The sequence below is a fragment of the Enterobacter sp. D2 genome (assembly GCF_034427575.1).
Taxonomy (GTDB): Bacteria; Pseudomonadota; Gammaproteobacteria; order Enterobacterales; family Enterobacteriaceae; genus Enterobacter; species Enterobacter cloacae_M.
The window spans coordinates 230318-343955 of the sequence record NZ_JAXQPP010000003.1 but is presented as its reverse complement, the minus strand read 5'-3'; the positions used below and the strand labels follow the sequence as shown (position 1 = coordinate 343955).

Genomic DNA, 113638 nt, shown 5'->3' with positions numbered 1-113638 from the left:
CTGCTGGCTGGCCACGGCGCGCAGTTTATATTGAGCCGGGGCAACGGCTATCAGCTCAAAATTGATGATGCCCAGCGCTACCAGCAGCTGCTGGCATCCCACCCGCGCGCGCTGCGTATTCCCCGGACCGGGCCGGAGCGCGTGCACTATCTGGTGGTGCGTTTTCTCACCTCGGCGTTTTCTCTTAAGCTTGAGGATCTGGCGGACGAGTGGTTTGTCAGCCGCGCCACGCTGCAAAGCGACATGGCCGAAGTCCGCGAGTGGTTCCACCGCTATAACCTGACGCTGGAAACGCGTCCTCGCCACGGCATGAAGCTGTTTGGCAGCGAGATGTCGACCCGCGCCTGCCTGACCGATCTGCTCTGGGAGCTTGCGCAGCAGGACAGCCTGAACCCGCTGGTGACCGACGTGGCGCTGAATGCAGGCGTGGCGGAGCAGATGGTGCCCGTGCTGCACGAGGCGCTGACGCGTCATCACATCCGTCTGACCGATGAAGGCGAGCTGTTCCTGCGCCTGTACTGTGCGGTATCGGTACGGCGCATCAGCGAGGGCTATCCGCTGCCGGAATTCCACGCCGAAGACGTGGAAGAGAACGTGCGCGAGGCGGCGAAGGATATCGCCGTCACTATCCAGCAGCTGGCGGGCAAAGCGCTTTCACCTTCGGAGGAGAGCTGGCTGTGCGTGCACATTGCGGCGCGGCAGATTCAGGAGATTGCCCCGAGCGCAATTAACGCGGATGACGACGAAGCGCTGGTCAACTACATCCTGCGCTATATCAACACCCACTATAACTACAACCTGCTGAGCGACGCGCAGCTGCACGCGGACCTGCTCACGCACATCAAAACCATGATCACCCGCGTGCGGTATCAAATCATGATCCCCAATCCGCTGCTGGATAACATCAAGCAGCACTACCCGATGGCGTGGGATATGACCTTGGCGGCGGTGTCGAGCTGGGGAAAATACACGCCTTATGTGATCAGCGAAAACGAGATTGGTTTCCTGGTGCTGCATATCGGCGTCGGGCTGGAGCGCCACTACAACATCGGCTACCAGCGTCAGCCGCGCGTACTGCTGGTGTGCGACGCAGGTAATGCCATGGTCCGCATGATTGAAGCGGTGCTGCAGCGCAAGTACCCGCAAATTGAGGTGGCCCGCACGCTCACCCTGCGCGAGTACGAGCTGGCGGAAACGATTAGCGAAGACTTTGTGATCGCCACCGCCCGCGTCAGCGAAAAGTCCAAACCGGTGGTGACGATCGCCCCGTTCCCGACCGATTACCAGTTAGAGCAGATCGGCAAGCTGGTGCTGGTGGACCGCACCCGCCCGTGGATGCTGGATAAATACTTCGACGCGGCCCATTTCCGCATTATCGACAAGCCCGTTGACCAGCAAACGCTGTTTCGCGAGCTGTGCGCGCAGCTTGAAGGCGAGGGGTTTGTCGGCGCGGAGTTCCTGGATTCGGTCGTCGAGCGTGAAGCCATCGTCAGCACCATGCTCGGCGACGGCATCGCGCTGCCGCACTCCCTCGGCCTTTTAGCGCAGAAAACCGTGGTCTATACCGTGCTCGCCCCGCACGGCGTACAGTGGGGCGACGAAACCGCGCACGTCATCTTCCTGCTCGCCATCAGCAAAAGCGAATACGAAGAGGCGATGGCGATTTACGATATCTTCGTCACCTTCCTGCGTGAACGGGCGATGTCGCGGCTCTGTAGCTGCAGTGACTTTGCCGAATTTAAGGCGGTGGCAATGGAGAGTTTGAGTCGGTTTTGAGAGGCATTATCCAGAATTCGATGTAATGCGAATGTAATGCTAAACTGCATTACACATTCGATTTTACCGGAGGCATAATGGCCACGCTGAACGTCCGTCTGGATGACAAACTCAAAAACGAGGCTTATGCCGTGCTGGAAAAACTCAATATCACCCCAACGGAAGCCGTGCGATTACTGTTTCAGTACGTCGCGGAGACGGGACGTATGCCGGTGAAAACGGTCACGATTAGCGACAGCGAAGATGCGCTGATACAGACGGTCCGGGAGCGACTGGCGAATCCGCAAAAGGGAATCAAGGTTAGTCTGGATGACTTATGAACTGGCATTTGACCCGAGGGCGTTAAAGGAGTGGAGCAAGCTGGGGCAGACTGTAAAAGACCAGTTTAAGAAGAAACTTGCGGACGTGCTGGTAAACCCCAGGGTCGAATCGGCCCGCCTGCATGGTCTGCCGGATTGCTACAAAATAAAACTCAGAACGCAGGGTTATCGTTTGGTCTATCAGGTTCAGGACAACGTTGTAACGGTATTTGTTATCGCTATCGGTAAGCGAGAGAAATCAGCCGTTTATCATGATGCAAACAAACGGCTTTAGCGATCATCGTAAATGGTGCACAACCTGGTTGCTGCTGCCGCGCCAAATCAGCGCCGGGTCTTTTAAATCCTGCACGAACTTGCCGTCAACCAGGACGTTAATCAGATCCACCACTTCCATTTGCTGCGCGTTCAGCTCATCCAGCCTGTAGCCTGTCCAGACCCAGATATCTTTTCCCGGACACTCTCCCCGAATGCGCTTCACCAGCTTCAGGATATCCGGCACGTTTTGCGGGTGCAGGGGGTCGCCGCCGGAGAGCGAGATCCCCTGGCGTTTGATGCGCGTGTCGTTAAGGTCGTTGACGATCCGGTCTTCCATTTCGGCGGTGAACGGCATGCCGGAATTCAGGCGCCAGGTGCTTTTGTTATAGCAGCCGGGGCATTCGTGGACGCAGCCTGAGACGAACAGGGTGCAGCGGGTGCCGGGACCGTTGACGATGTCGACGGGGTAGTATTGATGATATCGCATAGAAAATGTCCAGAGAATTTGTGCCCGCTGATGCCCTCACCCCGACCCTCTCCCACAGGGAGAGGGAGAAAACCGGCGGCCGGAATAACAATGTGCTCGATCGGTCCCCTCTCCCTTGAGGGAGAGGGGTAGGGTGAGGGGTAGAACCCTGCGCAGAACTTACCCGATCTGCCCATTCCCCAAATGCTTCACGCGACGCTTCACCTCTTCCTGCTTGCCGGCGTTAAACGGACGCGCGTCCGGGCTGCCGAGATATCCGCATACGCGACGGGTCACGGAGACGCGAGCCGCATCGTGGTTGCCGCATTTCGGGCAGGTAAAGCCTTTGCTGGTGCACTCAAACTCGCCGGTAAAGCCGCACTCGTAGCACTCGTCGATTGGCGTGTTGGTCCCGTAATACGGCACGTGCTGATAGCTGTAATCCCACACGTCTTCCAGCGCCTTCAGGTTGTGCTGAATGTTAGGGTACTCGCCGTAGCAGATGAAGCCGCCGCTGGCGATCGGTGGATACGCTGCTTCAAAGTCGATCTTGTCATACGGGTTCACCTTTTTCTCCACGTCGAGGTGGAAGCTGTTGGTGTAATACCCTTTGTCGGTCACGCCTTCCACAATCCCGAACTCGGCGGTGTCCAGACGGCAGAAGCGGTCGCACAGGTTCTCGCTCGGGGTGCTGTAGAGGCTAAACCCGTAGCCGGTTTCCTCTTTCCACTGGTCAACCGCGTCGCGCAGGCGCTGAACAATCGCAATGCCTTTTTCGCGCAGGGCCTCGCTGTCGTACATATGCGTATCGCCAGCCAATGCGTTGATGGTCTCGTGAATACCGATATAGCCCAGCGAAATCGACGCGCGACCGTTTTTGAAGATCTCAGACACGTCATCGTCCGCTTTCAGGCGCACTCCGCAGGCTCCTTCCATATAGAGGATCGGCGCGACGCGGGCTTTGACCCCTTCAAGGCGCGCAATGCGGGTCATCAGCGCCTTACGCGCCAGCTGCAGACGCTCGTCCAGCAGCGTCCAGAATTCCGCTTCATTGCCTTTCGCCTCCAGCGCGATGCGCGGCAGGTTCAGGCTGATGACGCCCAGGTTGTTGCGCCCGTCGTGGATCTGCTCGCCGTTTTCATCTTCGTACACGCCGAGGAAGCTGCGGCAGCCCATTGGCGTTTTAAACGAACCGGTCACTTTGACGACCTGATCGTAGTTCAGGATGTCCGGGTACATGCGCTTGCTCGCGCACTCCAGCGCCAGCTGTTTGATGTCGTAGTTTGGATCGCCAAACTTGTGGTTCAGGCCGTCGCGAATGGCAAAGACCAGTTTCGGGAACACCGCCGTTTTGCGGTTCTTGCCGAGGCCGGAAATGCGGTTGCGCAGGATGGACTGCTGGATCAGGCGCGATTCCCAGCTGGTGCCCAGACCAAACCCGAAGGTTACAAACGGCGTCTGGCCGTTGGCGGTGTGCAGCGTGTTCACCTCATACTCCAGCGACTGGAAGGCGTCGTAGCACTCTTTCTCGGTGCGGGAGTGCGCGTAGCCGTCGGAGTCCGGGATCTGCCACTCTTCGGCCGTTTTACGATGCTTGTTGAAGCTTGCCGTCACGAACGGGGCCAGCACTTCATCAATGCGGTTAATCGTGGTGCCGCCATAAATATGGCTGGCGACCTGAGCGATAATCTGCGCGGTGACGGCAGTGGCCGTGGAGATTGATTTAGGCGGTTCAATCTCGGCGTTACCCATTTTAAAACCGTGGGTCAGCATGCCCTTCAGGTCGATCAGCATGCAGTTGAACATAGGGAAGAACGGCGAATAGTCGAGATCGTGGTAGTGAATTTCACCGCGCTCGTGCGCCGACACCACGTCGCGCGGCAGCAGGTGCTGACGGGCATAGTGTTTGGCGACGATACCGGCCAGCAGGTCGCGCTGGGTCGGGATCACTTTACTGTCTTTGTTGGCGTTTTCATTGAGCAGGGCGGAGTTGGTCTGCTCCACCAGGCCACGGATCTCCTGGTTCAGACGACCGCGCTTCTCACGCTGCACGTCACGATCGTGACGGTACTCAATGTAGGCACGCGCCAGCTGCTTGTAAGGCCCCGCCATCAGCTGGTTCTCAACCGCGGTCTGGATCTCGTTGATATCGACCTGGCTGCGTTCGTTCATCTGGCTGCTAACGACTTCTGCGACGGTGGCGCAGTAATCTGCGTCATCGACTCCCGCTGCTTTAGCTGCACGCAGAATGGCTTCCTGGATGCGCTCTGATTTAAACGGCACTTTACAGCCATCACGTTTCATCACATGCGGTGTCATGATCACTCCATTTTTTGAAAACAGGTTATCCACAGAGGTGGAGAAGTAATAACCGGGCGTATTCCCCGCCGGGCCAAAGACTTCCCGCGTTCCCAGCTCGTGTTATCCACAATTCCGGCCAGCGTAAGCGCCGTCTTGTTGTTGGAATAGTAGACGATAAATACAAGATGTTGGGTCGGAGTGCATTTTAAGTGCTATATATAGTGATTTGCATCAAACATGTTTGCGATTTATTTGATGCAGAACAAAGTAAAAAGACGAGAGTACAAACGACGGGCGCTTCAGCGATTGTAAAGGCGCGCGAGAAAAATCTGATTAATTATTCAACAAAAACAGTAAAGTAAGCCGGGTGCTGAGCCGCACCCGGCAGGGAAAGTTACTGCTGCAACCACCAGACGGCTTCAAACGGACGCAGCGACGTCGTTTGCGGTGTCGGGTAGTTACTCATCAACACCTGCAACTTACCGCTGAGAAAGTCTGTCTGCCATTCCTGAGGCGTATTACTCAGGTTCGCCGCAACGATCAGGGTCTGCCCCTGCCACTGGCGACGGTAGCACCAAAAAGAAGGGTGTTCCGGCAGGAGATCCTCATAATCCCCCCACGTCAGCACCGGCAGGGTTTTGCGCAGGCTAATCAGCGACTGATAGGTATAGAAGACGGAATCCGCATCGTCGAGCGCCGCGCGGGCGTTCACCGTCTCGTAGTTATCGCAGACCCCAATCCACGGCTCGCCCTCGGTAAAACCCGCATTGTGCGAAGCTTCCCATTGCATTGGGGTTCGCCCGTTATCACGGGACTTACTCGCCAGAATCGCCAGCAATTCCTCAGGCTCGCGGCCGTTGGCGCGCAGTTCGGCGAACATGTTCAGGCTCTCCACGTCGCGGTAATCGGTGATGCGGCTGAAGTGCGGGTTGGTCATCCCCAGCTCTTCGCCCTGGTAGATATACGGCGTGCCCTGCATGCCGTGCAGCACCATGCCGAGCATCTTCGCGGCCTGTACGCGGTATTCTCCTTCGTCACCAAAGCGCGACACGATGCGCGGCTGATCGTGGTTACACCAGAACAGCGCGTTCCAGGCCCTGTTGTGCATGCCCTGCTGCCAGTGGCGGAAGAGGGTTTTCAGCGCCACGAAGTCCGGCTTCGCCTTCGTCCACTTTTCGCCGCCGGGGTAGTCCACCTTCAGGTGATGGAAGTTAAAGGTCATCGACAGCTCGCTGCCGTCGAGCGAGGCGTACTGCTGGCAGTTCTCCAGCGAGGTCGAGGACATCTCGCCCACCGTCATCAGGTTGCGCGGGGTGAAGACGTCCCGGCTCATCTCCTGCAGATATTCGTGAACGCGCGGCCCGTCGGTATAGAAGCGGCGGCCGTCTCCGGTGTTGTCGTCCGGGAAATCCTGATCTTTTGAAATCAGGTTAATCACGTCGAGACGCAAGCCGTCCACGCCGCGATCGGCCCAGAACTCGCACACCTTTTTCAGCTCGGCGCGCACTTCAGGGTTTTCCCAGTTGAGGTCCGCCTGCTCCGGGGCGAACAGGTGCAGATAGTACTGCTCGCTCTCGGCGTGCCAGCGCCAGGCGTTGCCGCCAAACTTGGAGCGCCAGTTGTTGGGAAGCTGCTCCGGCGTGCCGTCGCGCCAGATGTAGAACTGGCGGTACGGGCTCGCTTTGTTCAGCGACTCGCGGAACCAGGCGTGCTGCGTGGAGGTGTGGTTAAACACCATATCCAGCACGATGCGAATGCCGCGCTCGTGCGCCCGGGCAACCAGCTCGTCGAAATCATCCAGCGTGCCGTAGGCCGGATCGATGGCGGTGTAATTCGCCACGTCGTAGCCGTTATCCACCTGCGGGGAGATATAAAATGGCGTCAGCCAGATGGCGTCGATGCCGAGGATTTTCAGGTAGTCCAGACGCGTCGTCACGCCGCGCAGATCGCCGGTGCCGCTGCCGGTGGTGTCCTGGAAACTCTTTGGGTAAATCTGATAGATGACGCCGTTCTGCCACCAGTGAGGAAGGGTATTCATAATGCGTTCCTGCAAATGCGAAGGGGCGCAACTGCGCCCCGAAAGAAGAAGTTAAACAATCTGCAGCGAGCCCTGACGGAACTTACGCTGGTAAACCACGGTGGTGAGCGCCATTGGGACGATAATCGCGATGGCCATCGCCAGGGCAAACACCTGCCAGTAAGCGGGCTGGATGGAGAGAATGCCCGGCAGGCCGCCGACGCCAATCCCGTTCGCCATCACGCCGTTCAGACCACACACCAGGCCAGCCAGACCGGAACCGATCATCGCGCAGAGCATCGGGAAGCGGTACTTCAGGTTGATACCGTACATCGCCGGTTCGGTGACGCCGAGGTAGGCAGAGATGGCCGCCGGAACGGAGATCTCACGCTCGTTGTGCTTGCGGCTGACGATGATGATGCCGGTAACCGCCGACGCCTGTGCAATGTTAGACAGGGCGATAATCGGCCAGACCGGCGTGCCGCCGAGGCTCTGGATCATCTGCATATCAATGGCCAGCGTGGTCTGGTGCACGCCGGTGATCACCAGCGGGGCGTACAGGAAGCCAAACAGTGCGGCTCCAATCGGCGCGAAGCTGCCGGTCATCAGGTGACGCACCGCGAAGGCCACGCCGTCGCCGATCATGCGGCCAAACGGACCGATAAAGGCGTGCGCCAGGAACACCGCCAGAATCAGCGAGCAGACCGGCACCACCACCAGATAGAGGTAATCCGGCACGATGCGCTTCAGGCGCGTTTCAATAAAGCCCAGCGCCAGGCCCGCCAGCAGGGCCGGAATGACCTGCGCCTGATAGCCCACTTTGGCGATAGTAAACAGGCCGAAGTTCCACACCTCAGGCACCTGCTGACCAAGTAAGTAAGCATTCATTAACTGTGGAGAGACCAGCGTGACGCCCAGCACGATACCGAGAATCGGCGTGCCGCCCATCTTGCGCACCGCGGACCAGCAAATCCCGACCGGCAGATAGAAGAAGATCGCCTCGCCAATCAGCCACAGGAAATCGTAAACGGTTTTCAGCGCCGGATACATCTGCGCCAGGGTTTTGCCGTCGCTCATCGGTACATCGCCGATGACGTTACGGAAGCCTAAGATTAAGCCCCCGCTGATCAGCGCGGGCAGCAGCGGGAAGAAAATTTCCGCGAAGTGGGAAATCAGCTGCTCGTGCCACTTCATATTCTGGCGCGCGGCCTTCTTCGCCTGCTCTTTATCGGCGGAGGAGTGCCCGGTTGTCGCCAGCAGAGCCTGATAGTAATCGCCCACTTCGGTACCAATAACGACCTGGAACTGCCCGGCGTTGGTGAAGCAGCCTTTGACCATGGAAAGTTCTTCAATGGCCTTCGGGTTGGCTTTGGCCGGATCGTTCAGCACGAAGCGCAGGCGGGTAATGCAATGGCTGACGGTAGCGATGTTTTCGCGGCCACCGACCAGGACGATCAGCCGATCGATATCTGCTTGTTTGACTTTACTCATCATGAAACCTCATGACAGATGGTGAGGGGTGTAATGACCTGAGCGCAAGCCTACTCCTTCAGCGTGACGGCGAAAATGGGAACGTTCCCGAAATCAGGCGAAGATCACAATAATCTGTTTTAGAGGGGTTACGAAAGGTGAGCGGGAATGACGATCTGACGGGGCTCTGAACGCCCGTTTATCTGCTCGATCAGCTGCGCGGCGGCCTGTCTGCCGGACTCGGCGTAGCCCGGATCGACGGTGATGATCTCCGGGTGCAGGAACTTCATCAGCGGCGTGCTGCCGACGCTCGCCACCTGCAGGTTATCGATGCGCTGCTCCTGCAGATATTTGCTCACACCCAGCGCCAGGGTATCCGTGGCGCACACCAGCGCGGTGGTCTGCGGCGTCAGAACGCTGGCGGCCTGCTCGTAGCCCTGCTTCATGCCCAGCCCCGGCAGGGAGGCCACGGCGGAGAGATTGTGCTTTTTGCAAAAAGCCAGGTAGGCCTCATGCCGACGCTTGCCGGTGGTGACGTCCGCGTGCGGGACGCCGAGGAAGCTGATGTGGCGATGGCCTTCGTCAAACAGGCGCTGCATCAGGGTGATAATCGCGCCCTCGTCGTCATAGCAGACGGAGGCAAACCCGTGGGCGTCGCGCGCCAGCAGCACCAGCGAAGGCTGCCAGGGTTTCAGCATCTCATCTTTGATGCCGGTAAAGCCAAACAGCACTACGCCGTCAATGTTGCGCCGCTGGAGCATACCCAGATGCTCTTCGACCAGCTGCACAGAGAACTGGCTCTCCATCATGATCGGATCATACCCCTGCTCGTAGAAGGCGGGCAGCATGGTCTGCACGGCGAGGTTTTCAGACAGAGAATCCAGACGCGAGACAATAATGGCGACGACTTTGTCACTCTGCCCGCGCATGGCGCGCGCGGATCGGGAAGGGGAAAAACCGTGCTGATTCATGACCGCCTCAACGCGCTCGCGGGTGCGTTCGCTGACGCCGCTTTCGTTGTTCAGCACGCGTGAGACGGTCGATTTTCCCACGCCGCTTAAACGCGCGATGTCTTTAATCGTAAGGCGGTTCTGCATGCTGTATTCCCTGTAACAACGACGATGTAGTGAATTGAGCCTAATGCTATAGCGCGATTTCGCTATGGGCAAAGTCTGGTTTACGTTTGGTTTATTTGCAGGGGGGTATAATACCGCCCGAATCGTCATAAAGGGTATGCCTAAATCCCTGGACTGCGCGGCAACACCCTGTTTTTTTTACTTACCGGAGGCTTCATGGATCCCGATCCCACACCTCTCCTGAACGGGAGAATGCGTTCTTTCCGGTAAGCCAGCTTTTGCTGTCTCACCGGCGTGAGGCAGCAACGTCTTAAACGTTCCTGCTTAAAAAATTAAGTGCCTCTCAGGTACGGCCTTGCCACGCCTGAAGGAATTGCTGCGTCCGCATTCGCGGATGCGGAGGAATGACTATGTTTAAAAATATCACCCGGCAGCTGCAGGCGCTGCTGAGCCGCCACCTGCCACACCGTCTTGTTCAGCGCGACCCGCTGCCAAACGCCAAAAACATGGCGGGGGCGGCGATCCCCGCGTCCCTGACCGAACGCTGCCTGAACGTGGCGGCGATGGATGAAAACGAAGTCTGGCGAGCGTTCGGCGGACACCCGGAAGGGCTCAACGCGGCCGAAGTGGAAAAAATCCGCGCCGTACACGGCGATAACCAGATCCCGGCGCAAAAGCCGTCTCCGTGGTGGGTGCACCTGTGGCTCTGCTACCGCAACCCGTTCAACCTGCTGCTGACCGTGCTCGGCCTCATCTCCTACGCGACGGAAGATCTGTTTGCCGCAGGGGTGATTGCCCTGATGGTGGGTATCTCCACGCTGCTGAACTTTATTCAGGAGGCCCGCTCCACCAAAGCGGCGGACGCCCTGAAGGCGATGGTCAGCAACACCGCGACCGTCTCGCGCGTGATTAACGATCTCGGCGAAAACGCCTGGGTGGAGCTGCCTATCGACCAGCTGGTGCCGGGCGATCTGGTGAAGCTGGCCGCGGGAGACATGATCCCGGCGGATTTACGCATCATCCAGGCGCGCGATTTGTTCGTGGCGCAGGCCTCGCTGACCGGGGAATCCCTGCCCGTTGAAAAGGTAGCGCGCAGCCGCGACCCGCAGCAGATGAACCCGCTCGAGTGTGACACCCTGTGCTTTATGGGCACCACGGTGGTCAGCGGCACCGCGCAGGCGATTGTCACCGCCACCGGGGGCAACACCTGGTTTGGACAGCTTGCCGGGCGCGTCAGCGAGCAGGAGAGCGAGCCAAACGCCTTCCAGAAAGGGATTGGCCGCGTCAGCATGCTGCTGATCCGCTTTATGATGGTGATGACGCCGATCGTGCTGCTGATCAACGGCTACACCAAAGGCGACTGGTGGGAAGCGGCCCTGTTCGCGCTCTCCGTAGCCGTCGGCCTGACGCCGGAAATGCTGCCGATGATTGTCACCTCCACGCTGGCGCGCGGGGCGGTGAAGCTCTCTAAACAGAAAGTGATCGTCAAACATCTCGACGCCATCCAGAACTTTGGCGCGATGGACATCCTCTGCACCGATAAAACCGGCACCCTGACGCAGGACAAAATCGTGCTGGAGAACCACACCGATATCTCCGGCAAAACCAGCGAGCGCGTCCTGCACAGCGCGTGGCTGAACAGCCATTACCAGACCGGGTTGAAAAACCTGCTCGACGTCGCGGTGCTGGAAGGGGTGGACGAGGAATCCGCCCGCACGCTCTCCGGCCGCTGGCAGAAGGTGGATGAGATCCCGTTCGACTTCGAGCGCCGCCGCATGTCGGTGGTGGTGAGCGAGCAGACGGACGTGCACCAGCTGATCTGCAAAGGGGCGCTGCAGGAGATCCTCAACGTGTCGACGCAGGTTCGCTATAACGGCGACATCGTGCCGCTGGACGACACCATGCTGCGCCGCATCAAGCGCGTCACCGATAACCTGAACCGTCAGGGGCTGCGCGTGGTGGCGGTCGCGAGCAAGTTCCTGCCCGCGCGCGAGGGTGACTATCAGCGTATCGATGAATCCGATCTGATCCTCGAGGGCTACATCGCCTTCCTCGATCCGCCGAAAGAGACCACCGCGCCGGCGCTGAAGGCGCTGAAGGCGAGCGGTATTACCGTCAAAATTCTCACCGGCGACAGCGAACTGGTGGCGGCCAAAGTGTGCCATGAAGTGGGGCTGGACGCGGGCGACGTGGTGGTGGGGAGCGATATTGAACATCTCTCTGATGACGAGCTGGCGAAGCTTGCCCAGCGTACCACGCTGTTTGCCCGCCTGACGCCGATGCACAAAGAGCGCATTGTCACCCTGCTTAAGCGTGAAGGGCACGTGGTGGGCTTTATGGGCGACGGCATCAACGACGCGCCCGCGCTGCGTGCGGCGGACATCGGTATCTCCGTCGATGGCGCGGTGGATATCGCCCGCGAAGCGGCGGATATCATTCTGCTGGAAAAAAGCCTGATGGTGCTGGAGGAGGGCGTGATCGAAGGTCGCCGTACCTTTGCCAACATGCTCAAGTACATCAAAATGACCGCCAGCTCCAACTTCGGTAACGTCTTCAGCGTGCTGGTGGCGAGCGCGTTTCTGCCGTTCCTGCCGATGCTGCCGCTGCACCTGCTGATCCAGAACCTGATGTACGACGTGTCTCAGGTAGCGATCCCGTTTGATAACGTCGACGACGAGCAGATCCAGAAGCCGCAGCACTGGAACCCGGCGGATCTCGGGCGCTTTATGCTGTTCTTTGGGCCGATCAGCTCCATCTTCGACATTCTGACGTTCTGCCTGATGTGGTTTGTGTTCCACGCCAACACCCCGGAACACCAGACGCTGTTCCAGTCCGGCTGGTTTGTGGTAGGTCTGCTGTCGCAGACGCTGATTGTTCATATGATCCGTACCCGCCGCATTCCGTTCATCCAGAGCCGTGCCGCGTGGCCGCTGATTGTGATGACGGGCATTGTGATGGCGCTCGGTATCGCGCTGCCGTTCTCGCCGCTGGCAGGCTATCTGCAGCTTCAGGCGCTGCCGCTGGGCTACTTCCCGTGGCTGGTGGCAATCCTTGCGGGCTATATGGTGCTGACGCAGATGGTGAAAGGATTCTATGCGCGTCGGTATGGATGGCAGTAAAAACATATCTTCACCCTAACCCTCTCCCTGGAAGGGAGAGGGGACCGCTCGGTGCCGCCTTTCACCCTCGCCCATTGGGGGAGAGGGGACTGGCTTTCCTCCCAAATTCAACAACCTGTGATCTCCGTCGGCGCATTCGCTTGACGACAAATTGAGCGCATGTTAACAGAATGTTTTGCCTTTATTTGGCCCGTCAGATAAGGAACATTCATGTTACGGTACAGTCTCTTAACCGCCGGGCTGATGCTCGGCGCCTCTGCGTTTGCCGCCCCGGCAGGCGATCTCCCTTTGATGCCCTGGCCTGCCAAGGTCGAACGCCCGACGACCCAGGGCGCGCTGGTGCTCAGCAACAACGTATCCATTAGCGTCAGCGGGGACGATCTCGGTGACGCCGTCAGCCGCCTGCGCCAGCGCATGGCCCTGCAAACCGGCTGGACGCTGCAGCCGCAGGCTGAAAAGCCAGACAAACCGACCATCCGCATCGCGATTGCCAAAAAGGTGAAGCCGCAGCCTCTGCCGGACAGCGATGAAAGCTACAGGCTGACGGTGGACGCCAGCGGCGTCGATATCTCCGCCAACACCCGCTTCGGCGCGCTGCGCGCCATGGAAACGCTGCTCCAGCTGATGCAGAACGGCGCGGAAAACACCTCGCTGCCGTGGGGCACCATTGAAGATTCGCCGCGCTTCCCGTGGCGCGGGCTGCTGCTCGACTCGGCGCGTCACTTTATTCCGCTGCCGGATATCAAGCGCCAGATCGACGGCATGGCCGCGGCGAAGCTCAACGTCCTGCACTGGCACCTGACCGACGATCAGGGCTGGCGCTTCAGCTCGAAGCGCTACCCTAAGCTGACGCAGCTTGCCAGCGACGGGCTGTACTACACGCCTGAACAGATGCGCGAGGTGGTGCGTTACGCCGCCGAGCGCGGTATCCGCGTGGTGCCGGAGATCGACATGCCGGGCCACGCCTCGGCGATTGCCGTGGCCTATCCGGAGCTGATGAGCGCGCCGGGGCCGTACGCCATGGAACGCCACTGGGGCGTGCTGAAGCCGGTGCTGGATCCGACAAAAGATGCAACTTACGCTTTTGCCGACGCAATGGTCAGCGAACTGGCGGCGATCTTCCCCGATCCGTATCTGCATATCGGCGGTGACGAGGTCGACGACAGCCAGTGGAAAGCGAACGCCGCGATCCAGAATTTCATGCGCGACAACAGGCTGGCGGACAGCCACGCGCTGCAGGCGTACTTCAACCGTAAACTGGAGACGATCCTTGAGAAGCATCACCGGCAGATGGTCGGCTGGGACGAGATCTACCATCCCGACCTGCCGAAAAGCATTCTGATCCAGTCCTGGCAGGGCCAGGACGCGCTGGGGCAGGTGGCGCAGAACGGCTACAAGGGCATTCTCTCCACCGGTTTCTATCTCGACCAGCCCCAGTCCACCGCCTATCACTACCGCAACGAAATTGTCCCGCAGGGTCTGAACGGCGTGGACGTGATTGCAGACACCGACAGCGTCCAGAGCTGGGCCTTTTCCATGCCGCGCCTGAAGGGCAAGCCGGTGGAGGGGAGCTTCACGCTGGTGAAAGGAGACGCAGGCTGGCGCGGATTTATTGATTTTGCCGGGAAATCGCGCCGCGCGTTGCAGGATATTGAATGGCGCGATGACAGCCAGGTGACCTTCACCGTCGATACGTGGATGGGCGAGACGCGCCCGGTGGTCTCCGTTGATAACGACAAGCTCACCGGCTATTTCCTGGTGGGGAATACGCGTTACCCAATCAGCGGCACGCGTCTGGACGCGGTGCCGAAAGGCATTCCTCCCGTCGTGCCGGACGTGGCGAATCAGGCCAACCTGCTCGGCGGGGAAGCCGCGCTGTGGGCGGAAAACGTGGTGGCGCCGGTGCTGGATATCCGCCTGTGGCCGCGCACCTTCGCGGTGGCGGAGAGGCTGTGGTCCGCGCAGGACGTCAACGACGTCGATAACATGTACACTCGCCTGCAGGCGATGGACAGCTGGTCGACGGTGTCGGTCGGGCTGCAGCAGCATACCCAGCAGCAGGTGCAGTTCACGCGCCTTGCCGGTAATGCCGACACGCTGCCGCTGCAGATCCTCGCGCAGGCGGTAGAGCCCGCGCAGTATTACACCCGCCAGCACCTGAAGTTCCAGGCCGGAAACTATCATCAGTTCGAGCCGCTCAACCGCTTTGCGGATGCGCTGAACGCCGAAAGCGCCACCGTGCGCCAGATGAACAAATGGGCCGACCGTCTGGTGAGCGACGCCGAGGATACCGAAAGTGCCGACGCGCTGCGCCATGTGTTTAACCGCTGGCAGAGCAATACCAGCGATGCGCTGGCACTGAGTGAAAACAGCTATCAGCTGAAGGCGATCAAGCCGGTGATTCAGGAGGTGGATAAGCTGGCCTCGATTGGCCTGAGGCTCACCGATCTGGTAGCGCGTCAGGGCACGCTGGACGATAAAGAGATCGCCTCAATTCAGAGCGAGCTGGATAACGCGGCGAAGGTTCAGGACGAAGTGGTGATTGCGGCGGTGTACCCGCTGGAGACGCTGCTGCGCGCGACGCGGAATCAGTAACCCTCTCCCAGGGGGAGAGGGAATTTATACACCCTCTCCCTTTGGGAGAGGGCCGGGGTGAGGGAATCAGACGACTCAGTGCTTAAGCACCCACGCCTCTTTCCAGTGTGAACCTGTGCCCGGCTCAAACTGGGTCGCATACTTGCTCCACTGCACGCAGTAGCCGCTGTACGGGAAAGGCTTACACTGGTAGGTCTTACCGTCTTTTGGCTGCAGCACCACGGTGCCCGCTTTGTACGACGCGATGTTATCCGGGAAGATGTAGTCATGCTGACCGGTGCTGTTGTCCGCCGCGGCTTCCTCTTCCAGCATCAGGTTCAGCACATCCTGCGCAAACAGCGTGCCGTCTTTATTGGTGGCGTAGTACTTCAGCATGTGGTGACCCGCCTCAACGCCGGTCAGCGTCAGGGTGACGTCCTGATTAGCGTTGTTCATCTCCTGCTTCAGATACCCTTTTTCCGCCCCGTGATGGTTCATGACGTGGGCTTCGAAATCGACGTTACCGTGGGTATTCACATGGAAGGTGACGGTCGCATTGCCGTTCTCGATTTTGCTGTAGTGCAAATTGCTGACGGCGATGGTTTCGTTTACCTCCTCCTTCTGCTCTTCGTACGAAATCGCAACGGACTGCAGGGCGCTGCCCTCTTTGACGAATACGCTGTTCGCGCCATGGACCGGGCTAATCTCGCCACCCTCATCCTTCACCCCGACGCGAATGTCCTGGTGCGCGGTGTTAATTTTCTGCGCCAGAGCGTACGACCACTGGTTGGCATCCGCCTGCGCGGCCGTGGCGATCGTCATTTCCGTGCGCAGGGACGTCACTTCACCGTGCGCATCGAAGAAGCGAGCAATGACCTTATCGCCGACGTTCAGGTTATTTCCCGCAATCTGGCCGCTGAGGACTTTGCTCCACTCTGATTCAATGCCGGCACCGTCATCCGGGGTAACATTGCCGCCGTTACCGAAATCAACGTCAATGGCCTGGTAGAAACTGTTCGAGGTATCCGCTATTTCCCAGACGCCATAAATCACCTGGTAACCCGTTCGCGCAGGTACATTACAGGTCATGGCTTTCCGCATCGCGGGGGCCTGGCCATTTCCATTCACGGTACAGAACGGGGTTAATTCAAACTGATCGCGGGTCAGGGGTTTATTCGGATCCCAGTTTTGTTTGGTGATGTAGTAACGCCAGTTGGTGGTTTTGTGCGGCGCGGTGTGATACCAGACAAACTCATGTGGGCCGGCAGTCATGGGGCTTTTCGTCCACGCGTTCAGGCTCTGTTTATCCAGCTGGGAGTAATTCGCAATCCCCGCGCTGGCAAGCTGGCCGTCTGGCGGCATCGCACCGCCCGGGAAGCCGGAGGTTTTCTCCACGCTCTGCGGTTCATACTGAACGGAGCCACAGTCAATGTTTTGACCGAGCTTGCACATATAAGCGCGGCTGGCAGGGGATTCAATATATCCGTGCGCTAAAGCGGATGAGGCAACGGTCAGGGTCGCCATCGCAAGGGCAATCTTTGATAATTTCATTGTTAGTCCATTAATAATAAATACGCAGGGTGATGTTATTAATGGCGGGTGGGGAAGGTCATGCTGTGGTGGGAGGAAAAATAACCAAAAAAAATGGACAGCCGAAGCTGCCCATTCTCTGCTGCTATCAATCAGCGACGTACGGCAATCGCTTCGATTTCAATTTTCACGTCTTTTGGCAGACGAGCCACTTCCACGCAGGAGCGCGCCGGGAAAGAGGCGTTATGCTCGGTGAAGAACGCTTCGTAAGTGGCGTTAACGGTGGCGAAATCGTTCAGATCTTTCACGAAAACGGTGGTTTTCACGATATCGCCCACTTTCAGACCGGCAGATTCAACGATAGCCTGCACGTTTTCCAGCGACTGACGCGCCTGTGCCGCGACGTCTTCCGGCACCGCGCCGGTTTTTGGGTCCACCGGGATCTGACCGGAAGTGATGATCATGCTACCCAGATCAACGCCCTGAACGTAAGGGCCGATAGCCGCGGGTGCATTTTCCGTCGCGAGTACTTTGCTCATGTTTTCTCCAGAATGACAGCGTTAAGAATGTTCCCGGCCATTATAACAGCCGGGATTTCATTACCAACCTCAATTAGTTGGCCAGCACCACATAATGAGAAAACTCTTTTTCGCAGTATTTGCATTTGAGCGCGATGTCATCGGCACGTTTTTTCACTGCAAAGCTGGAAGAAACCGGCTCAGCGTGACTGATGCAGTTGCTGTTCGGGCAGACCAGTACGCTTTCGATGCGATCCGGCAGGCTCGGGCGGGATTTGCCGACCACTTCATACTCGTCGATGCGGTTGACGGTGGCGTCCGGCGCGTACAGCGACAGCTGGTTGACCTGCTCGTCGGTCAGGAACGTGTTCTCGATTTTAATCAGGTCCTTGCGGCCCATCTCGCCGGACGGCAGGTTCAGGCCGATGGTGATGCGCTGGTCCGTTTCGGTCAGTTTGAACAGCGTCAGCAGCTTAAAGCCCACCTGCGCAGGGATGTGGTCAATCACGGTGCCACGCTTGATGGCTTCAACCTGGAGTTTGTTATCGTGCGTCATGGTCGTCTCCCCTTACAGAGCTAATTCGCGATTCAGAACCAGTGCCAGTAACGCCTGGCGGGCGAAGATGCCGTTTCCTGCCTGCTGGAAGTACCAGGCGTGCGGCGTTTTGTCCACGTCTGTGGTGATCTCATCGATGCGCGGCAGCGGGTGCAGGACCTTCATGTTGTCGCGTGCGCCCTCGAGGTCGCTGGCGCGCAGCACGAACTGTGCCTTCACGTTGGCGTATTCGGACGGATCCAGACGCTCTTTCTGCACGCGGGTCATGTAGAGAATATCCACGTGGCTCATCACCTCTTCGATGCTGGCGTGCAGGCTCCACTGAATGCCTTTTTCGTCCAGCATGTCGAGAATGTACTGCGGCATCGCCAGCGCGTCCGGGGCGATGAAGAAGAAGCGGTTGCCGTTAAATTTCGCCAGCGCCTGGGTCAGGGAGTGGACGGTGCGGCCATACTTCAGGTCGCCGACCATGGCGATGTTCAGGTTCTCGAGCTTGCCCTGCGTCTCCTGAATGGTGAACAGATCCAGCAGGGTCTGCGTCGGGTGCTGGTTGGCACCGTCACCGGCGTTCAGCACCGGAATGCCGCCGGAAAACTCGGTCGCCAGGCGCGCCGCGCCCTCCTGCGGGTGACGCATCACAATCGCGTCGACGTAGGTGCTGATCACTGAAATGGTGTCCGCCAGGGTCTCGCCTTTTTTACCCAGCGACGTGTTGCTGCTGTCCGAGAAGCCCACCACGCTCGCGCCCAGGCGGTGCATGGAGGTTTCAAAGGAGAGGCGGGTGCGGGTCGAGGCTTCGAAGAAGCAGCTCGCAATCACCTTGTGCTTCAGCAGCTCCGGTTGCGGATTAGCCTTCAGTTTTGCCGCGGTTTCCAGAACCAGTTCCAGCTCTTCGCGGCTGAGGTCGTTTATGGAAATGATGTGTTTTTGATAAAGCGGATTCATGTTTATCTCCTGACGCCGGGCAAAAAAAAGCCCCTCAAATGAGGGGCTCTGGGAATAGGTTTAGCAACGGGAAGAAAAACGGCAGGCCAGCGTCTGATTTCAGACGCGGTAAGACGTTATGTCGTACACGCTTGACCATGCTTCCTCCCGGCAAATTGTCGGGCATTATACGCAGCTCGCTTTTCGGATCAAGCGATTTAATGCACGCTTTACTCAATGCAAACGGTTCTTTATGAATATTAATGCGTTCTGAGTAAATAATTAATTTGCTTATGCACCAGTGCGGTGCGCTTCACGACCCGGGGAGCGACCCAGACGATACTGCTGCCGGCCACCACGCCTAAAATTTCCGGTAGCTGGTGATAATCCAGAATACGCGCCACCGCGCGGCCATATCCGGCAACGGTATGAACAAGGATAAACTCGCTATTGTGCTCGACGCTGACCACCATTTCGGACACGGTACGCGCGGCGTCGGGGGCAGGGCGCAGCTGGGGATTCAGCGAATAAATCTTAAGCCCTTTGGCATTTCGAATTTTTATGACGCCGAGCAATTTAAGCAGACGTGAAACGGTGGACTGGCTGATGGTCTCAAAACCACGCTCCTGCAAATCCCGGCGGATCTCCTCCTGAGAAAGATAGCTCTTTTCTGCGATCAGGCGCTGGCAGACCGTCAGCTGTAGTTGCTCTTTGGGAGAGTACTCTTCGTAATCCATCATAGTTCCCATATCAGTTCCTGAAATAACCGGTGGCACCGCACCGATCCGTAGGCCGGATAAGCGCAGCGCCATCCGGCAAATCACAACAAGGCACCCAGACTTAACGCCACCATAATCACCACTGTTAAAATGCCCAGCAGCGGCGCCACCCATTTCAGATAACGCACGTAGGGCACGCGGGCGATAGCCAGCCCGCCCATCACGACGGCAGAAGTGGGCGTGACGAGGTTAACGATGCCGGAGGCCGACTGGTAAGCCGTCACCACCAGGTCGCGGTTGACGTTAGCGAAATCGGCAAGCGGCGCCATGATCGGCATCGTCAGAACGGCCAGGCCGGATGAAGAAGGCACAAGAAACGACAGCACGACCTCCAGCCAGTACATCACGTTGATAAACGCTACCCTGGACAACCCGCTGACCAGCCCTTCCGCGCTGTGCAAAATGGTGTGGGTAATCATGCCCTTATCCATGATGACTACGATACCGCGCGCGATGCCGATAATCAGCGCGACGCCCAGCAAATCTCGCGCGCCGTTGATAAACGTCGACGTCAGCTCCTCTTCGCTCATGCGGGCAATCAGGCCGACGATAATCGCGCTGGCGAGAAACACCGCTGAGATCTCTGCCATCCACCAGCCCAGCACCGCCACGCCGTAGATCATCACCGCGAAGGCGAGGGCGAAAATCACCAGGATGATTTTGCGCACCGGGGTGAATTCCAGCGACTGTTCGCCCTTGTCGCCGAGAAAATGGGCGCGGTTCTCTTCCTGCTTATCCGCAACGATCGACAGCGACGGATCCTGGCGCACCTTACGGGCGTAACGCATCACCCACGCCACGCAGATGATCCAGCCGATGACCAGCAGCGCCACGCGCAGGGCGATACCGTTAGTGAAGGGGATCCCGGCGGCGTTGGCGGCGATCACCGTGGCAAACGGGTTAATGGTAGAGCCGAGCGTGCCGATCCCCGCCCCGAGCAGCACGGTAGAGGCGGCGACAACCGGATCGAACCGGGCGGCCAGCATCACCGGCACCAGCAGGGTGTAGAACGGCAGCGACTCTTCGGCCATGCCGTAAATCGTGCCGCCCGCGGCAAACAGCGCCATCAGGATCGGGATCATCCACTCCTCGCGCCCGCGCAGCCGGGTGGTGACGCGTTCGATCCCCGCATCAATCGCCCCGGTTTTGGTGACGATCCCGAGAAAACCGCCGATGATCAGGATAAACAGCGCGACGTCGATCGCCCCGGCCTGGCCGGAGACCGGATCGTACAGCCCGGCGATGGGCGCCATCAGGACGGAAACCAGCCCCTGCGGATGTGCCGCCACGTGCGCGTACGTTCCGGCAATCGGGACTTCTTTACCGAGGGTTTCGTTCATCGCCATCTGGTATTGACCGGCGGGGACGACCCAGCTCAGCGCCGCCACAACGGCAATCAGGAAAAAGAGAATGGTGTAAGCGGAGGGAAACTTAAACTTGCCCATGATGTTCTCCTTAAACCCGGCGCACCCCTTGGCGCGCCGGGCGGTGATTAGTCGCCGAGTGTCGCCACCATGACCGCTTTAATGGTGTGCATGCGGTTCTCTGCTTCGTCGAAGACGATGGAGTTCGGTGATTCGAAGACCTCTTCCGTCACCTCCAGCCCCTTCAGGCCGTACGCCATCTCGATCTCGCGGCCCACTTTGGTGTGTTCGTTGTGGAACGCCGGCAGGCAGTGCATAAACTTGACGTTCGGGTTGCCGGTGGCCTTCATCACGTCCGCGTTGATTTGATACGGCTTCATCAGGCTGACGCGCTCGGCCCAGGCTTCCTTCGGCTCGCCCATGGAGACCCACACGTCGGTGTAGAGGAAATCGGCCCCCCGCACGCCTTCTTCCACGTCGTCGGTGAGGGTGATGCGCGCGCCCGTCTCTTTCGCGATGGCGCGGCACTGTTCAACCAGCCCCGCTTCCGGCCAGAAGGATTTCGGCGCGACGAGGCGGATATCCATCCCCATCTTGGCCGCACCGACCATCAGGGAGTTACCCATGTTGTTGCGCGCGTCGCCGAGATAGGCAAAGCTCAGCTCCGGCAGGGTTTTGCCCGGCGCGTGCTCCAGCATGGTCATCAGGTCGGCGAGGATCTGCGTTGGGTGAAACTCGTCGGTCAGGCCGTTCCACACCGGCACGCCCGCGTACTCGCCCAGCTCCTCAACGATGGCCTGGCCGTAGCCGCGGTATTCGATACCGTCATACATGCGGCCCAGCACGCGGGCGGTGTCCTTCATCGACTCTTTATGGCCGATCTGCGATCCGCTTGGGCCGAGGTAGGTGACCTGCGCACCCTGGTCGAACGCGCCCACTTCGAAGGCGCAGCGGGTGCGGGTGGAGGTTTTTTCAAAGATCAGGGCGATATTTTTCCCGACCAGGGTTTGCTTCTCGCGCCCGGCTTTTTTGGCGGCCTTGAGCTCAATGGCGAGGTCGATCAGGTACTGGATCTCCGCCGGGGTGTAGTCCAGCAGTTTGAGGAAGTTGCGGTTTTTCAGGTTGATGGTCATGGCTAAATCCTTTTTAAAATTTGCTGTTTGATGCCCTCACCCCGGCCCTCTCCCACGGGGAGAGGGTGTAATCATCCCCCTCTCCCTTAGGGAGAGGATTAGGGTGAGGGGAAAACGACTCAGTTGCGAATCAACGTGCCTTTCTCGCCCGCGAGGATCTCCGCGCCATCGGCCAGCGCGCCGATCCCGGCAATGCCGTTGCAGGCCTCAACAAACTCGCGGCAGGCGGCCACTTTCGGCCCCATCGATCCGGCGTCGAACTGCATGCCTCTGAGCAGCTCCGGCGTGACCTGCGCCAGCGGGCGCTGGGTCGGCTTGCCCCAGTCGAGGTACACCGCGTCGGCATCGGTCAGGATCAGCAGGGCGTCGGCCTCGATCTGGCGTGCCAGCAGGGCGGCGGAGAGGTCTTTGTCGATCACTGCCTCAATGCCGCGATAGCCGTTGGCGTTCTCCACTACCGGCACGCCGCCGCCGCCGTTGCAGATCACCAGGTGATCTCGCTGGATCAGCGCCGTGATGGCGTCGCTCTCGACGATGCGTTTCGGCTGCGGTGACGGCACCACGCGGCGGACGTAGCTCCCGTCGGCCTTAAACACCCAGCCTTTTTCTGCGGCCAGCGTTTTTGCCTGTGCTTCGCTGTACACCGGGCCGATGTATTTGGTGGGGTTGCTGAAGGCCGGGTCGGCGGCGTCCACTTCCACCTGGGTGAGCAGGACGCTCACCTCGCGCTGCGGCAGATTGTTTTTCAGCGCCTGCTGAAGCATGTAGCCGATCATTCCCTGGCTTTCGGCACCGAGAACGTCCAGCGGGTAGGGTGTGACTTTGTCGTAGGCGCTGTTCTGCAGCGCCAGCAGCCCGACCTGCGGCCCGTTGCCGTGCACCAGCACCACGCGCCACTGTTCTGTTAATCCGGCGATGGTGCGCGCGGCCTGCTCGATGTTCTGGCGCTGGATTTCGGCTTCCAGCGGCTCGCCGCGCTTGAGCAGCGCGTTGCCGCCAAGGGCCACAACCAGAGTGGGTTTTCGTTCCATGATGGCTCCTTTAAATTCCGTCGCGTTCCAGCGGGCAGCTCATGCAGCGCGCGCCGCCGCGACCGCGTCCGAGCTCGTCGCCAGGGATGGGCAGCACGGTGATGCCCGCTTTGTCGTACTTCTCGTTGGTCCAGACGTTGCGCTCGTAGCCAATCACCACGCCCGGGCGGATGGTCAGCACGTTGTTGGCGTCGTTCCACTGCTCGCGTTCGGCTTCAAAGGCGTCGCCGCCGGTGGTGATCAGGCGCACCTGGTTAATGCCGAGCGCTTTCTCGATGGCGTGCAGCAGGTCGGTTTCCTGAGTGCGCAGCAGGCCGCCGCGTCCGTCCGGGGTAAGCGTCCAGCACTGGGCGTCCTTGCGCACCACTTCCGGGTAGACGGAGAAGGTGTCCACGTCGATGTGGGTCATGACGGTGTCGAGGTGCATACAGGAGCGGTGTTTGGGCAGCTCAACGGCAATCACGCGCTCGGCCTGGCGGTGCTTAAACAGGCTGTTAGCGAGGAACTCCACGCCCTGCGGCGTCGTGCGCTCGGACATGCCGATCAATACCGCCCCGCGGCCAATCACCAGTACGTCGCCGCCTTCTAAGGTGGCGTGGTCGTAATTAATATTCTCGTCGCCGAAATACTTAATAAAATCGCCGTCGGCAAACGCCGGGTGCCAGCGATATATTGCCCGCAGGTTATTGGTTTCACGCTGACGGGCTGGTTTGGCCATTGGGTTAATAGAGACGCCGTTATAAATCCAGCAGGAGGTATCGCGGGTAAATAAATGGTTCGGCAGCGGCTTCATAATAAAATCATTCGCCGTGTGGGTATCCACCACCATATTTTTAATGACCGCCGGAATTTCGCCGTAGGTTAATCCGCCGCTCAGTCTGCGCGCCAGTTCGCGGTGCGGCATATCCGCCAGCCAGCCGCGCACGTCGCCGGCAAAGGTTGGGCCGAGGCGGTAGTCGGAGATCTGCGTATCCAGTAGCCAGGCTTTCGCTTCTACAATATCAAGGGATTGCGTCAGAAGGTCGGTCAACAGCAGGACTTCCACACCCTGCTCGCGCAGCGTGTTGGCGAAGATGTCATGCTCCTCACCCGCCCGCTCAACCGAGAGCACGTCATCGAAAAGCAACTCCTGACAATTCGATGGCGTTAAACGTTTCAGACTTAAATTAGGACGATGCAGCATAACGCTACGCAATTGACCAATTTCAGAACCGACGTAATGCTTTTCCATAATTATTCCTTTAACTGTTTTTCAGAATAAAAAGGGCATGCGCCATGTGATGTGTTTAATTTCATGGCGGCTAAGCTCAATTGATTTCGTGATTCATACTAGGCGGTTAAATAATCCTTATTGTGATGTTGCTCACGCGAAAATGGATATTAAGCGGTTTGTTTTCATTTGCATGATTCGCATCAGATAATGATTAATTGATTATTCTGGCGAGGTGAATAGCTAAGCACTATCCGTTGTCATTATTTTCAGTTGTTAGTGTTTTGTAGAATTTAATGCTTTGAAATATTTTGTTAAGATGTTGATTTTAATTGTTTTTATAGTTTTTGTGGAATGACTATGCATTATTGCTAATTAACTATTTTTGGCTTAAGGAAAATCAATAAATATTTATTGAATTTAATAGCAAATTATCAAAGTGATAAAATGTGAAGCGGTAGCGAGTTTTGTTGTTAAGGCCTGGCGATCAATGAGTTAGCGCAAGGGCGTGATAACGAAGAGCTGAAGATATGCATAATGACTGCATAAATGCCTGCGAGGGCTTAACAGCAAATTAACACCATTCCCGATAAACATGCGTTCGCGCAAAACCCGTCTAAAAAGCGCTGGTATGGCAGTCTTAACTCTCGTATAAGAGATAAAAATGAAACGTTGTTTTACATAGAAGGATTTCACATGATTATCGGCAACATCCACCATCTGCAGTCCTGGCTGCCTGACGCGCTGCGTCAGGCCATTGAGCACGTTAAAGCCCACGTCACCGACGCCACGCCGCTCGGCAAGCACGACATCAACGGCAGCAGCCTCTTTTATCTGGTCTCGGAAGACATGACCCAGCCGTTCGCCGAGCGCCGCGCCGAGTACCACGCGCGCTATCTGGACATCCAGATAATCATGAAGGGCCAGGAGGGGATGACCTTCAGCACCCTGCCGCACGGTACGCCCGACACCGACTGGCTGGCGGACAAAGACATCGCGTTCCTGCCGGAAGGCGAGCAGGAGAAAACCGTGGTGCTTAGCGAAGGGGATTTTGTGGTGTTCTGGCCGGGTGAGGTGCACAAGCCGCTGTGCGCGGTGGGCGCGCCTGCGAAGGTCAGGAAAGTGGTTGTTAAAATGGTGGTGGAGTAACCCTGACCCCTCACCCTCACCCTCACCCTCACCCTCACCCTCACCCTAACCCTCTCCCACGGGGAGAGGGAACTTTTACACCCTCTCCCCGTGGGAGAGGGCACCAGACCGCACCAACGCAATATGTGATCCAGCTTAAATTTCCCACACTCCCTCTTCCCTTCCCATTTACCTGCGCTTTTTCTGCGTCATAGTATGATCGTTAAAATAATGAACGATGTTCTATAATGTAGAACAAAATGATTCAGCAAGGAGATCTCATGCCGAAGTCCGCGTTGTTCACGGGAATCATTCCCCCTGTCTCCACCATCTTTACCGCCGACGGCCAGCTCGATAAGACGGGCACCGCCGCGCTGATCGACGATCTCATCAAAGCAGGCGTTGACGGCCTGTTCTTCCTGGGCAGCGGCGGCGAGTTCTCCCAGCTCGGCGCCGAAGAGCGTAAAGCAATTGCCCGCTTTGCTATCGATCACGTCGATCGTCGCGTGCCGGTGCTGATCGGCACCGGCGGCACCAACGCCCGGGAAACCATTGAGCTGAGCCAGCACGCGCAGCAGGCGGGCGCGGACGGCATCGTGGTGATTAACCCCTACTACTGGAAAGTGTCGGAAGCGAACCTGATCCGCTACTTTGAGCAGGTGGCGGACAGCGTCACGCTGCCGGTGATGCTCTATAACTTCCCGGCGCTGACCGGGCAGGATCTGACCCCGGCGCTGGTCAAAACCCTGGCCGACTCGCGCAGCAACATCGTCGGCATCAAAGACACCATCGACTCCGTCGCCCACCTGCGCAGCATGATCCATACCGTCAAAGGCGCCCATCCGCACTTCACGGTGCTCTGCGGCTACGACGATCACCTCTTTAATACCCTGCTGCTCGGCGGCGACGGGGCGATCTCGGCGAGCGGTAACTTTGCCCCGCAGGTGTCGGTGAATCTTCTGAAAGCCTGGCGCGACGGGGACGTGGCGAAAGCGGCTGAGTATCATCAGACCCTGCTGCAAATCCCGCAGATGTATCAGCTGGATACGCCGTTTGTTAACGTGATTAAAGAGGCGATCGTGCTCTGCGGTCGCCCTGTCTCCACGCACGTGCTGCCGCCCGCCTCCCCGCTGGACGAGCCGCGTAAGGCGCAGCTGAAAACCCTGCTGCAACAGCTCAAGCTTTGCTGAGCCGGATGATAACGATGACCATTGAGAAAATTTTCACCCCACAGGACGACGCGTTTTATGCGGTGATCACCCACGCGGCGGGGCCGCAGGGCGCGCTGCCGCTGACCCCGCAGATGCTGATGGAATCTCCCAGCGGCAACCTGTTCGGCATGACGCAGAACGCCGGGATGGGCTGGGACGCCAACAGGCTGACCGGGAAAGAGGTGCTGATCATCGGCACCCAGGGCGGCATCCGCGCCGGGGACGGACGCCCGGTCGCGCTGGGCTACCACACCGGGCACTGGGAGATTGGCATGCAGATGCAGGCGGCGGCGAAGGAGATCACCCGCAGCGGCGGGATCCCGTTTGCGGCCTTCGTCAGCGATCCGTGCGACGGACGCTCGCAGGGCACGCACGGCATGTTCGATTCCCTGCCGTACCGCAACGACGCGGCGATCGTGTTTCGCCGCCTGATCCGTTCCCTCCCGACGCGTCGGGCGGTGATTGGCGTCGCCACCTGTGATAAAGGACTGCCCGCCACCATGATTGCCCTGGCCTCGATGCACGACCTGCCGACCATTCTGGTGCCGGGCGGGGCGACGCTGCCGCCGACCGTCGGGGAAGACGCGGGTAAGGTGCAGACCATCGGCGCGCGCTTCGCCAATCACGAACTCTCCCTGCAGGAGGCCGCCGAGCTGGGCTGTCGCGCCTGCGCCTCGCCGGGCGGCGGGTGTCAGTTCCTCGGCACGGCGGGCACCTCGCAGGTGGTCGCGGAGGCGCTGGGCCTGGCGCTGCCGCATTCCGCGCTGGCGCCGTCCGGGCAGGCGGTGTGGCTGGAGATCGCCCGCCAGTCGGCGCGCGCGGTCAGCGAGCTGGATAACCGCGGCATCACCACGCGCGATATCCTCACCGACAAAGCCATCGAAAACGCGATGGTGATTCACGCGGCGTTCGGCGGCTCCACCAACTTACTGCTACACATTCCGGCCATCGCCCACGCGGCGGGCTGCACGATCCCGGACGTTGAGCACTGGACGCGCGTCAACCGTAAAGTGCCGCGCCTGGTGAGCGTGCTGCCCAATGGCCCGGACTATCATCCGACCGTGCGCGCCTTCCTCGCGGGCGGCGTGCCGGAGGTAATGCTCCACCTGCGCGATCTCGGCCTGCTGCACCTGGACGCCATGACCGTGACTGGCCAGACGGTGGGCGAGAACCTTGACTGGTGGCAGGCGTCCGAGCGCCGGGCGCGCTTCCGCCAGTGCCTGCGCGAGCAGGACGGCGTAGATCCGGATGACGTGATCCTGCCGCCGGAGAAGGCAAAAGCGAAAGGGCTGACCTCGACGGTTTGCTTCCCGACGGGCAACATCGCGCCGGAAGGCTCGGTGATCAAGGCCACGGCGATCGACCCGTCGGTGGTGGGCGAAGATGGCGTGTACCGCCACACCGGCCGGGTGCGGGTGTTTGTCTCGGAAGCGCAGGCAATCAAGGCCATCAAGCGGGAAGAAATTGCGCAGGGCGATATCATGGTGGTCATCGGCGGCGGGCCGTCCGGCACCGGCATGGAAGAGACCTACCAGCTCACCTCCGCGCTGAAGCATATCTCGTGGGGCAAGACAGTGTCGTTAATCACCGATGCGCGCTTCTCGGGCGTGTCGACGGGCGCCTGCTTCGGCCACGTGTCGCCGGAGGCGCTGGCGGGCGGGCCGATTGGCAAGCTGCGCGATAACGACATCATCGAGATCGCCGTCGACCGCCTGACGTTAACGGGCTGCGTGAACTTTATCGGCACCGCGGACAACCCGCTGACGCCGGAAGAGGGCGCGCGCGCGCTGGCAATGCGGCAGACGCACCCGGACCTGCACGCCCACGACTTTTTGCCGGACGATACCCGGCTGTGGGCGGCACTGCAGTCGGTGAGCGGCGGCACCTGGAAAGGCTGTATTTATGACACCGATAAAATCATTGAGGTAATTAACGCCGGTAAAAAAGCACTCGGCATTTAATTATTTTCAGAGATAAAACCGTCTGCGGGAAATATTCCGCGGACGGCTTTTCTGTTTCTGTTATTTAATAATATAAACAATAGGTTGAGATATATCGTCGGCGTCACAAAAGCAAAATAACGTAATTCCGAAATAAGATATGACCATTGCTGGTTAATTGAACAGCTCATTACACTCCATTAACACGATGTTGTAATTCAGCACACTACATAAGGGTGTAATTCTGATGACGCAATTAACCATGAAAGACAAAATTGGCTACGGGCTGGGTGACACCGCCTGCGGCTTCGTCTGGCAGGCCACGATGTTCCTGCTGGCCTACTTCTACACCGACGTCTTCGGCCTGTCGGCGGGCATTATGGGCACGCTATTTCTGGTCTCCCGCGTGCTCGACGCCGTCACTGACCCGCTGATGGGGCTGCTGGTAGACCGCACCCGCACGCGGCACGGCCAGTTCCGCCCGTTCCTGCTGTGGGGCGCCATCCCGTTCGGTATCGTCTGCGTGCTGACCTTCTACACGCCGGACTTCTCCGCGCAGGGCAAGATCATCTACGCCTGCGTGACCTACATTCTCCTGACTCTGGTCTACACCTTCGTTAACGTGCCGTACTGCGCCATGCCGGGCGTCATCACCGCCGACCCGAAAGAGCGTCACGCCCTGCAGTCCTGGCGCTTCTTCCTGGCGGCGGCGGGCTCGCTCGCCATCAGCGGCATCGCGCTGCCGCTGGTCAGCATCATCGGCGAAGGGGACGAACAGGTGGGCTATTTTGGCGCCATGTGCGTGCTGGGGCTGAGCGGCGTGGTGCTGCTCTACGTCTGCTTCTTCACGACCAAAGAGCGCTACACCTTTGAGGTTCAGCCGGGTTCGTCGGTGGCGAAAGATCTCAGGCTGCTGCTGGGCAACGGCCAGTGGCGGATCATGTGCGCGTTCAAGATGATGGCGACATGCTCCAACGTGGTGCGCGGCGGGGCGACGCTCTACTTCGTGAAATACGTGATGGATCACCCGGAGATGGCGACCCAGTTTTTACTCTACGGCAGCCTCGCCACCATGTTCGGCTCGCTCTGCTCTTCCCGCCTGCTGGGCCGCTTCGACCGCGTCACCGCCTTCAAGTGGATCATCGTCGCCTACTCGCTGATCAGTCTGCTGATTTTCGTCACCCCGGCCGAGCATATCGCGCTGATTTTTGCCCTCAACATTCTGTTCCTGTTCGTCTTCAACACCACCACGCCGCTGCAGTGGCTGATGGCCTCTGACGTGGTGGACTACGAGGAGAGCCGCAGCGGGCGCCGACTCGACGGACTGGTGTTCTCCACCTACCTGTTCAGCCTGAAGATTGGCCTGGCGATTGGCGGGGCGGTGGTGGGCTGGATCCTGGCGTACGTGAACTACTCCGCCAGCAGCAGCGTGCAGCCGGTCGAGGTGCTGACCACCATCAAAATTCTGTTCTGCGTGGTGCCGGTGGTGCTCTACGCGGGCATGTTCATCATGCTGTCGTTCTACAAGCTCACCGACGCCCGCGTGGAGGCCATCAGCCAGCAGCTGATCAAGCACCGTGCGACGCAGGGCGAGGCCGTTCCTGACGCCGCGACAGCCGCATCCCATTAACCGGAGGCACTATGCAAATCACTAACCCTATTCTGACCGGCTTCAACCCGGATCCTTCCCTGTGCCGTCAGGGCGAGGACTACTACATCGCCACCTCGACCTTCGAGTGGTTCCCCGGCGTGCGCATCTACCACTCCCGCGACCTGAAAAACTGGTCGCTGGTCAGCACCCCGCTGGACCGCGTGTCGATGCTGGACATGAAGGGCAACCCGGACTCCGGCGGCATCTGGGCGCCGTGCCTGAGCTACGCCGACGGCAGGTTCTGGCTGCTTTACACCGACGTGAAGATTGTCGACTCGCCGTGGAAAAACGGCCGCAACTTCCTCGTTACCGCGCCCTCCATCGAGGGGCCGTGGAGCGAGCCGATCCCGATGGGCAACGGCGGGTTCGACCCGTCCCTGTTCCACGACGACGATGGCCGCAAATACTATATCTACCGCCCGTGGGGGCCGCGCCACCACAGCAACCCGCACAACACCATCGTGATGCAGGAGTTTGATCCGCAGACCGGCACGCTCTCGCCCGAGCGCAAAACGCTGTTTACCGGCACGCCGCTCTGCTACACCGAAGGCGCGCACCTGTATCGCCACGCGGGATGGTATTACCTGATGGTCGCCGAGGGCGGCACCAGCTACGAGCACGCCGTCGTGGTGCTGCGTTCCAAAAATATCGACGGGCCGTACGAGTTGCACCCGGACGTGACGATGATGACCAGCTGGCACCTGCCGGAGAACCCGCTGCAGAAGAGCGGCCACGGCTCGCTGCTGCAGACCCACACCGGAGAGTGGTACATGGCCTACCTCACCAGCCGCCCGCTGCGCCTGCCTGGCGTGCCGCTGCTGGCCTCCGGCGGGCGCGGCTACTGCCCGCTGGGGCGCGAGACCGGCATCGCCCGCATTGAATGGCGCGACGGCTGGCCGTACGTGGAAGGCGGCAAGCACGCGCAGTTGACCGTGAAAGGCCCGCAGGTGGCGGAGCAGCCTGCAGCCGTTCAGGGCAGCTGGCGGGAGGATTTCGACGCCAGTTCGCTTGACCCCGAGCTGCAGACCCTGCGCATTCCGTTCGACGACACCCTCGGCTCGCTCACCGCGCGCCCGGGCTACTTACGGCTCTACGGCAACGACTCGCTCAACTCGACCTTCACCCAGTCGACCGTGGCGCGCCGCTGGCAGCACTTCGCCTTCCGTTCAGAAACGCGGATGCAATTTTCGCCGGTCCACTTCCAGCAGAGCGCGGGGCTGACCTGCTACTACAACAGCAAAAACTGGAGCTATTGCTTTGTGGACTACGAGGAGGGGCAGGGCAGAACGATTAAGGTTATCCAGCTCGACCACAACGTACCGTCGTGGCCGCTGCACGAGCAGCCGATTCCGGTGCCGGAACATGCGGAGAGCGTATGGCTGCGCGTGGACGTTGATACGCTGGTTTACCGCTACAGCTACTCGTTTGACGGCGAGACGTGGCACGCCGTGCCGGTGACGTATGAGGCGTGGAAGCTGTCGGACGACTACATCGGCGGGCGCGGCTTCTTTACCGGCGCGTTTGTGGGGCTGCACTGCGAGGACATCAGCGGAGATGGCTGCCACGCAGACTTCGACTACTTCACCTACGAGCCGGTTTAACGGCTCAGGCCGGGTAGCCCAGCGCGCGTGATAGCTCGAGCCCGGCCTGCTGAAGCTGCTCGCGGAAGCGGGCCAGCTCGGCGTCGTCCACGCGGGAGGTCAGCGTCGACAGGCTCAGGGCGGCGATGACGCGAGATTCATGGTTCCACACCGGCACCGCCACGCAGCGCACGCCCTGCTCGTTCTCTTCGCTATCCAGGGCGTAACCCTGCTCGCGGGTCTGCGACAGGGCGCTCATTAAGGCTTCGCGAGAGGCGAGGGTGGAAGGGGTATAGGTGGTGTACTGATAACCTTCAAGCAGGGCGTTCAGCTCGGTCTCGCCCAGCCAGGCAATCAACACCTTGCCGATGGCGGTGGCGTGAACCGGCAGGCGGCGGCCGATGCGCGAATAGGCGATGGCGGCCAGCTTGCCTTCAATCTTCTCGATATAGACCCCTTCACGCCCGTCCAGGATCCCCAGATGGGTGGTCTGCCCGGTCCGCCGGGACAGCTCCGTCAGCCAGCCTTTCGCCTTCTGACGAATATCGATGGAGCCCACGACAAAATGGCCGCGCTCGACCAGCTTCATGCCGAGGCGATATTTGCCGTTCTCCGGGTTCTGATCGATATAGCCGTGAAGCTGCAGGGTTTTCAGCAGCGAGTGGAGGGTACTCTTGCTCAGCCCCATCAGTTTGCTGATGTCGGTGATCTTAAGCTCGGTGGCCTGATCGTTGAACAGGTCGAGGATCTGCAACGCACGTTCAACAGACTGAATAATCGGCATAATGCTGGTATGTCCACGCTGGAATTAAGGCGAAAACGTACCTTTTTCGGGGTGAAAAATCAATTGAGTAGAGCGGGTTGTGGGAGAAAGGGCATCAGGCCGTATCGTCGCCTGATTCGCCCGGCGGCGCTTCGCTTGCACGGGCCTACGGGCTGGGTGTTCTCCCTCTCCCTGTGGGAGAGGGCATCAGGCCGCATCGTCGCCTGATTCGCCCGGCGGCGCTTCGCTTGCACGGGCCTACGGGTTGGGTGTTCTCCCTCTCCCTGTGGGAGAGGGCATCAGGCCGCATCACCGCCTGATTCGCCCGGCGGCGCTTCGCTTGCACGGGCCTACGGGTTGGGTGTTCTCCCTCTCCCTGTGGGAGAGGGCATCAGGCCGCATCACCGCCTGATTCGCCCGGCGGCGCTTCGCTTGCACGGGCCTACGGGCTGGGTTTTCTCCCTCTCCCTGTGGGAGAGGGCCGGGGTGAGGGCACCAGGCCGCAGAGGAGTCAATCACTCCCCAAGCGTCGCCACCATCACCGCCTTAATCGTATGCATCCGGTTTTCAGCCTGGTCGAACACGATGCTCGCCTTCGACTCAAACACCTCGTCCGTCACCTCCATCCCGCCGTGCAGATCGAACTCCTTCGCCATCTGCTTGCCGAGCGTGGTCTGGTCGTCATGGAACGCCGGCAGACAGTGCAGGAACTTCACGTCCGGGTTTCCGGTCAGCGCCATCATCTGCGCGTTCACCTGATACCTGCGCAGCAGCGCGATACGCTCCGCCCACTTCTCTTTGGCTTCACCCATCGACACCCACACGTCGGTATAGATAAAGTCCGCGCCCTTCACGCCCGCCGCCACGTCTTCCGTCAGCGTGATTTTCCCGCCGTGCTTCTGGGCCAGCGCGCTGCATTCCGCCACCAGGCTCTCTTCCGGCCAGCAGGCTTTCGGAGCCACCAGGCGCAGATCCAGCCCGGTCAGCGCCGCCGCTTCCAGCATCGAGTTGCCCATGTTGTTGCGCGCGTCGCCCGCGTAGACCAGCGTCATCTCGTTAAACGCCTTGCCCGGCAGGTGCTCCTGCATGGTCAGCAGGTCAGCCAGCAGCTGCGTCGGGTGGAACTCGTTGGTCAGCCCGTTCCACACCGGCACGCCCGCATACTGCGCCAGCGTTTCGACCACTTCCTGGCCGTGGCCGCGATACTGAATGCCGTCGTACATCCGCCCGAGAACCCGCGCGGTGTCCTTAATTGACTCTTTATGCCCAATCTGGCTACCGCTCGGCCCTAAATAGGTGACGCGCGCGCCCTGGTCAAATGCGGCAACTTCGAAAGAGCAACGTGTACGGGTCGAGTCTTTTTCGAAGATGAGCGCGATATTTTTACCGGTAAGCTTCTGTACTTCCTTGCCATTTTTTTTATCGGCTTTGAGCTGTGCGGCAAGGGTCAGCAGAGAAGTGAACTGTGCAGGGGTAAAGTCGAGCAGTTTCAGAAAGTGTTTCTTGTATAAATCGAACATTTTATCCTCGCATGGCGAACGCCACTTATTGAATTAAAATTCACTTTATATGTGTAATTATTCATTTGCAACCCCGTTTCACAAATCTTTCCAACAAAGGTGGAGGCAAACCCGTCCGTGTGTGAAAATAGAAGTATCTGCCGCACTTTAAAGAGGATTGAGCCATGGCAAACCCGGAACACCTGGAAGAGCAACGCGAAGAGACGCGTCTGATTATTGAAGAACTGCTGGAAGACGGTAGCGATCCGGACGCGCTGTACACCATCGAGCACCATTTCTCTGCGGATGATTTCGACGCGCTGGAAAAAATGGCGGTGGAAGCTTTTAAACTGGGTTACGAAGTGACCGAGCCGGAAGAGCTGGAAGTGGAAGAGGGCGATACCGTCATCTGCTGCGACATCCTGAGCGAAGGCGCGCTGAAGGCGGAGCTGATCGACGCGCAGGTAGAACAGCTGATGAACCTGGCCGAGAAGTTCGACGTGGAATACGACGGCTGGGGAACCTATTTCGAAGATCCGAACGGTGAAGACGGCGAAGAAGGCGACGACGAAGATTACGTCGACGAAGACGACGACGGCGTGCGTCACTAAGCGTTTCAGGCGGTGGCGCGCGCCACCGCTTTTTCAAGGCAGAACCATGGATTACCCGCAGATACTCGCCCCCGTACTCAACTTCCTCCAGTGCCCGACCCCACAAGCATGGATTGATAAAGCCCGTGACCCGGCGAACCTGCCGCTGCTGCTCACCGACCACATGGTGTGCGAGCTCAAGGCCGCCCAGACCGCGCTGCTGCTGGTGCGTAAATACGTCGCCAACGAAAGCGGTGCCGACGCGCTGCTCGACTGGCTCAAGCCCTACGAACAGTTCACCTTCCGCGACGGCCCGGAGCCGGACTTCATCGCCCTGCACAGGCAGATTGGCAAAAGCGTGATGCCCAAAACCGACGACCCGTGGGGCCAGGCGCTCATCGACAGCATGGTGCTGCTGATCAAAGAGGAGCTGCATCACTTCTGGCAGGTGCGCGAGGCGATGCTGGCCCGCGACATTCCGTACGTCAAAATCACCGCCAGCCGCTACGCCAAAGGGATGCTGAAGGAAGTACGCACCCACGAGCCTCTGACGCTGATCGACAAGCTCATCTGCGGCGCCTACATCGAAGCCCGCTCCTGCGAACGCTTCGCCGCGCTGGCCCCGTTCCTCGACGACGACCTGCAGAAGTTCTATCTCTCGCTGCTGCGCTCGGAAGCGCGCCACTATCAGGACTACCTGACGCTCGCCCGGCAGGTGAGCGACGACGATATCTCACCGCGCATAAAGCTTTTTGGCGAAATTGAAGCCACACTTATCTCGACACCGGACAACGAGTTTCGCTTCCACAGCGGCGTGCCGGTGTAAACCGGCACAACTCAAGGATAAGGATGCGAGATGAATAAAACGTGGACCCGTATTGTGATTGTCGTCGTCGCGGCTGCCGCCGTGGCGTTCTGGGTGTTTTTCGACAGGCAGCGCGCCCCGGAACGGCAGATGGATAACGCCCTCAACGCGATGCCCGCCTGGCAGGTGATCAAGGAGCAGGAGCCTGTGCTGCATCAGCGCATCCTCGACCAGATGGCCGCCCTGCAAAAAGCGGGCGAGCCGGAGCAGCAGATTATCGATACCATTCAGCCGCAGATCCTGCATCTGCAGATGTCGCGCCTGCAAAACGCCCCGGACGCCAACGTGGTGAACTACATGACCATCAACATGGAGCAGACCGCCGCCATCCAGAAGGTGAGCGACGACGCCTGCTTCCGCTTCCTCTACCCGACGGTGAAGGGCGGCGTAAACCCGATGCGCATGCTGGATAAAGACCTGATGGCGCGGCGCATGCAGGCCGACGCGGACATGATGCGCGCGGCCTACGGCAAAAACCGCCACACCGTGACCCAGGCCGAACGCGAGGCCGCTGTCGAGGACGTGCGGCCGATTATGAAGGCACTTGCCGATAAGTACGGCGAGGACATCCAGCTGCTGCAGATGCCGGAGAAGGCGGCGGGCAAAGAGAAGCTCTCCTGCGATATGGTGCAGGAGATGTGGGCGAAAGTGCTGGCGCTGCCGGAGCAGAAGGCGGCGGGGGTGATTCGGCTGGCGGTGTCTGAGCTGGAGTGACAAAGGGCGCTGGTTTTTTGGGCACTTAGCGCGGGTTTAGCGCGTCGTCGCTTGCATGGCGGCGCGCGACAGGTATAATCCACAACGTTTCCGCATCCCCTTCAGTGCCGAAGTGGCGAAATCGGTAGACGCAGTTGATTCAAAATCAACCGTAGAAATACGTGCCGGTTCGAGTCCGGCCTTCGGCACCATATAAAGCTTTTTTCAAGTCTACTAACGTCTACTTTAGTCCATAAAAACAGTAAGTTAAGCAGATTTCTGACTTTTCTTAGTCTGTCCACGTCTACTCAATTCCTTGAACATATACCAACTGATGATGGTATAACTGATGGTATTCCCGGTTCGATTGATTTTGGTACCAACACTGGAGGTATCAACTGATGGCTCTCACCGATATCAAAGTTAGGACTACCAAGCCCTCCGACAAACCTTTCAAACTCACAGATGGGCAGGGTATGCACCTGCTGATCAACCCCAATGGTTCAAAATACTGGCGACTCCAATACCGTTTCGATGGCAAACAGAAAGTTTTAGCATTGGGTGTTTATCCAATGGTCTCTCTTGGTGAAGCTCGCAGGAAACGAGATGAGGCCAAAAAGTTGGTATCTGATGGTATCGACCCTTCTGAGAAGAAAAAAGCAGATAAGATTGAGCAAAGCGAAGCCCTAACATTCGAAGCTGTTGCAAGGGACTGGCATACTGCCTGTAAAAGGAAATGGTCAGATTCCCATAGTGAGAGAGTTCTAAAAAGCATGGAAGATGGTCTCTTTACTGCAATCGGTAAAAGAAAAATATCCGAGCTTAATACCAGAGATCTTCTTGCACCTATCAAGGCTGTTGAAGCTTCCGGGCGATTGGAAGTTGCTTCCCGCCTACAGCAAAGAACAACGGCTGTGATGCGATATGCTGTACAGAATGGGCTGATAGATTACAACCCTGCTCAGGAAATGGCAGGAGCTATTGCTGTAGCCAAAAGAACCCACAGGCCAGCTTTGCCATTCGAACGATTCTCTGAACTTTTAGAACGAATTGATAACTTCAAAGGTAGAAAACTCACGAAGTTAGCTGTGAAGCTTACATTACTCATTTTCATTCGTTCCAGTGAACTCAGATTCGCAAGATGGTCGGAGATCGACTTTGAAAATGCGATGTGGACTATCCCTGGAGAACGCGAGCCATTGCCAGGGGTCAAACATTCGCACCGTGGTTCGAAAATGCGAACTCCACATCTTGTTCCTTTGAGTTGTCAGGCATTGGCTGTGCTGACGGAAATCAAAGAGATCAGTGGTGACCATGAACTCGTGTTTATTGGTGATCATAATTTCCGCAAACCTATGAGCGAGAATACAGTTAATAAAGCTTTGCGAGCTATGGGCTACGACACTACTGTTGAAGTCTGTGGACATGGATTCAGGGCTATGGCTTGTAGTGCTTTAATTGAATCCGGTTTGTGGTCGAAAGATGCTGTTGAACGGCAAATGAGCCATCAGGAGCGTAACTCAGTTCGTGCTGCGTACATACATAAAGCAGAGCACCTTGATGAGAGAAAGCTTATGTTGCAGTGGTGGGCCGATTACCTTGACCTTCTTAGAATACGACAAGTTTCACCATTTGATTTTAAAAATATTTAACTATGAATAAGTAGTTAATTAATCGCTCTCCCTTATCAATCTTGTTAAGGGAGAATTAATTCAAATAAGCAGTGTTAACTCATTCATGCTTTGAAACCTGTGGAGGGATTAATGAAAGTAGTAAGCCCTTATGAAGAATTAAAAAGCTGGTTTAGTCTCGAAAACTATGAGCAGTTAAAATCACTTACAATCAAAGAACTGTATACGGAGCTTGCCTTTAGAGAAGCGATTTTCGACAGTGTAAATTTTGGATGGGAAGATGATAATCAAAATTTAAGGTCTATCCTTGAAGGTAATCCTATTTTAAGCAGACAAGATAATAATAATCATGGTCATTTTGACAAGGGCCAAAGACATGTTGCGCAGGTTAGCTTTGGTGATATAAAAAAATTAGAGAACAAGTTAATAATGTTTAGCATGGATTTTTTTGAAGAAAATGGCGAATTCAAAAAAGAGTTGAAAAAGAAACCAATAACAAAAACTATGAGAGACTTTTTTCTTAACCAAAATAGCAGCAAGATGTATGTTTCATTTGATTTAGGAATGTCCAGCGATGAAGAAATTATAACAGCTTTACAAACGATGCTACCCATTCTCAGGAAAGAATATGAAATTGAGCCAGTAAAAACAGAAAAAATTGGACTGGCAAAAATAAGAAAACTTGTCGATTACAATATTATCCCAATGATTGATCTATTGATTTGGGCAAAATTTAAAAAAGTAAAAATCTCAAATATGGTCTTGTCTCGTGTCTTGTATCCCGACTTTACAAGTGAGATCAGAGGAGAAGATCACATTAAAGATACAGACAGGCCAGTTGCAGAGAAGTCATTGAATGGAGAAACAACCCGTAGTCTCGAATATTTTATCAGCAAAAACAGCCATCTCGTCAACATACCGATTTCTGAACTCGGCTCTTTCTAGTTGTAAATCATCATGTTAATTGTCAAGGGGAGGGCGTAAATATTTTTCTTCCCCGGAATTTCCTTTCATTCTTCCCTCATCTAACTTTTCAGTTATCAGCATTCCCTTCATAGATACAAATCTGTGTGGCTAATATCTCCGTAACGGAAACGGAGGAGACAGCCAAATGAATACAACCGATACAACCAATCATAGCTTAATTCGTTTACCAGAAGTCTTGAAACGAACTGGTTTCGGCAAGGCCTGGATCTATCGTCTGATCAGTGAAGGTCGGTTTCCGGCACCAGTGAAGATCGGGGTTCGTGCCGTTGCTTTCGTCGAAAGTGAGATTGATGCCTGGATTCAGTCTGTTATCGAAACAAGTCGAAATAATGTTGCTTAGTTAATTTAGGGAGACATGTTATGAATATCGAAGAATTTGTGAGTGAAGATAACCATATGTGCAATTTATGCGGAGATCTTTTTTATAAGATCTTTGACCAAGAAGTGATTTATGACTTACCCAATAACGAGTTTAATAAAGAAATTATTTACTGGCTCAGTCAGTACCTTGTAGGAAATTTGAGAGAACCTTTAGACTCAATCTCTGAGCTTAATGCTTCCAAACAGATATATGTTTACGAGACTTGGTTTTCTCTAATTAAATGTCCTGATGAAATGAAACTCTTAGCGAAGCGGATAATTTTATATCTATTGGACTAAGAGCTTTTTATGAAAATGTAAAGTTTGGCTGCATAATTTATCTTAAAACTTTACAGAATAACTTACATTATTTTTATGACCGTTTATTAGCAAGGCAGTGAGATAGTTTTCGAAGTATTAAGTGTATATAACATCAATATTTTACATCACGCGTATCATCAACATCCTTGTACGAGTGAACGTTGAACATAAGCTTGTAGCATAAGCCATACGATGCGGCCAGTATTATGGCTATCGCTAAGGCAAGAACGATAAAACCATTTATATCCAGAAAAAATTGTAAGCAGAACGCTCCGATAAGCACAACGCACATCACAAAGCTATTACCAAAACAGACTGAGGTAAAGCTATGTGTTAAACCTTCGTATTTAACAAACTCTTTCTCATGTGCGGTGTAAATTAAGTAAGCAAGGAAAGATGAGATAAAAATGACAAGGCTGAAGCCAAGTAGTGAGACAAGGGTAAACCCAAATATTATTCCTACTGCGCTACTCACGCTTAATGCATCATATAAAATATCAAGCCGGTCAATATTCGCAAGATAGAACCATATAACGCTAAATGTACAGGCTGTGACAAATGAAGAGGATGTTAAAATAGCGATGATAAACTTTCGGGTTAGCCGCTTATGAAGCTGGATATTCATCTTATGTAGTCTCCCTTTGAAATGAAGGAATACTAGTCACAAGGGAGAGGGAGTTCTACGCTCAAATTTAGTATGCCGGGAAGTGCATATTCAGGCTGACGCCTTCTGGCGTCAGCCCCGGGAAATTACAGCGACTTCACAAACGCCAGCAGATCTTCGTTGAGCTGGTCCTGGTGGGTCAGCGCGAAGCCGTGCGGCGCGTTGTCGTACACCTTCAGCGTGGCGTTTTTGATCATCTCTGCCGCCAGCTTGCCGGTGCTTTCAAACGGCACGATCTGGTCGTTACTGCCGTGGATCACCAGCGTCGGCACGTCGATTTTCGCCATGTCCGGGCGGAAGTCGGTTTCGCCGAACGCGGTCACGCAGTCGATGGTGCCCTTCAGGGACGCCAGCAGGGCGATGTTCAGCGTCTGGGTCAGGGCACCGGCGGAAACAGTCTGCCCGGCGTTGATGCCGTAGAACGGGGTGGCGAAGTCGCTGATGAACTGGGCGCGATCTTTACGCAGTCCGTCGCGAATGCCGTCGAACACGCTCTGATCCACGCCCTGCGGGAAGGTGTCGGATTTGCCAAAGATTGGCGTCACCGCGCCCAGCAGCGCCAGACCGGCCACGCGCGCGCTGCCGTAGTTGTTGATGTAGCGGGTCACGTCGCCGCCGCCCATGGAGAAGCCCACCAGCGTCACGTCCTGCAGGTCCAGGGTGGTAATCAGGTCGTTGATGTCGGACGCAAAGGTGTCGTAGTCATAGCCGTTCCACGGCTGATCCGAGCGGCCAAAGCCGCGGCGGTCAAAGGCGATGGCGCGGAAGCCGCGTTCCGCCAGGTAGTTCAGCTGGCTGTCCCACATGTCGCCGTCCAGCGGCCAGCCGTGGCTGAAGAGAACCGGTTTGCCCGCGCCGCCGTCCTTGTAGTAAATCTGCGTGCCGTCTTTTGCCTTAAACGTTGCCATAGTGTGTTCCTGTGCAGGTGATGGTTATGGTTATACCGGCGCGACCAGGTAGCGAATTGCCGGTGATGTTGTGCCCTGATGAAAAGCCAGAACGCGGCTCTGCAGCAGGAGGTCATTCATGGTGTGGCGCTCCTGCTGGCGCAGATGCTCAATCCAGGAGCCCATCAGGAAGGTCTCGATAAACAGGCCGGGACGTTCGATATCCTCGTACACCGCCCAGCTCATCGCCCCGGCGCGGCGGCGCACCCGGCGCAGCTCGTGAACCGCCTCCAGGAAGGCCTTCGTATTCTGCGGGTCGATGATGTACTCGTGCGACACAAGCACCGGGCCGCGCTCGTTCGGCAGGTCAATCTCCACGCCGTCCAGCGGCTGGCCGCTGAGGTCGAGGTTCAGGTCCGGATCTTTCCCCAGCTTCCAGCGGAACACCGTCGCGCTCGCCAGCACCATCCCCAGCGTGGCGACTACCAGCGATGTCGGGGTGCCGAAGCGGGAGGCGATCTGCCCCCAGATGGCGCTGCCCGCGGTCATCGAGCCGAAGAACACCGTCAGGTAGACCGCCAGCGCGCGGGCCTTCACCCAGCGGGCGGCGCTGCGCTGCGCGCCGAGGTTCAGTGTTGAGAGCACCGCAATCCACGCGAAGCCGGTGAAGAACTCAAACAGGTTGAGCAGCCAGACGTGGCGCACGAACGCCAGCGCCAGCATGGTGAGGGCAAAGATCAGGCTGGCGGCCACCATCAGGCGGTCGGCGTCGAGCCGCTGGCGCAGGCGCGGCAGAAGGATCGCCCCGGCAATCGCCCCCAGGCCAATGCACGCCAGCATCACGCCGTAGCCCGCCGGGCCTAAGCCCAGCTCGCGGCGCGCCACCAGCGGCAGCAGCGCCCAGCCCGCGCTGCCGAAAACGAAGAAGGCCACGGTGCGCACCAGCACGTTGCGCAGCACCGGCGCGGCGTGCACGTAGCGAATCCCGGATCGCACCGCGGAGAAGAAGTGCTCCGGCGGCAGACGCTGAATGGACGGGGCCGGACGCCAGCGCCACAGCACCCACGCTACGCCGACCACGGAGAGCGCGTTGAGGGCAAACACCATCCACGGCCCGGCGAGCGAGAGCAGAAAACCGCCCAGCGCGGGGCCAATCGCCCGGCTGATGTTCACCCCGAGCGAGTTCAGCGCCACGGCGGCGCCCAGCTCGGGCTTGCTCACCAGATCGGGCACCACGGCCTGGAACGGCGGCGAGCTCATCGCCGCGCCCACGCTCAGCAGGAACGTCGCCACCAGCAGAACGGTGGGGGTGACGTGTCCGGTGAAGGAGAGCACCGTCAGCCCGGCGGCGGCGATGAACACCCACAGCTGGGAGAAGAGCAGGTATTTACGTCGGTCGACGATGTCCGCCATCACCCCGGACGGCAGGGCGAAGAGGAACATCGGCAGGCTGCTGGCCGCCTGCACCAGCGCGATATCTAAAGGATCGGCGCTCAGGGTCAGCATGCTCCAGTTGATGCCGACGTCGCTCATCCATGAGCCGACGTTAGAGACCACCGTGGCGATCCACAGCATGCGGAACACCGGCTGGCTCAGCGGCTGCCAGGGCGAAACCGTCGATGCGGGCGTCGTCTCGACGTGTGCGTCGCGAACGTCGTTAACCTGGGTCATGCGAACCTCTCCGCTGTCTTACGCTGCAGCCGCCACTGGCCCGGCCCGGTGAGGGCGAGGGTGGTGAAGATAATCAGCAGCAGCCAGCCAAACTGCCCTTCGGCAATCGACCAGTTGGGGTGGACCGCCAGCATCGCCACCAGCAGCACGGCGATAATCGGCAGGCACGCCAGGCGGGTGTACACGCCCGCAATGATAAACAGCGGGCAGATCACCTCGGCGACAATCGCCGGGATCAGGCTCGCCCAGGGCCCGAAGCCGAACGGATCTTCAATGCGCGTCAGCTCGTCGCTGAAGTGCAGCACCTTCGGCAGGCCGTGCACGTAGAGCAGCAGCAGGCTGCCGGTCAGGCGCAGGAAGAACAGCCCCAGGTCGACCCGGGGCAGAGCAAAGGTGTTTTTCATCAGAATGCAAAGCAGCTGCAGCCCAGCGCCCCCCAGAAAGCGTTATCGTCGGACACCGGCATCTCTGACATGCGGGCGAAATCATGCTGGTGGCTGTGAACCCCGCACGGGCCGCTGCAGTGATGAACGGCGCTCATCCCGACGCGGGCGGCCTGCGGCGGCGCGCTGCGGTAGTGGCCCGGCACCTTCACCACCGGGGACCACTCGGGCAGAACCGGAATGGCAGGCGGCGCGAGCGGACCAAAGCTGCCTGCGGCGTAAACGATATCGCCGTTGACCACCGTCAGGACGGACTCGATGCCCTTGATCTCCTCTTCCGGCACGCGGAAGTAGTCTTTGCTCAGCACGGCCAGGTCGGCGAGCTGGCCGACCTTGATCTGCCCCTTCTGGTTCTGCTCGCTGGAGAACCACGCGCTGCCCTGGGTCCAGAGCATCAGGGCGGTATCGCGGTCCAGACGGGCGCTGTGGTCGTACATCTGCATTCCGCCGACGGTGCGGCCGGAGACCAGCCAGTAGAGCGCGGTCCACGGGTTGTAGCTCGCCACGCGGGTGGCGTCCGTCCCTAAGCCCACCGGCACGCCGGTCTCGAGCATTTTCGCCACCGGCGGCGTGTGGCGGGTGGCTTCGATGCCGTAGCGCTCGGCAAAGTATTCCCCCTGGAAGGCCATGCGGTGCTGCACGGCAATGCCGCCGCCGAGCGCTTTGATGCGGTCGATATTGGCCTGGGTAACGGTTTCCGCATGGTCGAAGAACCAGTGCAGGCCGTTGAACGGAATGTCGCGGTTCACCTTCTCGAACACGTCCAGCATGCGGCTGATGGATTCGTTGTAGGTAGCGTGCAGGCGGAACGGCCAGCGGTGCTCCACCAGATGGCGCACCACGCGCTCCAGCTCGTCCTCCATGCCCGGCGCGAGGTCCGGGCGCGGCTCGAGGAAGTCTTCAAAATCGGCGGCGGAGAAGACCAGCATCTCGCCCGCGCCGTTGTGGCGGAAGAAGTCGCTGCCCTGGCCCGGCGTGAGCATGTCGGTCCATTTTTCAAAATCTTCCAGCTCGTGGCCCGGACGCTGGGTAAACAGGTTGTAGGCGATGCGGATGGTCATCTGCTTTTTCTCGTGCAGCTCGGCGATCACCTCGTAATCTTCCGGGTAGTTCTGGAAGCCGCCGCCCGCGTCGATGGCGCTGGTCAGCCCCAGACGGTTCAGCTCGCGCATGAACTGGCGGGTGGAGTTAACCTGCTGCTCCAGCGGCAGCTTCGGCCCTTTCGCCAGCGTGGCGTAGAGGATCATGGCGTTCGGACGGGCAATCAGCATCCCGGTTGGGTTGCCGTTGGCGTCGCGCTGGATCTCGCCCCCCGGCGGGTTCGGCGTGTCCTTGGTGTAGCCGACCACCTTCAGCGCGGCGCGGTTGAGCAGGGCGCGGTCGTACAGGTGCAGGATGAAGACCGGGGTATCCGGCGCGGCGTCGTTAATTTCGTCCAGGGTCGGCATGCGGCGCTCGGCGAACTGGAACTCGGTCCAGCCGCCAACCACGCGCACCCACTGGGGCGACGGCGTGCGCAGGGCCTGCTCTTTCAGCATCCGCAGGGCGTCGGCCAGCGACGGCACGCCTTCCCAGCGCAGCTCGAGGTTGTAGTTCAGCCCGCCGCGGATCAGGTGCAGGTGCGAGTCGTTCAGGCCGGGAATGGCGGTGTGGCCTTTTAAGTCGACCACTTTGGTGCCTTCGCAGTGGTGTTGCATCACCTCGGCGACGGTACCCACTTCCAGAAATTTTCCGTCGTGCACGGCAACGGCTTCCGCGACGGGGTTCTCGCGATCGACGGTGTGAAACTGGCCGTTAACCAGAATGAGATCGGCTTTACCGAGGGTAACCATAAACTGCTCCTGACTGAGAGGGGAATGGTCAGGATTATGGGAACCGGTTTCGGCAAAGATCCAGTTATACAATAGGATAGGTATACCAAAGTATAACTATACCTAAGGTTAACTATACGAAGAGATAATTACGCGCAGGGACGGAAAACCGCAGGATGAGGGTGACTTTATCGTCGCGGCGCTCGCGGCGATTTCACCCTTAACCACTGGAAAATGCTATGACCTCTTCAAAGCTCGAAGTGTTAACCCCTGCGAACTGTCAGATCATCTTTATCGATCACCAGCCTCAGATGGCGTTTGGCGTGCAGTCTATTGACCGCCAGGTGCTGAAAAACAACACCGTGGCGCTGGCGAAAGCGGCCAAAGTGTTCAACATCCCAACCATCATCACCACCGTTGAGACCGAAAGCTTCTCCGGGAACACCTATCCGGAGCTGCTGGACGTGTTCCCGGGCCAGGACATCCTGGAGCGTACCTCCATGAACTCCTGGGACGACCAGAAGGTGCGCGACGCGCTGAAGGCTAACGGCAAGAAGAAGGTGGTGGTGGCCGGCCTGTGGACCGAAGTGTGCAACAACAGCTTTGCCCTGTGCGCGATGCTGGAAGGCGACTACGAAATTTATATGGTGGCGGACGCGTCCGGCGGCACCTCCAAAGAAGCCCACGACTACGCGATGCAGCGCATGATCCAGGCGGGCGTGATCCCGGTGACCTGGCAGCAGGTGATGCTGGAGTGGCAGCGAGACTGGGCGCGTAAAGAGACCTACACCGCGGTGATGGATATCGTGCGCGAGCATTCCGGCGCGTACGGAATGGGCGTGGATTACGCCTACACCATGGTGCACAAAGCGCCGTCTCGCCAGAAGAGCGAGCACCGCACCTTAGCGCCGGTCCCGGCTCGCTAAGTTCCGCTGGCGGGCTGGTCCCTCATCCGACTCGCCGCTGCCTCTTTCTCTGGAGTTCACAATGAGTACTGGGCTGATATCCCTTGCGGCAGGCGTGTTGATTGGCCTGATGTATGCCGTGCTGAAGGTGCGATCCCCCGCGCCGCCCGCGCTGGCGCTGATTGGTCTGCTGGGGATGCTGGCGGGTGAACAGGCGACGCGCCATCTCTTATCCCGCGACGGCGCCCCACCTCCTCAGGTGACCGTTCCGCAGGCGGCATCGCAGACGGGAGCGTCATCATGAAAGCATGGATAATTTCGCTGGTGTGCGGCGTGGTTGCTGGGGTAATTTACGCTCTGCTCGACGTCCATTCCCCGGCACCACCGGTTGTCGCCCTGCTTGGCCTGTTTGGCATGCTGGTGGGCGAACAGCTTATCCCGGTGGGACGACGTTTACTGAGTCGCGAACCGCTCACCCTCGCCTGGTTTCGTCACGAATGCGTACCGAAAATCAGCGGCACGGCGCCCCCTGCGCCCGCGAAGGACCCTCGCGACGTTAAATGACTGGTTAGAGGAATAACAGCATGACGCTGCCGTGGCGCATTGCCATCATTGATGACGAACGTTCCGTCCGCAGCGGGTTGAGTAATCTCCTGGAGTCGGAAGGCTATTCAACCGACACGTTTGATTCGGCAGAGGTATTTCTGAGCCATCCGCTTGCCCTGTCCGGCGCGGCGCTGGTGATCACCGATATCAAGCTCCGGGGCATGAGCGGCCTTGAGCTGTTTGACAAGCTGCGGCTGCTGGCCGTACCGCCTCCGCCCGTGCTCTTTATCTCCGGTCATGCTGATGAAAATATGCAGCGGTACGCTCTTAATCTGGGCGCCGCTGCTTTTTTGCGTAAGCCGATTAACATCGATATTCTGCTGGATCATATTCAGCGGGAGCTGGCCCGCCGACAATAAGGATCGCGGATGAACGAACACGAGCAGCCTGCATTCTGGCCCGCCCAGGGGAATCTTCATCAGGGGCGGGTTTTTGTCCTTAAAGAGGATGTGATTTTTACCGTGCTGGCGCAGGAGGGCGGAATCGCCTGGATGCACGCGCGACATCCTCACTCCGGCGGTTCGTTCATTATCGCCACCGCGGTGAGCGACGAAGAGGAAGAGCGGGCCACCCGGCTGCTTAAAAACGAGTTTGCGCTGCGCGACGCGCTGCAGGACAGCTGGGCCATCCGCGCCGTTGCGTCCACCCAGTACCGGGGGCGCTTCGCGCTGGTGTACGCCCCGTTTTCGTTTGAGCTGCTGGCGCGGCGCGCGGGCAGAGCGATCTCGGGGATCGCGCGCTTTCTCGAGATGGCGATCCAGATCTGCGTTCCCCTGCGCCAGATGCATCTGCAAAACCTGATCCACGGCGATATCAAGCCCGGCAGTATTTTTGTTCATCACGATGCCACCTGCCGTCTGGGCAGCTTTGGCCTTTCCAGCAGTCTTTCCGATGCCGTCACCCAGACCCGGCTTCCTGTTTCAGGGGGCACGCCCGCCTATATGTCGCCGGAGCACACCACCCGCACCCAGCGCCCCGTCGACGGCCGCAGCGATCTCTACAGCCTCGGCATGGTGCTGTATGAACTCCTGACCGGACGCCTGCCGTTTGAGCTGGGGGAGGACGAGCAGACCAACTGGGCGCACTACCATATTGCCTCCGCGCCGCTGGCCCCGGACGCGATCCGCCCGGACGTGCCGGGAATGCTGTCGACCATCATCCTGAAGCTGCTGGAAAAGCACCCCGATAACCGCTACCAGACGGTCGACGGATTGATTGCCGACCTTCGCCGCTGCCAGGCGACGCTGACCTGCGAGGGCGAAATCGTCGCCTTTACCCCCGGCCAGCAGGACCGCACCCCGGCGATCCATCTGGCGGACTCCCTGTTCGCGACGCATCCGCAGGCGAACGACGTTATTGCGGCGTTTGAGCGGGTGGGGCAGAGCCTGGTGCCGGAGCTGGTGACGATCGGCGGGCCGTCGGGGATCGGCAAATCTTCGATCATCGCGACGGCGCTCAAAACGCTGCAGCAGCGCACGGTGCTGCTGGCGGTGGGCAAAGTCGACCAGTTTTCGCCGTCGCTGCCCTACGGCGTATTAAGCTCCGCGTTCCGCACCCTGACGCTGCACCTGCTGGGGCTGCCCGCAGAGGAGGTGGCGAAGTGGAAAATCCGCCTGTCTCGCGCCCTGGAGGGGTACGAGGCGCTGGCCGTCAGCCTGGTGCCCGAGCTGGGCCTGCTGCTTGAGAGCAAGCCGCGCTTCTCGGCGGATACGTTTTCCATTGATGCCCGGGCGCGCTTCAGCCATATGGTGCTGGCGCTGGTAAAAACCTTTGCCTCGCAGGGCTGCCCGCTGGTGCTGGTGCTCGACGATCTCCAGTGGAGCGACGCCGCCAGCCTGCATACGCTTAAATACCTGCTGATGAACTGCGGCGCTGTTCCGCTGCTGGTGGTCGCGGCCCACCGGGATATCAGCGCCGTGTCCGACGCCGCCCTGCAGGCGCTGCTGGCGGGCCTGCCGGAGGCGGCACAAAACGCGAGCGAGATTGTTCCGCAGGCGCTTTCCGTGAAAGCGGTGGCGCGCTGGCTGGCGACGGTATTTCGCACCCGCAGCGCGGCGACGACCGATCTCGCCACGCTGATCCACGAGAAGACGGGCGGCAACCCGCTCTTTGTGCACGAGTTTTTCCGCCGCATTGTGGATGACGGCCTGGTGGTGCACAACAAATATCAGGACAAGTGGCACTACGATCTGCAGGCGATCCGCGCCCGACACTACACCGAAAACGTCGTCACCCTGGTGCTGGAGCAGCTCGAAGAGCTGCCCGACGAAACGCGTCGCCTGCTGGGCAGCATCGCCTGCCTCGGCGGCACGGGCGAGATGGAGATGATCTGCCGCGTGGTCGGCATGTCGATGGCGGAAATGCGCTATGCGCTGCACCCGGCGGTGATGGCCCAGCTCATCGTGCTGGCGGAAAAAAAGTACGCCTTCACCCATGACCGGGTGCAGGAGGCGGCCTTTGCGCTGCTCGATCGGCATGAGAGAAGCCATATTCACCTGACCACCGCCAGCCTGCTTGCCGACGCCGCGCGTCAGGCGGCGGGGAATGAGCTGCTGTTCCGTGCCGTTCACCACGTCACGGCCGCGCTGGACAGCATCCAGCCCGCCCCGCAGCGGGAGATGTTCCGCGAGCTGAGCCTGCTGGCCGCGCGGCGCGCGAAGCGTTCGGGAGATTACCTTTCGGCGCTTGGCTATATCCAGACCGCCAGAGCGCTGGGCAACGCCGGGACGGTGTCGGACTTTATGCTCGATATCGAAGAGGCGGGCTGCGAGTTTGCGCTGGGGCATCTGGAGCGCACCCGCGAGCTGTGTGACGCCATTCTCGGCTGCCCAGGCGGGCTGACAGAAAAGGCGCTGGCGGCCAACCTGCTGGTGGAGGTGTACATTCGTCAGTCGGACAGCCGTCTGGCGCTGGAGGCGGCGCTCTGCTGGCTGGGGATTTTCGGTATTCAGATTAGCCGCTATCCGGAAGATGCCGGCTGCGACGAGGCCTGGGCGCTCTTTTGCAACCGCACGGCCGACGCGCCGCAAAACCTGTTTGCCCAGCTGTCGCGGATGGATAACCCGGAAACCGAAGCGGTGATGAACCTGCTCTACAGCGCCAGCATTTGCGCCAGCTTCATCTGCCCGCGCCTGCACTTTTTGCTGCTCTGCCGCATGATGCACCTGACCCTCGACCACGGCATTACCGGCGCCTCCACCACGGCGATGGCTTGGTTTGGCGTGCTGATTGGCCACCGCTACGCCGAGTATCGCCTCGGGTTCCAGTACGGCACCCTGGCCCGCGAGCTGGTGAATCGCCACGGCTACGACGCGTTCGAAGCCAAAACCCTGCTGCCGCTCGACCAGCTCAGCGTCTGGACCCAGCCTTTATCGTTTACCATCGAGTGCGCGAAGGCCTGCTTCACCTCGGCGGTGACCCACGGGGATATGACGATGGCCTGCTTTGCGGCCTGCCACCAGGTGATTAACTTCCTCTCGCGGGGCGATCACCTGGACGGGGTGTTGACCAGCATCGAGCGCGGCCTGGCGTTCGTGCGTAAAACCCACTTCCAGGACGTGGAGACCATTCTGATGGTCCAGCGCGGCTACGTTGAGTTCCTGCGCACGCCGGTCATCGGCACCTGGACCGCGTCGCAGGTGCTGCCGGAGGCGCTGCTTCCCGCGTCGCCGGAGCAGGCGCCGGAGAAGAACTCCACCATGCTGTTCTGGTACTGGCTGTATCGCGGCATGGCGCACTTTACCTGCGGCGAATATGCCGACGCGCAGGCGGATCTTGAGATGGCGGGCTGGTACGCGTGGTCTGCGCCGGGGCATATCCATCTGCTGGATTACCATCTCTACAGCGCGCTGGCGCTGTCACGTCAGCTGACGCCGGAGACCTTCTCGGCGAACCACCGCCGCAGCATTCACGCCCACTACGACAAAATCGCCCTCTGGGCGCGCGTTAATCCCGGCACGTTCGCGGATAAAGAGGCGCTGATCTACGCCGAAATCGTGCGTCTGGACGGGATGAACAGCATTGCGCTCGAGCAGTATGAGAAGGCGGTCCGGCTCTCCCGCGAGGGCGGGTTTAACCCGATCAACGCTCTGGCCCACGAGCTGGCGGGCCGGTTCGCGCTGGCCTGCGGTTACCCAACCGCCTCGGACGCCCACTTCCGCGGCGCAATTGCCGCCTGGGGCCGCGCGGGCGCGCAGGCCAAGCTACGCCAGCTGGAGCAGGATTTCCCGCACCTGCTGGCCTCCGGGCAGGCCAGCGCCTACGACACGGTGGCTTTCGCCCAGAATGAGACCATCCGCGATCTCCAGAGCGTCATCAAAGCCTCCCGCGCGCTGTCGGAAGAAATCAACCTGGAGCGCTTAATCGAAAACCTGATGACTATCCTGCTCGAACGCGCCGGGGCGCAGCGCGGACTGCTGCTGCGCGTGAGCGAGAGCCTGATTCCGGAGATCGAGGCCAGCGCCTGGACCAGCACCGAGGGCGTGCGGGTGCGGATCCTGAAAGACGTGCCGACGGCGACCGACCTGCCGTTGTCGGTGCTGGCGGCGGTGATCCGCACCGGGCAGGAGATCCGCACCGGCAGGCCGGAGGAGTTCCATCCCTTCAGCCAGGACCCTTATCTGGTGACCTCGGGGGCGGCGGTGATGTGCGTCCCGATGTTCAAACAGGCGCGGCTGGTGGGCGTGCTGTACCTGGAAAACCGCCTGATGCCGGAGGTCTTCACCGCCGAGCACTCGCGCGTGGTGAGCCTGCTGGGCGCGCAGGCCGCAGTATCCCTGGAGACGGCGCGGCTGTACGCCGAATTGCTGGCGGAGAACATCCAGCGCCGCCGGGTGGAGAAAGAGCTGCGATCCAGCCAGACCTCGCTGATGCTCGGCGAGCAGATCAGCCACACCGGCAGCTGGCGCTGGGAGCTGGAGCAGGATCTGATGTTTGTCTCGGAAGAGTACGCCCGCATTCTCGGCCTGCCCGAGCGGCAAAAGACGATCTCCATGGCGGAGTTTTTGACCTTCGTCCATGAGGACGATTACGCCCGCATCAGCGCCATCGTCACCCAAAGCGTGCGCGACGGGCTCTCCATGCGCGCGGAGTTTCGCGTTAAGCGTACCGACGGCTCCACGCGCTACATACTCGGGATTGGCGATCCGGTGGGCGTGGGCAGCGAGGTGAATGAGTATTACGGCATCATCACCGATATCACCAGCCAGCGCGCCGCGGAGGATGCGATGCGGGTTGCGCAGGCGGATCTGGCGCGGGTGTCCCGGGCCACCACCGTCGGACAGCTGACCTCCTCCATTGCCCACGAGATCAATCAGCCGCTGATGTCGATCGTCTCGAACGCCGGGGCGAGCCTGCGCTGGCTCAACCGCGAGCCCGCCCGGCTGGATAAAGTGCGCGAAGGGCTGGAGGAGATCGCCGCGGAAGGCGCGCGGGCGGGGGAGATCATTCGCAGCATTCAGTCCCTGACCCGCAAGCAGGATCCCACCTTCTCGCGCATCGACATGCACTACCTGATCCACCATATCATCACGCTCTCGCGCAGCGAGCTGGAGCAGAGACACATTAGCGTTGATTATCTGTTAAGGGCGCAGGACAGCTTTATCACCGGCGATAGCGTGCAGATCCAGCAGGTGCTGCTCAATCTGGTGATGAATGCGGTTGAGGCGATGGCCGAGGTGAAGGATCGCGCCAGTACCATTACCCTCAGCACCGCCAACGCGGACGGGAAAGTGATCGTCGAGATCGCCGATACCGGAAGCGGCATTGAGCCCGAGCGGCTGGAGCAGATTTTTGATTCGTTCTACTCCACCAAAGCGCAGGGGATGGGGATGGGGCTGACTATCAGCGCCAGCATCATCGAGCGCCACTGCGGGAAGCTGAGCGCGCGCCGCCGGGAGCCGTACGGCACGGTGTTTGCGTTTGCGCTGCCGCTGGCGGCGCAGGAAGGGTAAGCGTTACTCCGCAGGCAGGCTTGAGGTCAGGCGCTCAACGGCCCTGACCAACTCCGCCACGGAGCGCACCTGCATTTTCTCCATCACGCGGCGACGGTGCACCTTCACCGTGATCTCGCTGACGCCCAGCTCGGCGGCAATCTGCTTGTTCAGCATGCCGCTTATCGCCAGCGTCAGCACCTCGTGCTCGCGCGGGGTGAGGGACATGTGGCGCTGCTTCAGGGCGTAGTGCTCTTTATTGCGCTCGGCGTTGTGTTCCGCCAGCTGAAGCGCGGACTCGATGGCGTCGATAAGCGCGGTGGATTCGACGGGCTTGGTGAGAAATTCGTACGCGCCGCCTTTAATGGCGCGCACCGACATCGGGATAGTGCCGTGGCCGGTAAGAAAAATAATCGGGATTTCGCGCCCGCTGTCCTTAAGGGCATCAGCCACCTCAAAGCCCGAGATGGCGGGCATTTGCATATCGAGGACCACGCACGACGGGAGCTCTTCAAAGCGGTGTTGAAGAAACGCTTCTGCCGATGAAAAGCCGACGGCGTTCAGGTCCGCCGAATCCAGCAGCCCAATCACGGACTGCCTGACTGCGTCATCGTCATCAACCACATACACAATGTGTTCCATTCACCGCCCCGGTGCTGATTTACATGTCGAGGATGCAAACAATCCCGCCGGTTACGTAAGGGACTGTTTATGCTGACTTTCATCTTAACACATTAACTATCATTATCATTTAACAATATGATAACCGTATGAAGATGAAGTATAGCGATCCGTGACCGGAGCGGTTAAAGAACGAAACGCTGATTTTATGCACCCACAAGCTCAATGCGGTTGCCGTCCGGATCCGCGATCACCGCTTCGTGGATTGCGATCTGTCCGTGAGGACTTTGACCCGTAAAACAGGCTACACTCTGGTTTTGAGCGCGACAAGCTGAGGAAATAACAATGCACTACACACTGAAAGATAGCGACAAGGAAAAAGCGGAAGGGTCAAACGGCGCGGGCGCTCTGCAGCAAAAACTGCTGGAGTCTCGTTCGATTGTTATCTCCGGTGAGATCAACCAGGAGCTGGCGCAGAAGGTCATCACCCAGATGATCCTGTTGCAAAGCGTCAGTAACGATCCGATCAAGCTGTACATCAACAGCCAGGGCGGCCACGTGGAAGCGGGCGATACCATCCACGACTTCATCAAATTCATCCGCCCGGAAGTGCATGTCATCGGCACCGGCTGGGTGGCGAGCGCCGGGATCACCATCTTCCTGGCGGCGAAGAAAGAGCACCGCTACTCGCTGCCAAATACCCGCTTTATGATCCACCAGCCGCTCGGCGGCGTGCGCGGTCAGGCGACGGATATTGAGATCGAAGCGCGCGAGATCATCCGCATGCTGGATCGCGTGAACAAGCTGATCGCCGACGCCACCGGCCAGCCGCTGGAAAAAGTGAAAAAAGACACCGATCGCAACTTCTGGATGTCTCCGGCAGAAGCGCTGGACTACGGCATCGTGGGTAAACTGATAACCCATTATGACGAGCTGAAGCTGGATTAAGTTTTCGCGGCGTGTTTGAGTCGGGTGGCGGCTTCGCCTTACCCGACCTACACGCCCTCGTTTGACCCATGACAAGTTCCCCCTCTGCCTTCTTGCCTATAATCGCGCCTGTTTCCCCTCTCACTGGTGCTACCCATGGCGTATCAACTGAACCTGAACTGGCCGGAATTTCTTGAGAAATACTGGCAAAAACAACCCGTAGTGCTGAAAAATGCCTTCCCGAATTTTGTCGACCCGATTACTCCGGACGAGCTGGCAGGGCTGGCGATGGAGCCGGAAGTCGATAGCCGTCTGGTGAGCCATTTCAACGGCAAATGGCAGGCCAGCAATGGTCCGTTTGAGCAATTTGACGATCTGGGTGAAACCGGCTGGTCGCTGCTGGCGCAGGCGGTGAACCACTGGCATATGCCCGCCGCGGAGCTGGTGCGTCCGTTCCGCGTCCTGCCGGACTGGCGTCTGGACGACCTGATGATCTCCTTCTCCGTGCCGGGCGGCGGCGTGGGCCCGCATATCGATCAGTACGACGTGTTTATCATTCAGGGGATGGGTAGCCGCCGCTGGCGCGTTGGCGACAAGCTGCCGATGCGTCAGTTCTGCCCGCATCCGGCGCTGCTGCATGTCGATCCGTTCGAGCCGATCATCGACGAAGATCTGGCCCCGGGCGATATCCTCTACATCCCGCCTGGATTCCCGCACGACGGCTTTACCCATGAGACGGCGCTTAACTACTCCGTCGGCTTCCGCGGACCGAACGGTCGCGATCTGATCAGCAGCTTCGCCGATTACGTGCTGGAAAACGATCTGGGCGGCGAGCACTACAGCGATCCGGATCTGACCTGTCGCGAACATCCGGGCCGCGTGGAGCAGTACGAACTGGATCGCATTCGTCAGATGATGATCGACATGATTAGCAAGCCGGATGATTTCACAAAATGGTTCGGCAGCTTTGTCTCCACCCCGCGCCACGAGCTGGATATCGCCGCCGCCGAGCCGCCGTATGCGCCGGAAGAGGTGCTGGACGCGCTGCAGGGCGGCGAAACGCTGTCTCGCCTGAGCGGCCTGCGCGTGCTGAACGTTAACGGCAGCTTCTTCATCAACAGCGAACAGCTGGAGACGGTAGACGCGAAGGGGGCGGATGCGCTGTGCCGCTACACCGAACTCGGTCAGGCCGAGCTGGGCGATGCGCTGAAAAACCCGGCGTTTGTAGAAGAGCTCACCGGGCTGATTAACCAGGGATACTGGTACTTCGACGAATAATGCGGCACGGTTTTCTCCCTCTCCCTGTGGGAGAGGGTCGGGGTGAGGACATCAGGCCGCGCTAGCCCTCCTCCATCGCAATCACAATCGCTTCACCCATCTTCTTCAACGCCTCGCGATTCTTCTCCGTCGGCGGCAGCGCCACGTTGATCCGAAGACAGTTGCGGTACTTCCCGGAGGCGGAAAACAGCGACCCGGCCGCGGCCTGGATCTTCAGCCGACACAGCTGCTTGCTGACGCACACCATGTCGACCTTCTCCGGCAGTTCAATCCACAGCAGGAAGCTTCCCTGAGGGCGCGTGACGCAAATCTCTGCCGGAAAATACTGCCGCACCCAGCAGGTGTAGGTTTCCATATTCTGCTGATAAATTTGACGCATACGGCGCACGTGGCGATGGTAATGGCCGTCGCGAATAAACGCCGCCACCGCCATCTGCGTGCCCGGCACGTTAAACCCGCCGGCGGCATATTTCATGTGCATCACCCGGTCGTAATAGCGCCCCGGCACAATCCAGCCGACGCGCAGGCCCGGCGCCACGGTTTTGGTAAACGAGCTGCAGAGGATCACGCGGCCGTCGATATCCATCGAATGAATGGTGCGCGGGCGCGGATACTCCGCCGCCAGCTCGCCGTAAATGTCATCTTCCACGATCACGATATCGTGCCGCTGCGCCAGGGCTAAGACCTGCTTTTTCCGCGCTTCCGGCATGATAAACCCGAGTGGGTTATTGCAGTTGGGCACCAGAATCACGGCCTTGATCGGCCACTGTTCCAGCGCCAGCTCTAACGCCTCGATGCTGATCCCGGTTTCAGAGTCGGTGGGAATTTCAATCGCCTTGATGTCAAACCCGCGCAGCATCTGCATGGTGCCGTGAAACGACGGCGATTCTACCGCCACGATGTCCCCCGGCTTGCACACCGAGAGCAGGGCAATCGACAGCGCGCCGTGGCAGCCGTTGGTGATGACAATCTCGTTCGCTGCCACGGTGGAGCCGCCGTCCAGCATCAGACGGGCGATCTGCTCACGCAGCTCCAGGCGGCCATCGAGCACGTCATAGCTCAGCATCTCGGCAGGGTTATGCTGCGCTATGCGGCTCATCTCGCGCCACAGCGGCTTCAGGCTGGGCTGGTTAATGTCCGGCGAGCCGCCGCCGAAGGAGATCATCTCTTTGTCGGCGCGGGCGTCCAGCAGCATCATCACCTCATCCCACTGGGTGACGTCCACGGGGCGCTGTACCGGTCGCGTCATGGCCGGAACCGGCGGCTGGGCCTTGCGCTGCGAGACAAAATAGCCGGAGCGCGGCTGAGGGGTGATCAGCTGGAGGTTTTCGAGGATCTGGTAGGCCTGCTGTATGGTGCTGATGCTTACGCCGTGCTCCTGGCTCAGCGCACGCACCGACGGCAGACGTTCGCCGCTGCGATACAGACCTTGTTGAATGCGTTCCGCCAGAAGATTGGCCAGATGTTGGTAGCGCGTCATGCTGTATCCTTTGTTTTCACCATACAGATTATGAAACCAGTACAGATTGCTGCGAAAATTGGCATGCAGATACTGTTTTAGCGGATCTGTATGTTAAACAAAAGGTGTTTTTGCATCTGTATTGCACAGGCCGATTTCCGGGATGATAACCCCACTGACACAGTGAGGAGAGCATCATGGAATTCTACGAGAATCGTTCAAAACGTCCGTTTATTGTGTTTCTCTGGATCGGCAAAACGATCTGCCGCTGGTATCGCATCAACCGCACCCGCCGCATCCTGAGCCGGATGAGCGACGAGCAGCTTAAGGACGTTGGGTTGTCGCGGAATGATGTATGAGCCACGTCATCGCCGGGCGAGCGCAGCGCACCCGGCGATGTTCAGCTCAGCAGCGCAAGCGTCTGCCGCTTCGGCCTTTCCAGCAATTCCACCGCCTCTTCATACGACCGCACGTTGTTATAGCCCATCACCAGCCCGTAGCGTTTGCCCGACCCGCGATACCACTCCGAAAGCGCGTTGACCTGCAGCTGCTGTTCCTGCCAGCAGCGTGCCACTTCCCGGTCACTGCTTCCTCTGGTCAGGAACGCCACGATATGCATCCCGCCGTCATTTTGCTCGGTGAAAAACAGATCGCCATACACCTCGCGCAGGGCGGCAATCATCCAGTCGCGGCGGGTTTGATACAGCGCGCGCATCTTTTTCAGGTGACGGAAAAAATGCCCTTCGTTGAGAAACGCGGTGAGGATCTTTTGCGTCAGCACCGGCTGGCCGCTGGTGGTAATGTCCGCGCAGTCGGTAAAGGCCCCGACGGTGCTGGCGGGCATCACCACGTAGCCCATGCGCAGCGACGGCATGATGGTTTTACTGAAGGTCCCCATAAAAATCACCCGGTCGTGCGGGTCGAGGCTTTTCAGCGACGGCAGCACCTTGCGGGTGTAGTGAAACTCCCCGTCGTAATCGTCTTCAATAATCCACGCCGCGTTCTGGCTTGCCCAGTCGAGCAGCTGCTGCTTGCGCGGCAGGGAGAGCGTGACCGCCAGCGGGCTCTGGTGCGACGGGGTGACGATGGCGAAACGGGCGTCGCGATGGTGACGGAGCAGGTATTCCGTGTCGATGCCGCAGCGATCGACTGGCACGGTGTGCAGGCGTGGCACGATCCGCTTGAGCAGCTGCTGGCCCATAAAATAGCCCGGATCTTCAAACACCACCTTGTCGCTGCGGCTGGCAAGCGTGTCTAGGATCAGCCGCAGGCTACCGCTGTACCCGCTGGTAATCAGCACCTGTTCGGCAGTGCAGGAGAGCCCGCGCGAAATGTTGAGATAGCTGGCGATGGCCTGGCGCAGCGGATACCAGCCCAGCACCGGCGGGTTGAGCATCTCCTCCTGGCGCATGGAACGGGTCGCCTGCCCCGCCAGCAGCAGCCATTTTTTATAGGGGAAGCTGTCGAGGGCAGGGATGCCGGGACGCAGAAACCCAGCTCGTTCCCGCTGGCTGATAAGCGATGCCGGGAGCGTGCCGGTGGGCTGTTCCGCTGCGGCATTTTGCGCGGGCAGCAGAAGAGCCGGGTTCACCCGCGTGCCGCGCGCGCCCTGGCTAACCAGATACCCCTCGCCCGTCAGAATGGCATACGCCGTTTCGACGGTTTTACGCGCCACCTTCAGCTCTTCCGCCAGCACGCGGATGGCAGGCACCTTATCGCCCGGCTTCAGCACGCCACGCGTGATGTTGTCGCGATAGCGGGAATAAATCTCGTGATAGCCCGGCTTCATGTCCTACCTCGTTTCACGCTTTTTGTATCTTTTTACTATGTCATGAACGGCGTAGATTTACCTCATCGCATGACACATACAGTGTAAATTAGAGGAAAGACCATGAGCACTCGCGTCAACCACCACAAAGCCACACCTGCCCTCGCTAACGCGCTGTCCGCCCTGAGCATGGAGGTGGCAAAAACCTCCATCGACCCGGCGCTGAAGCACCTGATCGACATTCGCGTATCGCAGCTCAACGGCTGCACCTTCTGCCTGGATATGCACTCGAAAGAGGCGAAAATCGCCGGCGAGCGAGAGCTGCGCCTGTACCACCTGGCGGCCTGGCGCGAGTCTCCGCTGTTCAGCGCCCGCGAGAAAGCCGCGCTGGCCTTCACCGAAGCGCTGACCCAGATTGGCGTTCACGGGGTAAGCGACGCGCTGTACCGCAGCGTGGCGGAGCACTTCTCGGACGTGGAGATTTCAGAGCTGAATTTCGCCATCGTGGCGATCAACGCCTGGAACCGTCTGGGGATCACTTCCCGCATGGCACCCGGCTCGCTGGACGCGGCTTACGGGCTGAACAAGGCTAACCTGGAATAATCCCGCGCTCGCGGATCGTTGCCACCAGCGCCCGCAGGCCTGGCGGGACGTGGCGATGGCCGGGGTAGTACAGGCGCAGTCCGGCAAAGGGCTGCGCCCAGTCGTTTAGGACGCTCACCAGCTCTCCACGCTCCAGCTCTTCCCGGATATACAGCTCCGGCAAAAATCCCACCCCTAATCCCGCTTTTACCGCCCGGATCGAGGCAAAAAGATCGGACGTCGCAAAGCGCGGCGGCACGGCAAGGGCGTACGTTTCCCCCCGACGGGCCAGCTCCCAGCGGTAGATCCCGCCGTGGGCCATGCGCATGCCAATCCCCTGATGCGAAAGCAGATCGTCCGGCGTCTGCGGAATGCCGTGGCGTGCAAAATAGTCCGGCGTGGCGGTGACCAGCTGGCGGATCTCCCCGGTCAGCGGCACGGCGATCATGTCCTGAGGCACGGACTCCTCAAGGCGGATCCCCGCGTCGTAGCCTTCCGCGACGATGTCGATCATTCGCGCTTCGCTGACGGTCTCTACGCGCATCTTCGGGTAGCGGATCATAAAGTCGATCAGCAGCTGGTCCAGAAACAGGGCGCCGATATGGTTCGGCACGTTCAGACGCAGCGTGCCGGCGGGTTCCCCGGTGTCGCTGTGGATCTCCTCGCTGGCGAGACGGATCTCCTGCAGGGCCGGGCCGATACGCGCAACGTAGCGCTGTCCGGCGTCGGTGAGCGCCACGCTGCGGGTGGTGCGGTTAAAAAGGCGGCTATCAAGGCGGCTCTCCAGCCCGGCGATGGCGTTGCTAACCGCCGTGGCGGACATGCCCAGCTCCTGCGCGGCGGCGCGAAAGCTGCCGCGCCGCACGACCGCCATCACCACTTCCAGCTCTGTCAGACCTGAACGATGCATAGATTATCCTGAAAATCGAAATAACCCTTGCAGCATAGCGTGGATTATCGCAACGGAGAAGCCGTGACAGACTGTGCTCACACAGCCTGAGGAGGTTTATATGCACACCATCGAACAGATCTTTATTAACGGCGAATTTATTACCCCGCACGGCACCGAGTGGTTTGATTTGTACAACCCGGCGACGGCGCAGGTCATCGGCCAGGTTCGTCTGGCGGATGAGGTTGACGCGGAGCGCGCCGTTGCGGTGGCGAAAGCTGCGTTTCCGGCGTGGTCGCAGACCACAAAGCAGGAACGCCTCGCGGCGCTAAAACGCATGCACGCCGCCGTGGCCGCCCGTCACGACGATCTGCTGGAAGCGGTCATTGAAGAGTACGGCGCGCCCGCCTCGCGCTCGGCGTGGATGGCAAGCTATCCGGCAGAGGTGATTGCTCAGGCCATCGAGGCGCTTGAGGCGTTTGAGTTTGTCACCCCCGCAGGTGCCGCAACGGTGCAGATGACGCCGCTCGGCGTGGCCGGGCTTATCACGCCGTGGAACAGCGATGCGGGGTTTATCTGCGGCAAGCTGGCGGCCGCGCTGGCGGCGGGCTGTACGGCAGTCATCAAGCCGAGCGAAATGAGCGCCCTGCAAACCCGGATTGTCACCGAAGCGCTGCGCGATGCCGCGCTGCCGCCGGGGGTGTTTAACATCGTCACCGGGCGCGGCGAAACCGTCGGTGAAACCATCAGCCGCCATCCGGACGTGGCAAAAATCTCGTTTACCGGCTCGACGAATACCGGCAAGGCGATCCTGCGCAACGCGGCGGAGAGCTTTAAGCGCGTGACCCTGGAGTTAGGCGGTAAATCGCCGACGATCCTGTTGGATGATGTGGATCTGGCGCAGGCGATCCCGCTGGTGATTCAGGCCGGGTTTATGAACAGCGGGCAGGCGTGCGTGGCCGGAACGCGCATTCTGGTGCCGCAGGCGCGCAAGGCTGAGATCGAAACCGCGCTGGCGCAGGCCGTGGCGGTGGTGAAATCGGGCGATCCGCGCGATAGCGCGACGGACGTCGGCCCGATGGTCAGCGAAAAGCAGTGGCAGCGGGTGCAGGGCTATATCCGTAAAGGTATTGAAGAGGGGGCGCGTCTGCTGGCGGGTGGTGAAGGGAGACCGGACGGCACGCGAGACGGCTGGTTTGTGCGCCCGACGCTGTTTGCCGACGTGAACAACCAGATGACGGTCGCCCGTGACGAGATTTTCGGCCCGGTGCTGTGCGCGATCCCCTATCGTGACGAGGCGGAGGCTATCGCCATTGCCAACGACACCGATTACGGATTGAGCGCGATGGTGCTGGGCGGCGATGCGAACCGCGCGCGACGCGTGGCGCAGCAGATTGTTTCCGGTCGCGTGCTGGTGAACACCCTGGCCCATGAGCCGAAAGCGCCGTTCGGCGGGTTTAAGCACTCCGGCGTGGGGCGCGAGATGGGCGAGTGGGGAATTCGGGCGTTTATGGAGCCGAAGTCGATTCTGAGCTAAAACCTGCCCGGTGGCGCTGCGCTTGCCGGGCCTACATCTTCCCACTGGCCGGATAAGCGCAGCGCCATCCGGCACAACGCTTCGCTCTTTGCCGAAGCATCGTTCCTCTCTACCCTGCATTCTCTCCCCAACATCACTACGGAGAGACCATCATGATTGCAGTCATTTTCGAAGCCAAAGCCGCGCCCGCCCATCAGGCGCGCTATCTTCAGCTCGCTGCCGAACTCAAACCTTTGCTGGCGGACATCGACGGCTTTATTGATATTGAACGGTTCCAGAGCCTGACGACCGACGGCAAAATCCTGTCGCTTTCCTGGTGGCGGGATGAGGAGGCCGTCCGTAGCTGGAAGCAGAACGTCTTCCATCAGGCCGCGCAGGCCGAAGGGCGGGAATCGATTTTCGCGTACTACCGCATTCGGGTGGCGCAGCTGGTGCGGGAGTACAGTTCCGAAACCGGAGGGCACGCGGATGTATGATGTTCATGTGATTTTTAGCGACAGGCCCGGCGAGCTGGCGCGCTTTGGACAGCTGCTGGGGCGCAACGGCGTGGGGCTGGAGGGCGGAGGCGTATTTGGTACCGATGCCCATTTTCTGGTGGAAGACGGGGAAAAAGCGCGACGCGTGCTGCTCGACGCCGGGTTTACCGTGCAGGCGTTGCGTAAGCCGGTGATCCGGAAACTCAGGCAGGAGCGCCCCGGCGAGCTGGGTGAAATTGCGGCGGTGCTGGCGGCACGCGGCGTGTCTATCCTTACCCAGTACAGCGACCACGCGAATCACCTTATTCTGCTGACGGATGATGATAAGCTGGCCGCAGAGATCACCGAACCCTGGGCAACACATGTTAAAAACGAGCCTACCTCCTGAGAACGGCGCGGCGCTGGAACAGGCCATTGCCGCGGTGGCTGCCGCAATGGCCGATCCCTCGCGCGTAAAGATGCTGTGCGCGCTGATGGACGGGCGGGCGTGGACCGCCACCGAGCTGAGCGCGGCGGCAGAGGTTGCGCCGTCGACCGCCAGCGGGCATCTCGCCCGGCTGGTGGAGGGAAAGCTGATTACCTGCCTGTCTCAGGGGCGGCACCGCTATTATCGTCTGGCGGGGCACGACGTGGCGGAGCTGGTGGAGCAGATGATGGGGCTCTCCTGGAGCCGCATTACCCCGCCGGAAACGACCGCGCCGAAGGCCATGCGCGAGGCCCGAACCTGTTACGACCATCTTGCCGGAACGGTTGCGGTGCACATCTACGATTTTATGCAGGCGGAAGGCTGGCTGGAGGCTGACGGTTCAGCGCTCACGCTGTATGGCCGGGAGCAGTTTCTGAAGCTCGGCGTTTCGTTAAGCGCTCACCCGCGCCGCAAAGCCTGCTGTGCCTGTCTGGACTGGAGCGAGCGGCGGTTTCATCTTGGCGGTGAGGCGGGCGCGGCGCTGCTCATTCATCTGGAAAGCAAAGGGTGGATCCAGCGGGTGGCGGGATACAGGGAGGTGGTGGTGACGGCTTCAGGTAGGGCTGCTGTTAAGAGACTTTTTAGCCGCTAAACTTCGCTGCGGGCTGGTGCCCTCACCCCAGCCCTCTCCCACGGGGAGAGGGGGACGTCGTTTCGCAATTCCTGCTCTTTCGCCTCTCGTTTCTTGATACTTATCCTGATAACTATTATCGTGACCGCGTGTGACGAGAGGTTTCCCCATGAGCGAAGAAGAACTGTTTAGCCGCAGGCCGATGGGCATGCGGATGGCGATGATCGTGCGCCAGTGGCGTGCGGTAATCGACGACGCCATTCTCGATACCGGGTTAACCCAGTCGAGCTGGACGGTGATGATGCAGCTTCATCAGCTCGGGGATAACGTCTCCGTGAGTGAGCTGGCGGAGGTGCAGGGCATTGAACTGCCGCCGCTGATGCGCACCCTGGCACAGCTGGAAAAGCAGGGTTACCTGCTGCGCTCCGTATCGCCTTATGACAAGCGCATCCGGCTTCTGACGCTGACGCCTGAGGGAAAAGCCATATTAAAAAGGCTCACTCAGGTGATTGAGACCTATCAGGCGCGCGTATCGCAAAACATCGCGCCGGAACATATCGACATTTTCAGCGCCACCCTGAATCAATTCGCCTGCAATTTGCGGACTATCCGCGAAGAAGATAACAAGACCGAAAAATAATGACCCCTGAACAAAAGTTTGCCCGCTGGGTAAGGGTGAGTATTGCCTCTTTCCTGCTGATGTTTGTCTACTTTATCGTCGCGGATATCTGGATCCCGCTGACGCCGGACTCCACCGTGATGCGCGTGGTGACGCCGGTTTCTCCGCGCGTCTCCGGCTATGTGGCGGCGGTACATGTCCACAACAACAGCCAGGTGAAAAAAGGCGATCTGCTGTTTGAGCTCGACGACACGCCGTTTCGCAATAAAGTGGAAGCGGCGCAAATCGCGCTTGAGCAGGCACGCCTTTCCAACGACCAGCTGGATGCGCAGATCGCCGCCGCGCAGGCCAGCCTGAAAACCGCCGTGCTGACCGCGCGTAACGACAAAGTGACCTTCGATCGCTACCAGAAGCTGAGCACCTTGCAGAACGTCTCGCAGGCGGATCTGGATAAGGTTCGCACCACCTGGCAGAGCAGCGAGCAGTCCGTCAGCTCCATCCAGGCCAATATCCATAACCTGCGTATTCAGCGCGGCGAGCGGGACGAGCATCGCAACGTGACGCTGCAAAAATACCGCAACGCGCTGGATGAGGCAGAGCTTAACCTCGGCTGGACGAAGGTCTACGCCCAGGCGGACGGCACGGTCAGTAACCTGCAGTTAAGCCCGGGCTTTTACGCCTCCTCGGGTTCCGCCGCGCTGGCGCTGGTGAACAACCAGATCGATATCGTGGCCGATTTTCGCGAAAAAAGCCTGCGTCACACCCATCAGGGCACCGATGCCGCCGTGGTGTTTGACGCCTTCCCGGGGCACGTTTTCCGCGCCCACGTGACCAGCAGCGACGCGGGGATACTGGCGGGTCAGGAGGCCGTGAACGGCCAGCTGTCCGAACCGGAAACCTCCAACCGCTGGGTGCGTGACGCCCAGCGCATGCGAATTCACGTTGCGCTGGACGAGGCGCTGCCGAAGCATCTGCCGACCGGCGCGCGCGCGACCGTGCAGCTCTATAACAGCGAGGGGCCGTTTGCGCGCTTTTTCTCCGGGATGCAGATCCACCTGGTGAGCCTGCTTCACTATGTCTATTAGCACCCTGGCGCGGGTGTTTACCCCGCACGGCAACATCGTCTATACGGCAAACGACTTTCGCCAGACCCTGCGCATCGTCTTCGCCGGGATGATTGCGCTGAGCATCTCCAGCTTTTACAACACCAGCTACGGCGTATTTTTCGTGGTCTATCCGATCATGCTCCTGTCGCTGGTGCCGGTGTTTAACCGCCACGTGGCGAAGCAGTTTATCTTCAGCGCCGCGCTAAACTGCGTCGAAATGATCTTCATTATCGGCTATCTGTCGCAATGGCCGGTCATTATGACGCTGGTGGTGTTCGCCCTGTACGTGATGCGCTTTCGCTTTATGAGCAAGGGGCCGCTGTTCCTGTTTGGCTCAATGGGCGTGGTGTGCCAGAGCGTGATGCTCAACTTTATGAGCTACCCCACCACCAGCTGGCACACGCTGCTGTTTTCCAACATCGAAGCGAGCGTGATGGCGGTGTGCCTGAGCGCGTTGATGAACTATCTCCTGCCTGACGTGGAGCCCCGCAGGCCGCCGCCGCTGATTGAGAAAGACGATGCCCGCGTGCGCCACGAGTCGCTGCTCTCCGGTACCGTCGCGACGCTGATATTCGTGGTGTTTCAGATTAGCGACTTAAGCGATTCGCTTTCGGCGCTGATGGCGGGGATTTTGATCCTGTTCCCGATGCACTATCGCGGTTCGGTGATGAGCTCTATCTGGCGCGTGGTCGGCGTGGTGCTGGGCTGCCTCTATATTCTGGTGGTGCAGCTGATCCTCTACGATCACAGCAGCCATATGCTGTTGATGATGCCCCTGATCGGCCTCGGGCTGGCGTTTGGCGCGCGCCTGCACGTGATGGAAAAGGTGGGCGCGGGCGTGGGGTTTTCCAGCATCACCACCATCGGCATTATGTTCGGGCAGAACATGCACCCGGACACTGACCTGGTGTTCAGCGATCTCTATCGCATCACTTCCGTCACCTTTTCGCTGGTCGCAACGCTGACGATGGTCTTCCTGGTGCACCTGATCCTCAATCGCTTCGAAGCGACGCGCTACGTCATCGCGCCGCCCAAGGTAGATTAATGTCCCAGCACGGCAGGCAGCTGCGAGAGTAAAAACAGGATCAGGCCAATCGTCCCGCCGACCAGCGTGCCGTTGACGCGGATGAACTGCAGATCTTTACCGATATTGAGCTCAATCTGGCGGGACATGTCTTTGGCATCCCAGCTTTTGACCGTGTCGCTGATGTGGCGCGTCAGGAAGGCGGCAAAATCCGGCGCGAGGCGGTGCGCGGCCTGCTCCAGATGCTCGTTCAGCGACGCCCGCAGGCTGGCGTCGTTAGACAGCGTTTCGCCAAACCACAGCCCGGCGTTGGCGATGCGCTGCTTCACCCGCGAATCCTCGCTTTGCATATCCGCTTTCAGCCACTGGCGCAGGTCAGCCCACATCTCTCCCAGATAGCGGTTAAACGCCTCATCGTTTTTCAGGTAGTGCTTGATGTTGTCGGCTTTCGCCGCCATTTCCGGATCGTTTTTCAGGTTGTCGATAAGCTTCAGCGTGGCGCGGTCGAACGCCTGGCGGATCTGGTGCGTGCGGTCGTGGCTGATATCGTCCAGCAGCGTGTTCACCGCGTTCGACACCATCTCCGCGCTTTGATCGCCCAGCCACTCGGTGGGCAGCACCATCGCTTTGCGCGGATGCTCGGTCTTCAGCCAGTGGACAATCTGATCGGCAATAAAGTCCCGCGTGCTCTCCCGCTGAATCAGGGTAATCAGACGGTTGATGATCGCATCCAGCAGCACCTGGTGGCGGTTGTTTTTGGTCATGCTCTCCAGCATCACGGCGCTGGTTTCGGTGAAATCAACCTTGTCGATGGCCTTATGCACCGCCCGTTTGAGCAGGCGCTGAATACGCCCGTCGTCCGTGAGTTCGAGAAAACCGCTCATCACCTGCATCAAATGCAGCCCGACGCGCTGGGCGTTGTCGGGCTTGCTGAACCAGGCGCCGATCATCTGCGCAGGTTCATAGCGGCGAATCAATGCGACCAGCGACTGGGTATCAAGAAACTTCTCCTGCACAAATTGGCCGAGATTGTCGCCGATCCGGTCTTTATTGCGCGGGATAATTGCCGTATGGCGCGAGATAAATGGAATGGGCACCCGGCGGAACAGCGCAACCACGGCAAACCAGTCTGCGAGCGCGCCGACCATCGCCGCCTCGGCAATGGCCTTTACGCCGCGCACCCAGAAGGTCTGCGGCAGGAACAGGGTGGTGATAAAGGCCGCGACTGCAACCAGCAGCAGCGACAGCGCCAGCAGCTTGGCGCGTTTGAGTTCAGCTATTTTTTCCATGGGTTAAGGATAGAGGGAAGCGGGGGGAATGTGCAAAAACCGCCACAGCACCCACCCCCCAAACCCCATCAGCACCACCCCCGCCGTGCGCTCAATCCACCACAGCGAACGGCTGAGCTTCTGTTGTACCGCCGATAGCCCCAACAGCGACACCAGCGCTAAATCCCACGCCAGCACCACCATCACCATCCAGACGCCGCAGGTCGCCTGCTGAAGCAGCGTTACGTCCGGCCCCAGCAAGGCCGTCATCAGCGCCAGATAGAACAGCGCGTTCTTCGGGTTTAACAGCGCCGAACCGAGCCCCAGCAGGATCTGCTTTTGCAGCGAGGGAAAGCGCTGGTGGGTTTCATTCAGCGCCAGCGACTGCTGGCGGCTGCGAATCAGATGCGATCCGATCCACATCAGGTACAGCGCCCCGCAAAGCTCGATCAGCGTAAACAGCCACGTAAACTGGCGCAGCGCGCTCCAGCCGATAATCACCAGAACAATATAGAGCGCGTTGCCCGCGGCGATGCCGACGCACAATCCGGCGCTGCCGCGCAGCCGGTAGCGCGCGGCGTAGCCCACCAGCAGGAAGAAATCCGGGCCCGGGCTTAGCAGGGCAACAAAATGCGCCAGCGCCAGGGCGAGAAAAGCGGAAGGGAATAACAGTTCCATAGCGACCTCAGTAAATAATCTGCGGTCAGACTACGGCGCTGCAGAACCTATTTATTGTCTGATATTGATCGGCCCGTCGCGTACTGGCGCGGCGTGGCGGCGGTATAGCTGACGAAGGTCTTATGAAAATGGCTCTGGTCGGCAAAGCCGCTCTGGTAGCCAACGTCGGCAATATCATCCCCGGCGCGCAGCCGCGCTTTGGCGAATTCCACGCGGGAGATGTTGAGAAAGCTGCCCGGCGTCAGGCCGGTGTCCTGCCTGAAGGTGCGGATCAGCGTCTCCTTGCGCAGCGAGAAGCGTTGGGCAAGCTCGTCGAGGGAAGGCGGGCAGGTGAGATCGGAAAGAAACGCCTGCTGAATCTGCTGGCTGGTTGCGCGAAGCGCGTCAGCGTTATCCACGGCGCGGGGAAGGGCAGAAAGCAGCGTTTCCAGTGATGCCGGAGACAGGGTCTCGACAACGTCCAGGTAATGGGCAAACAGGGTGGGGCTACGAATCACCTGTAGCGCCAGCGGAAGCCCGGTGTCGATGTAGAGCATATGGTAGCTGCGCGGTTGCCCGGCGACGGGGTTACAGCTGTGCGGCGCACAGGCCGGGATCACGATGAGGTCCCCGGGGTTAAGGATGTACTCTCTGTCGTGACACACGCAGCAGGTCTGGCCCTCCACAATCGCGCCGATGGAGAGCTGAGAGTGACTGTGGCGTTTGTACGCCTGCGTACTCTGCCAGGTGCTGCGCAGCTCAAGGCCTGAGGTGCGGTGAAAAGTCTGGCGGATATGTCGGGTATCGGTCATGGGCGCTCCTTCTGAAGATTTTTTATACCATGTCAGCGACCCCTCTGGCAGCGCTTCATTAAGAACCTTCCGGATATACCCAACTTTACGTCCATAGCCAGTCATGTTGACTACCCTTAATACCCTAAGCGGTAAAACAAGGAGATTCGACATGGCTTATCAGACAGTAAATCCTGCCACTAACCAGCTCATCAAAGAATACCCCTCACATACCGACGCGGATATCGAAGCGGCGCTCCGCGCGGCCGATGCGCTTTATCATTCGGACTGGGCGAAAGGCGATATCAGCCAGCGCCTGCCGGTGCTCCATAAGCTTGCCGATCTGATCGACGAGCGCGTGGAGGATCTGGCTAAAATCGCCAGCCAGGAGATGGGTAAGCTCATCGAACAGAGCCGCGGCGAGGTGAAGCTGTGCGCACAAATAGCCCGCTACTACGCCGATAACGCGAAGCAGTTCCTGGCCCCGGTGAAGTACGACTCGGAGCTTGGGGATGCGTGGGTTGAGCATCACCCCATCGGCGTGCTGATGGCCGTTGAGCCGTGGAACTTCCCGTACTACCAGCTGATGCGCGTGCTGGCGCCAAACCTGGCGGCGGGGAACCCCGTCATCGCCAAGCATGCCAGCATCGTGCCGCACTGCGCCGAGACCTTTGCCCATCTGGTGCGCGAGGCGGGCGCGCCGGAAGGGGCGTGGACCAACCTGTTTATTTCGTCCGAGCAGGTGGCGAATATCATTGCTGACGATCGCGTGCAGGGCGCTGCATTAACCGGCTCCGAAAAGGCCGGCAGCGTGGTGGCCGCTCAGGCGGCGAAGCACATCAAGAAATCCACGCTGGAGCTGGGCGGTAACGACGTGTTCGTGGTGCTGGATGACGCAGACCTTGAGAAGGCCGTGAAAATTGGCGTTAACGCGCGGCTCAACAACGCCGGGCAGGTCTGCACCGCGGCGAAGCGCTTTATCCTGCATGAAAAGATTGCGGATGCCTTCCTGAGCAAATTCACCGAGGCGTTTAAGCAGGTGAAGATTGGCGATCCGCTGGACGAAAGCACCACGCTGGGGCCGCTGTCGTCTAAAGATGCGCTCGAAACGCTGACCAAACAGGTTAACGAGGCGGTGAAAAACGGTGCGACGCTGCACTATGGCGGCAAACCGGCGCAGCGCGACGGGAGTTTCTTCGAACCGACGATCCTGACGAATATCTCCCGCGATAACCCGGCGTATTTCGAAGAGTTCTTCGGCCCGGTGGCGCAGATGTACGTGGTGAAAAACGACGACGAGGCGGTCGCGCTGGCGAACGACTCCCACTACGGCCTTGGCGGGGCGGTATTCAGCCAGAATATCGAGCGCGCGAAGAAAATGGCGTCGCGGATTGAGACCGGGATGGTGTACATCAACTGGCTCACCGATACTGCACCGGAGCTGCCGTTCGGTGGCGTGAAGCGCTCCGGCTACGGACGCGAGCTGTCGGATCTGGGGATCAAAGAGTTTGTGAACCAGAAGCTGGTGGTGGTGCGTAAGTAAGAGATAATAAAAAACCTGCCAACCGGCAGGTTTTTTTAAGGGATTATTGCACTTCGATCTTGTCCCAGCCGCTTTTGAACATGCAGCTGTCGACTAACGTATCCCGGCGATATTCATTCGCGTCTTCAACCGTGTAGCTCGTGGAAATATCCTTTTTCTTGTTCTTTTTGTCCGTTTTTTCCGAGCTGGATCCGGTCACGACGTTATCCGGGGGCAGATCGATTAGCGCCTGCGCTTCGCATTCCGTGAGCTTTTTATTCATTTCCGCATCGCTGACGCCCGGTTTCACCCATTTGTACTGGACGCAGCCGGTGAGCATCAGCGTGAGGCTCAGAACGCAAAGCGCGGTTATGCGGTGTTTCATCAGAAGGTGACTCCACCGCCTACATATGCGCCGTCAATCAGCGTGTGGCCAGGACGACCGTCTTTGCCATCCACGCTCACGTGGCGGTAGCCCACTTTCAGGGTCACTGGCGTAATTGGCGTCCAGCTTACGCCGCCGTTAGCTTCAACGTAGTTTTTCACGCTGTTGTTCAGGCCTTCTGGCGCCACATAGCCTTCACCGTACACGTGGATGCTGTCGGTCAGGGCAACGTTTACGCCGCCGCCAATCGGGAACGCCACGCCGTTATCGCCTTTTTTCGGGCCGAGGTAGATGGCTTTTGCGCCCGCATTCAGCATCACCGGGCCAAGACCCAGGTTGTAGCCTGCGCCCACGCCCCCGGTCTGGGTACCGTCATCGGTGTTTTTGAGCCAGTTGCTTTCGAGATAAACACCGGATGAGGATTTCCCCATTTCCAGATTGAGGTTGGTAAAGTTTTTACCCTGCTCAACGGTGCCGCCCATCGCCAGTGCGGAACCCGATACGGCAGCCAGAGCAGAAAGAAGAAGGATATTCAGTTTTTTCATGTTTTATGCCTCGTCATTAAATTCATCTGGGCGCACCTTAACAAGCGATGTTAATGACTGCAAATGTGATATAAATCGCGGTTTTATACTGATATTGTTAACTTTTTTATTGAAGTTGTTGCAATGATGTTTGATTGTCGGGGTGTCAACAGGGGATGTTTTTAGCGTTTAGGAACCGTTTAGTTTTTTGACTAAACATAAACTGAACGAGGTGGGGATAGTGATTTGAGATGAATTAATTGGGTTTCTAATAATTTCCAAAAATGTTTCGCCTGTCACACAAAACAACAAAGCCTTACATTTCGAGCGATGAATATACGTTCAATCGCGCAGGCCGGTTTCCCTTCCATGTCATTTTTCTGACACGTTTATTCTTTACGTTGTTGGCTTCACTAACTGGATGCTAACAATATGAAAAGAAAAATTATTCCTGTACTAATCGGCTGTGCGCTCTCTTTCTCTGGCCTGGCGGCGCAGCCCACTGCTGAGCGCTATGTCGTCAGCTTCCCTGAAGGCTCCCACGTGAGCTACAGCGGCGCGTTTGCCAGCGCGTTTCCGAACGGACTGCCCGTGGGCATTGGCTCCGGCCTGCTGTTTACGGGCAAGCAGGGCGACGCCCTGACCTTTGCGACCGTGACCGATCGCGGTCCAAACGCCGATGCGCCAAAAATGGGTAAAAACGAAGCCAAAATATTTGTCACGCCAGATTTCGCGCCGCTGCTGATGACCATCCGCGTTCAGAACGGCAAAGCGGAGGCGGTTGATGCCCGTCCGCTGCATGATGATAAAGGCGAAATTAACGGTCTGCCGCTGCAAAGCGGCGTGATTGGCTCCACTAACGAAGTGGCCTTCAGCGATACCTTAAAGACGCTCAAGGGTGACAACCGCGGACTGGATACGGAAGGCATCACGCCGGACGGGAAAGGCGGCTACTGGCTGTGCGACGAGTACGGCCCTTTCCTGATTAACGTCGACAGTAAAGGCAAGATCCTCGCGATCCACGGGCCACAGGCCGCGGAAGGTGAAAAATCCATCGCGGGCGGTTTGCCAAACATTATTAAATGGCGCCTGGCGAACCGGGGCTTTGAAGGCCTGACCCGGATGCCGGACGGGCGTATTATCGCCGCCGTGCAAAGCACGCTGGATATCGACGGTAAGAGCAAAAAGCAGGCGCTGTTTACGCGTCTGGTGAGCTTCGACCCGGCAACCGGGAAAACGGCGATGTACGGTTACCCTATCGACAGCGCGGCCTACAGCAAAAACAGCGACGCCAAAATCGGCGACATCGTGGCGCTCGATGACCAGCACATCCTGCTGATTGAGCAGGGAAGCGATAAAAACGACGGCATGCGTAACCTTATCTACAAGGTGGATCTCAGCAAGGCGAGCGACCTGACCGCCTTCGACAAGCCGGGCGAATACCCTGAGTTTGATGATGAGAAAACCCTGGCGCAGCGCGGCATAACGCTTGCGGCTAAAACGCAGGTCGTCGATCTGCGCGCGCTGGGCTGGCAGCAGGAGAAGGCCGAAGGGCTGGCGCTGATCGACAGCAAAACGCTTGCGGTGGCGAACGATAACGACTTTGGCGTGAAGGTGGCGATGCAAAACCCGGTCGAGGGCAAGAAGCTCAAGGATTATCGGGTGAACGCGGAAGGCAAGCTGACGCTGGATGATAAACCGGTGGAAACCACGCTCAGCGTGAAGCCGCTGAAAAAGCCGGAGTCGGACAGCGAGCTGTGGATTGTGACGCTGCCGGAAGCGGTGAAATAAGTTTACCCTTCTTGCTAAAGGCTGGGGTATCCCCACAAGATAATGCCTGCACAGACGGCTCCCTCTCCCTTGAGGAAGAGGGCTGGGGTGAGGGGGAACATACGGCTGTGGAGGTTATTCCGTTCACTCTATGTTCCTTGCTACTCTGTAACGACATGACCGGTGAACGTGCCAGGGTGGCTCAGTCGCCACCACCCTGGCGACCCGGGCTCCCGGCGGTAAATCGCCGCTTCGCGGATTGCTCGCCCCATCCCTGGGGCTCACCCTTTCAGGGCCAGCGCAGGCGCTGTCCAAAATTGCTCCCGGCAATTTTGTCCTCAGCTTATTCCTTCAGGCTATCGGGTCGGGCATGAGCCTGCATCCCTGCAGGCCACGCCCTCTCGGCGCATCCCTGCGCCTCGCCCCGGCCTTACGGAAACGCCTCGGCGATTTACAGCCGGACCAGGGCATCGCTGTAAGCCATTAATTTTTCTGAAGCAACATTCATCGCTTCAGGTTAAAAAATTACCGGGGATCCCTCAGCCCCACAGGGGAGAGGAGATGCATAGCGGTTATTTCTTCAGCCCCGCAAACGCCGCCCGAATTTCTTCTTCCGGCAGCTGTATGCCTATAAACACCATCACGCTGCGCGGCGCTTCCTCGCCCCAGGGGCGATCCCAGTCGGCGCTGTACAGGCGCTGTACGCCCTGGAACAGCAGGCGGTTCGGCTCGCCGTCAATCCACAGCATCCCTTTGTAGCGCAGCAGCTTGTCGGCAAACGACAGCAGCAGGTTTTCCATCACGCGCGAAACCTCGCCGATGTCCACCGGGTAGTCCAGCTCGACCACAATCGACGCAACGTCGTTTTGCTTATCTCCCATAAAGTGGAAGCGCGGTTTCGCGGTGACGTTCTCTTCCAGCATAAAGCCGTTGGTGTTGAACAGCTGAGACAGATCGATGTCGCCGTGCGTCACCGTGTAAACCGGCGCGCGGGAGTTAATGCGCGTCAGGCGCTCGCGCAGTTTTTCGCTTTCGCCCGCCACGTCGGTTTTGGTCAGCAGGATGCGGTCGGCGTAGCCCACCTGAGACTGGGCGATGGTGAACTGGTTCATCTGCTCGTCGGCGTGAACCGCATCCACCAGGGCAATCACGCCGTCCAGCAGGTAGCGCTGGCAGAGGATCTCGTGAGAGAAAAAGGTCTGAATAATCGGGCCGGGGTCGGCCATGCCGGTGCATTCGATCACCAGGCGGTCAAAGTCGATCTCGCCGCGATCGCGGCTGTCGAGCAGGTCCAGCAGGGCGTCTTCTAATTCGTTAGAGCGGGTGCAGCAGATGCAGCCGTTGGTCAGGGTTTTGATCTGGGTGGCGCGATCGCCGATCAATTGATCGTCAACGGAGACCTCACCGAATTCGTTTTCGATGACGGCGATTTTGAAGCCGTGCTGTTCGTTCAGGATGTGGCGCAGCAGGGTGGTTTTACCGGCGCCGAGAAAACCGGTCAGCAGGGTAACGGCAATCGGGGTCATGGTCTCTCCTTTAGCAGCAGCGGACGCCGCCTTCTCCACTTCCGCCGTAGCGCGCTTCCTGACGCTCGCGGAAGAATTCGGTGTAGGTCATGTACGGCTTATCCGGATGGTTGGTCTTCATGTGCTCAACGTAGTTGTCATAGTCCGGAATGCCAATCAGCATTTTCGCCGCCTGACCGAGGTATTTTTTTGCTTCGCCTAAGTTACCAAACATTGTGGGTTCCAGACAGAAAAAGCCCGGCGATGTGAGTCCGCTGGGCTTATGTTTCCCTCATCCCAGCCCTCTCCCAAAGGGAGAGGTCTGGGATTGCGGATTAATGGTGTGAAGAGGTCTTCACGCCGCCTTCCGGCACCGGCACGTACGGGGTTTCTTTATCCGTACGGCCGTCGGCGTTGCGAACGTTCAGCCAGGTTTTGATGCCGTAGAAGATGATGCTGTACACCACCACCAGGAACAGAATGCTCAGACCCGCGTTGGTGTAGTTGTTCACCACGATATGGTTCATGTTGGCAATCTGCTGCGCGGTCAGGTCCGCGCCGCCTGCGGCAATCTTCTCTTTGTACTGGTTAGCCATGAAGAAGAAGCCTTCCAGCTGCGGGTTGGCGCTGAACAGCTTCAGGCCAAGCGCCCAGGTGGTGCAGAGCAGCAGCCACAGCGCAGGAACAACGGTTACCCAGATGTATTTGGTGCGCTTCATCTTCACGAGGACCACGGTACCCAGCACCAGAGCAACGGCTGCGAGCATCTGGTTAGAGATACCGAACAGCGGCCACAGGCTCTTCACGCCGCCGAGCGGGTCGACAACGCCCTGATACAGCAGGTAGCCCCACAGTCCGACGCAGCCCGCAGTACCCAGAATGCCCGCTACCAGAGAGTCGGTTTTCTTCAGGAACGGCACGAAGTTACCGAGCAGGTCCTGCAGCATGAAGCGGCCCGCACGGGTACCGGCGTCCAGCGCGGTCAGGATGAACAGCGCTTCGAACAAAATACCGAAGTGGTACCAGAAGCCCATGTCCGCCCACGGCAGCACCTTGTGGAACACGTGTGCGATACCCACCGCCAGCGTCGGTGCACCACCGGCGCGGTTCAGCACGGACGGTTCGCCGATGTCCTTCGCCGTCTGCATGATCTGCTCTGGCGAAATCACGAAGCCCCAGGAGCTGACGGTCGCCGCCGCGTGTGCGCTGGCGTCCTTCAGCTGCGCCATAATCAGCGCCGCGTTATCACCGCCCATTTCGTGCAGGTTTGGCATGGTGATGCCGAGGCCCGCCGGTGGGGTGTTCATCGCGAAGTAGAGACCCGGTTCGATGATAGATGCGGCAACCAGCGCCATGATCGCCACGAAGGACTCCATCAGCATTGCGCCGTAGCCGATCAAACGCGCGTCTTTCTCGTTCGCCAGCAGCTTAGGCGTGGTACCGGAGGCAATCAGGGCGTGGAAGCCGGAGACCGCACCGCAGGCGATGGTGATGAACAGGAACGGGAACAGGGCGCCTTTCCACAGCGGGCCGGTACCGTCGATGTACTGGGTCACTGCCGGCATTTTCAGATCCGGGTTAATCACCAGGATGCCGATCGCCAGACCGACGATAACGCCGATTTTCAGGAAGGTCGCGAGGTAGTCACGCGGGGCCAGAATCAGCCAGACCGGCAGCAGCGCGGAGATAAACGCATAGCCAATCAGCGCGAAGGTAATGGTGGTGTCCTTGAAGGTCAGCGCCGGGCCCCAGTACGGGTCGTGCGCAATCACGCCGCCGAAGTAGATGGAGGCCACCAGCAGCACGATACCAATCACCGACACTTCGCCCACGCGTCCCGGACGCAGGAAGCGCATGTAGATACCCATGAACAGCGCAATCGGCACGGTTGAGCATACGGTGAAGACACCCCACGGGCTTTCGGCCAGCGCTTTCACCACGATCAGGGCCAGCACCGCGAGGATGATGATCATAATCAGGAAGCAGCCGAACAGGGCGATAGTCCCCGGCACGCGGCCCATCTCTTCTTTGACCATCTCACCCAGAGAGGCGCCGTTACGGCGAGAAGAGATAAACAGCACCATAAAGTCCTGCACCGCACCCGCCAGCACCACGCCGGCGAGCAGCCACAGGGTTCCCGGCAGGTAGCCCATCTGCGCGGCCAGCACCGGGCCAACTAGCGGGCCTGCGCCAGCGATAGCGGCAAAGTGGTGACCAAACAGCACGTAGCGGTTGGTTGGCACGTAGTTCAGGCCGTCATTGTTAATGACCGCCGGGGTGGCGCGCGTCGGGTCGAGCTTCATGACCTTCTGCGCGATGTACAAGCTGTAGTAGCGATAAGCAACAAGATAGACGGAAACCGACGCGACCACGATCCACAGGGCGCTTACGTGTTCGCCCCGGCGTAATGCGACAACCGCCAGACAGAAAGCGCCGAGGATCCCGAGTAAGGCCCAGGGCACGTGCTTCAGTAGTTTTTTAGTATCCATAGTAAGACCTGGTTTTTTATGTAAAGAAAAAAGGGTCAGGGTTCGTTGTGAGGAGGTATTGATTAATGCTGGAGCGATCGTGCCAGATCCTCGCGCGTGTAAAGGACGGTAAATGAATGAGTGGTTGAAAGTGCCGGGTGAGCGGTCAAAGGGGGCGACGAGCGGTTCCGGCTCGCCGCCAGGGGGCGAAATTATGTGATTGAGATCACTTGATTATTCGGATTACGCTCCACGGCCAGATAGTTCTCCAGGGTTCTAATCAGTTTTTCCTTCAGCCAGTTCGGTTCCAGAATCTGAATGTGGGGCAGCCAGTAGAACAGCAGCGGCAGGATCTGGTTCTCGTGCGCCGCCTGGCAGCGCAGCGTGACGCCGCCCTGTTGCTCCTCCACCAGCTCCTGTTCCGGCAGAAGATCGCGGCGCAGGAAGTAATGTGAAATATTATCTTTGATAAATATTTTCACTGCGAAAGTATTTTCAGAGACCCAAGGGTCGAGGCTTTTCTCCAGCAGCTCAAGGACATTTTCTTCGGGCGTGAAGGTCGTTTTCTGAATATCAAACCAGCTAATCTGGCTCAATGAGAAGGATTTCAGGCGGCTATTTTCGGTGGCTTGTAAATACCATATATTTTTTTTGTTAATGAGTTTATAGGGATTAATCAGACGGGTTTTCCCCTTATAAACGATCTGACAAACATTATGGTTTTTAATCGATTTCTCGATTTTCGTTAAATGACGGCGAATATCACGTTCTACCGTGTGTTCTGCCTCATTGCCAAGAATAAGAATATGGTTTTCGTCAACGCGCGTTTCGAGCTTCTGCCAGAATTCCGTATTTCTTTCAGGGAAAAAGCTGTCAGCATTCAGGAAGTTAGCAAGGGTGTGATGTAAGCCTTGTCCGCCGGGCGATTGCGCAGAATGGATCAGTCGATATAGCCCGTTACCGGTATGTTCAACAATAGGAGATAGGGCATTTAAATCCCGGTAGACGGTACGCTCGGTAATTTTAAATTTTTCCATTAGCGCACTGCGGTTTACCACACCGTTTAAATGTAGCTCAACCAGAATATCGACCAGACGTTCAGCCGAGCGGCTCCGCGTCGTTTTAGCCATAAGGTCATCCTGTATATTTAGGTATGCGCTGAATGATGCGGATGCACTGACAAAGGGTGTCAGTATTCAGTCACAGAAAATTTCTCTTATGGTTATATAACGGCGTGATTTAGCGGAAACCTTAGGAGTTTTTGTAGAAAGCGGCGCTGGCCGAAGAAAAAGGCCAGCGCGAGGGGGGATCACACTGCGGCTTCTGCCTCCAGCATGACCGGGTGGAAGCGGCGCTTGAAGTAGATCAGACCGTGTCCCGCGTCACTCAGAATGATGTTCTTAACTTCAACAAGGTAGACAAGATGCGTGCCGATGGTTTGCACCTGGCTAATCTCACCTTCAAGGCTGGCGAGCGCGCCCTTGAGCACCGGCTGCGCCAGCGGGCCTTTCTGCCAGCAGGAGAGGGTAAAGCGCTCCTCCATCGTCATACCGGTCATCCCGGCGAAATGGCGAGCCATGATCTCCTGCTCGTGATTCAGCACGTTAACGCACAGCCTGCCGTTGCCCTGAAATACCGGGTTCATGGCGCTGTTGGCGTTGATGCACACCATGACCGACGGCGGGGTGTCGGTGACCGAACAGACGGCGGTGGCGGTAATGCCGCAGCGGCCCGCCTCGCCCTCGGTGGTGATCACATTGACCGCCGCCGACAGGCTACTCATTGCGTCGCGAAAACGCAGGCGTTGTTCATCTAAATGCATTGCAACCTCCCGCTGCGCTATTTCAGCAGCTTGTCGAGCATGTTGATATCGCTGTTGTTGTGCAGGTGCGGCACCGTCCAGCCGTGCTGGTCGTATTCAGACATGCAGCGGTCGACCATCGCCATCATCTTGTCCATGTTGCCGGAGCTCTGCGCCTGGCGCAGACACTGCAGGCGGATCTCATCCTGGCTTCCGGAGTAGTTGATTTCGTATAGCTCGTGACGACCGCCAAACTCGCTGCCGATGGCATCCCACATCAGCTTCAAAATCTTGATGCGTTCGACGTGATCCATGCCGTTGGAGCCGCGCACGTATTTCGCCAGATACTGGTCGATCTGCGGGTTGTTCAGATCCCGGGCGCTGGACGGCAGGTAGATCAGACCGGACGTCACGTTACGCTCGATGATGTTCTTGATCTTGGCGTAGGCCATCGGCGCCATCACGCGGTAGGTTTGCAGCGCGGCGTGATCCGGCAGATACGCGCCGTTCACCCACGGGGTAGCTTCGGAGCACATCGAGTCGCTCAGCGCCCAGAACATGTTGCGCCAGGCCACCACTTCGCCGAGATCTGCCTGCACGCCGCGGAACTCCAGGGTACCGGTGCACTCCAGGGATTTCTTCAGCAGGGCGGTGATGAAGTCGAGCTTCACCGCCAGACGCACGCAGGCCTGCAGCGGGTACATCCGCGCAAAGCCTCCCTCCATCGTCCAGCGACGGCAGCGGTCGAAATCGCGGTAGATCAGCACGTTTTCCCACGGGATCAGCACGTGATCCATCACCAGGATCGCGTCGTTCTCGTCGAAGCGGCTGGAGAGCGGGTAGTCGTACGGCGATCCGGTTGCGCCAGCCACCATCTCGTAAGAGGCGCGGGAGATCAGCTTCACGCCTTCGGCATCCATCGGCGCGACGAACATCAGCGCGAAGTCCGGGTTTTCGCCCATCACCTGCGCGGATCCGAAGCCGATCATGTTGTAGTGGGTCAGCGCCGAGTTGGTTGCCACCACCTTCGCGCCGCTGACGATGATCCCGGCGTCGGTCTCTTTCTCCAGCTTGATGTAGACGTCTTTCACCTCGTCCGCCGGCTTGTGGCGGTCGATCGGCGGGTTAACGATGGCGTGGTTGAAGTACAGGCCGGTTTCCTGAATGCGCGTGTACCAGCTGCGGGCGTTCTGTTCGAACTGGCCATAGAAGGCCGGGTTGGCGCCGAGCGCGCAGCCGAACGCGGCTTTGTAGTCCGGCGTGCGGCCCATCCAGCCGTAGCTCAGGCGCGACCACTCGGCGATGGCGTCGCGCTGCTGGCGCAGGTCGTCGGCGCTTTTCGCCACACGGAAGAACTTGTGGGTGTAGCCGCCGCTGCCGGTGTCGGTGCCCCAGCAGAGGGTATCCTGCATGTCCGGCTTGTGAAGCGCGTCGTACATCTGCGCGATGGAGGCCGCCGCGTTGCGAAACGCCGGATGGGTGGTGACGTCGTTGACGCGCTCGCCGTAGATGTAAATCTCACGGCCGTCCTGCAGGCTTTTTAAATACTCTTCGCCGGTTAACGGACGTTTGGCATAAGCGCGGAAATCTTCAGGCTTCATAGGGACCTCGTATCGGAATAGGGTTGTTAAATTTATGTTTTGTTTTTGTTGTTTAATTGAAGCCTGAGAGGGGCGGAACGTGAAGGGACGATTGGGACAACGGCGGGTACTTTTCGCGAGAGATCGCAGAGTGTGATTTCTCTCACCCTAACCCTCTCCCAAAGGGAGAGGGGACGGTTACTCTCTCTCCCTTTGGGAGAGGGCCGGGGTGAGGGGAACAGGCGATACCGGTACTTTCTGCGCCCGATACGCGCTCGGCGAGCACCCCACTAAGCGGTTAAAAAACCGGGCAAAATAGGCCGGGTCCTTAAACCCCAGCTGCCAGGCAATGTCGCTGACCGCGCTGTCGGAGAAGAGCAGCAAGCGTCTGGCCTCCCGCAGCTGGCGGTCGAAGATCAGCCGCTTCGGCGGGCGGTTGGCGAAGCGGCGGCAGATATCGGTCAGGCGGGATTCGGTCAGGTGCAGCTCGCTGGCGTATTCCGGCACCGTCCAGTGCTGGTGGTAGTGGGCATCTATCAGCTGGGTAAAGCGCTGGAACAGCTTCAGCTCGCCGCGCATGCCGCCTGAAGCGTGGTCGTCGAGCTTCGCGTTGCGCAGCAGCAGGGTAAACACCGCCTGCGCCAGCAGGACCAGCGTGTGTTCGCGCCCCGGCAGCTGTTCCGTGGATTCCCGGGCAATGAGCTGCCAGTAGTGCTTCAGCGCCGCCAGCTCGTCCGGCCTGTCGGCCAGCGAGAGGCAGATCCCCGGCAGGCCAAACGCCTCCCGCGTGCCGGGGTAGAGCACCTCCAGCAGCGGCCAGATCAGATCCTCGCGCACCGTCAGCACGTGTCCGTCGCTGTCGGATTCGGTGATAAACGCGTGCGGTACCGACGGCGGCGTGAGGACGAACAGCGGGGCCTGCACCGAGTAGCGGTGATCGTCGAGCTGGAGTTCAATCTGCCCGGTATCGAGAAAGTGCATCTGAAAATACTGGTCGTGACGATGCGCCTGCATGTCGCGGCCAAAAAAGGCCGCCATGCGCGCGAACGACTGGTAGTGCACGTCGTCGGTGCCCAGACTTTCGTCGTACTCCTTGCTGATATCAATGTTGGCGATAGGGTTCTGGCACACGATCGTTCCTCTGTTGATCCCGCTGCGTCATCGGAATGCGCGTCAGCACCAGCGCGCCCACCACCAGCAGACCCGCCACGAACCACAGTCCCGAGCTGAAGCTGCCGGTCGCGTCGCGCAGAATACCTATCAGCAATGGGCTGACGGCAGACCCGACGTTGCCGATGGCGTTGATCACCGCCAGCGCCACCGCGCGGGACTGCAGGCTAATCACCCGATCCGGCGTGGTCCAGAATATGGCCATGGCGGTAAAGGATCCGGTTGAGGCCATAATGATGCCAAGCAGCTGGATCAGGCTGTGATCGGTGGCCGAGGCCAGCATCCATCCCGCCGCGGCGAACAGGTACGGCAGGATGGTGTGCTTTTTTCGCTCTTTCAGCCTGTCGGAGCGTCGACTCCACCAGATCATCCCGAGAATGGTGCAAAACTGCGGGATCGCCGCCAGCAGGCCGATGACGATATTGCTGCTTCCCGTGTTAAAGCTTTGCAGGATCTGCGGCGTCCAGATGTTGATGGCGCTGAGCGTGTTGGTCAGGCAGAAGTAGGCCAGCGTGTAGAGCAGCACCGCCGGGGTCAGCACTTCGCGCAGCGTCGAGCGCGGCGTGACGGATTGGGCGATGGCGACCTCCTGCTCGCGGGCGATCATCGTTTTCAGCGCCTGCTTTTCGTCGTCGTCCAGCCAGGTGGCCTGATCAGGCGTGTCGTTGAGGTAAAACCAGGTCACCACGCCGAGCACCACCGACGGCAGCCCCTCCAGCAGGAACAGCCACTGCCAGCCCTTCAGGCTCCACAGCCCGTCCATCGCCAGAATATAGCCGGAGAGGATCGAGCCGAGCATCATGGTCACCGGCATGGCGATCATAAACAGCGCGTTGGCGCGGGCGCGGTGATAGGCCGGGAACCACCAGGTGAGGTAGACCAAAATCCCCGGCAGGAAGCCCGCTTCGGCAATGCCCACCAGCATGCGCAGGACGTAGAGCGTTTCAGGGCTGGTGGCGAACATGGTGCAGGTGGAGGCGATGCCCCACACCACCATGATCCCGGCGATCCAGCGCCGCGCGCCGATCTTCGCCAGCATGATGTTGCTCGGGATCCCGCACAGCACGTAGGTGACGTAAAACAGCGTCGCGGCCAGGCCAAACATGGTCGACGTAAGGCCCAGATCTTTGCCCATCGTCAGCCCGGCAAAGCCGATGTTGATGCGATCGAGAAACGAAAAGACAAACAGGATAAAGAGAAAGACGATCAGGCGTCGGAACAGCTTGTTAATGGCGCGATGTTCAACAGCTTTATTATCATGAGTTTGCAGGGTAGAGGTCGTCATGGTGCGCTCCAGATCTTACGTTTAGTAGACGGATTTATTGTTATTAACTGACGTAACCGGTTGTTCGATAAAACGTGCCGCCAGCGCTTCGGCGCTGCGGGCGAGCAGGGTGGTGTCGACGCCGACGGCGACAAACAGCGCGCCAAGCTCGAGGTAGCGTTTCGCCAGCGGCTCGTTCGCCATCAGGATGCCGGGCGCTTTGCCCGCGCTGAGGATCTGCGCGATAGCCTGCTCGATGGCGGCCTGCACCTCCGGGTGCTGCGGATTGCCGGCAAAGCCCATGTCGGCGCTCAGATCCGCCGGGCCGATAAACACGCCGTCGACGCCTTCCACGTCCAGGATCTGCGGCAGGTTTTTCAGCGCCTCGCGAGTTTCAATCTGTACCAGCACGCACATGGCGTCGTTGGCCTGCTGCAGGTAATCCGGGACGCGGTTCCAGCGCGAGGCGCGCGCCAGGGCGCTTCCGACGCCGCGAATGCCCGCGGGCGGGTAGCGGGTGGCACGTACCGCCAGCCGCGCTTCGTCGGCGTTTTGCACCATCGGCACCAGCAGGGTTTGCGCCCCCACGTCGAGCAGCTGTTTGATCTGCACCGGGTCGTTCCACGACGGGCGCACCACCGGCTGGCTGGGATAGGGCGCGATGGCCTGCAGCTGGGTTAAGACGGTCTGCACGCTGTTCGGCGCGTGCTCGCCGTCGATCAGCAGCCAGTCGAAGCCTGCCCCCGCCAGCAGCTCTGCGCTGTAGCTGCTGGTGAGCCCCAGCCATAAACCGATTTGCGGGCGGCCCGCCTTCAGCGCCGCTTTGAATGCGTTTTGCATGGTCCTCTCCTAAACAAAGCGGCAGCTGATGGAGCCCATGTTGCCGTAGTCGACGTGGAAGGTGTCGCCTCTGCTGGCGGACACCGGGCGGGTAAACGAGCCGCCGAGGATGATTTGCCCCGGCTCAAGCTGCACGTCGTACGGCGCCAGCTTGTTCGCCAGCCACGCCACGCCGTTCGCCGGGTGGTTAAGCACGCCTGCGGCGACGCCGGTCTCTTCGATCACGCCGTTGCGGTAGAGCAGAGCGGAGATCCAGCGCAGATCCAGTTCGTCGGGCTTAATCGGGCGGCCGCCGAGGATCACCCCCGCGTTGGCGGCGTTATCGGAGATGGTGTCGAACACCTTGCGCGGGCGCTGGGTTTCCGGATCAACGTTGTGACAGCGGGCGTCGATCAGCTCCAGCGCGGGGATGACGTAGTCCGTAGCGTTGTAGACGTCGAAGATCGTGCAGTTCGGGCCGCGCAGCGGTTTCGCCAGCACGAAGGCCAGCTCCACTTCGATGCGCGGAACGATAAAGCGATCGACCGGGATGTCGCTGCCGTCGTGGAAAAACATGTCGTCCAGCAGCGCGCCATAGTCCGGCTCGCTAATCTGCGAGCTGGCCTGCATCGCTTTGGAGGTCAGGCCGATCTTATGGCCCTTCAGCACGCGGCCTTCGGCGATTTTCAGACTGACCCATTCGCGCTGAACGGCGTAGGCGTCTTCAATGGTGATCTCCGGGTAGTCCAGCGAGATCGCGCGGATCTGCTCCCGGGTTTGTTCCGCCTGATGCAGGCGGTGGGCGATCAGGGTATGGGTGTGTTTGTCGAGCATGGCGATATCCTGTTTTACGTTTGTTTTCTCCCTCTCCCTGTGGGAGAGGGTCGGGGTGAGGGCATCAGGCCGCATAGATTTCCCCTCACCCTAACCCTTTCCCAAAGGGACAGGGGGCTGGCCGTGCCGGTATTACTTAAACAACGCGTGCACGTTGTTTTGTTTGTAATTGAGCGTCGGGTGCAGCTCGTCGAGCTCGAACGACAGCGCCAGATAGCGGTCGGCCATCAGCTCCGCGAAATGTGCCTTGATCAGCGCAAAAAGCATCTCCCCCACGGCTTCCCGGCTCTCCAGGCTGCGCCCGGCGCCAATCTTCAGCGTCATATGCACAAAGGCGTAGTCGTGCCTGCCGTCGGCCATCTGCCAGGTGTCCAGCCAGTGGGCGCGGCTGCGGATGCCGCCGATGGGGAAGATGCCCGTGGCGGCCAGCGCCTCGTTGACTTTGGCGAACAGCCCCGGCAGGTCCGCCTGCTCGCGGATGTTGTCGGTACATTCAGCAATAAAGTGCGGCATGGTGACTCCTTACGCGGGCAGCGGGAAAACGGCGTTAACCTGGCCGGTGCCGGAGCTGGCGAACAGCTCGGTGAGGAACTCCACCTTACCGTCGTACTGGTCCCAGCCGAGCATCCCCAGCAGCATCACCGTGTCGTGCATGTTGCCCTCGCCGTAGCAGTAGTCGGCGTACTCCGGCAGCATGCTGCAGAATTCTTTGAACTGCCCCTCGCGCCACAGCTTCACCACGCGCTCGTCCATCTGACGGTCGAACTCGCGGGTGTAGCTGTTCATCCCTTCCTCCGCGCGCTGGTCGTCGATAAAGCGGTGCGATAGCGAGCCGCTGGCGAGCACCGCCACGGTGCCGTCGTATTTCTCAATGGCGCTGACGATGGCCTCGCCCAGCCTGCGGCTGTCGGCGAAGTCGTGAACCGTGCAGAACGCCGAGATGGAGACTACTTTGAAGTGTTTATCCGCGTTCATGTAGCGCATCGGCACCAGCGTGCCGTACTCCAGCTTTAGGCTCGGGATGTTGTGCGCTTTGGCGCGCACGCCGAGCTTCACCGCCTCGTCGGCGATCAGCTGGCCGAGTTCCGGGTTGCCGTCGTAGTCGTAGGTCATGTCGCGGATAAAGTGCGGCAGCTCGTTGCTGGTGTAGACGCCCGCAAAATGGTCCGCACAGTTGATGTGGTACGCGCTGTTCACCAGCCAGTGGGTGTCGAACACGATGATGGTGTCCACGCCCAGCTCGCGGCAGCGCTTGCTGATTTCTTTATGCCCGTCGATGGCCGACTGGCGGCAGCCGTGGTTTTTCCCCGGCAGCTCGGAGAGGTACATCGACGGCACGTGGGTGATTTTTGCCGCTAGCGCTAATTTACCCATGGTCAGATCCCCCACTTTGGAATCGGATGGTCGCCCATGGAGATGCAGACGTTCTTCATCTCCGCGAACACTTCAAAGCTGTACTCCCCGCCCTCGCGGCCGGTGCCGGAGGCCTTCACGCCGCCAAACGGCTGACGCAGGTCGCGCACGTTCTGGGTGTTGACGAACACCATCCCCGCTTCGATATTCCGTGCCAGGCGCAGTACCTTGCTGACGTCCTGGGTCCAGATGTACGACGCCAGGCCATACTCCACGTCGTTGGCCAGGCGCAGCCCTTCCGCTTCGTCCTTAAACGGCAGCAGGCAGGCCACCGGCCCGAAGATTTCTTCCTGCGCCACGCGCATGCGGTTGTCGACGTCCGCCAGCACGGTCGGGCGCAGGAAGTTGCCGCCCTTCAGGTGCGCAGGCAGATCGGTCGGTTTGTCCGGGCCGCCCGCCAGCAGGGTTGCCCCTTCTTCGATGCCGAGACGGATGTAGCCGGAAACCTTCTCCCAGTGCTGTTGGCTGATGAGCGCGCCAATCTGGGTATTCGGATCGGTCGGATCGCCTACGCGCAGGCGGTTGGCGCGCTCGGCAAAGCGCTTGACGAATTCCGGGTAGATGCTCTGCTGGATGAAGATGCGCGAGCCCGCGGTGCAGCGCTCGCCGTTGATGGAGAAGATGGTGAACAGGGCGGCGTCCAGCGCGCGCTCGATGTCGGCGTCTTCAAAAATTAGCACCGGGGATTTGCCGCCCAGCTCCATGGAGTACTTCTTCAGCCCGCCGTTTTTCATGATGTTGCGCCCGGTGGCGGTGCCGCCGGTGAAGGAGACGGCGCGCACGTCGTGATGGCGCACCAGCGCGTCGCCCGCCGTCGCGCCGTAGCCCTGCACCACGTTGAGCACGCCCGCCGGAATGCCCGCCTCCAGCGCCAGCTCGCCCAGACGGTCGGCGGTCAGCGGGGAGAGTTCAGACATCTTCAGCACCGCGGTGTTTCCGAGAGCCAGGCACGGCGCAACCTTCCAGGTGGCGGTCATAAAAGGCACGTTCCACGGCGACACCAGCGCGCAGACGCCCACCGGCTGCACCAGGGTGTAGTTGAGCATCTTGTCGTCGACCGGGTAGGTTTTGCCGTTCATCTGCTGGCACACCTCGGCGAAGAACTCGAAGTTGTGCGAGGCGCGCGGAATCAGCACGTTTTTGGTCTGGTGGATCGGCAGGCCGGTATCGGCGGTTTCCATGGCGGCGATCTCGGGCACGTTCTGGTCGATCAGGTCGCCCAGACGACGCATCAGGCGCGCGCGTTCCTTCATCGGCAGGTTGGCCCATTTCGGGAACGCCTCTTTGGCGGCGGCGACGGCCTGCTGGACCTCTGCTTCACCGCCGGAGGCGACTTCTGCCAGCACCTCGCCGGAAGCCGGGTTGGTGGTGTGGAAGTACTCGCTTCCGGCAACGTTTTTACCGTTGATCCAGTGGTTAATCTTTTTCATTTTGCAGTCTCCTCGCTGACAATTCGGTTCACCAGGCGCCCCACGCCCTCCACTTCTACTACCACTTCATCCCCCGGCACCACGTCGGACAGCCCCTTCGGCGTGCCGGTGGCGATCATGTCGCCAGGCTGCAGGGTCATAAAATCGCTCAGGTACGCGATCAGGTACGGGATGCTGAAAATGAGATCGGCGGTGGTGCCTTCCTGGCGCAGCTCGCCGTTAACGAAGGTGCGCAGGGCGAGGTTGTGCGGATCGGGAATTGCCGCTTTCGGCACGATGTGGGGGGAAATGGGCGTCAGCCCGTCGCGGCTTTTTACCCGCAGGTTCGGGCGGTAGTAGTTTTCCAGGTAGTCGCGGATGGCGTAGTCGTTGCAGACCGTATAGCCCGCAACATAGTCCATCGCCTCGGCTTCGCTGACCTTACGCGCGGTTTTACCGATGACTACCACCAGCTCCGCTTCGTAATGCATGTATTCGATATTGTTCGGGCGCACCGACGTCTGGCCGTCGCCGTTGAAGGTGTTTGGCGCTTTGATAAATACCAGCGGCTCGGTTGGCGGCTTGAAGTCCAGCTCGCTGGCGTGATCGGCATAGTTCAGACCGAGGGCAAACAGCGTGGCGTGCGGCGGTGTGCTGTGCGCAATAGTGACGCTACGCTCATCCACCACCGGATTTTCCAGCGGCGGAAAGCCTTCTGCCAGAACACGCACGCGATCGCCCGGGCGGATCTCCACGCGGCTTTGCGGGGTGCCGAGCAGGATCGCATCGCCGGGATTGAGGGTGGCGAACTCGCTCAGGGCGCTCAGCAGTTCGGCAGCGTTACGCTGAAGATCGGCCGTGCTCCAGTGGTCCGCTTCGCGGCCGTTGATCTCGGTGATGATGGTCAGGTTATCCACGTTATCAACGGCGACCAGCTCGCCGAGCGGGCAAAATCCGTCCCGGCATTTGGCCTTGATGGCCGGGCGATAGAAGCTCTCTTCCGGCAGGCTCACCTCGTTGGCGAGCGCATATCCCGCGATGTACGCCGCGGCGTCCTCCACGCGAACCCTGCTGGCGGTTTTGCCCACGACCAGCGCCACCGTCGCGCCGCTCAGCACCGTTTCCCCGTGGGGGAAGGGGATCGGCTCGCCCGCGCGAATCACCGTGTTATGCGGCTTGATAAACCACACCGCCGTTTTCGGCGGCGTGTTGTAGGGCGCTTTTTCAAAGGCCTCACGCCAGGCTTCACGCTGGCTTTGATGGTTGAGGGCGACTGCAAAAACGGTACCTTTCATTCATATACTCCTCACCCCGGCGGTCCGGGTTGTGATTTCATTAATATGTTAATGATCTGGTTTTATGCTTTTGCTGTTTATTTCGCAATCAGAAGTGAAAGATTTGTGATGGGAATAACAATAAATTTACATTCTGTGATTTGTTTATATTAAAATCAAACAGTTAATAAAATTATTGGGTTTCTGTTAGACTTTTTGACGGAAAACATGTTGTTTATAAAAACATCTTTTAGTGATTGTTTACTTGTTAATGATGTTAAGGGGAAAGGCTATGCATGATTCATTAACCATCGCGCTGCTGCAGGCGCGGGAAGCGGCGATGTCGTACTTCCGCCCGATCGTGAAGCGCCATAACCTGACCGAGCAGCAGTGGCGCATTGTGCGCGTGCTGGCTGAACATCCGTCGATGGATTTTCACGATCTGGCGTTTCGCACCTGCATCCTGCGCCCGAGCCTGACGGGCATTTTGACGCGGATGGAGCGCGACGGCCTGGTGCTGCGCTTAAAGCCGGTGAACGACCAGCGCAAGCTGTATGTGTCGCTAACCAAAGAGGGCAATGCGCTGTATGAACACGCCCAGGCGCAGGTCGAAGAGGCGTATCAGCAGATCGAGGCGGAATACACGCCGGAGAAGATGAAACAGCTGACGGCGCTGCTGGAAGAGTTTATTGAACTCGGAAACCGGCATAACGCAGCGCGGGAAGAAGAGTAAAAACCACAAATTCCAGGATGATTTTCGTAAAGTTTTCCCTTTCCAGGCCGAAAATTCTGTATCTGTCTGAGGAAAGAGAAAACATGTTAAACCGTATCAAGATTGTCACCAGCTTAATGCTGGTTTTAGCGATATTTGGCCTTTTACAACTCACGTCCGGTGGTCTTTTCTTTAATGCTCTGAAGAATGACAAAGAGAATTTCACCGTCCTGCAAACCATTCGCCAGCAACAGTCCACGCTGAACGCCAGCTGGGTAGCGTTGCTGCAAACCCGTAATACCCTGAACCGTGCGGGCATCCGCTACATGATGGATCAGAGCAATATCGGCAGCGGCGCGACCGTGAACGATTTGATGCAAATCGCCTCTGCGTCTCTGAAACAGGCGGAAAAAAACTGGGCTGCCTACGAAGCCCTGCCGCGCGATCCGCGTCAAAGCGATGCGGATGCCATGGAGATCAAGCGTAACTATGATATTTACCACGGCGCGCTGGCGGAGCTGATCCAGCTTCTGGGCGCGGGCAAAATCAACGCCTTCTTCGACCAGCCGACCCAGAGTTATCAGGACGGTTTTGAGAAACAGTATGTGAGCTACCTGCAGCAGAACGACAAGCTGTATCAGACGGCGGTCGAAGACAGCAACAGCTCCTTCAACCAGGCTATCTGGGTGCTGATCGGCGTCCTGATTGCCGTGCTGGTGGTGATCGTGGCCGTCTGGCTCAACATCAAGCAGACGCTGATCTCTCCGCTGAATCGTCTGATCGACAACATTCGCCATATCGCCAGCGGCGACCTGGTGAAGCGCATTGAGGTTCAGGGCACCAACGAGATGGGTGAACTGGCCGATTCGCTGCGCCATATGCAGGGTGAGCTGGTGCGTACCGTCGGCGACGTGCGTAACGGCGCGAACGCGATCTACAGCGGCGCGAGCGAAATTGCGATGGGCAATAACGACCTCTCTTCCCGTACTGAACAGCAGGCCGCTTCCCTGGAAGAGACCGCTGCCAGCATGGAGCAGCTGACGGCGACCGTTAAGCAGAACGCCGAAAACGCCCGTCAGGCGAGCCATCTTGCGCTGAGTGCCTCTGAAACCGCGCAGAAAGGCGGCAAAGTGGTGGATAACGTGGTGCAGACCATGCGTGATATCGCGGGCAGTTCGCAGAAAATTGCCGACATTATCAGCGTGATCGACGGCATCGCCTTCCAGACCAACATTCTGGCACTGAACGCGGCGGTAGAAGCGGCGCGTGCGGGCGAGCAGGGTCGTGGTTTTGCGGTGGTGGCAGGTGAAGTACGTAACCTGGCCCAGCGCAGCGCCCAGGCGGCGCGCGAGATCAAGAGCCTGATTGAAGACTCCGTGGGCCGCGTGGAAGTGGGCTCAACGCTGGTAGAAAGCGCCGGTGAAACCATGGGTGAGATCGTGAACGCGGTGACCCGCGTAACGGACATCATGGGTGAAATCGCCTCTGCGTCTGACGAGCAGAGCCGCGGTATCGACCAGGTGGGTCTGGCGGTAGCTGAGATGGATCGCGTGACCCAGCAGAACGCCTCGCTGGTTGAGGAATCTGCCGCAGCGGCGGCCGCTCTTGAAGAGCAGGCGAGCCGTCTGACTCAGGCCGTGGCGGTGTTCCGAATTCAGCAGGAGCAGATGAAAGCGCGCGAGTTCGCTGCGACTAAAGCGGTTTCCACGCCGGTGATGGCGCGTAAAACCGCGACGGCCGATTCAGGCGATAACTGGGAAACGTTCTAACCCGGTGCGTTGTGCCGGGTGGCGGCTGCGCCTTACCCGGCCTACGGTTCAGGGTTTTGTAGGCCCGGTAAGCGAAGCGCCACCGGGCGATATTACAGAGGCAGGCGCATGGCGCAGCGCGTTTCAAAGGCGAAACCGTGCGCTGCCTCTTCTTCCCTTTTCTGACGCAGTTCAGGCGTCAGCGTCGTCATTTTTTCAAACCCCAGCCGCGCATAGAACGGCGCATTCCACGGTACGTCCCTGAACGTCGTCAACGTCAGCGCTGTCAGCCCTCTTTTACGCGCATGGTCTGCCACGCAGGCGATGAGCTGCCTGCCGATCCCTTTTCCCTGCCAGTCCAGATCAACCGAGAGTTCGACAATAAACAGTGATGAAGGATGGGCCTCGGCAAGGATAAACCCGACGGGCTGGTCGTTCGCCAGCGCCAGCCAGCTTAGCCCACGTTCGACATACTCAAGGTGCTGCGCAGCGGAAATGACCTCGCCGTCGGCAAGCCAGGCGAGATCCGGGCTTTCACGAAAGCGCTCGCCCGCCGCGCGTTCAATGGCGGGCAGGGCGATAATGTCGTGAGGGGTAGTGGGGCGAATGCGAATATTCATGGCGGGAAGTATAGCCTGACCCGTCGACATTATTCCGAGCAGATCAGCACCGGCGAGTAAAAATTGCTGATCACCAGCGCGTCTTCCGGCGTGCGCTCTATCGTCAGGAGCCTTTTATTGCCCAGCGTCAGGCCCGCGACGTACTTTTCAAAGACCCCGGGCGGCATGGCATCGTGGCTAAAACGCTCCACTTTTTGAATAGCGATCTCATACAGTTCGCCCTCCACGTGACGCCATTTAAACATCTCCTGGCGGGAAACCTCCCAGCTGCGCGGGGCATTCACCACGCTGCCGTTTAGCGTGATGTATCCCGTTTTGTCGGGATGAAAACGCATAATGATCTCACCGTCAAAGGTGAAATCGTGGCTGTCGCGCCTGTCGGAGAAGGTCAGGTTTCCATCGCAGGCTACCGAGAGCGGGGGCGTGTGGAAGTACCAGGCCAGCGCGGCGCCCAGCAGCAGCAGGTTCAGGATCAGGATTAGCCAAACTTTTTTGTGTCTCATATCACCACTCGTAATAGTAAAGCGTACGACAGGCGCTGGCTTTACCCCGCGTGAGGGAACACTGGGAGAGCACCAGCCGCCCTTCGTGGCCGTAGAAAAGCGTTCTCTGAATGTGCATGTAGAAAATCGAATTTTTCAGGCACGGAAGATGGCCGTCCTTTTGAAGCGTTTGCGCGAGCGTAATCGCCTTCCCGTGAAAAACGTCCGCCAGCGGCGTAAAGGTGTAGACCGGACAGGTGCCTATATGCGTGAGCAGATGGATCGCCCGCTGCGAGTTTTCTGGCTTGATGAGCGCGATCCAGAGGCATAGCGCAACGACTACCAGCGTGAGCGCGCCGCAGAACAGCCATTCCGGGCGAACGCGCCTTGCCGGTTTCGCCGTTTCCGCGGTCGGCGGGGCCTCCTCAAGCGGGGTGACCGTGACGTCTGCGCTGAGCATAAAGCCTGTTTTCGGTACGGTAACGATAAAGAGCTCGTCGGGAAGCAGAGTCGCCAGCATTTTGCGCAGAATGCTGATGTACTGGTTTAAGGAGTTGTTAGACCCCTGGAGCCCTCGCCGATCCCAGACTTCCTGAAGAAAGGTTTCCCGTTCGACCACGTTCCCATGATGCTGAACCAGCAGCCTCAGGATGGTATTCGCCGTACAGGTGAGGAGCTGCGCATCTTCATCCGGCGCATTGATAAGAGAAACAAAACCGTCCTCGTCGTTATAGACGATGGCGTCAGCAAGCAGGTATTTCATAAGTTCTTGTAATAAAAACAGAGATAACGAATAAAAAGAGAAGGCTTACGCCTTCCGGGCAGCACTGCTGGCTATTTTAACGCCACTGTTACCGATAACATTGATCCAGACAGGATTTTGGGTGGTTTAATAAGTCAGCGTGATAATCACGTCATCAATAAATTCCCCGGTACCGGTTAGCGGCTGTGCCGGGACTTCGCCGTAAATAGTGTAGTTCTGGGTGCCGCCTGCAGGGTTGGTGACCTGCAGCGCATCACCGCTGCTTTGATCCCCCCAGCGTTGCGTGGCCGCCTCATCCTGCCAGAGCCCGTAGCGCAGGCACTGGCCCTCGCTGTTGCAGAGCTGTCGCTGATTACCGCTGGCATGGTTACCTTTGTCCATGGCAAGGGTGAACGCGATTCCGGCCGGACAGCGCGTGGTGACGGTGGCGCTGGATCGCGTCGGGCGCAGGGTAGCGGTGCTGGTCAGGGTGCCGAAGTTAAGCGGCGTCACGCGCTCGATGTAGCATCCCTGGCTGATTTCGGCCTGCGCGCTGGTGCCGCCCTGCACCTGCTCTCCCTCAGCAGAACCGTCCGAGCAGTTTTGCAGCGCATCCTGACGCACCGCGCTGTGCCAGGCGATGCGCAGATTCATGTTGTAGTTGTAATAGTGGTATGCCGGGAGCTGGCTTTGCCCTGCCGGAATGGTAGCGATAAGCGGAAAGATACCGCTGACGTTGGCATTGCTTTTCGCGGCAAGGGTCTGCTGGATCAGGTTCCCGTTGCTGGCAGGCGCCAGCTCCTGAGAGCGCGCTGCGCCGTTAAGCAGGCGAAAGAGGAGGGTGTACTGTTTCCCCTCCTGATCCCCCTGCGAGATCATCTCAAAGGGCGGTGCATCAACGCTGCTCAGGCAGACGTTGATATATTCCATCCTGCCCTCGTTGTCGACCTGGTCGGCCTGGCAGCTAAATTTGACCTCGGTGTTGACGGAGGTTGTGTTGCCCGCCACGACGTTGCCAAAGTTAATGGCGGGCGTGGAGGTTATCCAGCAGGCTGCCGCCATCGCCTTCACGGACAGGACGAGCAGCAATAATAATGGCGCTCTTAATGACACAGTTGTTCTCCGATATTCTGTATTGATGACGCGGTACGCGGCGCCGGAAGCGTGACCCGGCACTCTCCCTCACCGGTCTTCACCACCAGTTCACCCGGCAGGGGCGGATCTTCAAGCCAGATAAAGCCGTCGCGTCCCACGATCGTGGCGCCCTGCGGCGTAGAAACTACGCTGCCCAGCGGGAGCGGCCTGCGGCGGCTGTCGACCAGCCGGGCCTGAACCGTGACGGCGTGATGGACGTTAAAATCGACTTTTACCGCGCTGCTGTTGCCCGGTCTGGCATGCATGTCGGTGACGGGTGCGATCACGTCGGCAGGCAAATCGAGCGGGTTAATGCTGACTTTGCTATTGTGGTAACGCGGCAGGTCGGTCAGCAGGAGATAACCGTTCTTATCCGTTTCACCGGCCGGGCGGTTTTCCAGCATCACCGGTACGTGCCCAATGCCGTGCGTGGACACCAGCGCCATGCCCTGCTGGATGTAGCGCAGCGCGTGCAGGCTGCCGTCCAGCAGCGTCAGGCTACCTTCGGCTGAGGCGTACTGGTTGCCCTGGTGAGCACTTTGCTGCAGCCCAACGTGCCATTCGCCCGCCCGGCCCAGATAGCCTACGTCCGCATATCTTTCACGTCGTTCGCCAAAGCCCTGGCCCAGCTCCCATGACCAGCCGCCGGCCTCATCGTCCGGCTGGTGGCGGTAATCCATGCGCGGTTTATCCCGGCTGGCCTGGACGGAGAGCGTGTCCTCGCGACCCAATGGGACGGAAAACAGCAGCTGAACGTGACTCGATGAATCCGTAAACGAGCGGGTATAGCTCAGCGTGGTGGAGATGTGTGCCGGCAGCGACAGCGACCAGGAGGCGTTGAGGTAGCGCTGTGTGCTGCCCTGCATGTTTTGCTGTACCCAGCCCGCGCCCACGGCGCCGAAGTGGGGGACGGAGTGGCTTACCCAAACGCTGTCGCTGCGTCTGACGGGCGCGGCACCGCTCATGCGGGCGTTGTCGGCGAAATCCGCCCCGGTACGGACGGTGCTGGCTGAAATGCCCGTTCCTCTGCCGTTCCACTGCCAGCCGAGGCCCCACTGAACGCCCTGGCCGTAAGGGCTGTCGCTCACGGCAACGTGCTGGCTGACCACCCCTACGGCGGGAGAGACCAGCCAGTCAGTGCCCATACCCACGTTGCGCAGCCTGCGCTGCTGCTCCGTATGCAGTGCCAGCGTCAGGTGATTATTAACCCCATAGCGCCAGCCCGCGTCCAGCAGAGGCGAGGCGGCATAGTCGTCGGAATACAGGGCGTAGTTTTCCCGCATCCAGCCGATGTCCAGCGAGCCGCTGCTGAGCCCTTCCGCCAGCATGCCCGGCGCGCCGTAGAGATCGAGCTGTACGGCGCGACGCTGGCCGTTGATATCGGTAATGACCACCTCCGCCTGCCCGCTGCCGGTGAAGGAGGGCAGGGTATCCAGCAGAAAGTCTCCCGGCGTGACGCGCTGGCTGCTCTGCTTAAGGCCGTCGATATACAGATCGACCGTGGAAGGCAGCACGGCCGTGTCGCTGTAGCGGCTGCGCGGTTCGGTATTGAGCTGGGGATTGAGCTCAAAATTACGTGCCCAGTGCAGACCGCCAAAGCGTACCTGCCGGCTCCAGCGGGTGCCGGTGGTGATGCTGTCGCCCAGCGCCAGCGTGGTCAGCGAGTCGGTATTATCCCACTGCCAGCGGGTTTCGAGACGGGTGTGGGTAGGCCGACCGGCGCTGTTTTCCTCCCCGGCATGGCTTGAAAAACTGCTGCTGAACGTTCCGGGTAACCCTACGGACGCGGTCAGTATGGTCTGGGCATTAAGCTGGCGTTTCCCCTGCGCGTCGCTGGCGTAGAGCGCGTATCCGAGCGTGTAAGCGTTGACGGGCTGCGCATCAGGATAGCGAAACAGCGGCGTGGGCTTTGTGACGGTCAGATGCTGCTGGCCCTCGAACGCCTCTGCCTCTGCGGTAATCGACACCTGCTGGGACAGCACGTCGACATTGACCTTCAGGCCCGGCAGGGACGTCAGTTCAACCCACCCGGCGCCATCGTCCGGGGCGTGAAGCCCCAGCTTTTTCATGTCGCTGCGGCTTATCCATAGCGCATTATCCACCACCCGGCAGGCCCAAAGCTCTCCTCGCGGAGCGTGGTTCACGGTAATCGCCAGCCATTGCACGGTGTTGGCGGGTTCAGTCCGGGCTGACAGCATGAGCGGTACCCAAAACAGGAGCGCGAGAAGCGAGCGGGCGCAAGGGTATCTGGCTGGCATGGTGGTCATCATTGAGATAGACGCGTAGCGTGCTGAGCGCGTGTCGTGAAGCCTGCTTAAGCGGTAAAAGGGCGGTTTGTCCCGGGAGCACATAGCCCGCCAGGCCTTTAATCGACCCTACAACCTGCCCATCGGCCGTCAGGGCCTCAAGGTGGCTCAGGCGGATGTGGCGGTTTCCGGCGTTAAAGCAGCGGAGGGTGGCCGGCATTTCTGCCTGCTCACAGCTCAGTGCATCGTGGCTGGCTGGCGCGTCCTGGTTCCCGGCAATAAACACCGGAATCGAGTAGCGCAGCAGGAAGTGCACCGCGTTGGGATTGGCGGCACGGGACGTGGCGTCCGGCAGCTCGTCAATGACCAGCCGGTAACTTTGCTCCTGTGCACGGACGCCAGGCTGCATGACGATAATGCGCACCAGCTGCTGCTGGCCCGGCGCCAGTGATGTCATCGCCGGGCTGCTGACCACCTCCTCGGTGGCCACCAGAACATCTTTACCGTTTTTTTGCGTCCATTCGTACACCCGAATCTGCGCATGGATGGCCGCTTTCCCACTGTTAGTGAGATAGACCGCCGCTGCCCGCTGATTGCTCTGCAGGTCGAGCGTTACCGGGGCCACCTGAAGCGTGGCGGCCAGCGCGTAGCGCGACAGCAGCGCCAGCATCATGAGCCACAGAATGAAGCAGGGAAGGTAGCGACGCACGATCAGTACTCCAGTTTTAACGTGATATCGTCGCTGTAGGTACCTGCCTGGGCGGTTGTCAGCGCCCCGGCGTCAATGACGCCATACAGCGTTTCCTCCTGTTCCGCACCGTTGCCGGTATCGTCCAGGCCATTCGTGCCGGTGATTTGCGTCTGTTTGCCTTCGTCGGCAAAGAGTTTCCACGCAATCTTCTGCGCGCCCGTTTCGCCGTTTTCCGGCTTCAGCCAGAAGGTACCGTTTTCGCCGTCGTTGCTGGTGGCTGTAAGGGTGAAAGGCGTGCCGTTGGTACAGACGATATCGACCTGCGTTTTGGCCTGGATTTCGCTCGACTCATCGGAGCCGTGACGCGAGAAGTTGAGGTCGTTGGCTTTAAGGGTGCACGACTTCACGACCTCAAGTGATACGTGCATCGTCGCGCTTGCGGTACTGTCTGCGGCGATCGCAGCAGCAGGAAGCAGGAGAGCGGAACAACTTACAAGGGTGGGAATAATTTTCATGATCTTATTTCCTGACGTGAGTAACAGTGCAATTACAAAGCGAATGACTGAGCGTCCAGCAGGCAGAGTTTTCGATGGAATTCCGCCAGGCTGTGACAACAAAATTTGTTCATCGCGTTACGCTTGTGGGTGTAGATCGTTTTAGGGGACTTATTCATGATTTTTGCGATGCGAACCGGACTGAATCCTTTATGGAGCAACATGCAAACCCGCCTCTCCTGATGCGAGAGCGTGGCGGCGTTTTCGATGGCGAATGTCGTGTCGCTAAAACAGTGGCTTAGCTGCGCAAACGAGAGGTTGTCCGCGACCACTCGGACCCGCTCGTTGCGCAGGCAGGCGTGAACGTCGCAGACCCGCGCGGCATCCGTAAATACCAGCCAGTTCTCTCCAGCGTGTGTATTAAGCAGCCGTTCCTGCAGGTGCAAAAGCCCTTCAGGATTAACGTCATGGATCCAATACATCTCCGGGCGAGGGGTAACGGCCGTCGAGATCATCGAAGTGAGGCCAAGCCATAAAAACGTATTCCCGCTCAGAACGATAACCTGATAACCAGCATTCGGAATGAAAGGGGTCATTTTCTACCCCACAGATAGCCCTGGCCGTAATCGGCCGCGCTGGCGCGGGCCAGCGCGAAATCACCCGCGGTTTCGATGCCTTCGATCAGCACCTTGCTGGCGACGCGCTTGCACTGGCGGGTGAGATGCAGAAACTTTGCCTGCTCGATCCGCCCGTTCCAGAAGGTATGTTTGTCAATTTTGATGCCGCAGAAGCGGATCTGGCTGGTCAGAAGATCGGGAAGAAGGTCTTCGCAGACATCGTCTGCCCACACTTCTATCCCCCACTGATGGAGCGTCGCGATGCATTTCCGCAGCACCTGGCTTTGCGTATCCTCAAGCTGGACCATCGTATGGAGATCGGTGACCTCGATAGCAAGTCTCTCCGGGCAGGGTGTCTCTTCTTTTAGCCTGTCGAGGAAGTCCGTTTCCAGCAGTAAATCCGATGTCGCATTGAGATAATACTTGTCGCCATCCTTGCAAAACATGGCATGACGAAGCTGCGCAAAGAAGTGCGCTTTACGCTGCGTCGCGGGCATCGAGCTAAAGTAATCTTCAAGATTGACGTGGGGCTTTGCCGTAGACAATACCTCCCAGGCAATCACATTTTCACTGCGCAGTGCCCGGATGGATTCGAACTTATAGCCGGTTAGCATGATAAAAGTGCGTAACGCTCCGTTGTGATTTCAGGAGTCGCACATTTTATTGATTTGTATTTTTGCGGGATATTTATAGATAAAAATGGCTTATATAAAGTGTTTTTATCTAATTTATAAGCCTGATATAGGATTATTTATTTTCATAAGCGCCCGGCAGCACGCCGGGCGCGACGCGTGTTAACCCGCTTTGCTGACGATTTTGATTTCAACCATGCCGATCCCGAGCTCGCGCGGTGAGTGCCCAAGGATATTCCCCTCGTTCGTGGACTGCGGGTCCGGCGGCACGATCACCAGGGTATTGCTGCGCGAAGGATTCTCAAAATGCAGCGTCTGCGTGCTCACGTCGTTCCCGAGCGTCAGCGTCTGCTCCCGATCGCCCACGCGCACGGGTACGGGCTTGTTAGCGTTAGGGCCATACGCTCTGGCGGTGATCACCAGGTCGAACTGTTCCGGCAGGGGATGGGCGTACTCAATTTTCACCTCGTTGCCCAGCTGCGCGTTGGACCAGCGCCCCCACGACTCCGGACGCGAGATGCCGCTAAACTGCTTCACTTCCTCGGGCGCGCCGGCCACGTTAAAGATAAAGCTGTCCGCTTTGTAGCGAATATCGTTATCGCTGACTTTAAGCATGTCGATGTTGTGCTGATAGCGCGCGGTATCAATCACCGTATCGTTGAACGCGGTTTTGCCTTTCCACTGGGCTTTATCCACGTGCTGCACGGTTTGCTCCCCGCCGAGCTGACCCTGAGAGACGCACCAGTCGGTAGAAAGCGCCAGCGGCTGCGACCAGAGCTGGCCCATTTTGTAACACCTGTCGACCCAGACAAAATTATCGCGTGGCGCAAAATCGGCCAGCTGATAGCGCAGCGGCGCGGAGTACTCGCTTTCCGGCAGCGGCTCGACGCGACCCTCCGACACGCGCACCAGCAGCGGCAGACGGAAGCTGCTGCCCGAGAAGGCAATCGTGTTTTTATCCCGATCGACGGTGAAGTCTTTCATCTCTTTCGGGAAGTTCCACAGGCGGATAATGTCTGGCTTCCAGGCGAGGATTTTATCCTTCATGTTGAGGAACACTTCCGACAGGGATTGTCCCGACAGCGTGCTGCGGCCCAGGCCAATAAAGTTGTCGCCGCCCAGAATGTCCAGCACGGTTGCGCCGTTATCCATGGAGTTGCGTTTGGTGGCAATTACCTCCTGCTGCGGCTGGTCGCCGCGCAGGACAAAGAACAGGTTGCTGCGGTCCTGCTTGTTGAGCCGATCCCAGGCGCTGTTTTTCATCGCCAGATGGTCAGACGAAACGACGATGACAGTGTTTTTAAACCAGGGCGAGGCTTTGATTTTCTCGACCAGCGCGGCAATGTGCTCCTGACTGCAGGTGACGGCGCTGAAGGACTTGTTGTTTTTGCCGTCCACGTCGTAGCTTTTGCGTTTGCAGCTGCGCGAGACGAACCCGTCCGGATGGTGGGTATCCACCGTCAGCGCAAAGAGGGAGAAACGCTTGCCCGCGCGGGAAAGCTCCTCGAATTTCTTCCAGGTTTCGTCGAGTACCGTATCGTCATAGAAGCCCCAGTCGTTGCGGTAGCTCGGATCGGCAACCGTCGTTTTTAACTCTTCTGAGCCATACAGGTGGTCAAAACCGTGGGATTTCAGGAACACGTCTTTTCCGGCAAAGCGCAGGTTTGCCCCCTGCACAAAATAGTTTTCGTAGCCGGAGTTTTTCAGGATATCGCCGAGGCAAATATTCTGTGGGAAGAACGTCGACATTGAGGCTGAGGCGTTACCTTCAAAAGGCGCGAACAGCGGGATACCGCACTGGGAGGCAACCATACCGGCAATCGTATAATCCGTGCCGGGCAGCTGCATGGTGTGGCTGAAATCGAGACCTTCATTTTTCAGCGCGCCCAGGTCCGGCGTCAGGTTGGGGAAGGCATCGTTATCAAAGTACGTGCGCTCCAGGCTTTCACCGTAGATGTAGACCAGATTGAGCTTCGGGCTGGCGATCGTTTTGGACGGTTCTTTGTAGTAAGCCGCGAAATCCGGATCGCCGTCGCGAGACTGGGATTTCACCAGCTCGGTGATCTGATGGAACGCCGGGCTGGCGTCGACGGAGGCCAGCGCCAGGAACAACGCCAGCAGGCTATAGCCATGATGGTGCGGGTGATGGCGACGTCGGCGCAGCACCCAGGCCAGCGCGCCAAAAATCGTCACCAGCGCGGCGATAAGGCCTAGCCCCGGAAGAATGTATTTGCCCACGCCCGCGCCCGTCAGGCTGTTCGTCAGCGTGTAGAGCACCGCATCGTTAATACCGTCACCGGTAAAATAGTCGCTGGCGTATAAGGTAATGTTTAAAATAATAAAAATGCCGAGTACTACCAGCGTGGCGATAAACCACCAGGTGTGACGGCCGGCTTTCCAGGCGTAAACGCCGACAGAAGCCAGAAAAAGGATAAGAGACATGAATTCTGACAACAGCATATCCTCATGACGCCAGGTGCTTCGCTGGCTAACTGTTTATTTTTTGGGTCATACAATGTAATTGCGATGTCGTTAAGCTGCAATTTTAGTGTCACGAAAGTGTGCTGTTGTTAGGATTTGGTTTAGAAAATCGTTTTTATGAAGAAGGTCGCATCCTGACAACCGGACGCTGAGACGGTGGCAACCAGGAAAAACGCTCGTTTAGCGCCGCGTTGCAAGACTATCGCATTAAACGCGGCGTGTTTTGGCAGAAAAAGGGATGGATCAGGAGATGAAATTAAGGCCTTGTTTCAGCACCAGATCGCAGGCTTTGGTTTTCACCTGTTTTGCCAGAGAAGAGTTGCCGAGGGTGCTCAGGTTTAGCTGCTGCCCGTTTTGCGCGTTAAGCAGGCCCTGAATGCCGTCCATATAGTTGGTGTCCGCTTTCTGCTCCTGGGTATCCAGACCCAGTTTACCCAGCACCTGATTTTTCACGTTTTGCGCGTCGGTTACGGAGGCCAGCTTTTGCTTTGCGCAATATTCCAGAATCCCCGCCGCGTTGTTCATCGTGCCCGCGCTGAGGCTCTGAGAGCTGCTGCCCAGCAGGCTGGTGAGGGAAGAGGCGGAGAGTCCACCCTGAGAGCTGCTGCTCTCTTTGGTCAGCTCATTTGCCGCGCTTGACAGGGACTCCTGCCAGGACGCCGCTTCCGCTGCGCCGGTCATCAGCAGAGCGCCTAAAAAGGTGCTGATTAGAATCTGTTTTTTCATCATGGCTCTCTCAAAAAGGTCCGTTTTGGGCCGAAGGGGTTCCAGTATATACCTATGCCCTGGCGGCGATTCCTGGAACTGTCTTAATACTCTTTGCCGGTAACGCGGCTGCGGTAACTTTCCCAGTCGAAGATGACATAAAGACTATTACCCAGCTTCATGCGGTCCATGACGCGTTCACCCAGTAAGCGGGTCATCTCGTCGATATTGTGGTTCGTCAGCATGCCGGTGGGGCGCTTGGACGAGGAGCGGCGGTCGACAATCTGGTTGATGATCACTTTTTCATAGCGGGATTCTGTCTGAACGCCAATCTCGTCGATGACCAGTAAATCAACATTGCTCAGATCGTTGAGCAATTGCTCTTCGCTGGTTTCGCGGTTGCTGAAGGTATCTTTCATCGCGGACATGATATCGGCCACGGTGATGATAAGAACCGATTTACCCCGCAGAAGCAGCTCGTTGCAGATAGCGGCTGCAAGGTGGTTTTTTCCGGTGCCCGGCTTGCCGCTAAAGATGAAGCTGGCGATATTGCCGTCGAATTCATCCACGTACTGACGGGCGGCGGCAAGGGCGTTCATCTGCCCGCTGGTCTCGATTTTATAGTTATCGAACGAGCAGTTCTGGTGCAGGGGACGGATACCGGAACGGTTAAAGGTGCGCTGCATTTTCATCGCCCGGTTCTCCCTGGCGAGCGCGGCGGCGCGGATCTCACCTTGCTCTTTTTGCCACGCCAGAAGCTCTTCACCCGTGGTAAACGCGGGCTTCACGTTGGCAGGCATCATTTTTTGCAGACGTTTCATCAGGTCGCCGACGTTCTTCATTTCGCACCTCGGAATCCGTTGGGGATCTGTTTATCCGGTTCGGAAAACGCGTTGATATCGCGTTTGGGCTGGCCGTTGTTGCCGGCGCGGGTAATTTGAAGATGACGCGCGAGCTTTTGCTGCCATTGAATATGGGTGAAGACTTTCCCTTCCGCCTGCCACCAGGCGGTAAACGCGGCGAGCTCTTCCGCGGTGGCCGGCTGGGTTAGCGCAATGCCCCACAGCGCGGCCTGCCGCTGAAAATCCGCATCCGGCTGCCAGCCCGCGTACAGGGCAAATTTCCCCATCGGAACGGTCACGGGGACGTTAACCGGTTCATCAAAGAACTGGTTATCCAGCGTGATATCGCTCGCCGGGCGTGACAGTTGCGCTTCAATCTCCAGAAGCTGCGCCAGGCGTTCCGGCGTGATTGCGTAGAACGCCGGCGCGTTGTCGGCAAAAACCGCAACCGTGCCGCCTTCGGCATGGGTCAACACACCGCGTGGGTCGCGCATAAAGGCATCAATGCCAGCAATGCTGGTGGTCAGAATTCTGGAGGACATAACGCTTACTCTACTGATTACTACGGGCGTGATATGGGCTTATGGTAGCACAGAGAGAGGAAAGGGAAGGAGGGGATTTCCCCGGTGGCGCTGCGCTTACCGGGGCTACAGTCATAGACCTGATAAGCGCAGCACCATCAGGCATTTATCACGCGATGATATTCAGGGTCACGTCGATGTTGCCGCGGGTCGCGTTAGAGTACGGGCAAACAATGTGCGCCGCATCGACCAGCTTTTTAGCTTCCGCGGGATCCATACCCTCAACGTGGATGTTCAGTTTTGCCTCGATACCAAAACCGGTTGGCAGCGGTCCAATACCCACTTCGCCTTCAATAAAGGCATCTTTTGGCAGGGTGAATTTGTCGCGTGCGGCCACGAACTTCATCGCGCCCAGGAAGCAGGCAGAGTAGCCCGCAGCAAACAGCTGCTCAGGGTTAGTTACTTCTCCGCCCATGCCGCCCATCTCTTTTGGCACGCCCAGTTTTACGTCCAGTACGCCATCGGAAGATGTCGCGCGACCGTCACGGCCACCGGTTGCTTTTGCTTTGGCGGTATAAACAACTTTTTCTAAAGACATGGCAGGTTCCTCATCTTGCTTTAATGTGTGCTATTAAATAGCGTGCGATATATATGGGTGATAATCACGCATAAAGTATAGCTTTACGCGCGGTGTAGCTGTTGTCGCAAAAGTTCGAGCTGCTGTTTGAGCGCCAGCAAAGTGTCGGTATCACACTGCGCCGCGCAACCCACCGCATGGGGAATACCCAATGCCTGCTGCTGTAGTTCACGTCCCGCTTCACTCAGGGTGACGGCGACCTGACGTTCGTCTTTGCGTGAACGATGACGGTTGATTAACCCGGCACTTTCCAGCCGCTTCAAAAGCGGCGTCAGGGTCGCAGAGTCCAGAAACAGGCGTTCGCCGATGTCCGACACCGTGACGTCATCCTGCTCCCACAGCACCAGCATTACCAGATATTGCGGGTAAGTCAGGTTCAGCGGTGCCAGTAGTTGCCGGTACAGCTTGTTAAGCGCCAGATTTGCCGAATAAAGGGCAAAGCAGAGCTGGTTATCCAGCTTGAGCGCAGCGGTTGCGTCGTTCGTTTTCGCGTTCATGAAATGAATATAGGTAGTGTGCGATTTAATTGCAAGCAATTTTATGGGCAGGTGTAGCGGAGCGCCACCTGAACGGCCATTTTGCGGTAGTGCTGGCGCTGAGCCTGTTCGTCCGCCCCGTCTTCAAACAGCAGCGTAAAGGTGTAACTGTTGGCTACGTAGTGAAAGCTGAAGCTGCTTATCAGGCGGTGAAGATCGCGGGCGTCAACCGTCTGGCTGAAGAGCTGCTTTTCTTTGCCCCGGTGCAGGATGCTCTCCAGCAGGTCGAGCGCGCTACGGTTGACCTGGCGAAGATAGCTCGACTGCTGCATAAAGCGGCCCCGCTGCATGTTTTCCATGCAGATAATCCGGATGTAGTCCGGGTGGTCGGCATGATAGTCAAAGGTGGCTTCAACCAGATTGACCAGCGCTTCGACGGGGGGCATTCCCGCCAGGCTTAGCGCTTTTTCACTGGCGCGAATCTGGGTGTAAACATGTTCCAGAACCAGGAGATAGAGATTCTCTTTATTCTTAAAATGGTAAACCACCATGCGTTTGGTGGTACCCGCTTTCTCCGCGATCTGCTCCATGCGGGCACCGTTCAATCCATACTCGGCAAAAAGCGCGATGGCGCTCTGAAAAATTTTCTCTTTCAGGCTGGATTCTTCGCTGTGCTCGGGGTGTTCGCTGCCAGGGTTAGCCACATCCTTTCCTTATTTTCACCAAACGGACCAGAAGGATTATCTCCATGGCAGCGAAATAACACAAATATCAAACGCGTGGGCGTTTGCGGTACAGCCACAGTCCGGGGATCGACAGCCCTATGGAGAGCGCGCCGACGATGGACGAGGCCTTAAGAAAGTTGCTCAGGAGGAGGATCATCTGCGGCTCAGTGTAGCCAAAATGGCTGATTTTCACCGCGGAAATCATCGCCGTATACGCAGATATGCCCGGGAACATCGGGATCACGGCGGCGACGGTGAACACCTTGGGATGCGCCAGATACCAGCGCGACCACTGGATGCCGATACTGCCAACCAGCATGGAGGCCATAAATGTTGACCATTCGATGTTAAAACCCGCGGTCATCATCACCATTCGCGAACCATGACCAATCGCGCCCAGCAGCGCACACCACCGCAGAGCGCGTTGCGGAACGTTGAACACCATCGCAAAGCCGACGGCAGGAATGGCGGCCAGAAGCATATCCTGTGCCAGCGCCAGCAGAAAATCTATCACGCCCATCCGCGTAACCCCCAGAGTGTCATGGCCATTACTACGCCGATGCAGGTCGCCAGCGTCAGCAGGCTGGCAATAGCCCAGCGTGCCAGACCGGTATTGATGTGTCCTTTAAACATGTCGGCAACGGCGTTGATCAACGGAAAGCCCGGAACAAGCAGAAGCACGCTGGCGGCCATGGCAATCGTCGGGGTAGTGGCAAACTGCGGCAGGCGCAGCAGCAGGCCGGAAACCGTGGTGGCGACAAACGCGGTAATGCAGAAGTTAATTTGCGGATGCAGCTGCCGGTGCGTCAGCAGCTGGCGAACATACATGGCGATACTGCTGGCAAAAAAGGTGACGATCGCGCCGTCCCAGCCACCTTTATTGAGCTTACAAAAGCAGGCGCAAGACAGCCCTACCATCACCACGACAAGCCAGCGCGGATAACGTAATGGCTTAATTTGGCTGAACCGTTTTTCAATCTCACGAAGATCGAGAAGCTTATGTTCAGCAAGGATGACGATGTGCTGCACTTCGGTTACGACGTGCATGTTAATGCCGCGGTCATGGTTTTTGCGGGTGGAGGTCAGGCACTGTCCGTCTTTGATCGTGGTCAACACGATGGCGTTGGATGAAATAGCGCTTTCAACGCTATCCATACCCAGCGCCAGTCCCAGCCGGGTGGAAAGCTCCTCAACAAGCGCGCTTTCCGCGCCGTGCTGGAGCAGAAAAAGACCGCACTGAATACATAGCCGCGTGATAGCACGCTGCGTTGACCGATCTGCCTGCATGTATTGTCCTGAAGAAGGTGAAAAGTTGCCGGTTGGCCCATAGCGATTATTTTTAGCACAAAGTGCAGTGCCTCTTGATGTGGGTCAGATCAAGGTTTATGCAAACAGTTGCTGCCCTTAAGTGCGGAAGGGGTTGGGATTAATTCATCATTTTGGTGAATTATTAATATTAAAATATAAGTTATTTATATTTAGTTATTCTAATTTTATATTGTAGTTATTTTAATGACACTGCAATTAAAATTAATTTCGCTTTGTGAGATATTACTGCTGTTTAGGCATTTCTTAAACTACGAATACATCTCATCTTCTGCTTGTATTAACCTGCTTTACACTCAGGGACGAAAATACTCATACGTTGATGCGTTTTAACGTTACTCATCAAATGAAGAATGGACACGGAGGGTCTATGTTGTCTTTGCACGGTAAGCATAGCGTTATCATTAGCCGGATACCGGTCATGCAAAACGGGTTAGGGGGCGTGATGACTCGCCATTTCCCCGATTTTGAATTGACCTATTGCAGCTCATTGCAGGAGTTAACGCTGCTCCAGCTACGCCGCGCTGACGTCATCATTGCCGATATTTCAGGCGAATACTGGAATCCTCGGGGCGCGCTCGAAGAGTATTTCAGTTTATTGAATCAATACCGGAACATTCACTGGATCTTTTTAGTTTCGCGTCCGCTTAACCCTATTGCCGTTGAGTTACTTGTGCGCCCGGAAAGTACGTTGCTTTCTGATATTGAACCCATTGAAGGGCTGGTTAACGCTATTCGGGCAGGTAGCGAACGCGCAGAGCGGGTAAGCCAGGCGTTGCTAACCCCGGAACCTCAAAGTACGGGGGAAGAAGACGAACAGGTTATCGCGCTCACGCACTCCGAACGCAAAGTATTGCGGCTGTTAGGTAAAGGATGGGGGATTAACCAAATCGCCACATTGCTCAAGAAGAGCAATAAAACCGTCAGTGCGCAGAAAAACAGTGCGATGCGACGGCTGTCATTACGCAGTAATGCCGATATGTACGCCTGGATAAACAGTACACAGGGAATGCGAGAGCTGAGTTTGATGTCAGCCTATGGAGAGTTCGAGGAATGGAAAAAACCGATTCAACAAGACATATCGCCATCGTCGAAAATTGCACGATGAGTGCTGTTGGGCTAAAGCATCTTTTTGCGACGCCCGGCCTGAATCATTATCAGCTGCATCTGTTTAGTGAGTTTGACAGCTTTAAGAAAGCACTTCAGCACATCAATTTTTTCTCGCTGATCTATTCATATTCCGATGCGCGAGAAGAGCGTCGTAGCTGCCTGGCGCACCTGCGGGATTTTGCGTTTACGCATGGCCATATCCAGCGCATTATCCTGGTCGCTGATGAGATGGAAGCAAGATTAATTAGTCATCTTTCCCCGTCACGCCTTCACGGTGTGGTCAGCAAATCGCTGACGCTTGAGCGCCTGCAGAATGAACTCATGGTATTGCTGAGTGAAACCCTGCGCATCAATGACAATATGATGAATCACTGGTACCGGAGTCAAAGCAGAATGTTAAGCCCAACGGAACGGGCAATATTGCGTTATATGTCTTGCGGCTATTCCATTCCTCAAATCGCGGCACAGCTTGAACGCAATATTAAGACCATCCGGGCGCATAAGTTTAATGCGATGGTGAAGTTGGGGGTAAACTCTGACGTAGGGCTACTCGATGCGGCGGATATTATCACCCACCTTTCTGCAAGAGAACCGCGAAGTTCGGCACTCAGCAAGCCGACCTTTTTATAACCTGCCTGTTGCGCGCCAGAAAGGATCTGGCGCATCAATCAGATGCAAACATCAACCCATTTTGCGGACGTCAGCTCTGCCATTCTGTCAGGTGAGATACGAACGGCACTATGAATTGCGCCTGCGGCGGGCAGGACTTCGGCGTACTGCTTTAATGAAATATCGCAGTAAACCGCGAGCGGGTTTTCCAGGCCGAACGGGCACACGCCGCCAACGGGGTGACCGGTGATGGTCACCACCTCATCACTGCTGAGCATGCGCGCTTTTGCACCAAACGTGTCTTTCAGCTTTTTGTTATCCAGGCGCGCATCGCCTTTCGCTACCACCAGAATCACCTCATTTTTCACCTTTAATGACAAGGTTTTGGCGATTTGTCCCGGTTCAACACGATGGGCGGCAGCAGCCAACGCAACGGTAGCGGTACTCTGGCTAAGTTCAATGACGTCTATATCCGGCGCGTTGTCGGCAAAAAACTGCTGTACAGACTGCAAACTCATTGTTTCCTCCTGACAAATATCCTGCGTAATCTGTCATAAGAATTTATGCTCTGTAAATATCTCTTCAGTAACAAATATCCCGAACGGCTGATTTCTGGATCCTCTTCACAATCACGGAAACCGGTTACAGTAACCGGTTGCAGAGCGTGATGCGTCGATTAATACTGAGTACGTAACGTCCCCTGTATCCAATAATAAGAGCAAATTATGAAACCATTCCGTCTGAGCAGTACCACTGGTCCACAAGCCAGCAAGGTTGTGAAGGTGATTTATGGAACAACGTGCGGCGCAAATGTGCCCGTAACAAACGTCTGACAGGAGATCTGCCATGTCTGCCAACCATGCTGCGTTTAACCTGATATTCCGTTTTGTTGAAAATTACGTCAGCCCGATTGCCGGGCGGATCTCTTCCCAGCGTCATGTCATGGCTATCCGTGATGGGTTTATCTCCGCGATGCCATTTATGATTGTGGGTTCATTTTTGTTAGTGTTCGCATACCCGCCGTTTTCGCCGGATACCACCTGGGGTTTCGCCCGAGCATGGCTGGATATGGCGAAGCAGTTTGAAGGTCAGATCCTGACGCCGTTTGATATGACGATGGGCATTATGTCCATTTATATCTGTGCCGCCATTGCCTACAACCTTGGCAAACACTATGTCAAATCGCACCAGTTAGACCCGTTTATGTGTGCCATGCTGTCGCTGATGGCGTTTCTGCTGGTCGCGGCACCGAAAACCAAAGGCACGCTGCCAGTCGATAGCCTGGGTGGGACGGGCATTTTTACTGCGATTCTGGTGGCGATCTACTGCGTTGAGATGATGCGTTTCCTCAAGGCGCATAACATCGGTATTCGCCTGCCAGACCAGGTACCTCCGATGATCAAAAACTCTTTTGATCTGCTCATCCCGGTGCTGGTAGTGGTGTTGACGCTTTATCCTCTGAGCCTGCTCATTCAGTCTCAGTTCGGCATGCTGATCCCGCAGGCCATTATGTCGGTCTTTAAACCTTTGGTTTCCGCAGCGGATTCCCTGCCTGCGATCCTGCTGGCCGTGTTGATTGGCCATCTGCTGTGGTTCGCCGGGATCCACGGCGCCGCCATCGTCTCCGGGATGCTGCAGATGTTCTGGCTGACTAACCTGGGCGCTAACCAGACCGCGCTGGCCGCCAGCCAGCCTCTGCCACATATTTTTATGGAGGCGTTCTGGACGTTCTTTATCGTGATTGGCGGGTCGGGCGCCACGATGGGGCTGGTGATTTGCTATCTGCGTAGCCGTTCAGCGCATTTACGCTCTATCGGGCGTTTGAGCGTGGTACCCAGCTTCTTTAACATCAACGAACCCGTCATTTTCGGTACGCCAATTGTGATGAACCCGGTGTTCTTTATTCCGTTCCTGCTGGCACCGATGGTAAATGCAGTGCTGGCCTGGGCGGCGATGACGTTTGACCTGATTGGCCGCGTCATCTCAGTGGTCCCCTGGACGGCACCGGCGCCAATAGGCGCAGCGTGGGCTCTGGGGTGGGATTTCCGCGCGGCTATTCTGGTTGTGGTTCTGGCCTGCGTATCGGCAATCATCTACTTCCCGTTCTTCAAAGTGTACGAGAAACAGCTGCTGGAGCAGGAAGCTGAAGAAGCGCAGCGTAACGCGGAAGAGGACAATCAGCAGGTGGCTTAGCTAAAAGCAAAACGGCAACTCAGGTTGCCGTTTTTAGTGTTTGTTCCCTGTCCCTGTGGGTGAGGGCATCAGGCCGGGGCCGACTACTTCAGCGTGCAATCCCCGCACTGCTTAACATCCGGCAGGCGGTAGCGCTGGCAGCAGGTGCGGCGAACCAGAAGCCCATCACGGAGCACGACGGTACGGAATAACGGGTTGTCGCGGCCATCGGAAAGCTGTTTTGCAAAGAAACAGGACTGACGCAGGGCATCAACGTTCTCATCACCAAGCAGAGGCTTCATTTCCGTTAAATACCAGTGGATTAAATAGCCCGTATTGCTCCAGATAAGCTTCGCGTTAATCTCTCCCGTCGCTTCAAGCGCTTCCACCACCGGGATCAGGGCCTGAGTGATAAGCCGCTCCATACGTTCCTGAGCCGTCAGGCGTTCCGCGTTCTGGTCTTCGTGCAGATCAATCCAGAAACAGGCTGCGCGCCCGGTTTCGTGAAATTCGACGTGGAAATTATCCGGCGAGAGTTCCAGCATGCTCTTCTGGGTTAACAGCGCCAGCATGAGGGGAGGCACCATCAGCCCGATATACCACTGCGCCCAAAGAGAGAGCAGTGGTTTATTTTCCCGCGTAAGAGTGGGCTGATTGCGATAGATATGGTCGGAATAGGTGGCCAATAGCGACTGCAGTTTTGTTGGTTTACGCCACTCTGAGAGCGTCATGGCGTGGTTCGGGTGCGCTTCATCAAGGCGGATAAAGTCCAGCAGGTGGGCGCGCGTTTCTGCAATCTTATCCCGTATGGCATCCGCAAGCGAAGCATTCCCGCTGGTGAGGGGCGCTCGCCAGAGGAGGGGTTCGACGATGTGTGCGGTATGCGTAGCCATAGTATAGATAGAAATCTAAATGATAATGATTGCCAATCCTAACTATTGCTCATACCAATGGCAAGACTTTTGTCCGGGTGACACCGCCGTGATGTTTACGCCGTCTGCAGCTCTTCACTCAACAGAATGTTATTGCGCCCCATATGCTTTGCTTCGTAGAGGGCTTTGTCCGCTTTTTCCAGCGCGCCTTCCACATCTTCATCCTCGAAAATAGCAATACCAATGCTGATGGTGACGTTTGTCGCGACACTCTCGTTAAATAGATGCGGGATTTTCAAATCGTAGACTTTCTGACGGATCCGCTCGGCCGTCTGGCGGGCATGTTCGAGAGAAATATTGGTCAGCAGCACCATAAACTCTTCTCCGCCAAAACGCGCCACAATATCGCGAGAACGCACGGCGTCGCGGATTGCCGCAGAGACGCGCTTAAGCGCCTGGTCGCCCATCATATGGCCATAATGATCGTTATAGGCTTTAAAGTGGTCGATATCCATCAGCAGAACAAAGTGCTCGCCATTTTCTACCGTCGGCAGGTTTTCCAGACGGCTTTGCAGACCGCGACGATTATAGAGGCCGGTAAGCGGGTCCATCATGCTGAGATCGGTAAGGGTTTCTCGCTCTTCCAACAGGCGTGAGAGCAATTCCTGAGCAAAACGATCGTTACGCGTTTGCAAAATGTTATGAATAGCAATTGCCACCACAGGAAGTGCGAAAGAATAGGTCATTCTCAGCCATATATCGTGATCGCTTAACCACAGGCAGGCAATAAAGGTGGGCAATGAGTGCAGCGTAAATGCTTTGATATTACTGGCGAATGCCAGCGTTCCGATAAAAAGTACCGTTAATAGGGCGATTAACAAATATGTCGCGTGGTCGTGGGTAATTAAGGCGAATTTAGACACAATTTGCGAGGCCCACAAAATACCGAAGATCCCTGAAACAACGGGAATATTTATCTTCCGCGCGCGCTTTCTCCAGTGCCAGATGAACAGGCCGGTGCTGATGGAGAAAATAGCAATAAGTGGGGCAGATAACAGGCGTACAGAATTGAGCGGATTTGTTACCGAGAACACTGCCGAGGTTGCGTTCAGAAATAAAAATAAACGTAACGACAATTGATATTTTCTGTGAACCAAAGACCGCCAGGATTGTGATGTCATAGTCGTGCGTTTTTATTAAAATTTAATTAAAACAAATAAGTAGGTGCCGTTTCGCAATAAAACATGCAAAAAACTCAAAGAGTAATTATCAGAAAATCTTTAGATGTTGTTAACAGGTGTGCAATTTATCACCTTAGGCAATTCCTGTCATTACGGGAAAGGTAAAGGTCGATGGATTTTGATTCATTCAGCTGACAAATGATAATGTGTGTCATATGATACTGGTTATCATTATCGTTGTGGGAGGGCAGATCATGTTGAACAGGGCGCTTGGCAGTGGTTGGGGGGTATTGCTACCGGGAGCCATTCTCGGCGGGTTGATGTTTGCCGATCTCTCCCTTGATACCTGGAAAGCGATCATTGTGTCAGGACTGTTAGTCACGTCAGGCATGATCTGGCATAAGCAGCTGCGCCACTTTGTTTTACTGCCATCATGCGTAGCACTGGTCAGTGGAATTCTGGTGATACTGATGAGTTTGAAATAACAGGGAAAACAAGAGGAACTTCAGAAGGGATGTAAGATAATTGGTGCGAGGGGGGGGACTCGAACCCCCACATCCTAAGGACACTAACACCTGAAGCTAGCGCGTCTACCAATTCCGCCACCTTCGCACAGTCATCTTACTATTGTTGATATCGCCTCGTTGGTGCGAGGGGGGGGACTCGAACCCCCACATCCGTAAGGACACTAACACCTGAAGCTAGCGCGTCTACCAATTCCGCCACCTTCGCCCAGTGCGAGCAATATCATTGTGATTTATGGTGCGAGGGGGGGGACTCGAACCCCCACATCCGTAAGGACACTAACACCTGAAGCTAGCGCGTCTACCAATTCCGCCACCTTCGCATACCATCGATACTGTAAAAGTATCGTAACCACGGAGGCGCATTCTAGATGTTTTCAGCTTTACGTCAACAGAAAAGTGCGCGCTACGCCTTGATTGCTGCAAAAATGGCCGATGCAGGCGCCATGCGGAGCCGGATGGCGCTTGCGCTTATCCGGCCTGCTGGAGTGGAGATTACTTTTTGGCCTGGCGCGTCATGACGGTACGGTAGACCTTAAAGCGGCCGGTCTGCGCGATCACTTCGTGGAAGCCGAAGGTTTCGTCCAGCACTTTCGGGTACGCCAGGAAGGCGTTCGCGACAATACGCAGCTCGCCGCCGCTGTTAAGGTGACGGGTTGCGCCACGGATCAGCGTTTGTGCCGCTTCAAGGCTGGTCTCCATGCCGTCGTGGAACGGCGGGTTGGAGATAATCATGTCGAAGCGACCGGTGACGTTGGAGAAGACGTTGCTGGCAATCACCTCGCCTTCAATGCCGTTTGCGGCAAGCGTTGCGCGGCTGGCTTCTACCGCCGGGGCGCTCACGTCACACAGGGTTAAGCGCACTTTTGGTGAATGGCTGGCGAGCACGGTAGAGAGCACGCCCGCGCCGCAGCCCACGTCCAGCACTTTGCCTTTGGTGTGCGGCGTCAGGGTGGAGAGCAGCAGCTTGCTGCCCGTATCCAGCGCGTCACGGCTGAACACGCCCG

At 58.3% G+C, this 113638-nt stretch carries 109 protein-coding genes, 4 tRNA genes and 1 pseudogene (2 of these 114 cut by a window edge); 43 read left to right on the top strand and 71 right to left on the bottom strand.

Features of this window, described 5'->3' with window-relative positions; translation table 11 throughout:
• The 3 genes from SPG90_RS17065 to SPG90_RS17055 form a co-directional block, all read left to right on the top strand.
• Positions 1-1776: the 3' portion of a BglG family transcription antiterminator gene (locus tag SPG90_RS17065; protein WP_126303698.1), read on the top strand. Its footprint begins 135 nt before the window's first position; the window shows 1776 of its 1911 coding nt (coding positions 136-1911); its start codon lies beyond the left edge, outside the window; the stop codon is at positions 1774-1776.
• 77 nt (positions 1777-1853) lie between these two features.
• Positions 1854-2096: a type II toxin-antitoxin system RelB/DinJ family antitoxin gene (locus SPG90_RS17060; RefSeq protein WP_008501400.1), complete on the top strand. Its 243-nt coding sequence runs from the start codon at positions 1854-1856 to the stop codon at positions 2094-2096.
• Positions 2086-2370 (top strand): type II toxin-antitoxin system RelE family toxin, encoded by a 285-nt coding sequence (locus SPG90_RS17055; protein WP_045402335.1) that lies wholly within the window; start codon positions 2086-2088, stop codon positions 2368-2370. Before SPG90_RS17060 ends, SPG90_RS17055 begins: the two co-directional genes overlap by 11 nt.
• A 3-nt stretch (positions 2371-2373) precedes the next feature.
• Here SPG90_RS17055 and nrdG read toward each other — a convergent pair whose 3' ends face one another.
• The 5 genes from nrdG to treR all read right to left on the bottom strand — a co-directional run bounded on the left by nrdG (position 2374) and on the right by treR (position 9702).
• A complete protein-coding gene (gene nrdG, locus SPG90_RS17050) occupies positions 2374-2838 on the bottom strand; it encodes an anaerobic ribonucleoside-triphosphate reductase-activating protein (RefSeq protein ID WP_047742993.1) in 465 nt (154 codons plus the stop codon).
• 159 nt (positions 2839-2997) lie between these two features.
• On the bottom strand, positions 2998-5136 hold the full coding sequence (gene nrdD, locus SPG90_RS17045) for an anaerobic ribonucleoside-triphosphate reductase (RefSeq protein ID WP_322408255.1): 2139 nt from the start codon (positions 5134-5136) through the stop codon (positions 2998-3000).
• A 376-nt stretch (positions 5137-5512) separates the two neighbouring features.
• The gene (treC, locus tag SPG90_RS17040; RefSeq protein WP_322408254.1) at positions 5513-7156 is read right to left on the bottom strand and encodes an alpha,alpha-phosphotrehalase; all 1644 of its coding nucleotides are present in this window, start codon (positions 7154-7156) and stop codon (positions 5513-5515) included.
• A gap of 51 nt (positions 7157-7207) precedes the next feature.
• A complete protein-coding gene (treB, locus tag SPG90_RS17035) occupies positions 7208-8626 on the bottom strand; it encodes a PTS trehalose transporter subunit IIBC (RefSeq protein WP_029739268.1) in 1419 nt (472 codons plus the stop codon).
• A 128-nt stretch (positions 8627-8754) separates the two neighbouring features.
• Positions 8755-9702 (bottom strand): trehalose operon repressor TreR, encoded by a 948-nt coding sequence (treR, locus tag SPG90_RS17030; RefSeq protein WP_322408253.1) that lies wholly within the window; start codon positions 9700-9702, stop codon positions 8755-8757.
• Between the two features lie 389 nt (positions 9703-10091).
• Here treR and mgtA point away from each other — a divergent pair, with 389 nt between their 5' ends.
• Together mgtA and SPG90_RS17020 are read left to right on the top strand one after the other, a co-directional pair.
• The gene (gene mgtA, locus SPG90_RS17025) at positions 10092-12800 is read left to right on the top strand and encodes a magnesium-translocating P-type ATPase (protein WP_047742989.1); all 2709 of its coding nucleotides are present in this window, start codon (positions 10092-10094) and stop codon (positions 12798-12800) included.
• A 210-nt stretch (positions 12801-13010) separates the two neighbouring features.
• Positions 13011-15395, top strand: coding sequence for a beta-N-acetylhexosaminidase (locus tag SPG90_RS17020; RefSeq protein WP_322408252.1), 2385 nt, complete (start codon positions 13011-13013; stop codon positions 15393-15395).
• A gap of 75 nt (positions 15396-15470) precedes the next feature.
• Here the strand turns inward: SPG90_RS17020 and gbpA are convergent, their stop codons facing one another.
• The 5 genes from gbpA to SPG90_RS16995 form a co-directional block, all read right to left on the bottom strand.
• Positions 15471-16925, bottom strand: a complete 1455-nt coding sequence (gene gbpA, locus SPG90_RS17015) for an N-acetylglucosamine-binding protein GbpA (RefSeq protein WP_322408251.1) — start codon at positions 16923-16925, stop codon at positions 15471-15473.
• Between the two features lie 131 nt (positions 16926-17056).
• Positions 17057-17443, bottom strand: coding sequence for a 2-iminobutanoate/2-iminopropanoate deaminase (gene ridA, locus SPG90_RS17010; protein ID WP_322408250.1), 387 nt, complete (start codon positions 17441-17443; stop codon positions 17057-17059).
• 73 nt (positions 17444-17516) lie between these two features.
• The gene (gene pyrI, locus SPG90_RS17005) at positions 17517-17978 is read right to left on the bottom strand and encodes an aspartate carbamoyltransferase regulatory subunit (protein WP_023310197.1); all 462 of its coding nucleotides are present in this window, start codon (positions 17976-17978) and stop codon (positions 17517-17519) included.
• A gap of 12 nt (positions 17979-17990) precedes the next feature.
• The gene (gene pyrB / locus SPG90_RS17000; protein ID WP_023310198.1) at positions 17991-18923 is read right to left on the bottom strand and encodes an aspartate carbamoyltransferase; all 933 of its coding nucleotides are present in this window, start codon (positions 18921-18923) and stop codon (positions 17991-17993) included.
• 34 nt (positions 18924-18957) lie between these two features.
• Positions 18958-19062 (bottom strand): pyrBI operon leader peptide, encoded by a 105-nt coding sequence (locus SPG90_RS16995; protein WP_022646880.1) that lies wholly within the window; start codon positions 19060-19062, stop codon positions 18958-18960.
• Here SPG90_RS16995 and SPG90_RS16990 point away from each other — a divergent pair.
• Positions 19042-19159, top strand: a pseudogene (locus tag SPG90_RS16990) (hypothetical protein). The gene SPG90_RS16995 and the pseudogene SPG90_RS16990 overlap by 21 nt on opposite strands.
• Positions 19160-19162: 3 nt before the next feature.
• Here the strand turns inward: SPG90_RS16990 and SPG90_RS16985 are convergent.
• From SPG90_RS16985 to arcA, 5 genes are all read right to left on the bottom strand, one after another.
• The gene (locus SPG90_RS16985) at positions 19163-19642 is read right to left on the bottom strand and encodes an arginine repressor (protein ID WP_029739272.1); all 480 of its coding nucleotides are present in this window, start codon (positions 19640-19642) and stop codon (positions 19163-19165) included.
• Positions 19643-19722: 80 nt separating this feature from the next.
• A complete protein-coding gene (locus SPG90_RS16980; protein WP_322408249.1) occupies positions 19723-21126 on the bottom strand; it encodes a YfcC family protein in 1404 nt (467 codons plus the stop codon).
• 47 nt (positions 21127-21173) lie between these two features.
• Positions 21174-22178 carry an ornithine carbamoyltransferase gene (argF, locus tag SPG90_RS16975; protein WP_045331738.1) on the bottom strand — a complete coding sequence of 335 codons (1005 nt, stop codon included), beginning with the start codon at positions 22176-22178 and terminating at the stop codon, positions 21174-21176.
• Between the two features lie 119 nt (positions 22179-22297).
• A complete protein-coding gene (gene arcC, locus SPG90_RS16970; RefSeq protein WP_047174641.1) occupies positions 22298-23209 on the bottom strand; it encodes a carbamate kinase in 912 nt (303 codons plus the stop codon).
• 10 nt (positions 23210-23219) lie between these two features.
• Positions 23220-24440: an arginine deiminase gene (gene arcA, locus SPG90_RS16965; protein WP_047174640.1), complete on the bottom strand. Its 1221-nt coding sequence runs from the start codon at positions 24438-24440 to the stop codon at positions 23220-23222.
• A 675-nt stretch (positions 24441-25115) separates the two neighbouring features.
• Between arcA and SPG90_RS16960 the strand changes: the two genes are divergently transcribed.
• The 5 genes from SPG90_RS16960 (at position 25116) to SPG90_RS16940 (ending at position 31950) form a co-directional block, all read left to right on the top strand.
• Positions 25116-25568 carry a YhcH/YjgK/YiaL family protein gene (locus tag SPG90_RS16960; RefSeq protein WP_213751716.1) on the top strand — a complete coding sequence of 151 codons (453 nt, stop codon included), beginning with the start codon at positions 25116-25118 and terminating at the stop codon, positions 25566-25568.
• Positions 25569-25828: 260 nt separating this feature from the next.
• On the top strand, positions 25829-26737 hold the full coding sequence (yagE, locus tag SPG90_RS16955; RefSeq protein WP_126303686.1) for a 2-keto-3-deoxygluconate aldolase: 909 nt from the start codon (positions 25829-25831) through the stop codon (positions 26735-26737).
• A 14-nt stretch (positions 26738-26751) separates the two neighbouring features.
• Positions 26752-28719: a xylonate dehydratase YagF gene (yagF, locus tag SPG90_RS16950; RefSeq protein ID WP_322408248.1), complete on the top strand. Its 1968-nt coding sequence runs from the start codon at positions 26752-26754 to the stop codon at positions 28717-28719.
• Between the two features lie 226 nt (positions 28720-28945).
• A complete protein-coding gene (locus SPG90_RS16945; RefSeq protein ID WP_322408247.1) occupies positions 28946-30328 on the top strand; it encodes an MFS transporter in 1383 nt (460 codons plus the stop codon).
• 11 nt (positions 30329-30339) lie between these two features.
• A complete protein-coding gene (locus SPG90_RS16940) occupies positions 30340-31950 on the top strand; it encodes a glycoside hydrolase family 43 protein (RefSeq protein ID WP_322408246.1) in 1611 nt (536 codons plus the stop codon).
• 4 nt (positions 31951-31954) lie between these two features.
• Here SPG90_RS16940 and xynR read toward each other — a convergent pair whose 3' ends face one another.
• The 3 genes from xynR to argL form a co-directional block, all read right to left on the bottom strand.
• Positions 31955-32713, bottom strand: a complete 759-nt coding sequence (gene xynR / locus SPG90_RS16935) for a DNA-binding transcriptional repressor XynR (protein ID WP_322408245.1) — start codon at positions 32711-32713, stop codon at positions 31955-31957.
• A gap of 494 nt (positions 32714-33207) precedes the next feature.
• Positions 33208-34212 carry an ornithine carbamoyltransferase gene (gene argF / locus SPG90_RS16930; protein ID WP_322408244.1) on the bottom strand — a complete coding sequence of 335 codons (1005 nt, stop codon included), beginning with the start codon at positions 34210-34212 and terminating at the stop codon, positions 33208-33210.
• Positions 34182-34277 carry a putative translational regulatory protein ArgL gene (gene argL / locus SPG90_RS16925; protein ID WP_213751710.1) on the bottom strand — a complete coding sequence of 32 codons (96 nt, stop codon included), beginning with the start codon at positions 34275-34277 and terminating at the stop codon, positions 34182-34184. The genes argF (SPG90_RS16930) and argL overlap by 31 nt, the downstream gene beginning before the upstream one ends.
• A gap of 99 nt (positions 34278-34376) precedes the next feature.
• On the opposite strand from argL, the gene rraB reads away from it, so the two are divergent.
• The 8 genes from rraB (at position 34377) to SPG90_RS16885 (ending at position 39617) form a co-directional block, all read left to right on the top strand.
• Positions 34377-34802 carry a ribonuclease E inhibitor RraB gene (gene rraB, locus SPG90_RS16920; protein WP_006810300.1) on the top strand — a complete coding sequence of 142 codons (426 nt, stop codon included), beginning with the start codon at positions 34377-34379 and terminating at the stop codon, positions 34800-34802.
• A 46-nt stretch (positions 34803-34848) separates the two neighbouring features.
• Entirely contained in the window at positions 34849-35607 is a 759-nt protein-coding gene (gene miaE / locus SPG90_RS16915) for a tRNA isopentenyl-2-thiomethyl-A-37 hydroxylase MiaE (RefSeq protein WP_322408243.1), read from the top strand.
• Between the two features lie 30 nt (positions 35608-35637).
• Positions 35638-36360 (top strand): topoisomerase II, encoded by a 723-nt coding sequence (locus tag SPG90_RS16910; protein WP_126303672.1) that lies wholly within the window; start codon positions 35638-35640, stop codon positions 36358-36360.
• 106 nt (positions 36361-36466) lie between these two features.
• Positions 36467-36551: transfer RNA gene (locus SPG90_RS16905), tRNA-Leu, on the top strand.
• A 189-nt stretch (positions 36552-36740) separates the two neighbouring features.
• Positions 36741-37991 carry a tyrosine-type recombinase/integrase gene (locus tag SPG90_RS16900; protein ID WP_007681868.1) on the top strand — a complete coding sequence of 417 codons (1251 nt, stop codon included), beginning with the start codon at positions 36741-36743 and terminating at the stop codon, positions 37989-37991.
• A gap of 111 nt (positions 37992-38102) precedes the next feature.
• Positions 38103-38915, top strand: a complete 813-nt coding sequence (locus SPG90_RS16895) for a DUF6387 family protein (RefSeq protein ID WP_007681866.1) — start codon at positions 38103-38105, stop codon at positions 38913-38915.
• 166 nt (positions 38916-39081) lie between these two features.
• Positions 39082-39297 (top strand): helix-turn-helix transcriptional regulator, encoded by a 216-nt coding sequence (locus tag SPG90_RS16890; RefSeq protein ID WP_032984947.1) that lies wholly within the window; start codon positions 39082-39084, stop codon positions 39295-39297.
• A 20-nt stretch (positions 39298-39317) separates the two neighbouring features.
• Positions 39318-39617 (top strand): hypothetical protein, encoded by a 300-nt coding sequence (locus SPG90_RS16885; RefSeq protein WP_032984946.1) that lies wholly within the window; start codon positions 39318-39320, stop codon positions 39615-39617.
• Between the two features lie 133 nt (positions 39618-39750).
• Here SPG90_RS16885 and SPG90_RS16880 read toward each other — a convergent pair whose 3' ends face one another.
• The 5 genes from SPG90_RS16880 to SPG90_RS16860 form a co-directional block, all read right to left on the bottom strand.
• Complete coding sequence (locus tag SPG90_RS16880; RefSeq protein ID WP_322408242.1) at positions 39751-40263, bottom strand: hypothetical protein; 513 nt, start codon at positions 40261-40263, stop codon at positions 39751-39753.
• Positions 40264-40388: 125 nt separating this feature from the next.
• Entirely contained in the window at positions 40389-41210 is an 822-nt protein-coding gene (locus tag SPG90_RS16875; protein ID WP_227879979.1) for an alpha/beta fold hydrolase, read from the bottom strand.
• Positions 41211-41240: 30 nt separating this feature from the next.
• Positions 41241-42860, bottom strand: coding sequence for an MFS transporter (locus tag SPG90_RS16870; RefSeq protein ID WP_322408241.1), 1620 nt, complete (start codon positions 42858-42860; stop codon positions 41241-41243).
• Positions 42857-43264 carry a DoxX family protein gene (locus SPG90_RS16865; RefSeq protein WP_045404554.1) on the bottom strand — a complete coding sequence of 136 codons (408 nt, stop codon included), beginning with the start codon at positions 43262-43264 and terminating at the stop codon, positions 42857-42859. The genes SPG90_RS16870 and SPG90_RS16865 overlap by 4 nt, the downstream gene beginning before the upstream one ends.
• Positions 43264-45135 carry an amidohydrolase gene (locus SPG90_RS16860; protein ID WP_322408240.1) on the bottom strand — a complete coding sequence of 624 codons (1872 nt, stop codon included), beginning with the start codon at positions 45133-45135 and terminating at the stop codon, positions 43264-43266. Before SPG90_RS16860 ends, SPG90_RS16865 begins: the two co-directional genes overlap by 1 nt.
• A gap of 218 nt (positions 45136-45353) precedes the next feature.
• Here SPG90_RS16860 and SPG90_RS16855 point away from each other — a divergent pair, with 218 nt between their 5' ends.
• The 5 genes from SPG90_RS16855 (at position 45354) to SPG90_RS16835 (ending at position 52576) form a co-directional block, all read left to right on the top strand.
• Positions 45354-46040: a hydrolase gene (locus SPG90_RS16855; protein ID WP_008501349.1), complete on the top strand. Its 687-nt coding sequence runs from the start codon at positions 45354-45356 to the stop codon at positions 46038-46040.
• A 61-nt stretch (positions 46041-46101) separates the two neighbouring features.
• Positions 46102-46323: a DUF1427 family protein gene (locus SPG90_RS16850; protein ID WP_024909508.1), complete on the top strand. Its 222-nt coding sequence runs from the start codon at positions 46102-46104 to the stop codon at positions 46321-46323.
• Positions 46320-46583: a XapX domain-containing protein gene (locus SPG90_RS16845; RefSeq protein WP_024909507.1), complete on the top strand. Its 264-nt coding sequence runs from the start codon at positions 46320-46322 to the stop codon at positions 46581-46583. Before SPG90_RS16850 ends, SPG90_RS16845 begins: the two co-directional genes overlap by 4 nt.
• Before the next feature lie 20 nt (positions 46584-46603).
• Positions 46604-46984 (top strand): response regulator transcription factor, encoded by a 381-nt coding sequence (locus tag SPG90_RS16840; RefSeq protein WP_041911343.1) that lies wholly within the window; start codon positions 46604-46606, stop codon positions 46982-46984.
• A gap of 9 nt (positions 46985-46993) precedes the next feature.
• Complete coding sequence (locus tag SPG90_RS16835; protein WP_322408239.1) at positions 46994-52576, top strand: ATP-binding protein; 5583 nt, start codon at positions 46994-46996, stop codon at positions 52574-52576.
• Between the two features lie 3 nt (positions 52577-52579).
• On the opposite strand, the gene SPG90_RS16830 is transcribed toward SPG90_RS16835, so the two are convergent.
• Entirely contained in the window at positions 52580-53197 is a 618-nt protein-coding gene (locus SPG90_RS16830) for a response regulator transcription factor (protein WP_045357388.1), read from the bottom strand.
• Positions 53198-53521: 324 nt separating this feature from the next.
• On the opposite strand from SPG90_RS16830, the gene SPG90_RS16825 reads away from it, so the two are divergent.
• Together SPG90_RS16825 and SPG90_RS16820 are read left to right on the top strand one after the other, a co-directional pair.
• On the top strand, positions 53522-54124 hold the full coding sequence (locus SPG90_RS16825; protein WP_023310243.1) for an ATP-dependent Clp protease proteolytic subunit: 603 nt from the start codon (positions 53522-53524) through the stop codon (positions 54122-54124).
• A gap of 135 nt (positions 54125-54259) precedes the next feature.
• Positions 54260-55381 (top strand): cupin domain-containing protein, encoded by a 1122-nt coding sequence (locus SPG90_RS16820; RefSeq protein ID WP_248184347.1) that lies wholly within the window; start codon positions 54260-54262, stop codon positions 55379-55381.
• Between the two features lie 61 nt (positions 55382-55442).
• Here the strand turns inward: SPG90_RS16820 and SPG90_RS16815 are convergent, their stop codons facing one another.
• On the bottom strand, positions 55443-56861 hold the full coding sequence (locus SPG90_RS16815; RefSeq protein ID WP_045404543.1) for a PLP-dependent aminotransferase family protein: 1419 nt from the start codon (positions 56859-56861) through the stop codon (positions 55443-55445).
• Positions 56862-57037: 176 nt separating this feature from the next.
• Here SPG90_RS16815 and SPG90_RS16810 point away from each other — a divergent pair, with 176 nt between their 5' ends.
• Positions 57038-57199, top strand: coding sequence for a DUF1127 domain-containing protein (locus SPG90_RS16810; protein ID WP_047742941.1), 162 nt, complete (start codon positions 57038-57040; stop codon positions 57197-57199).
• 41 nt (positions 57200-57240) lie between these two features.
• On the opposite strand, the gene SPG90_RS16805 is transcribed toward SPG90_RS16810, so the two are convergent.
• A complete protein-coding gene (locus tag SPG90_RS16805; RefSeq protein WP_126303639.1) occupies positions 57241-58629 on the bottom strand; it encodes a PLP-dependent aminotransferase family protein in 1389 nt (462 codons plus the stop codon).
• A gap of 102 nt (positions 58630-58731) precedes the next feature.
• On the opposite strand from SPG90_RS16805, the gene SPG90_RS16800 reads away from it, so the two are divergent.
• Positions 58732-59211 (top strand): carboxymuconolactone decarboxylase family protein, encoded by a 480-nt coding sequence (locus SPG90_RS16800; RefSeq protein ID WP_008501331.1) that lies wholly within the window; start codon positions 58732-58734, stop codon positions 59209-59211.
• Here the strand turns inward: SPG90_RS16800 and SPG90_RS16795 are convergent.
• On the bottom strand, positions 59198-60100 hold the full coding sequence (locus tag SPG90_RS16795; RefSeq protein ID WP_126303637.1) for a LysR family transcriptional regulator: 903 nt from the start codon (positions 60098-60100) through the stop codon (positions 59198-59200). The two genes, SPG90_RS16800 and SPG90_RS16795, sit on opposite strands and share 14 nt — an antisense overlap.
• Positions 60101-60200: 100 nt before the next feature.
• Between SPG90_RS16795 and SPG90_RS16790 the strand changes: the two genes are divergently transcribed.
• From SPG90_RS16790 to SPG90_RS16760, 7 genes are all read left to right on the top strand, one after another.
• The gene (locus SPG90_RS16790; protein WP_322408238.1) at positions 60201-61616 is read left to right on the top strand and encodes an aldehyde dehydrogenase family protein; all 1416 of its coding nucleotides are present in this window, start codon (positions 60201-60203) and stop codon (positions 61614-61616) included.
• Between the two features lie 152 nt (positions 61617-61768).
• Positions 61769-62092 (top strand): antibiotic biosynthesis monooxygenase family protein, encoded by a 324-nt coding sequence (locus SPG90_RS16785; protein WP_023310251.1) that lies wholly within the window; start codon positions 61769-61771, stop codon positions 62090-62092.
• Positions 62085-62480, top strand: a complete 396-nt coding sequence (locus tag SPG90_RS16780) for an amino acid-binding protein (protein WP_045404534.1) — start codon at positions 62085-62087, stop codon at positions 62478-62480. The genes SPG90_RS16785 and SPG90_RS16780 overlap by 8 nt, the downstream gene beginning before the upstream one ends.
• Positions 62455-63150, top strand: a complete 696-nt coding sequence (locus tag SPG90_RS16775) for an ArsR/SmtB family transcription factor (protein WP_045404530.1) — start codon at positions 62455-62457, stop codon at positions 63148-63150. Before SPG90_RS16780 ends, SPG90_RS16775 begins: the two co-directional genes overlap by 26 nt.
• Positions 63151-63298: 148 nt before the next feature.
• A complete protein-coding gene (locus SPG90_RS16770) occupies positions 63299-63769 on the top strand; it encodes a MarR family winged helix-turn-helix transcriptional regulator (protein WP_023310254.1) in 471 nt (156 codons plus the stop codon).
• Complete coding sequence (locus SPG90_RS16765; protein ID WP_100245668.1) at positions 63766-64833, top strand: HlyD family secretion protein; 1068 nt, start codon at positions 63766-63768, stop codon at positions 64831-64833. Before SPG90_RS16770 ends, SPG90_RS16765 begins: the two co-directional genes overlap by 4 nt.
• Positions 64823-65899 carry a DUF2955 domain-containing protein gene (locus SPG90_RS16760; protein WP_023310256.1) on the top strand — a complete coding sequence of 359 codons (1077 nt, stop codon included), beginning with the start codon at positions 64823-64825 and terminating at the stop codon, positions 65897-65899. The genes SPG90_RS16765 and SPG90_RS16760 overlap by 11 nt, the downstream gene beginning before the upstream one ends.
• On the opposite strand, the gene SPG90_RS16755 is transcribed toward SPG90_RS16760, so the two are convergent.
• The 3 genes from SPG90_RS16755 to SPG90_RS16745 are packed head-to-tail and all read right to left on the bottom strand — an operon-like array spanning position 65896 to position 68615.
• The gene (locus tag SPG90_RS16755) at positions 65896-67167 is read right to left on the bottom strand and encodes a DUF445 domain-containing protein (RefSeq protein ID WP_047173276.1); all 1272 of its coding nucleotides are present in this window, start codon (positions 67165-67167) and stop codon (positions 65896-65898) included. The genes SPG90_RS16760 and SPG90_RS16755 overlap by 4 nt on opposite strands.
• A gap of 3 nt (positions 67168-67170) precedes the next feature.
• On the bottom strand, positions 67171-67824 hold the full coding sequence (locus tag SPG90_RS16750) for a LysE family translocator (RefSeq protein WP_248162597.1): 654 nt from the start codon (positions 67822-67824) through the stop codon (positions 67171-67173).
• Positions 67825-67871: 47 nt separating this feature from the next.
• A complete protein-coding gene (locus tag SPG90_RS16745; protein ID WP_163354357.1) occupies positions 67872-68615 on the bottom strand; it encodes a helix-turn-helix transcriptional regulator in 744 nt (247 codons plus the stop codon).
• Positions 68616-68766: 151 nt separating this feature from the next.
• On the opposite strand from SPG90_RS16745, the gene SPG90_RS16740 reads away from it, so the two are divergent.
• On the top strand, positions 68767-70137 hold the full coding sequence (locus SPG90_RS16740) for an NAD-dependent succinate-semialdehyde dehydrogenase (RefSeq protein ID WP_045404502.1): 1371 nt from the start codon (positions 68767-68769) through the stop codon (positions 70135-70137).
• A gap of 43 nt (positions 70138-70180) precedes the next feature.
• Here SPG90_RS16740 and SPG90_RS16735 read toward each other — a convergent pair whose 3' ends face one another.
• Both SPG90_RS16735 and SPG90_RS16730 read right to left on the bottom strand, forming a co-directional pair.
• Positions 70181-70501 (bottom strand): hypothetical protein, encoded by a 321-nt coding sequence (locus tag SPG90_RS16735; protein WP_028015390.1) that lies wholly within the window; start codon positions 70499-70501, stop codon positions 70181-70183.
• Positions 70501-71046 carry a YfaZ family outer membrane protein gene (locus SPG90_RS16730; protein WP_023310269.1) on the bottom strand — a complete coding sequence of 182 codons (546 nt, stop codon included), beginning with the start codon at positions 71044-71046 and terminating at the stop codon, positions 70501-70503. The genes SPG90_RS16735 and SPG90_RS16730 overlap by 1 nt, the downstream gene beginning before the upstream one ends.
• 411 nt (positions 71047-71457) lie before the next feature.
• On the opposite strand from SPG90_RS16730, the gene SPG90_RS16725 reads away from it, so the two are divergent.
• Positions 71458-72816, top strand: coding sequence for an esterase-like activity of phytase family protein (locus SPG90_RS16725; RefSeq protein WP_126303631.1), 1359 nt, complete (start codon positions 71458-71460; stop codon positions 72814-72816).
• A 551-nt stretch (positions 72817-73367) separates the two neighbouring features.
• On the opposite strand, the gene yjiA is transcribed toward SPG90_RS16725, so the two are convergent.
• From yjiA to hpaG, 14 genes are all read right to left on the bottom strand, one after another.
• Positions 73368-74321 carry a GTPase gene (yjiA, locus tag SPG90_RS16720; protein ID WP_023310271.1) on the bottom strand — a complete coding sequence of 318 codons (954 nt, stop codon included), beginning with the start codon at positions 74319-74321 and terminating at the stop codon, positions 73368-73370.
• Positions 74322-74331: 10 nt separating this feature from the next.
• The gene (locus SPG90_RS16715; RefSeq protein WP_003856610.1) at positions 74332-74535 is read right to left on the bottom strand and encodes a YbdD/YjiX family protein; all 204 of its coding nucleotides are present in this window, start codon (positions 74533-74535) and stop codon (positions 74332-74334) included.
• Positions 74536-74635: 100 nt separating this feature from the next.
• Positions 74636-76789: a carbon starvation CstA family protein gene (locus SPG90_RS16710; protein WP_023334384.1), complete on the bottom strand. Its 2154-nt coding sequence runs from the start codon at positions 76787-76789 to the stop codon at positions 74636-74638.
• A 191-nt stretch (positions 76790-76980) separates the two neighbouring features.
• Entirely contained in the window at positions 76981-77898 is a 918-nt protein-coding gene (locus SPG90_RS16705; RefSeq protein ID WP_023310273.1) for a helix-turn-helix transcriptional regulator, read from the bottom strand.
• 179 nt (positions 77899-78077) lie between these two features.
• Positions 78078-78590: a 4-hydroxyphenylacetate 3-monooxygenase reductase subunit gene (locus SPG90_RS16700; RefSeq protein ID WP_126303629.1), complete on the bottom strand. Its 513-nt coding sequence runs from the start codon at positions 78588-78590 to the stop codon at positions 78078-78080.
• Between the two features lie 17 nt (positions 78591-78607).
• On the bottom strand, positions 78608-80170 hold the full coding sequence (hpaB, locus tag SPG90_RS16695) for a 4-hydroxyphenylacetate 3-monooxygenase, oxygenase component (protein ID WP_126303627.1): 1563 nt from the start codon (positions 80168-80170) through the stop codon (positions 78608-78610).
• Positions 80171-80347: 177 nt separating this feature from the next.
• Positions 80348-81280, bottom strand: coding sequence for a 4-hydroxyphenylacetate catabolism regulatory protein HpaA (hpaA, locus tag SPG90_RS16690; RefSeq protein WP_126303625.1), 933 nt, complete (start codon positions 81278-81280; stop codon positions 80348-80350).
• Positions 81252-82604, bottom strand: a complete 1353-nt coding sequence (gene hpaX, locus SPG90_RS16685) for a 4-hydroxyphenylacetate permease (protein ID WP_047173284.1) — start codon at positions 82602-82604, stop codon at positions 81252-81254. Before hpaX ends, hpaA begins: the two co-directional genes overlap by 29 nt.
• Positions 82605-82625: 21 nt before the next feature.
• Positions 82626-83423: a 4-hydroxy-2-oxoheptanedioate aldolase gene (hpaI, locus tag SPG90_RS16680; protein ID WP_126303623.1), complete on the bottom strand. Its 798-nt coding sequence runs from the start codon at positions 83421-83423 to the stop codon at positions 82626-82628.
• Between the two features lie 9 nt (positions 83424-83432).
• Positions 83433-84236, bottom strand: a complete 804-nt coding sequence (gene hpaH, locus SPG90_RS16675; RefSeq protein ID WP_023310279.1) for a 2-oxo-hept-4-ene-1,7-dioate hydratase — start codon at positions 84234-84236, stop codon at positions 83433-83435.
• A gap of 132 nt (positions 84237-84368) precedes the next feature.
• Positions 84369-84749: a 5-carboxymethyl-2-hydroxymuconate Delta-isomerase gene (locus SPG90_RS16670; RefSeq protein WP_045400867.1), complete on the bottom strand. Its 381-nt coding sequence runs from the start codon at positions 84747-84749 to the stop codon at positions 84369-84371.
• Between the two features lie 9 nt (positions 84750-84758).
• Complete coding sequence (gene hpaD, locus SPG90_RS16665; RefSeq protein ID WP_045355043.1) at positions 84759-85610, bottom strand: 3,4-dihydroxyphenylacetate 2,3-dioxygenase; 852 nt, start codon at positions 85608-85610, stop codon at positions 84759-84761.
• A gap of 2 nt (positions 85611-85612) precedes the next feature.
• A complete protein-coding gene (gene hpaE, locus SPG90_RS16660) occupies positions 85613-87079 on the bottom strand; it encodes a 5-carboxymethyl-2-hydroxymuconate semialdehyde dehydrogenase (protein WP_126303621.1) in 1467 nt (488 codons plus the stop codon).
• The gene (gene hpaG / locus SPG90_RS16655) at positions 87076-88353 is read right to left on the bottom strand and encodes a 4-hydroxyphenylacetate degradation bifunctional isomerase/decarboxylase (RefSeq protein ID WP_126303619.1); all 1278 of its coding nucleotides are present in this window, start codon (positions 88351-88353) and stop codon (positions 87076-87078) included. The genes hpaE and hpaG overlap by 4 nt, the downstream gene beginning before the upstream one ends.
• A gap of 271 nt (positions 88354-88624) precedes the next feature.
• Here hpaG and hpaR point away from each other — a divergent pair, with 271 nt between their 5' ends.
• Together hpaR and tsr are read left to right on the top strand one after the other, a co-directional pair.
• Entirely contained in the window at positions 88625-89065 is a 441-nt protein-coding gene (gene hpaR, locus SPG90_RS16650; RefSeq protein WP_023334396.1) for a homoprotocatechuate degradation operon regulator HpaR, read from the top strand.
• Positions 89066-89148: 83 nt separating this feature from the next.
• Positions 89149-90813 carry a methyl-accepting chemotaxis protein gene (gene tsr, locus SPG90_RS16645; RefSeq protein WP_047173300.1) on the top strand — a complete coding sequence of 555 codons (1665 nt, stop codon included), beginning with the start codon at positions 89149-89151 and terminating at the stop codon, positions 90811-90813.
• A 92-nt stretch (positions 90814-90905) separates the two neighbouring features.
• On the opposite strand, the gene SPG90_RS16640 is transcribed toward tsr, so the two are convergent.
• The 18 genes from SPG90_RS16640 to SPG90_RS16555 form a co-directional block, all read right to left on the bottom strand.
• Entirely contained in the window at positions 90906-91412 is a 507-nt protein-coding gene (locus SPG90_RS16640; protein WP_045355047.1) for a GNAT family N-acetyltransferase, read from the bottom strand.
• Between the two features lie 29 nt (positions 91413-91441).
• On the bottom strand, positions 91442-91915 hold the full coding sequence (locus SPG90_RS16635; protein WP_045355049.1) for a hypothetical protein: 474 nt from the start codon (positions 91913-91915) through the stop codon (positions 91442-91444).
• A gap of 1 nt (position 91916) precedes the next feature.
• Positions 91917-92657 (bottom strand): winged helix-turn-helix domain-containing protein, encoded by a 741-nt coding sequence (locus tag SPG90_RS16630; protein ID WP_322408237.1) that lies wholly within the window; start codon positions 92655-92657, stop codon positions 91917-91919.
• A gap of 126 nt (positions 92658-92783) precedes the next feature.
• Positions 92784-93749, bottom strand: coding sequence for a spore coat U domain-containing protein (locus tag SPG90_RS16625; protein ID WP_126303615.1), 966 nt, complete (start codon positions 93747-93749; stop codon positions 92784-92786).
• On the bottom strand, positions 93740-96028 hold the full coding sequence (locus SPG90_RS16620) for a fimbria/pilus outer membrane usher protein (RefSeq protein WP_248169303.1): 2289 nt from the start codon (positions 96026-96028) through the stop codon (positions 93740-93742). The genes SPG90_RS16625 and SPG90_RS16620 overlap by 10 nt, the downstream gene beginning before the upstream one ends.
• The gene (locus SPG90_RS16615; RefSeq protein WP_045400881.1) at positions 95949-96725 is read right to left on the bottom strand and encodes a molecular chaperone; all 777 of its coding nucleotides are present in this window, start codon (positions 96723-96725) and stop codon (positions 95949-95951) included. Before SPG90_RS16615 ends, SPG90_RS16620 begins: the two co-directional genes overlap by 80 nt.
• 2 nt (positions 96726-96727) lie before the next feature.
• The gene (locus SPG90_RS16610) at positions 96728-97222 is read right to left on the bottom strand and encodes a spore coat U domain-containing protein (RefSeq protein WP_322408236.1); all 495 of its coding nucleotides are present in this window, start codon (positions 97220-97222) and stop codon (positions 96728-96730) included.
• A 32-nt stretch (positions 97223-97254) separates the two neighbouring features.
• Complete coding sequence (locus SPG90_RS16605) at positions 97255-97797, bottom strand: helix-turn-helix transcriptional regulator (protein ID WP_047173292.1); 543 nt, start codon at positions 97795-97797, stop codon at positions 97255-97257.
• Positions 97794-98432, bottom strand: a complete 639-nt coding sequence (locus tag SPG90_RS16600; RefSeq protein WP_047173293.1) for an EAL domain-containing protein — start codon at positions 98430-98432, stop codon at positions 97794-97796. The genes SPG90_RS16605 and SPG90_RS16600 overlap by 4 nt, the downstream gene beginning before the upstream one ends.
• Positions 98433-98612: 180 nt before the next feature.
• The gene (gene opgB, locus SPG90_RS16595) at positions 98613-100904 is read right to left on the bottom strand and encodes a phosphatidylglycerol--membrane-oligosaccharide glycerophosphotransferase (RefSeq protein WP_126303611.1); all 2292 of its coding nucleotides are present in this window, start codon (positions 100902-100904) and stop codon (positions 98613-98615) included.
• Positions 100905-101174: 270 nt separating this feature from the next.
• Positions 101175-101657: a DUF2501 domain-containing protein gene (locus tag SPG90_RS16590; protein WP_074400235.1), complete on the bottom strand. Its 483-nt coding sequence runs from the start codon at positions 101655-101657 to the stop codon at positions 101175-101177.
• Between the two features lie 83 nt (positions 101658-101740).
• Positions 101741-102478, bottom strand: coding sequence for a DNA replication protein DnaC (gene dnaC, locus SPG90_RS16585; RefSeq protein ID WP_023310297.1), 738 nt, complete (start codon positions 102476-102478; stop codon positions 101741-101743).
• Positions 102475-103020 (bottom strand): primosomal protein DnaT, encoded by a 546-nt coding sequence (gene dnaT, locus SPG90_RS16580; protein ID WP_047173731.1) that lies wholly within the window; start codon positions 103018-103020, stop codon positions 102475-102477. The genes dnaC and dnaT overlap by 4 nt, the downstream gene beginning before the upstream one ends.
• A gap of 148 nt (positions 103021-103168) precedes the next feature.
• Entirely contained in the window at positions 103169-103597 is a 429-nt protein-coding gene (locus SPG90_RS16575; protein WP_023310299.1) for an organic hydroperoxide resistance protein, read from the bottom strand.
• An 83-nt stretch (positions 103598-103680) separates the two neighbouring features.
• Complete coding sequence (locus SPG90_RS16570) at positions 103681-104133, bottom strand: MarR family winged helix-turn-helix transcriptional regulator (protein WP_023310300.1); 453 nt, start codon at positions 104131-104133, stop codon at positions 103681-103683.
• A gap of 41 nt (positions 104134-104174) precedes the next feature.
• Positions 104175-104816, bottom strand: a complete 642-nt coding sequence (locus SPG90_RS16565) for a TetR family transcriptional regulator (protein ID WP_045400893.1) — start codon at positions 104814-104816, stop codon at positions 104175-104177.
• A gap of 67 nt (positions 104817-104883) precedes the next feature.
• On the bottom strand, positions 104884-105357 hold the full coding sequence (locus SPG90_RS16560) for a threonine/serine exporter (RefSeq protein WP_023310302.1): 474 nt from the start codon (positions 105355-105357) through the stop codon (positions 104884-104886).
• Positions 105348-106124 (bottom strand): threonine/serine ThrE exporter family protein, encoded by a 777-nt coding sequence (locus SPG90_RS16555; protein ID WP_023310303.1) that lies wholly within the window; start codon positions 106122-106124, stop codon positions 105348-105350. Before SPG90_RS16555 ends, SPG90_RS16560 begins: the two co-directional genes overlap by 10 nt.
• A 409-nt stretch (positions 106125-106533) precedes the next feature.
• Between SPG90_RS16555 and SPG90_RS16550 the strand changes: the two genes are divergently transcribed.
• On the top strand, positions 106534-107271 hold the full coding sequence (locus tag SPG90_RS16550; protein ID WP_126303609.1) for a helix-turn-helix transcriptional regulator: 738 nt from the start codon (positions 106534-106536) through the stop codon (positions 107269-107271).
• Entirely contained in the window at positions 107268-107903 is a 636-nt protein-coding gene (gene bglJ, locus SPG90_RS16545; RefSeq protein WP_126303737.1) for a DNA-binding transcriptional activator BglJ, read from the top strand. Before SPG90_RS16550 ends, bglJ begins: the two co-directional genes overlap by 4 nt.
• 38 nt (positions 107904-107941) lie before the next feature.
• Here bglJ and SPG90_RS16540 read toward each other — a convergent pair whose 3' ends face one another.
• Positions 107942-108400: a YbaK/EbsC family protein gene (locus SPG90_RS16540; RefSeq protein ID WP_008502085.1), complete on the bottom strand. Its 459-nt coding sequence runs from the start codon at positions 108398-108400 to the stop codon at positions 107942-107944.
• 328 nt (positions 108401-108728) lie between these two features.
• Here SPG90_RS16540 and SPG90_RS16535 point away from each other — a divergent pair, with 328 nt between their 5' ends.
• Entirely contained in the window at positions 108729-110075 is a 1347-nt protein-coding gene (locus tag SPG90_RS16535) for a PTS sugar transporter subunit IIC (protein WP_023310306.1), read from the top strand.
• Between the two features lie 83 nt (positions 110076-110158).
• Here SPG90_RS16535 and fhuF read toward each other — a convergent pair whose 3' ends face one another.
• Positions 110159-110947 carry a siderophore-iron reductase FhuF gene (fhuF, locus tag SPG90_RS16530; RefSeq protein WP_045400898.1) on the bottom strand — a complete coding sequence of 263 codons (789 nt, stop codon included), beginning with the start codon at positions 110945-110947 and terminating at the stop codon, positions 110159-110161.
• Between the two features lie 95 nt (positions 110948-111042).
• Positions 111043-112107 carry a GGDEF domain-containing protein gene (locus SPG90_RS16525; RefSeq protein ID WP_045400899.1) on the bottom strand — a complete coding sequence of 355 codons (1065 nt, stop codon included), beginning with the start codon at positions 112105-112107 and terminating at the stop codon, positions 111043-111045.
• 215 nt (positions 112108-112322) lie between these two features.
• Between SPG90_RS16525 and SPG90_RS16520 the strand changes: the two genes are divergently transcribed.
• Positions 112323-112592 (top strand): DUF1435 domain-containing protein, encoded by a 270-nt coding sequence (locus tag SPG90_RS16520; RefSeq protein ID WP_045400900.1) that lies wholly within the window; start codon positions 112323-112325, stop codon positions 112590-112592.
• Between the two features lie 41 nt (positions 112593-112633).
• On the opposite strand, the gene SPG90_RS16515 is transcribed toward SPG90_RS16520, so the two are convergent.
• The 4 genes from SPG90_RS16515 to rsmC all read right to left on the bottom strand — a co-directional run.
• Positions 112634-112719 (bottom strand) — tRNA-Leu (locus SPG90_RS16515).
• 33 nt (positions 112720-112752) lie between these two features.
• Positions 112753-112839, bottom strand: a tRNA-Leu gene (locus SPG90_RS16510).
• Between the two features lie 28 nt (positions 112840-112867).
• Positions 112868-112954, bottom strand: a tRNA-Leu gene (locus tag SPG90_RS16505).
• Positions 112955-113126: 172 nt separating this feature from the next.
• On the bottom strand, positions 113127-113638 hold the end of the coding sequence (gene rsmC, locus SPG90_RS16500) for a 16S rRNA (guanine(1207)-N(2))-methyltransferase RsmC (protein ID WP_047173726.1). 517 nt of this gene lie beyond the right edge of the window; only the last 512 of its 1029 coding nucleotides appear in the window; its start codon lies beyond the right edge, outside the window; the stop codon is at positions 113127-113129.

Bases quoted from the DNA above. Each gene is read 5' to 3' on its own strand.
- SPG90_RS16895 (WP_007681866.1), top strand. From the start codon at position 38,103: ATGAAAGTAGTAAGCCCTTATGAAGAATTAAAAAGCTGGTTTAGTCTC.
- SPG90_RS16985 (WP_029739272.1), bottom strand. From the start codon at position 19,642: ATGATGGATTACGAAGAGTACTCTCCCAAAGAGCAACTACAGCTGACG.
- SPG90_RS16820 (WP_248184347.1), top strand. From the start codon at position 54,260: ATGGCGTATCAACTGAACCTGAACTGGCCGGAATTTCTTGAGAAATAC.
- SPG90_RS16760 (WP_023310256.1), top strand. From the start codon at position 64,823: ATGTCTATTAGCACCCTGGCGCGGGTGTTTACCCCGCACGGCAACATC.
- SPG90_RS16835 (WP_322408239.1), top strand. From the start codon at position 46,994: ATGAACGAACACGAGCAGCCTGCATTCTGGCCCGCCCAGGGGAATCTT.
- SPG90_RS16610 (WP_322408236.1), bottom strand. From the start codon at position 97,222: ATGAAAATTATTCCCACCCTTGTAAGTTGTTCCGCTCTCCTGCTTCCT.
- SPG90_RS17055 (WP_045402335.1), top strand. From the start codon at position 2,086: ATGACTTATGAACTGGCATTTGACCCGAGGGCGTTAAAGGAGTGGAGC.
- mgtA (WP_047742989.1), top strand. From the start codon at position 10,092: ATGTTTAAAAATATCACCCGGCAGCTGCAGGCGCTGCTGAGCCGCCAC.
- nrdG (WP_047742993.1), bottom strand. From the start codon at position 2,838: ATGCGATATCATCAATACTACCCCGTCGACATCGTCAACGGTCCCGGC.
- SPG90_RS16555 (WP_023310303.1), bottom strand. From the start codon at position 106,124: ATGCAGGCAGATCGGTCAACGCAGCGTGCTATCACGCGGCTATGTATT.
- yjiA (WP_023310271.1), bottom strand. From the start codon at position 74,321: ATGACCCCGATTGCCGTTACCCTGCTGACCGGTTTTCTCGGCGCCGGT.
- hpaR (WP_023334396.1), top strand. From the start codon at position 88,625: ATGCATGATTCATTAACCATCGCGCTGCTGCAGGCGCGGGAAGCGGCG.
- SPG90_RS16790 (WP_322408238.1), top strand. From the start codon at position 60,201: ATGCACACCATCGAACAGATCTTTATTAACGGCGAATTTATTACCCCG.
- SPG90_RS16575 (WP_023310299.1), bottom strand. From the start codon at position 103,597: ATGTCTTTAGAAAAAGTTGTTTATACCGCCAAAGCAAAAGCAACCGGT.
- dnaT (WP_047173731.1), bottom strand. From the start codon at position 103,020: ATGTCCTCCAGAATTCTGACCACCAGCATTGCTGGCATTGATGCCTTT.
- SPG90_RS16710 (WP_023334384.1), bottom strand. From the start codon at position 76,789: ATGGATACTAAAAAACTACTGAAGCACGTGCCCTGGGCCTTACTCGGG.
- SPG90_RS16845 (WP_024909507.1), top strand. From the start codon at position 46,320: ATGAAAGCATGGATAATTTCGCTGGTGTGCGGCGTGGTTGCTGGGGTA.
- SPG90_RS16780 (WP_045404534.1), top strand. From the start codon at position 62,085: ATGTATGATGTTCATGTGATTTTTAGCGACAGGCCCGGCGAGCTGGCG.
- SPG90_RS16785 (WP_023310251.1), top strand. From the start codon at position 61,769: ATGATTGCAGTCATTTTCGAAGCCAAAGCCGCGCCCGCCCATCAGGCG.
- ridA (WP_322408250.1), bottom strand. From the start codon at position 17,443: ATGAGCAAAGTACTCGCGACGGAAAATGCACCCGCGGCTATCGGCCCT.
- SPG90_RS16810 (WP_047742941.1), top strand. From the start codon at position 57,038: ATGGAATTCTACGAGAATCGTTCAAAACGTCCGTTTATTGTGTTTCTC.
- SPG90_RS17060 (WP_008501400.1), top strand. From the start codon at position 1,854: ATGGCCACGCTGAACGTCCGTCTGGATGACAAACTCAAAAACGAGGCT.
- SPG90_RS16875 (WP_227879979.1), bottom strand. From the start codon at position 41,210: ATGGCAACGTTTAAGGCAAAAGACGGCACGCAGATTTACTACAAGGAC.
- SPG90_RS16850 (WP_024909508.1), top strand. From the start codon at position 46,102: ATGAGTACTGGGCTGATATCCCTTGCGGCAGGCGTGTTGATTGGCCTG.
- SPG90_RS16605 (WP_047173292.1), bottom strand. From the start codon at position 97,797: ATGACCCCTTTCATTCCGAATGCTGGTTATCAGGTTATCGTTCTGAGC.
- SPG90_RS16640 (WP_045355047.1), bottom strand. From the start codon at position 91,412: ATGAATATTCGCATTCGCCCCACTACCCCTCACGACATTATCGCCCTG.
- SPG90_RS16775 (WP_045404530.1), top strand. From the start codon at position 62,455: ATGTTAAAAACGAGCCTACCTCCTGAGAACGGCGCGGCGCTGGAACAG.
- SPG90_RS16745 (WP_163354357.1), bottom strand. From the start codon at position 68,615: ATGACCGATACCCGACATATCCGCCAGACTTTTCACCGCACCTCAGGC.
- arcA (WP_047174640.1), bottom strand. From the start codon at position 24,440: ATGGAAAAGCATTACGTCGGTTCTGAAATTGGTCAATTGCGTAGCGTT.
- SPG90_RS16770 (WP_023310254.1), top strand. From the start codon at position 63,299: ATGAGCGAAGAAGAACTGTTTAGCCGCAGGCCGATGGGCATGCGGATG.
- SPG90_RS16825 (WP_023310243.1), top strand. From the start codon at position 53,522: ATGCACTACACACTGAAAGATAGCGACAAGGAAAAAGCGGAAGGGTCA.
- miaE (WP_322408243.1), top strand. From the start codon at position 34,849: ATGGATTACCCGCAGATACTCGCCCCCGTACTCAACTTCCTCCAGTGC.
- SPG90_RS16870 (WP_322408241.1), bottom strand. From the start codon at position 42,860: ATGACCCAGGTTAACGACGTTCGCGACGCACACGTCGAGACGACGCCC.
- gbpA (WP_322408251.1), bottom strand. From the start codon at position 16,925: ATGAAATTATCAAAGATTGCCCTTGCGATGGCGACCCTGACCGTTGCC.
- fhuF (WP_045400898.1), bottom strand. From the start codon at position 110,947: ATGGCTACGCATACCGCACACATCGTCGAACCCCTCCTCTGGCGAGCG.
- SPG90_RS16525 (WP_045400899.1), bottom strand. From the start codon at position 112,107: ATGACATCACAATCCTGGCGGTCTTTGGTTCACAGAAAATATCAATTG.
- SPG90_RS16740 (WP_045404502.1), top strand. From the start codon at position 68,767: ATGGCTTATCAGACAGTAAATCCTGCCACTAACCAGCTCATCAAAGAA.
- SPG90_RS16705 (WP_023310273.1), bottom strand. From the start codon at position 77,898: ATGGCTAAAACGACGCGGAGCCGCTCGGCTGAACGTCTGGTCGATATT.
- treB (WP_029739268.1), bottom strand. From the start codon at position 8,626: ATGAGTAAAGTCAAACAAGCAGATATCGATCGGCTGATCGTCCTGGTC.
- SPG90_RS16830 (WP_045357388.1), bottom strand. From the start codon at position 53,197: ATGGAACACATTGTGTATGTGGTTGATGACGATGACGCAGTCAGGCAG.
- SPG90_RS16860 (WP_322408240.1), bottom strand. From the start codon at position 45,135: ATGGTTACCCTCGGTAAAGCCGATCTCATTCTGGTTAACGGCCAGTTT.
- SPG90_RS16815 (WP_045404543.1), bottom strand. From the start codon at position 56,861: ATGACGCGCTACCAACATCTGGCCAATCTTCTGGCGGAACGCATTCAA.
- SPG90_RS16840 (WP_041911343.1), top strand. From the start codon at position 46,604: ATGACGCTGCCGTGGCGCATTGCCATCATTGATGACGAACGTTCCGTC.
- SPG90_RS16940 (WP_322408246.1), top strand. From the start codon at position 30,340: ATGCAAATCACTAACCCTATTCTGACCGGCTTCAACCCGGATCCTTCC.
- bglJ (WP_126303737.1), top strand. From the start codon at position 107,268: ATGAGTGCTGTTGGGCTAAAGCATCTTTTTGCGACGCCCGGCCTGAAT.
- SPG90_RS16995 (WP_022646880.1), bottom strand. From the start codon at position 19,062: ATGGTCAAGCGTGTACGACATAACGTCTTACCGCGTCTGAAATCAGAC.
- pyrI (WP_023310197.1), bottom strand. From the start codon at position 17,978: ATGACGCACGATAACAAACTCCAGGTTGAAGCCATCAAGCGTGGCACC.
- SPG90_RS16795 (WP_126303637.1), bottom strand. From the start codon at position 60,100: ATGCATCGTTCAGGTCTGACAGAGCTGGAAGTGGTGATGGCGGTCGTG.
- SPG90_RS16725 (WP_126303631.1), top strand. From the start codon at position 71,458: ATGAAAAGAAAAATTATTCCTGTACTAATCGGCTGTGCGCTCTCTTTC.
- SPG90_RS16885 (WP_032984946.1), top strand. From the start codon at position 39,318: ATGAATATCGAAGAATTTGTGAGTGAAGATAACCATATGTGCAATTTA.
- treC (WP_322408254.1), bottom strand. From the start codon at position 7,156: ATGAATACCCTTCCTCACTGGTGGCAGAACGGCGTCATCTATCAGATT.
- hpaE (WP_126303621.1), bottom strand. From the start codon at position 87,079: ATGAAAAAGATTAACCACTGGATCAACGGTAAAAACGTTGCCGGAAGC.
- SPG90_RS16630 (WP_322408237.1), bottom strand. From the start codon at position 92,657: ATGAAATACCTGCTTGCTGACGCCATCGTCTATAACGACGAGGACGGT.
- SPG90_RS16700 (WP_126303629.1), bottom strand. From the start codon at position 78,590: ATGCATTTAGATGAACAACGCCTGCGTTTTCGCGACGCAATGAGTAGC.
- SPG90_RS16635 (WP_045355049.1), bottom strand. From the start codon at position 91,915: ATGAGACACAAAAAAGTTTGGCTAATCCTGATCCTGAACCTGCTGCTG.
- SPG90_RS16750 (WP_248162597.1), bottom strand. From the start codon at position 67,824: ATGGAACTGTTATTCCCTTCCGCTTTTCTCGCCCTGGCGCTGGCGCAT.
- SPG90_RS16880 (WP_322408242.1), bottom strand. From the start codon at position 40,263: ATGAATATCCAGCTTCATAAGCGGCTAACCCGAAAGTTTATCATCGCT.
- tsr (WP_047173300.1), top strand. From the start codon at position 89,149: ATGTTAAACCGTATCAAGATTGTCACCAGCTTAATGCTGGTTTTAGCG.
- treR (WP_322408253.1), bottom strand. From the start codon at position 9,702: ATGCAGAACCGCCTTACGATTAAAGACATCGCGCGTTTAAGCGGCGTG.
- SPG90_RS16730 (WP_023310269.1), bottom strand. From the start codon at position 71,046: ATGAAAAAACTGAATATCCTTCTTCTTTCTGCTCTGGCTGCCGTATCG.
- SPG90_RS16735 (WP_028015390.1), bottom strand. From the start codon at position 70,501: ATGAAACACCGCATAACCGCGCTTTGCGTTCTGAGCCTCACGCTGATG.
- hpaX (WP_047173284.1), bottom strand. From the start codon at position 82,604: ATGACGACCTCTACCCTGCAAACTCATGATAATAAAGCTGTTGAACAT.
- SPG90_RS16540 (WP_008502085.1), bottom strand. From the start codon at position 108,400: ATGAGTTTGCAGTCTGTACAGCAGTTTTTTGCCGACAACGCGCCGGAT.
- SPG90_RS16755 (WP_047173276.1), bottom strand. From the start codon at position 67,167: ATGGAAAAAATAGCTGAACTCAAACGCGCCAAGCTGCTGGCGCTGTCG.
- SPG90_RS17020 (WP_322408252.1), top strand. From the start codon at position 13,011: ATGTTACGGTACAGTCTCTTAACCGCCGGGCTGATGCTCGGCGCCTCT.
- SPG90_RS16570 (WP_023310300.1), bottom strand. From the start codon at position 104,133: ATGAACGCGAAAACGAACGACGCAACCGCTGCGCTCAAGCTGGATAAC.
- hpaI (WP_126303623.1), bottom strand. From the start codon at position 83,423: ATGCAAAACGCATTCAAAGCGGCGCTGAAGGCGGGCCGCCCGCAAATC.
- hpaB (WP_126303627.1), bottom strand. From the start codon at position 80,170: ATGAAGCCTGAAGATTTCCGCGCTTATGCCAAACGTCCGTTAACCGGC.
- SPG90_RS16945 (WP_322408247.1), top strand. From the start codon at position 28,946: ATGACGCAATTAACCATGAAAGACAAAATTGGCTACGGGCTGGGTGAC.
- SPG90_RS16865 (WP_045404554.1), bottom strand. From the start codon at position 43,264: ATGAAAAACACCTTTGCTCTGCCCCGGGTCGACCTGGGGCTGTTCTTC.
- yagF (WP_322408248.1), top strand. From the start codon at position 26,752: ATGACCATTGAGAAAATTTTCACCCCACAGGACGACGCGTTTTATGCG.
- SPG90_RS16980 (WP_322408249.1), bottom strand. From the start codon at position 21,126: ATGGGCAAGTTTAAGTTTCCCTCCGCTTACACCATTCTCTTTTTCCTG.
- yagE (WP_126303686.1), top strand. From the start codon at position 25,829: ATGCCGAAGTCCGCGTTGTTCACGGGAATCATTCCCCCTGTCTCCACC.
- SPG90_RS16890 (WP_032984947.1), top strand. From the start codon at position 39,082: ATGAATACAACCGATACAACCAATCATAGCTTAATTCGTTTACCAGAA.
- SPG90_RS16715 (WP_003856610.1), bottom strand. From the start codon at position 74,535: ATGTTTGGTAACTTAGGCGAAGCAAAAAAATACCTCGGTCAGGCGGCG.
- SPG90_RS16960 (WP_213751716.1), top strand. From the start codon at position 25,116: ATGATTATCGGCAACATCCACCATCTGCAGTCCTGGCTGCCTGACGCG.
- hpaH (WP_023310279.1), bottom strand. From the start codon at position 84,236: ATGCTCGACAAACACACCCATACCCTGATCGCCCACCGCCTGCATCAG.
- SPG90_RS16900 (WP_007681868.1), top strand. From the start codon at position 36,741: ATGGCTCTCACCGATATCAAAGTTAGGACTACCAAGCCCTCCGACAAA.
- dnaC (WP_023310297.1), bottom strand. From the start codon at position 102,478: ATGAAGAACGTCGGCGACCTGATGAAACGTCTGCAAAAAATGATGCCT.
- SPG90_RS16805 (WP_126303639.1), bottom strand. From the start codon at position 58,629: ATGAAGCCGGGCTATCACGAGATTTATTCCCGCTATCGCGACAACATC.
- pyrB (WP_023310198.1), bottom strand. From the start codon at position 18,923: ATGAATCCGCTTTATCAAAAACACATCATTTCCATAAACGACCTCAGC.
- argF (WP_322408244.1), bottom strand. From the start codon at position 34,212: ATGTTCGATTTATACAAGAAACACTTTCTGAAACTGCTCGACTTTACC.
- SPG90_RS16855 (WP_008501349.1), top strand. From the start codon at position 45,354: ATGACCTCTTCAAAGCTCGAAGTGTTAACCCCTGCGAACTGTCAGATC.
- SPG90_RS16910 (WP_126303672.1), top strand. From the start codon at position 35,638: ATGAATAAAACGTGGACCCGTATTGTGATTGTCGTCGTCGCGGCTGCC.
- arcC (WP_047174641.1), bottom strand. From the start codon at position 23,209: ATGGAACGAAAACCCACTCTGGTTGTGGCCCTTGGCGGCAACGCGCTG.
- SPG90_RS16560 (WP_023310302.1), bottom strand. From the start codon at position 105,357: ATGGGCGTGATAGATTTTCTGCTGGCGCTGGCACAGGATATGCTTCTG.
- SPG90_RS16520 (WP_045400900.1), top strand. From the start codon at position 112,323: ATGATACTGGTTATCATTATCGTTGTGGGAGGGCAGATCATGTTGAAC.
- xynR (WP_322408245.1), bottom strand. From the start codon at position 32,713: ATGCCGATTATTCAGTCTGTTGAACGTGCGTTGCAGATCCTCGACCTG.
- argL (WP_213751710.1), bottom strand. From the start codon at position 34,277: ATGAATAATTACACATATAAAGTGAATTTTAATTCAATAAGTGGCGTT.
- SPG90_RS16590 (WP_074400235.1), bottom strand. From the start codon at position 101,657: ATGAAAAAACAGATTCTAATCAGCACCTTTTTAGGCGCTCTGCTGATG.
- SPG90_RS16535 (WP_023310306.1), top strand. From the start codon at position 108,729: ATGTCTGCCAACCATGCTGCGTTTAACCTGATATTCCGTTTTGTTGAA.
- argF (WP_045331738.1), bottom strand. From the start codon at position 22,178: ATGACCATCAACCTGAAAAACCGCAACTTCCTCAAACTGCTGGACTAC.
- SPG90_RS16670 (WP_045400867.1), bottom strand. From the start codon at position 84,749: ATGCCGCACTTTATTGCTGAATGTACCGACAACATCCGCGAGCAGGCG.
- nrdD (WP_322408255.1), bottom strand. From the start codon at position 5,136: ATGACACCGCATGTGATGAAACGTGATGGCTGTAAAGTGCCGTTTAAA.
- SPG90_RS16800 (WP_008501331.1), top strand. From the start codon at position 58,732: ATGAGCACTCGCGTCAACCACCACAAAGCCACACCTGCCCTCGCTAAC.
- hpaD (WP_045355043.1), bottom strand. From the start codon at position 85,610: ATGGGTAAATTAGCGCTAGCGGCAAAAATCACCCACGTGCCGTCGATG.
- hpaG (WP_126303619.1), bottom strand. From the start codon at position 88,353: ATGAAAGGTACCGTTTTTGCAGTCGCCCTCAACCATCAAAGCCAGCGT.
- SPG90_RS16600 (WP_047173293.1), bottom strand. From the start codon at position 98,432: ATGCTAACCGGCTATAAGTTCGAATCCATCCGGGCACTGCGCAGTGAA.
- SPG90_RS16550 (WP_126303609.1), top strand. From the start codon at position 106,534: ATGTTGTCTTTGCACGGTAAGCATAGCGTTATCATTAGCCGGATACCG.
- SPG90_RS16620 (WP_248169303.1), bottom strand. From the start codon at position 96,028: ATGCCAGCCAGATACCCTTGCGCCCGCTCGCTTCTCGCGCTCCTGTTT.
- rraB (WP_006810300.1), top strand. From the start codon at position 34,377: ATGGCAAACCCGGAACACCTGGAAGAGCAACGCGAAGAGACGCGTCTG.